This window comes from Tautonia sociabilis, assembly GCF_003977685.1.
Taxonomy (GTDB): Bacteria; Planctomycetota; Planctomycetia; order Isosphaerales; family Isosphaeraceae; genus Tautonia; species Tautonia sociabilis.
Map to the genome: position 1 here is coordinate 1 of NZ_RYZH01000024.1, position 98477 is coordinate 98477.

Genomic DNA, 98477 nt, shown 5'->3' on the forward strand with positions numbered 1-98477 from the left:
CATCGGGGGGGCCCTTCGGGGTGCTGGCGATTGTCGCTGTGACCCAGTCCACCACGAAGGTGCCTCCCCTTCCATCGAAACTGTCAACCGGGCCCACCCCCATTTCGGCTCTCTTTGCGACAGAGCCTTCGCTCCGCGCAGCGGGACGGATCGAGCCGTCGTTCGGGGGACCGAGAGGATGCGGGGCCGGGAGGATCGTCGGGCGTGGCCGGACCGGATTTTGGGAAGACGAAAAATCAGAGTCGAACGGAAAAAAGCAGAGTTGAGACGCAAAAAAACAAAGTGGCGGCGCCAAAAAACAGAGTGCGCAGATCCCGGACAAACGGTTCGATGGCTTTTTGGCTTTCCAAAGAACGGGGCCGGGAGAGGCGGTTGGACCTCTCGATCGGGCAAGAGGGACGAGGGCTCCCTGTGGGGATGATCGCCGAGGGACGGGGGGACGGTGAACGGAATCGAGGGGAGAGGGGGGCGGGGCTGATCGGCCTGGGAGGGCCGGGGCGGGGGGGATCGGAGGATCGGGGGGGAGCAGGGGAGATCGGAGGAGGGGGACCGCCCGATGATTGGAGGAGGGCGATTGCCGATCGCGCCCGGGACCGGGAGCGACGGGGAGGCTCCCCCGCTCGGGTCGGACCGGGCGGATCGGGTCCGATTCCCTCCGAGGCGAGCGGGACTGGCCCGCTCGCCGGATCGAACCAGGTCGATGGGAGGTCCGTCCCGTGTTCCGATCGAGCCTCGCACTCGCCGTCACCGTCACCGTCGCGTCGCTGCTGGCCCTCGGGGAGGCGGCCCGGGCCCAGGTTCCGGCCCCGGCCCCGGCCGCCGTGCAGTGGCGGCCGGATTACCACGCCGCCCTCCAGGAGGCGGCCGAGACGGGGAAGCCGGTCTTCCTCGACCTGGGCTTCGAGGGGTGCGCTCCGTGCCACCGGATGGATGTCGAGACGTTCCGGGACCCGAACGTCGTCGCCACGCTGAACCGGCTGTTCGTCCCCGTCCGGCTCGACGGGACGGCGCCGGCCAACGCCGGACTGGTGCGGTCGCTGCGCGTCTGGGGATACCCGACGCTCGTGATCCTCGACCCGGAGGGGCGAGTGGTGACGAGGACGATGGGATTCCTCGACGCCGGGCAGACGCAGGCGCTGCTGGCCAAGGGGATCAAGGGGATGCGGCGGTAAGTCGGGTCGCGAGTGGTTCCCCGCCGAGGGACGCTGGGCTCCGCCGCCACCGTCGGTTCAGCGGCTCACTCCCCCGCCGGGAGCCCCGGGTTGTCTTCCCCCCGTGCCGGGGCCCCGACCGCTCGGGTTCCGCGGACGGACCCCGAGGCACCCGAACCCCGGGCGCTCGCCGCTTGGAGTGAGACGGCGTCAGCGGGGGGAGGAGGGGGATTCGGAGGGGGGGGCGAAGAGGCGGAGGTCGACGACGAGGGGCATGACAGACCAGTCGGAGCCGGTCCAGGCGTGGTGGAAGACGGAGACGGACTGCTCGGACAGGTCGAGCTCGAGGAAGCCGGGGGGGCGGCGGCCGGTGGGGTCGCGGAGCAGGGGGGCGCCGGCGTTGAGGCAGAGCTGGTTGGGCAGGGAATCGGGCCGGAAGGCCCAGGCGGCGTGGACGTGGCCGCAGCAGTAGAGGTGGGGCCCGAGCTGTCGGAGCCAGTCGGAGACGAGATCGGCGTTGACCAGGCGCTTTCGGTGGAGTTCGCCGCGGTAGGGTTCCGGCGCGGCGACGGGGTAGTGGCAGGCGACGATCAGCCGGGGGGGGCGGCGCTCGGGAGATGCGAGCCACTGCCGGGCCAGGAGGAGCTGGGGCTCGGGGAGGCGCCCGGTGGCGGAGAGGTGGGAGCGGGTGGCATCCAGGCCGAGGATCGCCGTGCGGGAGTCGAGGCGGCGGAGCCAGGGGAAGGAGGTCGCCGGGGCGAAGGGGCCGAAGACGCGCTCGAAGGCCCGGGTGCGCACCGAGTGCGTGGTGTAGCGGTCGTGGTTGCCGGGGAGGATGGAGACGCGGTCGGGGTCGGAGAGCAGGGGGGAGAGGGCAGACCGGGCCTGGTCGAACTCGCGTCGGAGGGCGGTGGTGGTCAGATCTCCGGTGATGAGCAGGTGGTCGGCGTTGAGGGAACGGACGCGGTCGACGACCTCGGCCAGCCGCTCGAGGCGGAACCGGGAGGCGCGGCCGGCGACGAGCTCGGCCATGCCGACGGCGCGCTTGCCCCAGAGCCGGATCGGGTTGAACGAGTAGCGCCAGATGTGGATGTCGGACAGATGGACGATCTTCACGGCGAGGGCCCGGCGAGGCATCACGTCCCGGGATCCGGGGGATCGGACGGGAGAGGGATCAACGGTCGGGCCAGGGGTAGGCCGCGACGAGCAGATCGTATGCGACATGCGTGCCGACGGCGATGCCGAATCCCCGGAGGATGAACACCCAGGCGAAGTAGACCCCGGCCAGCCAGCGGAAGAGGAAGACCGACGGGGCGAAGTCGCCGGGGGGCTCGTGGACGTGGTGCGCCAGCGAGAACGCCAGGGCCGAGCCGCTGGCGGCCATCGCCGTGGCCAGGGCGTTCGGCACGTGCAGGACCCGCAGGGCGGCGTAGAGCAGGCCGAGCAGGCCGAGCCGGAAGGCCGCCTCCTCGAAGATGCCGGCGCCGACGAGGCCGATCGCCCGGGAGGGGTCGATCGGCAGGCCCGAGGGCCAGGAGTCGGCCCGGAGGTAGACCAGGCCGCCGAGCCCGGCCAGCCAGCGGTCGAAGAGGAGATACAGCCCGAGCAGGCCGGCGCCCAGCAGGGTGCTCTCGACGGCCGCCACGGGGAGCCATCGCGGTCGGAACCGGCCCGGCTCCGCGACTCGCCAGCAGACCAGGGCCAGGGCGATCGTCAGCGAAGGGGCCCAGGCGGGGAGCCCCCACTGGGGGGGAATGGCCTGCTGGATCCAGGAGTCGACGCCGGTGCGGAGGGCGGGATCCCCGCCGAGGCTCGCGAGGCCGCCCTCGTAGCCGGCCAGCAGAGGAAGGACGATCAGGAGGGCGGCCGAGGCCCCCCGACTGGCCGACCAGTAGCCGTCCGGGAGGCGGGGGCGGGAGGAGGAGGAGGCCGGGGCCGGCTCGGGCGCGGGACGGCGGTTGGTTCGCGAGGGGGGAGGCATTGGGGATCGGCCGGGGGGAGGATCGAGAGGAGGCCGCATGGGAGAGCAGGGTCCTCGGGGGACTCGTCGGGGATCGGATGCACTCGTCCCAGGAGATGGATCGGCCCTCCCGGGGCCGGGACTGAGCCGGGAAGGGGAGGGAGGGGAGGATCGGGTCGGTGATGCCGAAATGGTTGAACGGATTGAACTGGCCGAAATCCGATCGGGCCTTGAGCCGCCTCCCGGGGGCCGATAGGATGGAACCTCGGGACTCGGGCGGCCCGCCCCGCGATCGGCCTCGCACCCCACGAAGCGACCCACCACCTTCCGCCCGAAGCATCGAATCACCTCCGTTCCATGATCGGCACGGGTCTCCGCGTTGGACGTCGAGCGGCCTCGCCGACGACGACGGGCCCCCGCGAGGAGCTCGTCGCCCGATCCCGGGAGCGGCCCTCGGGGAGGGATCGCGCGTGATGGGCGCCTGGCGGCATCGACGGCAGCATCGACAGCGTTGGCTCGGCCTCCTCACCGTCGGAATCGGGGCGATCGCCCTGGCGGGGTGCTCGGAACCGGAGCCGGTGCTGTTCTCGCACGACGCCCGGCTTTCGGGCGAGGAGTTCGCCGAGAAGCCGAACAGCCGGCGGGCGATCGAGACGATCGTCGACGAGATGTTCGGCCCCTCCCCCGCTCTCCTGAAGGTGCCGGAGGGGACCGGGCTGCCGAGGGGAGGGCGACGGCTGGCCGGCCTGGTGCGGGAACCGGGCTCCGATCAGGTCGTGCCGGTGACCTACCGGCCGCCGGGAGCGGAGCAGCCGGTGCGTCTGGAAGGGGGCCAGGCCCTCTACCACCGCCACTGCCTGCACTGCCACGGCGTGTCCGGCGACGGGCAGGGGCCGACCGCCCCGTTCCTCTACCCCCGCCCCCGAGACTACCGCCGCGGCCTCTACAAGTTCACCTCCACCGACTACGGCAAGAAGCCGACCCGGGACGACCTGCGGCGGACGATCTCCAACGGGATCGACGGCACCTCGATGCCGGCCTTCCGCGCCCAGTTGGAGCCGATCGAGATCGAGCAGCTGATCGACTACGTCATCTTCCTGAGCCTGCGGGGGGAAGTGGAGCGAGCCCTGATCGAGGAGGCCTCGTTCTTCGCCGATGAGGACCTCGCCGGCGAGGAGGGGATGGAGGAGCTCCGGCTGATCGCCGAGGACCTGGCCCAGGGCGTGATCTTCCCCAACTGGCGGGACGCGATGGACCCGGGGGCGGTGGTGCAACCGCTCTCTCCCCGGGTGGCGAGCACTCCGGAGAGCATCGCCCGGGGGAGGGACCTGTTCCTGGGCACCTCGGCCGACGTGAAGCTCGAATGCGTCGGCTGCCACGGCGCCAGCGGCAAGGGAGACGGGAACAGCTGGATCGACCCGGAGACGTTCAATCGGTACGTCTTCCTGGAAAACCACGATCCGACCGACCGCGGCGCGCTGGAGAAACTCCGGGAGATCGCCGAGCAGCGTCAGCGTCGCTGGGGGGACGACTGGGGCGACCCGCTCCGCCCGGCCGACCTGAACCGGGGGGTGTACAAGGGGGGCCGCCGGCCGATCGACCTGTACTGGCGGATCGCCACCGGCATCACCGGCACGCCGATGCCGGCGCACGTGACGACCCTGCGAGACCCGGACGACCTGTGGCACCTGGTGAACTTCGTCCTTGCCCTTCCCCAGCAGCCGGAGCTGTTGCGGCCCGACCGGGCCCGGCGCCCGACCGGGTCGGCGGCGGCGGCGACAGCGGCGGCGGGGCCGGGGTCGGGGGCCACGGCCGGTTCGGCGGCCACGGCGTCCCGATGAGCCGGCCCTCGGGACGAGCCGGGTCGGCCAACCACCGACCTCGAACCGCTGTCCGCACAAGACGAGCCCGGAGGCCGATCCGGACGATGGCCTCTCCCGCCGGGCGCCCGGGCCCGGCCCTCGCCATCCCTGCCTTGCCGGCCGACCGGACCGATCATCCCGGATCGCCCCAGTCCTCGGGAGCACCGTCGTGAAAGCGTGGAGCCTGCTGTTCGGACTGACCGCCGTGATCGCGACCGCGGCGTTCGTCTACGCCCCGTTCGACGAGGACTGGTGGCTGCCCAGCTACCGCGCGACCAACGCCGAGGCGATGGCGACGCTGGAGGAGATCGACGCGAGGTCCGGGGCCCTGGCCGGGGAGGTCGAGGCGATGCGGGACCTCGGGGGCCCGGCCTCGGCCGAGCAGCTCGAGGGACTCGACAGCGGCCGGCGGTGGCTGGCCCGGCAAGCGGTTCGGCTGGGGATGATGGCCGATCAGGGATTCCTGTCGGAACGGTCCCGGGAGCTTCAGAGCCGGGCGGCCCTCGCCTCCGAGGCGGTGGCCTCGGCCCGGGAGGCGCTGGGGATCGGCCCGGCCCCGGCGGCGGTCGAGGAGGCGGTCGGGGCGCTGGAAGGGCTTCGGGAGCGGGCCGAGGCGGCGATCGCCTCGGTGTCGGAACCAGGAGGATCGCTCCGGGCGCCCATCTCGTCGGCCGCGAGGCAGATCGACCACCTGTACGTCCTGATCCTGGTGATCACCGGGCTGACGTTCGTCGGGGTGATGGGGGCGATGGTGGTCGCCCTCTGGCGGTTCGGAGCGAAGCCGGGACGGAAGGCGGTCTACTCGCACGGGAGCCTGAAGGTGGAGATCGCCTGGACGGTGATCCCGGGGGCGATCCTGGTGTTCCTGGCGCTGTATCAGTTGCGGGCGTGGGCGGACATCAAGTTCAAGAGCTCCTACCCCGATGTGGCTCCCCTGGCCGAGGTGACGGCCCGGCAGTTCCAGTGGACCATCCGCTACCCGGGCCCGGACGGCCAGATCGGGACCGGAGACGACCTGCACACGGTCAACGACCTGCACTTCGTCAAGGGCCAGCCGACGATCATCCGGCTGAAGTCGGACGACGTGCTGCACTCATTTTTCCTGCCCCAGTTGCGGATCAAGCAGGACGCGGTGCCGGGCATGGACATCCCCGTGCTGTTCGACGCGGACAAGGCCGGGCGGTTCGAGCTGCTCTGCGCCGAGCTGTGCGGCTGGGGCCATTACAAGATGCGGGCGCAGGTCACCGTGCACGAGACGCAGGACGAGTTCGACGAGTGGCTGGCGCGGTCGCTCGAGGAGCAGGATTACCCGCCGCCCCCGGCCTCGGACCCCGACGGCGTTGCCGCCGCCGCCGTCCCCCCCGGCCCCGGAGTGGAGTGAGAGAGCCGATGAGCAGCGAGCCCCACCACGACGCGCCCGCCCAAGGCCCCGACCTCGCCGGGCCGGACACCGGCATGGCGCCCGGGACCATCCCGACCAGCGGCCACGCCCCCGGGCACGACGAGCACATCCACCCGGCGCCGCGAAACCCGCTGTTCCGCTACATCTTCTCGACCGACCACAAGGTCATCGGCATCCAGTTCCTGTTCTCGGGGCTGATCTTCTTCGTTGTCGGCGGCCTGCTGGCGCTGGCGATCCGGTGGCAGCTGGCCTGGCCCTGGAGCGATCTGCCGCACCTCAGCGCCCTGTGGGACTCCTCGGCCGGGCAGATGCCTCCGGAGTTCTACAACAAGCTGGTGACGATGCACGGGACGATCATGATCTTCTTCGTGATCATCCCGATCCTGCTGGGGGCGTTCGGCAACTTCCTGATCCCGCTGATGATCGGCGCTCGGGACATGGCGTTCCCGACGCTGAACATGCTCTCGTACTGGTTCATGTGGCCGGCGTTCGTGCTGATCGTCTTCTCGTTCTTCGTGCCCGGCGGGGCGTCGGAGGCGGGCTGGACCGGCTACCCGCCGCTGTCAACCGCGGAGTGGTCGACGCCGGGCTCGCTCAACGGGCAGACGATCTGGCTGATGGCGCTGCTGTTCGCGGGCATCTCGTCGATGATGGGGTCGATCAACTACATCACGACGGTGCTGATGCTCCGGGCGCCGGGCATGACGCTCTTCCGGCTGCCGATGACGGTCTGGGGGCTGTTCATCACGGCGCTGTTGCAGGCCTTCGCGCTGCCGGTTCTGACCTCGGCGCTGGTGATGCAACTGCTCGACCGGGTGGCGGGGACGAACTTCTTCTCGCCGACCGGCCTGTCGGTGGCGAACGGACCGGAAGAGGTGGGGGGCGGGCACCCGCTGCTCTGGCAGCACTTGTTCTGGTTCTACAGCCACCCGGCGGTCTACATCATGATTCTGCCGGCGATGGGGATTGTCTCGGACGTGATCTCGACGTTCAGCCGCAAGCCGCTGTTCGGCTACAAGCCGATGGTGTTCGCCATCGGGGCGATCGCGCTGCTGGGGTTCATCGTGTGGGGGCACCACATGTTCCAGTCGGGCATGAACCCGGCCCTGGGGGCGACATTCATGCTCTCGACGATGATGATCGCGCTGCCCTCGGCGATCAAGACGTTCAACTGGCTGGGGACGATGTGGGGCGGAAGCATCCACTTCACGGCGGCGATGCTCAACGCGGTGGCCTTCGTGGCGATGTTCGTCATCGGAGGGCTGTCGGGGATCTTCATGGCGGCGACGCCAACGGATATCCACATTCACGACACGTATTTCATCGTCGCCCACATTCACTACGTGCTCTTCGGCGGCAGCTCGTTCGGGATCTTCGCGGCGCTGTACTACTGGTTCCCGAAAATGTTCGGCCGGATGATGAACGAGACGCTGGGGAAGATTCACTTCGCCCTGTCGTTCGTGTTCTTCAACGGGACGTTCTTCCCGATGCACATCGTCGGGATGCACGCCCAGCCGAGGAGGTATGCCGACTACACGGGGTTCGAGCTGTTCAACAACGAGGCGGTCATCGGCCTGAACCAGCTCATGACGGTGTGCGCCATCGGCCTCGGGTTGTCGCAGCTGATCCTCGTCTCGAATTTTGTCGCGAGCCTCGTCGCCGGGAGGAAGGCGGGCGCCAACCCGTGGCGGGCGAACACGCTGGAGTGGCAGACGGGCTCGCCGCCGCCGCACTACAACTTCGAGCGGATCCCGACGGTCTACCACCCGGCGTACGAGTACAGCCTGCCCGAGGCCGAGTCGGACTACCTGCCGCAGACCGAGCCCCGGCCTCCCCGGGCCGAGCCGCTCGATCACATCATGGCGTGACGTTCCTCCGATTCGACTCGAGCCGAGCCGAGCCGAGCCGATCCGATCCGATCCGATCCGATCCAATCCAACCGTCCGTCGGCCGCCCCGTCGCTCGGGCCCGGCCGACCAACCACCGGCCCATTCGCGATGACCGACACGGACGCTCCCCCTCGCACCGAGGCCTCCCCGGCCGGCTCTCCGAGCCGGTACCGGCCGGGGCCGCACCGGGTGGCCCTGCTGGCCTCGGCCGTGACCTGGCCCCTGCTGTTCGTCGGCGGGCTGGTGACAACCTACCGGGTCGGCATGGCTGTGCCCGACTGGCCGACGACGTTCGGCATCAACATGTTCGTGTACAAGTTCTGGACGGCCCCCTGGGGCGTGTACGTCGAGCACTCGCATCGGCTGCTGGGCACGCTCTCGGGGCTCGGCTGCATCGCGCTGGCGTTCTGGTTCACCGCGACGGCCGGCTGGCGGGCGTGGCGGTCGGCGATCGGGGCGGTGCTGGCGGCGGTCGCCCTCGGGGCGGTGCTGGCGGCGTCGACCGGGCTGGGGCCGTTCCTGTCGGGGATCGTGGCGCTGGGGGTGGTCGGCTCCTTGCTGTCGCTCTGGTTCGCGGTCGGCCAGCGGCAGGGGATGCCGGCGCTCGGCTGGCTGGCGCTGACGGCGGTGATCATCCAGGGGGCCCTGGGGGGGTACCGAGTCCGGCTGAACTCGGTCGACCTGGCGGCGATCCACGGCTGCACGGGGCAGGCGTTCTTCGCCTTGCTCGTGGCCCTGTGCGTGATCACCGGCCGGGGGTGGTCCTCGGCGGTCCCGAGGGTGTCCGACCGGCTCGGCCTGAGGTGGTGGGCGCCGGCCCTGGCGATCCTCGTTTACGGGCAGATTGTCGCGGGAGCGCTGCTGAGGCACCGGAGCCTGGGGCTGGTGATCCATAGCTCGCTGGCGGTCATCGTGCTGGGGGCGGTGGCCGTGGTTTCGGGGCTGGTGCTGGCGGGCCGGAGGGCCTGGCCGGCGCTGGCGCCTTCGGCGAGAGCGATGCTCGCCCTGGTGATCGTGCAGGTCGCGCTGGGGATCGCGTCGTGGTGGGTGCTCCGCCCGTTCGACGGCATCCCCCGAGCCGTGTCGCGGGGCCAGGCCGTGGTGAGGACCGCCCACCAGGCGAACGGAGCCTTGCTGCTGGCGGCGTCGACCGTGCTGGCGTTGCGGGCGGCCCGGCACTTCGGATCGAGCCGGGGAGCCCCGGCCCCCTTCCCGACCCCTTCCCTTCCGACCGGCCCCGCCCCCCTCGATCTGGAGGCCGCGACCCGATGAACACGACGGCCCCCCCCCTGACTGCCGCCGAGGCCCAGGCCCTCTCCGTCCCCGTCGACCGGCTCGAAGGCGCCGGCGGTCGCGCCGGATGGCTCGAGGACTACGTGGCGCTGACCAAACCGAAGATCGTCGCCCTGGTGCTGGTGACGGTGAGCGTCGGCTACTTGCTCGGCGCCCGGGGCTCGGCCAACCCGCTGTACCTGGCGGCGGCCCTGCTGGGCACGGGCCTGGTGGCGGCCAGCGGGAGCGTCTGGAACCAGGTGCTCGAATGCTCCCGGGACGCCCGGATGCGGAGGACGGCCCGACGGCCGCTCCCCAGCGGCCGGGTGGCGGTGTGGAAGGCGGCCATCTACGGCTCGGCGCTGGGGGTGGCCGGGCTGGCTCTGCTGCTGGCGGGACCGCACCCGGTCGCGGCGGCGGTGGCGGCGCTGACGTTCGTGCTCTATGCCTTCGTGTACACCTGGCTCAAGCCGGTGACGACGCTGAACACGGCCGTCGGCGCCGTGCCGGGGGCCCTTCCTCCGGTGATCGGCTGGGCGGCGGCCACGGGGGGGCTCGGGATCGAGGCGTGGGCCCTGTTCCTGATCGTCTTCCTCTGGCAGTTCCCGCACTTCCTGGCGATCGCCTGGATCCACCGGGAGGACTACGCGAGGGGGGGCCACCGGATGCTCCCCTCGGTCGATCCGCTTGGCGTGCTGACGGGCCGGCAAGCGGCCGGTCACGCGCTGGTGCTGGTGCCGGTGGGCCTGCTGCCGGTGGCGATCGGCCTGGCGGGGCCGGTCTACTTCCTGGGGGCACTGGGGCTGGGGCTTTACTACCTGGCCGGGGCCTTGAGGTTCTGGCACGATGTCAGCGACGCGACCGCTCGTCGGCTGCTCGGGGCGTCGTTCCTCTACCTGCCCGCCGTCTTGCTGCTGCTGTTGCTCAACCCGCTGCCGGCCTGACTCGGGCCGGGCCTGACCCGGGCCGGGTCCGACCTCTGGCCTCGGAGCGAACGATCGTCCTGGAGCCGACATGGCCGAGACACCCCCCTTCGGCGAGGAGCCGACCGGCGAGCCGCACGACCACGACCATGCCCCCTCGGGCGCCCCGGGCCGAGACACGCCGCCGGCCACGCCGGGCAAGGTGGCGATGTGGCTGTTTCTGGCCACGGAGGTGATGTTCTTCACCGGCCTGATCGGCTCATATGTCGTCTTGAGGGCCGGCAGCCCGCCGGGGTCGTACAGCAACCTGTTCCCGCCGGGGACCGACCTGGCCAGCCGAGCGGGCGCTGTCGGCCTCGTCCTGCTCGATCCCGGCGAGGACCCGGACAAGGTCGCCGCGCTGGTCGCCGAGGCGGGAGGCCTGCCGGCCGAGGAGGCCGATCGCTTCGTTGAAACGGCCGGGGAGATCGGCGAGGCGGTCGTCCTGGTCGACTCCCCCTACGAGCCGAGCGACGTGGAGGGCTGGCGGCAACGGCTGGCCGAGGCCGGCGCCTCGGTCGAGGTGCGGGGCCTGGAATCGTTCGCCTGGCCGCCGCCGTACAACGGGCTGGTCAACCCGCTAAGCATCGACCTGACGGCGCTGAACACGTTCATCCTCATCTGCTCGTCGGTCACGATGGTCCTCGCCCTGGCCGCGATCCAGCGGGGAGACACGCTCCGGCTGTCGCTCTGGCTGCTGGCGACGATCCTGATTGGCTCGACGTTCCTGGGCATCCAGGTTTACGAGTACATCCAGCTCATCGGGCCGACGATCGAGTGCTCGGTCGCCGTCTCGGGCTGGCACGTCGCCGTGGCGGTGCCGCTGGCGGCCCTGCTCCTCCTCGCCCTCCTGCAAGCGAGGAAGACCGAGGGGCGGACGGCCGCGGTGGTCCTGCTCTCGCTGGTGCTGGTGGCGTGCTACGAGGTCGTGTCGATTCTCGGGCTCACCGCCGATCTCGACGCCGAGTTCCTCGAGGCGATCGGGCCGGTGACGACGGCCCTCCGGCTCGACGAGGCACTTTACCAGGCCGACATCGGGCCGATCGAGCTGGGGCATCGCTACTCGGTCGGCGTCGGGGCCTCGGGGCATTTCCGGCCGTCGTCGTCGCTGTTCGCGTCCAGCTTCTTCACGATGACCGGCTTCCACGGGGCGCACGTGACCGGAGGAGTGCTCGCGCTGACGCTCATCTGGCTGCGGTCGCTGTTCGGGGGCTACTCGAAGGAGAGCCACGCGGTCGTGGAGCTGGCCGGCCTGTACTGGCACTTCGTCGACCTGGTGTGGATCATCCTGTTCACGGTCGTCTACCTGATCTGACCGGGACCCATCGGAGGAGACACGCGCATGGACCCGACCGGGACCCCGACGACCGTGGTCGTCGCCCATCGAGAGCACTCGTCGCACGTGAAGGCGTACCTGCGCGTGTTCCTGGCGCTGCTGGCGCTGACCGTGGCCGAGTACCTGTACGCCCGGCTGCTGACCGACGCCCCAGCCGCGCTGCTGATCGGAGGGCTGCTGGTGCTGGCGGTGATCAAGGCGGGCCTGGTCGGCCTGTTCTTCATGCACCTGCTGTTCGAGGGGAGGTGGAAATACCTGGTGCTGGTGCCCACGACCTTCCTCGCCTCGGTGACGGTCCTCGGCCTGGTCCCCGACCTGGCCTACCGGCAAGACGACCGCGCCGGGGCCCCCCCGGATCACGTTGCCAGTGCCGGGGAAGAACCCTGAGCCTCCCCCCGTTCCCTTTCCCGGGAGTCGATCGTCCCGGGGGAGCGAGCACCCCGCACCCGCCCAACCGCCCTCGTCCCCACCTGGGCTCGCCCGACGGGGCGAGCGTCCCGCCGTGAGTCGCTCCTACCGCATCGGCATCGGCATCGTGGTGGCGGCGGTCGCCGTCGCCTCGATCGTGTGTTTCGCCCTCACCGAACCGAACCCGCCGATCCGAGCCGGCTACGACCTCGGCCCGGCGTCGAGGGCGCTGGGCCCGTTCCGGTTCGTCGAACGCTCCGGCGCCGAGGTGACGGAGGAGGATCTGGCCGATTCGGTCTGGGTGGCCGCCTTCGTCTTCAGCCGATGCCCGTCGAGCTGCCCCCGGATCTCGGCCGAGATGGCAAGGCTCCAGGAGGAGCTGCCCCGGGGCCGTTCCGTGAAGCTCGTGAGCATCACCGTCGACCCCGAGTACGACACCCCCGAGGTCCTTACCGACTTCGCCCGCCGGTACCGGGCCGATCCCAACCGCTGGTGGTTCCTCACCGGAGATCGGGGGGCGACCTACGAGCTGATCCAGCGCGGCTTCATCCAGAGCGTCGCCGAGGCGACCGAGGAGGACCGCTCCTCCGGTTCCGAGGCGATCCTGCACAGTACGAAGCTGGCCCTGGTCGACCGGGGCAACACGGTCGTCGGCCTGTTCGACATCGGCGACGAGCTGGGCATGGCCCGCCTCCGGGAGCGGATCGCCGTGCTCTCCGCCCCGGCCTGGGCCCGGGCGCTGCCGGCCCTGAACGCGACGCTCAACGGCTCCGGCGCCGTGCTGCTGCTGCTCGGCTGGTTCTTCATCCGGGCGAAGCAGGTGAAGGCCCACACGATCGCCCAGGTGACGGCGCTGGCCGTCTCGGCGCTGTTTCTGGCCTGCTACCTCGTCTATCATGCCCAGGTGGGGAGCGTGAAGTTCCCCGGCGTCGGCCTCGCTCGGCCGGTGTACTTCTCGATCCTGCTGTCGCACACCGTGCTGGCGATCGCGATGGTCCCCATGATCCTGGTGACGGTGATCCGAGCCCTCCGCAAGCGGTTCGACCGGCACCGGGTGATCGCCCAGGTCACGTTCCCGATCTGGCTGTACGTCTCGATCACCGGAGTGGTGATCTACCTGATGCTCTATCGGCTCGACTTTTCCTCGGCGGCGATCGCCGCGGCCGGGCCTTGACTTGAGCCGGGGCCTTCCCGATCCCTCGACCCTCTTCCCGGAGCCCGCGATGCGACCCTCGACCTGGCTCCTGACCGCCGTGCTGGCCGGGGCGCTGTGCCTCGGCCTCTCCCCATCCGCTCCGGCCTGCCCCAACTGCAAGGACGCCCTGGCGGCCCAGGACCCCGGCGGCGCCGGGGATGTGTCAGCCGGCTACTCGAGGAGCATCCTGCTGATGATCGCCGTGCCGTTCGTGCTGTTCGGCTCGGGGACGGTGGCGGTGGTCCGGCTGGCGAGGAAGGGCGGCATCCCGCAGTTGTGATCGCCGTCCGAGCCCTCGCCCCCGAGCAGGCATCCTCCCGAGCCGGTCGGTCTGCCGCCCGATTCGACCGGCGGATCTCTCCGATGAGGTCGGCCGGCAGGCACCGAGGCGGTCGGGGACGGCGCGGGAGATTCGGCCCGGGGCGTCGGAGCAGGGGATCCCATCGGCAGGGCCGACGGAGGGAGGCGGGCGATGCCGGACGATCTCGGCGAGCAACCGGAGGAGACGGGGAGCCCGGCGGGGGAGGTGTCGGCCCGAGTCGGCATCAAGGTCGGGGGGGCGGAGGTGGCCTTCACGCTGTCGGTGCCGTCGGGGACGGTCGGGCCCGAGGTGCTGCTGCCGATCGCCCGGGGACTGGAGGAGATTGCCGAGCGGGTCGCCGAGGAGGCGGTCGAGCGCTCCGGCAAGGCGATCTCCTGCGCGAAGGGCTGCGGGGCCTGCTGTCGACAACTCGTGCCGATCTCCCCGCTGGAGGCGCACCAGCTCCGGGAGCTCGTCGCGTCGCTGCCCAAGCCGAGGCGGTCGGAGGTCCGCGATCGGTTTACGGAGGCGATTCGCCGGCTCGGCGAGGCGGGGCTGCTGGAGGCGATGCGCGACCCCGGGGCGGTGCCGGTGGCGGATTGTAAGCGATTCGCATTGGACTATTTTGATTAGGGCATTCCTTGCCCGTTCCTGGAAGACGAGTCCTGCTCGATCCATCCTGATCGGCCGCTCGTCCGCCGGGAGTATCTCGTCACGTCTCCTGCCGAGCACTGCCGGGCTCCCGCCGAGGAGGTCATCGACCGGGTCGCGATTCCCCTCCGGCTCTCCGGGGCCCTCCGGCAGTTGACTGGGGGATCGATGTGGGTCCCCCTGGTGCTCTCCCTGGAGCACGCCGAGCGGTCCCCGAGACCCGATCGGACCCGACCGGGTCCCGAATGGGTGGAGGAGCTGTTCCGGCTCATCGGGAAGGCGTCCGAGGGGGAGGAGCCCCTGGCTTGATCGGTCCGGTGCCGCCGGCCAGCGAGCGCCCCCGGCTTCGCCGAGGAGGAGAGACGCCCGCCCTGGACCCCCTTGCCAAAACTCCCCGGGGGAGAGGCTCTCGGACGAGGGGAGGGGCACGATACAATGAGCGTCCCACTCCCGGCTCCTTCGGATCTCGAGCCGACGACGATCGGGGATTCCCCCGACGGGTCCTTCCCCCGGAGTGATCTTCATGACATCATCCCAAACTGGCGCGGATCGCCGCGTCTCGACCATCGCGATGCTCGGGCTCTGGGCGGCTTCCCTGGCGATCCCGGTCCGGGCCGACGACGCCGGAGCCGACGCCCCCTCCGAGGAGGGCCGAGTTCCCTGGACGAGGTCCCGGGTCGTCGGCTCCCCCGATCCGCCTCCCCCCTTCGAGGTGGTCCGGGCCTTCCCGAACCTGAGGTTCGAGCACCCGCTGCTCATCACCCGGATCCCGGGCGGCAACCGGCTCGTCGTGGGGGAGCAGTCCGGCACGATGTACTCGTTCGTCGACGAACCGGACGCCGTTGCCGAGCTGTTCATCGATCTGGGGAGGGAGGTCCGGACGATCGGCCTGCTCGACGGTGCGGAGGGAGTCGAGGCGGTGTACGGCCTCGCCTTTCACCCCGATTTCGAGCGGAACCGACGGTGCTACATCTGCTACACGCTCCGGGGGTCCGAGCCCGGCCAACTGAACCTGGAGGACGGCAGCCGAGTCTCGATGTTCACCGTCTCGAACACCGACCCGCCCCGGGTCGCCCCCGATTCCGAGGAGATCCTCCTCACGTTTCTCCAGGGGGGGCACAACGGCGGCGATCTTCACTTCGGACCCGATGGATATCTCTACATCTCCACGGGAGACGCCGCCAGCCCCAACCCGCCCGACCCGCTCGACACCGGCCAGGACGTCTCCGACCTGCTCTCGTCGATCCTCCGCATCGACGTCGACCGCAAGGACCCGGGGCGGAACTACGCGATTCCCCCGGACAACCCGTTCGTCGGCCTCGACGGCGCCCGGCCCGAGGTGTGGGCCTATGGCCTGCGGAACCCCTGGCGGATGGGCTTCGACCGAGAGACGGGAGAGCTGTTCGTCGGCGACGTGGGATGGGAGCTCTGGGAGTCGATCCACCGGGTCGAGAAGGGGGGGAATTACGGCTGGTCGGCCATGGAGGGACCCCAGCCGATCAAGTCGGGCCAGGTCGGGCCGACGCCGATTCACCCGCCGCTGATCGAGCTGCCGCACGCGATCGCCTGCAGCGTCACCGGAGGCCTGGTCTACCGGGGCTCGAAGTTCCCGGAGCTGGTCGGCGCCTACCTCTTCGGCGACTGGGAGACCCGACGCCTCTGGGCCGCCCGCATCGAGGGGGACCGCGTGCTGGAGATGCCCGAGCTCTCCCGGCCGTCGATCCGATTCGTCGCCTTCGCCGAGAACGCCGACCGCGAGGTGTACTTCCTCGACCAGGAGGAGGGGACCGTCCACACCCTGGCCCGGCTCGACGGCCCGGGCCGGAACGCCGACTTCCCGACCTCGCTCTCGCAGACCGGGCTGTTCGCCTCGACGGCCGACCACCAGCCGGCTCCCGGGGTCGTCCCCTTCGCCATCAACAGCCCCCAGTGGCTCGACGGCGCGACGGCCGAGCACTGGGTCGCCTTCCCCGGCCGGTCCTCCGCCACGCTCTATGCCAACGGCAAGCCGGTCCCCGGCCTGGTTTCGTGGCACAACTTCCGAGTGCATTTTCCGAAGGACGCGGTCCTGCTGCGGACTCTCTCGCTGAACGGCCGTCGGATGGAGACGCAACTGCTGCACTACGACGGCATCGACTGGCGAGCCTACACGTTCGCCTGGCGAGACGACCAGGCGGACGCCGATCTCGTTCCGGCCGAGGGGGCCGAGGTCGAGATCCCCTGGGCCGGGCCCGCTCGCGTGTGGCAGTACCAGGCTCGGGGCCAGTGCATGTCGTGTCATAGCAACCAGTCGGAATATGCCCTGGCGTTCCTTCCCGAACAGTTGAACCGCCCCGGGCCCGACGGCCGGAACCAGCTCGTGGCGCTGACCGCCTCGGGGATGCTCCGCCGGGCCGACGACGACGACCGCCCCTTGCCCCCGTTCGACGACGCGACCGCCGCGCTCGAGCGCCGCCTGGCCGACCCGTCCGACCCGTCCGAGCCGATCGCCGCTCGGGCCCGATCGTACCTGCACGCCAACTGCGGCCACTGCCACTCCGACCACGGCGGCGGTTCCGTGCCGCTGCGGCTCCAGGCCAACGTGCCGGATGACCAGTTGAACGCCATCGGCGTTTCCCCCACCCGGGGCGACTTCGGCCTGCCCGGCGCCCGGATCATCGCGCCGGGAGACCCGCTGGCCAGCACCCTGTACTTCCGCATGGCCAAGTTCGGCCGAGACCGCATGCCCCACATCGGCTCCGAGCAGCCGGACGAGGCCGGGCTCGAGCTGGTCGCCCGGTGGATCGAGGAGCTGGGCGAAGGGGCCGGGCGGGCCGAGGCCGACCGATCGGGAGGGTCGCCGGGCCCGCTCCTCACCGACTCCCGATCGGCCCTGCATCTGGCCCGGCAGCTTCGCCGGGGGACGCTCGATCCCTCGGTCCGAGACGCCCTGCTCGCCGAGGCCGCCGCGCTCACGGCGGGGCCGATCCGGGAGCTGTTCGAGGGGGACCTCCCCTTCGACGGCCCGAGGAGGAGGACCCTCGGGTCGAGCCCCCGGCCCCGGGCCATCCTGGCCCTCGAAGGGGATGCCAACCGAGGGGAACAGCTCTTCTGGTCCCAGGAGGTCCAGTGCGGCACGTGCCATCGCGTCGGCGACCGGGGCACGGCGATCGGGCCCGAGCTCTCCGCCATCGGCTCGACCCGGTCGCGAGACGAATTGCTCGAGAGCCTGCTGGAGCCCTCGCGGCGGATCGAGCCGACCTTCGCGTCTTATGCCGTCGCCACGGTCGACGGCCGGCTCTTCACCGGCCTGCTCGTCCGAAGGGATGAGGACGCGGTGGTCCTCCGAGACGCTCAGAACGCGGAGATCGTGCTCGATGCCGGCTCGGTCGAGGAGCTCCGCCCGTCGCTAACCTCGCTGATGCCCGATGGCCAACTGGCCGGGCTAACCGCCCAGGAGGCGGCCGACCTGATCGCCTATCTGGAATCGCTCCGGTGATCGCTCTGGGGGCGACCCCCGGGGGTCGCCCCCGAGTCCGATCCCCTGGGAGATTGGCCCGGGGGCCGGGAAGCCCTGATCGGTGCGGGGGCGAGCCGATCGCTGGCCCGAGTGGGCTTCAACCCGAGCCCGGAACTCCCCGGAACCTCGCGGGCTTGCCGTCCTCGAGATCGATCTCCCAGGAGCTGATGCCGCGATGGCGGTCGTAGGCACGCTCCATCGCCTCGATGTCGTCGAACCAGCCGATCAGGTAGGCGGCGCCGAAGGTGTCGCCGGGCCGGGTGGGTCGGCCGCCGATTTCCTGGATCATGCAGACGTAGCCGCGCTGGTGGCACCAGGCCTGGTACACGTCGTCCGGCCGGAGGGTCATTCCGGCCAGCCAGGGCCCCTCGGGGACCTGATAGGATCGGATGAATCGCTCGGGGGGAGGGCCGTCCTGGCGACGGTAGAGGAAGCGGGCGTCGGGGGGAAAGTCGGCGGCGAACTCGGTCGAGGGGATCGTCGGGGGGTCGGCGTAACTGAGGAAGACGTGTTCGAATCCTTCTCCTTGCCGGTGCTTGATGTGGCCCGGCAGGTCGATCCTCAGGAACAGGCAGGGGGACTCGGCGACGGTCGTCACCCGATCGGAGGCGAGGAAGAAGCGCTCCCGATCGGGGAAGATGAGCGTTTGCTCCCAGACCGATCCCGCCCGATCGTGCGGCGGGTAGGAGATCGTCCATTCGTGGCGCAGGGTGATCGCCACGAACCCGTCGCCGAGGAACACGGTCGGCGCCAGGAGCTTCGCCTGAGTGCAAATCTGGGGGCCTTCGACATACCGCTTGGGGAGGTTGCCGTGCACGAGGTTGCCGAAGTCGTATTGCCCCTCGGGGATGGGGGCGTCGGCCGGGGCCGGTTCGAGGAGGAAGTCGACCACGTCGAGCCCGAAGCCGAGGTCTCGGGCGCCGGTTTGCTTGTCCTCGAAGGAGCCGCCCACGATTCCGGAGACGTAGCCCTCGGTGGCGACGCGGGCCCGGTAGCGGTCGGTCTCGACCTCCACCCGGGTCCCCGGCGGGTAGGTCGCGCCGGACTCGATCGGGAGCGTTCGGCCGTTCGGGTCGGCGAGGCGGATCAGGGGAGCGTTCCGACGTCCGGTCATGGAGGACCCTCCTCTGGAACGGCCCCGACCGGGGGCCGGGCGATGGCCCGGACCCCGGGGCGATGGCTCATTCCTTGATCTCGAAGATCGCCTCGACCTCGACCGCCGAGCCGGTCGGAATCTGGGCGAAGCCCAGGGCGCTTCGGGCGTGGTAGCCGTCGCCGTCCTTGCCGAAGATCTCGTGAAGCAGGTCGCTACAGCCGTTGACCACCAGGTGCTGCTGATCGAACTCCAGCGTCGAGTTGACGCATCCCAGCAGTTTCAGCACGCGGAGGCCGTCGAGCGAGCCGTGGAAGTTCCAGACCGAGTTGAGGATCTTGACGGCGCACTCTCGGGCCGCTTCCTTGCCCTGCTCGACCGACAGATCGGCCCCGAGCTTCCCCTTGATGTCGCTGACGTGTCCGGAGGTGATCAGCAGGTTCCCCGTCCGGACGACCATCGCCAGGTATCCGGGCGCTTGCTTCGAGAAGGTGATTCCCAGGGCCTCGGCCTTCGCTTGCGGCGTCATGCGCACATTCCTTGGTTCGGTGTGCAGGTCGAGCTTCGTCGTCGATCGGCCCCGATGGGGCCGGGGTCACTCCCCCTCCTGGCGCCGTTGCCAGGAGAGGCCGGGCGTCTCGACCCGGAAGGAGACCAGTCTGGTGTGCTCCACCTCGGTGACGTAAACCGTCCGGCCGTCGGGGCCGCCGAAGCAGAGGTTGGTGGGGAACTTCCCCAGGACGTCCACCTCGCGCAGGATCTCCCCGTCCGGGGTCATGAGGATGACCGTCCCCTTGCCGTGCCGGGTGATGGCGAGGTTCCCGTCCGAGTCGCAGCGCATGCCGTCGAACCCGTGGTCGGGGAACTGCCGGATCAACCGCTTTTCGCCGAGCGTGCCGTCGTCCTGAATCGGGAATTTCCAGACATTTCGTTGCACGGATTCGTTGACGTAAAGCCACTTGCCGTCGGGGCTGACCTCGATGCCGTTGGTCGTCCCCAGGTCCGAGGCCACGCGGTCGACCTTCCCGGAGGTTGAAATCTTCCAGATCTGTCCCGATCCCGCTGACCAGTTCGGGTCGCTGGCGTAGAGGGTCCCGTCGGGAGCGATCGCCAGGTCGTTCGGCTGGTTCATTGCCGGCTCGTGGGCGAAGACGTCGATTGCTCGGGTCTCGGGGTTGATCCGGAGCACGTTGTGCCCGACGTAGTCGGCCACGAACATGGTACCGCTGGCGTCGAAGACGATGCCGTTGCCGACGCTCTCACCGGGAAGCCGGACGAAGACCTCTCCCCGGCCGTCGGGGGAGACCCGGCCGATGGTGCCCTGCTCGGCGAAGTTCACGGCGAAGATGGTCCCCTGGGCGTCGCAGGCCGGCCCCTCGATTCCCGGGGTGAATGCTCCCGGGCTTGTCAGGGGAGCGGCGAGAAACAGATCCTGCCCGGCGGCCCCGGTCGAGAGCACCGCCACCAGCCCCAGGAACCCGCCGATTCGAGCCGCCATCGTTCGCCCCCCGATCGAGCCGGCCGAGCCCCGCGCCGCGGTTGCGATCGTCATTGCCCCCGCCGGCCGGTCGCGGGGCGACCGCCATTGTTCTGCGTCTCAGGCCCCGTGTAAACCGGGCGGCGAGCCGGTTTCGAGAGACTGCCGACGCCTTTCCCGCCCTTCCGCCGGTCGCTATCGTACGGGTCGGCACCAATGGAGAAGGGGTCCCCCATGCTGATCGCCTCCCGCCGACTCGCCCGATGGCTCGCCTTCGCCGTCCTCCTCGCCTTCGCTCCCGCCCCCTTCCCGGCGATCGCGCAGGGGCCCGAGGGGACCCAGCGGCAGCCGGAGTTCGACGTCGTCGTCGACCGAGACGGAGCGCCCCGAGCGACCTCCGCCCCCCCTGATCGGCCCAACATCCTGCTCATCTACACCGACGACCAGCCGTACAAGACCGTCGGCTGCTATCCCGAGGCGCCGCCCTGGGTCCAGACGCCGAACATTGATCGCCTGGCCTCCCGGGGCGTCCGCTTCCACCGAGCCTACCTCGGCTCCTGGTGCATGCCCTCCCGCGCCTCGATCCTCACCGGCAGGCTTCCCCACGGCATCGAGTCCTTGCGGATGGCCGGCGAATACCCCGGCAGCACCTACGACCCGGAACAGGCCCCCTTCTGGCCTGCCGTCTTCCGCCGGCACGGCTACCACACCGCCCAGATCGGCAAGTGGCACACCGGCACCGACACCGGCTTCGGCCGAGACTGGGACGATCAGATCGTCTGGAACCGGCCCGCCCACCCCGACAACGCCGGGAACTACTTCCACGATCAGATCCTCGCCTTCAACGACGAGGAGCGTCGGGTCGAGGGCTACTCCACCGACAACTACACCGAGTGGGCGCTCGACGTCATCCGGGGAGCCCGCCGCGATCCGGACAAACCCTGGTTCCTCTGGCTCTGTTACGGCGCCGTCCACGGTCCCACCACCCCCGCTGCCCGCCACCAGGGCTCCTACGACGGCCAGACCGCCCCGGTCCCCGACGACATCTTCGGCCCCCGGCCCGACAAGCCCTCCTACCTGGAGCACACCCAGGCCTGGGAGCCCGGCCCCGGCGGCCTCCCCGTCATGAAGACGAGAGCCCCCCGCGAGGGGAATTTCGACACCGACGAGCCCGGCCTCGACTTCCAGGACTGGGTTCAGCAGGTCAACGAGTGCGCCCGGGCCCTCGACGAGGGGGTCGGGCGGCTGCTCGCCGCGCTCGACGAAACGGGTCAACGTGAGAACACGCTCGTCATCTTCACCGCCGATCAGGGCTACGCGCTCGGCGAGCACGGCATGAGCATCAAGCTCGCCCCCTACGACGCCGCGGTGGCCTCTCCCCTCATCGTGTCTCAGCCCGGCACGCTCCCCGAGGGCGAGACGTGCTCCGTCGCGGTGAACGCCCCCGACCTCGTGGCCACGATTGCCGCCCGGGCCGGCATCGCGATTCCTTGGGAGCTTCACGGGAGGGACATCACTCCCCTGCTGGAATCCCCCCGGTCGGCCGATTGGCCCCACCCCATGCTCATGGAACACCTCGGCCGAGCGTACGGCTCCGACACCTCCCCGATCCCCACCGGCTCGAAGCTCACCGAGGTCGGCGGCGTCCCGTGGTGGGTGCTGCTTCGAGACGGCCGCTTCAAGTACATCCGCACGCTCGCCGAAGGCGAGCCCGAGGAACTCTACGACCTCGACGCCGACCCCGAGGAGCTGCACAACCTCGCGGCCGACCCCGAGTACCGAGCCGTCCTGGAGTCGCTCCGAGAGCGCACCGTCGCCGAGCTGCGCCGGACCGGGGCCCCCTTCGCCGACGCCATGCACGCCCCCCGGCTCCTGAGCCGCTGACTGCCCGGCCCGGCGTCCTGAGCCCTGAGCGTGCCGAGGCCTCGCCCTGGCCGTTCCGGTGGCCCCAATCGTCGGCCGGGAGGCGATTCAATCGGAGGAACCTTTATGTTCAGTCGCGATGTCAATCGGGCGGGGATCGTCCCCCTGGCCCTGACCCTGGCGCTGACGCTGCCCCTGGCTTCGGGGGCATGGGCCGGCGACGAGCCGTTCCCCGACTGGCTCGTCCGCTGGGAGCCGATCCCCCAGAACCCCCTCTTCCGGGGAGCCGGCGGCGACTCCTGGGACGCCCGCATCCGAGAGCGAGGCTGGATCCTCCGGGAGGAGGACGGATCGTACAAGCTCTGGTACACGGGTTACAACGTCGAGCGGTCCCCCAGCCGGTTCCTCGGCCTGGCCACCTCCTCCGACGGGAGATCGTGGGTTCGGCACCCCGGCGGGCCGCTGTCCGCGCCGACCTGGGTGGAGGACATGTGCGTGCTCCGCCACGACGGGCGATACCTCATGTTCGCCGAGGGTCGAGACGACGTCGCCCACCTGCTCACGTCCGAGGACGGGCTTCGCTGGCAGGAGCGGGGCCCGCTCGACGTCCGCCTCGCCGACGGCCGCCCGATCCCCCCGGGCCCCTACGGCACTCCCACCGTTCTCCGCAAGGACGGCCTCTGGCACCTGCTCTACGAGCGCGGCGACCGGGGAGTCTGGCTCGCCACCTCTGCCGACCTGAAGGTTTGGACCAACGTGCAGGACGACCCGGTGCTCGCGCTGGGCCCCGAGCCTTACGACAGCACGGCCGTGGCGATGAACCAGGTCATCGAGCGCGACGGCGTCTATTACGGCATCTACCATGCCAACGCCCATCGCCCCTGGCGAGACTGGACGACCTGCGTGGCCCGGTCCACCGACCTTGTGCACTGGGAGAAGTATCCCGGCAACCCGATTGTCCGGAACAACAGCTCCAGCGGCATCTTCGTCGACGAGCCGGGCGGTCCGGTCCTCTACACGATGCACCCCGAGGTGCGCCGGTACCGCCATCCGGGAACGGGGGACGAATCGGATCATCGCTGAGCTTGGCCGGCAGGTTCCTGCCGAGACTCGGCTCGAATTGGGGAGAGCCGGGGCGTCCCTGCCCCGGCCCTCCGGCCTGCTCGGGGGAGGCGATCGCGGTTACCAGCAATGCCGGCCTCGGCCGTGGCCCCCGTGCCTCCCGTGGCCGGGGAAGCCGTAGCCGGGAAAGCCGTAGCCGGTGCGGAATTCGCGGTAATACATGCCGCCGCCGAATCCGAAGCCCGGATACCCGCCGAACCCCGGAGCCGGGCGGTAGGGGAGCCGGCAGGTCGGGGGCGGCACGTGCCGGCAGGGCACCTTGCAGCCATGCCGACAGGCCGGGCCCGGGTTGTACCCCTGGCCGAAGCCCAGGTTCAGGTTGATGCTCCCGAAACTTCCCGTTGGGGTGATCCCCGGCCCGTAGCCGAAGTTCTGGCCGAAGCCGCCGAGTTGCGCCCTCGCCGGTTGCGGGGCCCCCAGGGTGACCATCCCGCCGACGACCAGGGCGCCGAGCAGGCTCGCGACCTTCGTCTTGATGAACATGCGAAGAACCTCTCTCGTCTGGGTCGAAGCACTTGCCAATCCGCGATCGAACGGTCGACCCGGGCGGCGTCCGACTCGTCGATCCGCCGCCTCCTGCGGCCGCTCGCCCCTTCCCTGGGGAGGCGATTGGCCGCCGCCCGGGCCGGTATGGGGGGGATCGCACGGCCCGTGCCGCGGTTTGGAGCGGGTTGGGGCGATTGTTCGCAAGCCCTGGTTGCGCGGGGGTTTGCACCTGGGAGGGCCGCCTTGTCCCCGAACCCTGTCCGCGGATCTCCCCGCCAAGGTCCTGGCGTCTCGCCGGTTTTCTGACGGGAGCATGCCGGTCTCTGGATTGGTGGCTCGCTCGCCGATCCGTCTTCGCCTTCTGAATGGCTCGAATCGCCGATCGGTCGGGGAAGGGGGGGGCGGGGGACTTCCGGGAACGGCGGGATTGCCCTCGAGCCGAATGGTCGCGCCCCCGTTCCCGGCGATCGGCCCAGGCGGTGCCGCATGAGTCGCCAACCGGATGCCCGCTCCGATCCGATGCCGACCGCCGATCGTCGGGAAGGCTCCTCGATGGATCGGCTTCTCCAGCGTTCGCTCGGCCCGATGGAGCCCGGCGCCGTGTTGCTGCACGCGCCGTCGCACGCCTTCCAGGCGCCGGGAGGAGGGGAGGTTCAGCTCGCGAGGACGGCCCGACACCTGGAGGAGCTTGGCCTTTCGGTTCGGCCGTTCAATCCCTGGGCCGACCGCCTGGAGCGAGGGAGGCTGCTGCACCTGTTTGGGATGAGCCGGGAGGGGCTCGAGCTGGCCCGGGTCGCCCGCTCGAGAGGGGTCGCGGTGGCGCTCTCGCCGATTTGCTGGTTCGAGCCGTCGGCGCTGGCCGCCCTGGCGGGGGGCCGGCTCCGGGCGGCTCGAGACCTGGGCGCGTGGGCCCTCCGCCGGGCGATTCCGAGGCTTCCCGGCTGGCGACGGGAGCTGCTGGGCCTCTCGGAAGCGGTTCTGCCCAACTCCCGGGCGGAGGGGGAGCAGCTCTCCCGGCTCTTCGGGCTCGATCGGTCGAAGATCCGGGTGATCCCGAACGGGGTTGAGCCGACCGTCCAGGGGGCCGACCCGGCCCCGTTCCGGGACCGGTTCGGGCCGGGGGAGTTCGTCCTCTTCGCGGGGAGGATCGAGCCGAGGAAGAACGTCCTGAACCTGGTGCGGGGGGCGGCTCGGGAGGGACTGCCGCTGGTGGTCATTGGCGATCCGGTGCCCGGACACGAGCCGTACGCGTCGAGGTGTCGGCAGGAGGGCGGCCCCCTCGTCCGGTGGGTTCCGAGGATGGACGCCGACGACCCGCTCCTCGCGTCGGCCTTCGCGGCGGCCCGGGTCTTCGCCCTGCCGAGCTGGTTCGAGACGCCCGGCCTGGCGGCGCTGGAGGCCGCGCTGGCGGGCTGCTCGGTCGTGATCACCCCGTTCGGCTGCACCCGAGAGTACTTCGGCGACCTGGCGTTTTACGCCCGGCCGGGCAAGCTGGGGGAGATTGCGGGGGCGCTCCGCCGCGCCTGGGAGGCGGGACGGGGGAGAACTGAGCTTGCCGAACGTGTCCGTCGGCGGTACCTCTGGGCGACCGTGGCCCGGAGGACGGCGGAGGTCTATGACGAGATCGCCCCGAGAGGATGATCGGGCGCCGAGGCCCGTGCCGGTCCGCCGCTATCGCTACAGCAAGTGGCGCTGGCGGGTGCTCGTCGCCGCGCTCGACGCCGTTGGCGGGCTGGTGATGCGCGCCTGGCGGTTGGTCCGGCCGCTGGGGCCCTGGCCGGAGCCGAGGCGGATCCTCGTCGTCCAGCTCGACCATCTGGGGGACTCGGTCCTCTCCAGCCCGCTGTTTCCCCGGCTGAAGCGTCGGTTCCCCGGCGCGACGATCGACGTGCTCGCCTCGCCGAGCAACCGGGCGGTCTTCGAGGCCGAGCCGATGGTCGATCGGGTGATCCTCGCCGACCGGAACTGGTTCGAGCGGAGGCCGGGCCGGTGGGCGCTGGGCTCGGCCGTCTGGTCGCTGGGCCTCGCCGTGCGATCGGAGGGGTACGACGTGGGGATCGACGTCCGGGGGGACGTGCTCTCGGTCCTCGTCCTGGCCCTGGCGGGCATCCCGAGACGGGTGGGATGGGCGATGGGAGGGGGAGGGTTCCTGCTGACCGACCTGGCGCGCTGGGAGCCCGGGCGCCACGAGGTGCGCTCTCGCCTCGCCCTGCTCGAGGCGATGGGCCTGCCCGACGAGGGCAGGGGGGAGGCCGCCGCCGACGCCGAGGGACCTCGCGTTTCGGTCCACGTTTCCGACCGCGACCGAGCCCGGGTCGCCCGGCTGCTTCGGGAGGCCTGGCCCGCCCGTCGGCCGTCTCGGCGACCGGTGGCGGTCGCGGCCTCGGGCCCCGGGGGGGGATTCTCTCCCGACGCCGAGGCCGCCGACTCCTCCGCGGAGCCAGTCGAGCCCGACTGGCTGCACGCGGGCCGGTTCGGCTCGCCGGCGCCGCTGCTGGCCGTCCACCTTGGCGCCGGGACGCTCGCCAAGCGCTGGCCGCTCCCCCACTGGGACGACCTGCTCGGCCGATTCCTCCGGGACGGCTGGCGTGTGGTCGTCGTCGGCGGCCCCGACGACGCCCGGCTGGCCTCCTTGCTCTCGCCTCACGAGGCGCTGCGCGACTGGACCGGCCGGCTTGCCGTCTCGGAGACGACCGCCCTGCTGGAGCGCGCCGACCTGTTCCTCGGCGCCGACAGCGGCCCCGCCCACCTGGCCGCCTGCGCCGGAGTCCCCTCGGTGGTCCTCTTCAGCGGGACCAACCGGGTCGCCCAGTGGCGACCCTGGTCGCGCCGGAGCCTGGTCCTGCGGCACGACGTTCCCTGCCGCCCCTGCCACCGCAAGGCCTGCCCCCTGGCCGACCACCCCTGCATGACCGGCCTGACCCCCGACCGGGTCTACCGGGCCTGCCAGCGCTGGTGGGCCCGCCTGCACCGCTCGGAGTCGCCCCATGCTCCGCTCTGAGCCGACGACCGGGAGCCCTCGCCGGGACTGGCGATCGTGGCTCGCTCTGTGCTGGGCGGTCGTCTTCGGCCTGCTCTATGCCCGGATGGTCCTCCAGGAGCGGGCCCCGGGCGTCTGGGAGGCGATCCGGCAGTTCGCCGGGCCTCGCTGAATCGGGGCCTGCTCGGGGCCGCCCTCGATCGCTCGAAGGCCCGAGGAGGCGCCGGAGATCGGGCCGGGCCGATCGGCCGACGATGTTCGGGAGGGCACCGCGCCGGGGTCGGGAGGCCGGCCCGGGGAGGGGGCGGAGCCTCTCCTCAGATTTCCATTCGCTCGAAGGCTCGAATGCCAATCCGCATCGGCACGATCGTGGCGATGGCCCCAAAGGCCAGGCTGATGGCCCCGGCGATCAGGAGCCGGGGATAGAGGAACGACTCGGCCTGGCGGCCGAGCATCCAGGCCATGTCGGCGTCCTGGCCGGCGAAGTACAGGTGGCTGAGGATCGCCGGGGGGGCGATCACCAGCGTGATGAATGCCAGGCTCACCAGCAGGTTCAGCGTCCCGCCGAAGCCGGCGGCGATCTTCGACGGGTCCTCCTCCCTCAAGTTCGGGAGCCGGGCCCCCAGGCCGACGCTGATCGCCGAGAGCCCGAAGCACAGCACCGCCACGATCGCCGCGTGCAGGGCGAGCATCGCGCCGCCAATCTTCAGCATCAGGCCGCTGAGCAGGATCAGGACCTCGGTCGCCACCAGCGAGATCCCCGCCGCGAAGGCGAACTTGCCCCAGATGATCGACCGCCGGCGCACCGGGAAGAGCCCCAGCAGCCAGAGGTTCCTCCCCTCCAGCGAGAGCATCGGGAAGATGAACCGGCTGGTGAAGGTCGAGAGGATCAGCGCCGTCACCGCCAGGTTCAGAAAGCTCAGGAGGTTGCGGAAGTACGCGTTCTGGACGTCGTAGCCCAGCCGGCGGATGTTCACGAAGTAGAACGCCAGCAGGCCGAAGAAGATCAGGAACTGGGACCATTGGGTCGGATCCCTCCGGAAGGTGCGGAGGTCTTTGAGGATCATCAGCCGGATGGGCTCGGGGATGAAGGCGAAGGCGCGGTGGAAGGCCAAGTCGGCCCCGTACCAGCCGAAATGGCGACGGGCCGTCCGTCCCCCCAGCACCCGGCTGTAGCCGGGGCGGTACAGGTCGCGCGCCACGACCGCCGCCGCCAGGTAGGCCAGGGCGGCGTGCGAGAGCATCACCCCGAGATAGAAGAGGCTGTCCCCCCACTCCCCCCTCGCCGAGCTGAGCAGGCCGGCGGCGATCCATCGGCTCGGCAGCAGCCGGTTGGTGCTGAATTCCAGCCGGTCCAGCAGGGCGTTCATCCACTCTCCCGAGAGCTTCGATCCCGGCGTGCTCCAGACCTGCACGCCGGTGTGGATCAGCCCCCCGAGCAACAGCACGGAGACGATCCCCAGCACCGTCTTCCGCTGCCGGGGCATCAGGTTCGCCAGCAGGATCGCGCCGATCGCCCCGATGCCGCCGGGGATCGCCACGAAGCCGACATGATAGGCGAACGCCAGCGCGTAGAACGGCCAGGGGGCCAGCGAGGTGATCCCGTAGGCCACCATCATCGGGCTGCCCAGCAGGAGGAAGCCCCAGGAGGAGAAGGCCATCGCCTCGAGGAACTTGTGCGCGAAGATCCGGTCCTCCGGCGCCGGAGAGGCCATCAGGAAGGCCGCCTCCCGGGCTCGGAACAGCGCCGCGTAGAGGATGATGCCGGTCGAGACGAGCAGCATGATCAGCAGCGAGAGGAAGAAGATGCTGAAAAGGTACTCGACGATTTCGTTGGTCACCTGGACGTAGTCGTCGAGGAACCGGAACCCCTCGAAGAAGAGCACGAAGAGGCCGGCCCAGAAGATCGTCGAGCAGATGAGGACCGTCGCCAGCCGCAGTCGAGACTGCGACAGCAAGGCCCGGCGGTGGTTGGCCACCAGCCGGCGCCGGAGGAAGCCGAACGCCCGGGAGATCCGGCCGTCGGGGGCCATCGGAGGCGGGGAGGGGAGGGCGTCGGGGGGAACGGGGAGGCTCGGGGAGTTCACGGCAGGCGGTCCCCCAGCTCGATCGGCTCCGAGGCCCCCGGCGCGTCCTCGGCCGGCTCGGCCGAGACTCTCGGACGGTCGCCGCCGGTCAGCTTCAGGAACAGGTCCTCCAGCGGGCCGTGCATCTGAGCCCGCTGGCGGATCTCCGCCAGCGAGCCGGTCAAGAGCATCCGGCCGTGGTCGATGATGCCGATCGTGTCGGCCAACTCCTCGGCGATCGCCAGCAGGTGCGTCGACATCAGGACCGCCACGCCCGATCGGGCCTGGGCGAGGAACAGATCCTTGACGATCCGGCCGCTCCTGGGGTCCAACCCCACCAGCGGCTCGTCGACGATCAGGGCCCTCGGCTCGTGCACCAGGGCCGAGGCGAAGACCACCCGCTGCTTCATCCCATGCGAGTAGTTCTCGCACAGCTCATCGATGTAGTCCCGCATCTCGAAGACGTCGATCAGCTCCTCGATCTTCGCCGTCGCCCTCCCCCGGTTTAGGCCGTACATCTCGACGACGAAGCGGAGGAACTCCCGCCCGGTGAGCTTCTCGTACAGGTACGGCTGGTCGGGCACGTAGGCGATCAGTTGCCTCGCCTCCCGGCTCGTGGCGGGGAACCCGCCGACGCGGACCTCCCCGGCCGAGGGGGTGAGCAGGCCGCAGATCATCTTGATCGTCGTGGTCTTGCCGGCGCCGTTGGGCCCGAGGAAGGCGAACAGCTCCCCCGACCGCACGATCAGGTCGAGCCCGTCGACGGCCCGCTTGCGGCCGAAGTTCTTGGTGACGCCGATCAGCTCGATCATCGCCGGCTCCCCGATCGCCTCATCGGTTCTCGACCGCCCCGGGGGGCGGCGGCTGGCGCTCCAGCACCAGGGTGACGATCATCAGCGGCACCTCCTGCCGAAGCACCAGGCCGTCGGACTCCCGCGCCCAGGTCCGGGCTCGGACCACCCGCATCGGCAGGGCCATGCGCGTCTCGATCAGGAACGTCGGCACCAGGCCATCCCCCCAAGGGACCATCACGTTGCGGTCGGTCACCTCGACGTGCACCGTCTCCACCCGGCCGGTCAGGGGGCTCACCACCCGACTCTCCCAACGCTGGCCGACGTGCAGGCCGGGAATCCGCTCCAGAGGAGACAGCGAATTCTGCACCATCCCCCGCGCCCGGTACGGGAAGCGGAAGGTGCGCTCGCCGAACACGAGCATCGGCCCCCGGGCCGTGATCGCGATGGCATCGTCCTCCAGGTGCCCTTCGAGGATCAGCAGCTCGCTCGGATCCCCCTCGATCCGGACCGCGGTGCGGAGCATGTTCAGGTTCCCCGCCTGGTCCACGTCCAGCACGCTCTTGACCACCAGGCGCTGGCCGTCGGTCCCCTCCAGCGGCGTCCGCTGGAGCATCGCCCCGGCGTCGAAGACCACCTCGCTGCCCAGGCGGACGTGCCCGTCCGGCATCCGATCGGTTTCGGTCACCGCCAGGCCGACGGCACGAAGATCGTCCGGATCCTCGGCCGAAGGGTCGTCCACCAGGATCGTCCACCGCGTCGGCCCGGCCGAATCGTCGGCCCGGGCCACGTCGCGCAGATCCGGCGGCGGCCCGACCAGCAGGTCCGGCAGCACGTCGCGCACCAGCAGGCTGGAGGCCGAGACGGCCCAGAGCAACAAGATCCCGAGCGAGACCAGGCGAGGGGGCATCGGCGAAGGGCTCCGGGCCGGGGTGGCTCGCCGCCGGACGGGTCGGATCGATGAACTATACGGCCCCCCTCGCCCCCCGAACAAGGGACCTCAGGACCGCCTCCAGCGCCCTCCCGGCGGGCGGAGCAATACATGCATTGTTGCATGGAGAATCTGTCGGATTCACGCGGTTTTTCCTTGTTGCGCGGTTGCAATGAAGCTAGGTTGGTGGTGCTCCGCGACGTTGCACCCGAGCCTGTTCTCGAGGCCACTTCTCCTCATGCGTCCGCTGGTCGCGATCGCCCTGGCGATGCTGGCGTGGACCTCCGCGGGCCCCCTGTCCTGGGCCGGGTCGTGGCCGAGGTATACGGTGACCGACCTGGGGCCGGTCGACCCGGGGGCGGTCAGCTTCGGCCTGGCGATGAGCGACTCGGGCCAGATTGCCGGCGCCGCCTGGTCCGGTTCGGCGATTCAGGCGTTTCTCTCCTCGGGGTCCGGCCCGGTCGAGGGGCTTGGCTCGCTTGCCGGCGCGAGCGGTTCCAGCCGGGGACAGGGTGTCAACTCCGCCGGCGTGGTGGTCGGCACCAGCGACTACCGCTCCGGCACGACCCGAGCCTTCCGGGCCGAGAACGGGGGAATGGTTGACCTAGGGACCCTGCCGGGGGGCTCCTGGAGCGAGGCCGTCGCCATCAACGAGGCCGGCGCGATCGCCGGCACCGGCAATCGCGGCGACGGCCGGACCGTCGCCTTCCGGATCGCTTCCGACGGCACCTTCGAGGATCTCGGCCTGCTCTTCGGGGGCTCCTTCAGCCAGGCGTTTGACATCAACGACCTCGGCCAGGTCGTTGGCCTGGCCCGGGATCGCTGGGGGATCGCCCGCGCCTTCATCGCCGACGATCAGGGGATCCGCTATGCCGGGACCCTTCCCGGCGGCGGTGCCAGCACCGCCACGGCGATCAACAATGACGGCCTGATCACCGGCTTCTCCGTCGATTCCTCCGGCAGCGAGATGGCCTTCGTCGGCCGTCCGGGCCAGCTCGCCGCCCTGGGAGTCCTGCCCGGCGGCCGCTCCAGTTACGGCCTGGACATCAATCAGCTTGGCCAGGTCGTCGGTCAGGTCGCGTTCACCGGGGGCTCTCGGGCCTTTCTCTGGACCGAGGAGGACGGGATGCTCGACCTGAACGGATTGATCGATCCTGGCAGCGGCTGGCGTCTCCAGGTCGCCTCGGCCATCAACGACAGCGGCTTGATCGTCGGCACCGGCACCTACCACGGGACGACCCGAGCCTTCCTGCTTCGCCCCGTTCCTGCGCCCCCCCCTCCCGGCTCGTCGGGAGGCTCCGACCCGACCGGCTCCGATCCGACCGGCTCCGATCCGACCGGCTCCGATCCGACCGGCTCCGATCCGACCGGCTCCACCGCCGTCCCCGAGCCCGGCTCCCTGCTGCTCGCCCTGCTCGGCGGTTCCGGAACGCTTCTCTGGATGGGGGCGAGACGGCTCAACCAGGCCGGCCGGGGGCGCGCCGCGACCGGCTCCGCCAAGGCGTTCTGATCTCCGGGGCCATCAGATCCTGGTGAACATGTTCCCCGGTCCCCTCCGGATCAGCCGCCTCATCTCCAGCACGGCCAGGGTCGCCATCACCTGAGACGGGGCCAGGCCCGTCCTCACGATCAGCTCGTCGACCCCTCTCGGAAGGTCGTCGAGGTGCCCCAGCAGCGATCGCTCGTGGTCTGAGAGCGACAGCTCGGCCGGGTGGCGGATGGTGGGCGCTTCGGGCTCGACCCGGACGGCCCGGGCCAGCGGCCCGAGTTCTTCGAGGATGTCGTCGACCGTCTCGACCAGCCGGGCGCCGTCCCGGATCAAGGCGTGGCAGCCCCGGCTGGCCAGGCTGTCGATCGGCCCGGGGACGGCGAACACCTCTCGGTTCTGCTCCATCGCATGCTGGGCCGTCGAGAGGGAACCGCTCCGGGGAGCCGCCTCGACGACCACCACCCCGAGGCAGAGCCCGGCGATCAGTCGGTTCCGCTGGGGGAAGAGGCCGGCCAGCGGCTTCTGCTCCATCGGATGCTCGCTGAGCACCGCTCCGGAGGAGGCGACCTGAGCCGCCAGCTCGGCATGCTCCGGCGGGTAGATCGAGCACAGGCCGTTGCCCAGCACGGCGATGGTCCGCCCGCCGGCCCGGATCGCGCCGCGGTGGGCCGCCGCGTCGATCCCCCTGGCCAGGCCCGAGACGACCGTCAGGCCGACCCTCGCCAGCGAGCCGGCCAGGCGCTCAGCGATCCGCATCCCATAGGGGGTTGCCTTCCGGGCGCCGACCAGAGCGATCGCCAGCGCGTCTCCGGGCTCCAGCTCCCCTCGGACGTAGAGCACGGCCGGCGGGTCCGGGATCGTCTTCAGCGGCTCCGGGTACGACGGGTCATCGAACCGGACCAGCCGGACCCCGAGCCGCCGGCAGCGCTCCAGTTCGACGTGAGGGTCCAGCTCCCTCCGGGCGACGGCGATCTTCTCCGCCAGCTTCGGCCCGACACCGGGCACCCGCTTCAGGTCCGACACCGAGGCCGAGAGGACCGCCCCCGCGTCGCCGAAGTGGTCCAGCAGCGCCCGGCTGGTGAGCGGCCCGACGCCGGGGATCATGGCCAGGCAGATCAGGTCCAGCAGCGCGGGATCGTCCGCGTCGTCGGGGTCGGGCACGGTCCGCCTCGGGCAGGGCTCGGCCGGTGAGAGCAGGACGGGGCGTCTTTGGCCGATCGCTCGCTCGCTCGCGCGCTCACTCGTCGCCCGGCCCGGGATTGTAGCGTTGCCCCGCCCTCTCGGGCAATCGTCGAGCCGGAGCGAGCGAGCGGGCCGAGCCCCCGGCCGGCCTTGTTCGCCCCGGCACGGATGCCTATAATCCGTTCAGAAGTTTCTGAAACCGCAGCCCCGGCGAGCACGGGGCCGCCACCGGGACCTGTCGTCCATGAGCCAGGCCGAGGCCGGTCGGAGCCCGCTCCGGGTGGGGGCCGTTCGGTATCTGAACGCGAAGCCGCTGTACTTCGGGCTCGAGGCGATCGCGCCGGGGGTCCTCCTGGAGATGGATCTGCCCAGCCGGCTGGCCGACCGGCTCGCCTCGGGGGGGCTGGACGTGGCGCTGATCCCCTCGGTCGAGTACCTGAGGGGCGCTCACCTGGGCTACCGGATCATCCCGGGGTTGGCCATCGCCTCCGCAGGGCCGGTGCGGAGCGTGAAGCTGTACAGCCGGGTGCCGTTCGGTCGCGTTGGTCGGCTGGCGCTGGACGAGGGCTCCCGCACGAGCCAGGCGCTGGCCCTGGTCTGGCTGCTCGAGGCGCACGGGGTGCGTCCCGAGGTGGTCGAGCCGCTGCCGATGGGGGTGCCCGTGCAGGAGAGCACCGCAGATGCCGTGCTGCTGATCGGGGACCGCGCCATGCGCGATCCGGACGAGCCCTTCCACGCCGTCGTCGATCTGGCGGAGGCCTGGCGGGGCTTGACCGGCCTGCCCTTCGTCTTCGCCCTCTGGGTGGCCCGGGCCGGCGTCGAGCTGGGCGACCTGCCGGAGCGGCTCGTCCGGTGCCGGGCCGAGGGCCTGGCCAATGTGGGCGCGATCGCCGAGCGGGACGGCCCCGGGCTGGGGCTCGATCGCGACGACTGCATCGGTTACCTGACCCGCAATATCTCGTATGATCTGGGCGAGGCGGAGGAGCAGGCCCTCCGACTCTTCGCCCGGAAGGCCGCCGCGCTGGGGCTCGCCCCGGAGGATGTGGACCTTGCCTTCGTCAACGCCCAATCCCGACGTCTCCCGGATCTTGCGTCGCGCCGTTGACGGCCAGCGCCTCTGCTTCGACGAAGGCGTCACGCTGCTCCGGGAGGGGGACCTGCTCTCGCTCGGCCGCGCCGCCGACCTCGTCTGCAAGCGGCTCCACCCCGAGCCGTACCGGACGTACAACATCGACCGCAACATCAATTACTCGAACGTCTGTGCGGCGATCTGCCACTTTTGCGCCTTCTACCGCAAGGTGGGGGACAGCGACGCCTACGTTCTCGACCGCGACGTGCTGCTCGAGAAGATCCGGGAGACCGTGGAGCTGGGCGGCGACCAGATCCTGATGCAGGGGGGCCTCCACCCCGAGTTGCCCTTCGACTGGTACATCGACCTGCTGCGCGACATCAAGGCCGCCTATCCCCAGGTCAATATCCACGGCTTCAGCCCGCCGGAGATCCACTTCCTCTCGAAGAAGTTCAAGATGCCGGTCATCGAGGTCCTCCGCCGCTTCAAGGAGGCGGGCCTGGGCAGCCTGCCCGGCGGCGGCGGCGAGATCCTCGTCGACCGGGTCCGCAAGATCCTCACCAAGGGGAAGGTCCTCACCGACGACTGGCTCGAGGTCCACCGCGCCTGGCATGAACTCGGCGGCATCTCCACCGCCACGATGATGTACGGCCATGTCGAGACGCTGGAGGAACGCATCGAGCACATGGAGCGCTGCCGAGCCCTCCAGGACGACACCGGGGGCCTCACCGCGTTCATCTCCTGGACCTTCCAGCCCGATCACACCGAGATGGACCACATTCCCCCCAAGGGGGCCCACGAATACCTCCGAGTCCAGGCGATCTCCCGGCTCTACCTCGACAACATCCCCAACATCCAGTCCTCCTGGGTGACCCAGGGCCCCGCCATCGGCGGGCTGGCCCTGTACTTCGGCGCCAACGACATGGGGAGCCTGATGATCGAGGAGAACGTGGTGTCGAAGGCGGGGACCGTCTTCCACCTGTCGCTCGACGAGATCAGGAGAGCCATCCGGGAGGCCGGCTACGTCCCCCGGCAGCGCAACGTGTTCTACGAGTACATCGACGCCGATCCGCTGGCCGAGCCGGCCGGCGAGCCGGTCCCGGTCTGATCGCCGTCCGGGGCGGGAGGCGCCGGAGGCCGCCCCGAGACGTTGGAGCGGGAGGGGAGGCCGGTCGGCCGGGGCGCCGAGGCCCGTCCCCTCGGGAGGGCCCCGACTCGGACGACCGCCAGGCCGCCCGTCGGGGGGACGGTCGCCGAGGAGCCAGGCGTGCTCGATTGTGTTCCCGATTCGCGTTTCGGGAATAGAATGGCCTAGGGTTCCCCGTCGGGCGGATCGGAGCCGCCCCCCCCTTGCGACTGATCGAGAGAGGTCGGGCGGCCCCGATGATTCAGGTCGAGCACCTCAGCAAGGCGTTCTTCGACTACCGCCGGGGCTGGGTCCCCGCGGTGGACGACGTGAGCTTTGAATGCCGTCCCGGCGAGATCTTTGGCCTGCTCGGCCCCAACGGCGCGGGCAAGACGACGACCCTGCGCATCCTCTCCACCGTGCTGAAGCCCACCGCCGGCCGGGCGATCGTCGCCGGCCACGACGTGGTGCTCGAGCCGGAGGAGGTCCGCGCCCGGATCGGGTTCATGTCGTCGAACACCGGCGTCTATGATCGCATGACCGCCTGGGAGCTTGTCGAGTACTTCGGGCGTCTCTACGGCATCGAGGGGGACGCCCTGAAGGCCCGCATGGAGGAGATCTTCTCCTGGCTCCAGATGAACGAGTTCCGCGATGTGCTCGGCTCCAAGATGTCGACGGGCATGCGCCAGAAGGTTTCCATCGCCCGGACCATCGTCCACGACCCGCCGGTGCTCATCTTCGACGAGCCGACCTCCGGCCTCGACGTGCTCGTGGCCCGAGCCGTGCTGTTGAAGATCGCCGAGCTGCGCGACCGGGGGAAGACGATCATCTTCTCCACCCACTCGATGCAGGAGGTCACCAAGCTTTGTGATCGTGTCGCCATCATCTACAAGGGCCGATTGCAGGCCGAGGGCCGGCCCGGGGAGCTGCTCGAGCGGTTCGACCAGCCCGACCTCGAGGAGCTGTTCTTCCACCTTGTCGAGCGGGCCGACGCCGACGCCGTGGCCTCCGCCTAACCGGCCGGCCCCCCTCGGCGAGACGACGTCCGTCGCGACGAGGCGGGCCGGACCGCATCGGGGACCGGCGGCCCCGGGGATGGCTGAGGGCTGACGAGGGGAGGAGGCCCCCCTCGGGGGGAGCCGCCTTGGCCCTCGCCGTGATGCTCCCGGCCCCGATCGGCCGACGATGGGGTTCTCGCTCCAGTTGTCCGGCGTCGGGAATTGGTCCTGGTCCCCTCGCATGAGTCAGTAGCCCCCGGCCCCGGCCTCTCGCCGCCGGCCGATCCCCGAGACCCCTTCCGAGCGCGTCGAACCATGCGATGGTCCCGCATTCGCCTGATCTTCGGCCGAGAGCTGCGCGACCAGCTCCGAGACCGCCGGACCATCTTCATGATCTTCGTCCTGCCGGTGCTGCTCTACCCGATCCTCGGCTTCACGGTGAAGACGCTGGCCGAGGCGTTCGACAACACGGTTCGCCGCGTGGTTGTTGTCGGCGCCGAGTATCTGCCGGACGAGCCCCCGCTGCTGACCGAGGGGGAGGGGGGCTTCCTCCGATTCGACCCCGGGCTGTTCGACGGCGGCGGCTCCCCTCCCCTGCTCATCGAGCCCGTTCCCCCCGGGGGCCGCTGGGACGATCCTCAGCAGCAGTTGGCCGCCCTCCGGAACGGCGAGGCCGACGTGATCGTCGACATCCCGGCGGAGGTCCGGGGGCAGATCACTCGGCTGGAGCGTCCCACCTTCAAGATCGCCTACCTGCGCTCCGACGAGCAGAGCCTGGCCACGTACCAGGTTGTCGAGGACGTGATCGCCCGCTGGCAGGACGCCATCGTCGCCCGGCGCCTGGCCGCCGACGAGAAGCCCGCCGAGTATGTCGCCCCGGTCGAGGTCGAGGCGGTCGATCTCGCCCGGCAGGTTCTCGGCTCCTCCGCCTCGGGAGTGAGCGTCTGGGCCCGCCTGTTCCCCTTCCTGCTGGTGATGATGGCCCTGACCGGCGCCTTCTATCCGGCGGTCGACCTGTGCGCCGGCGAGAAGGAGCGGGGAACGATGGAGACGCTGCTCATCAGTCCCGCCTTGCGCTCGGAGATCGTCGTCGGCAAGTTCCTCACCGTGATGGCCGCCAGCGCCGGCACGGCGCTGCTGAACCTGGCGAGCATGGGGCTGACCATGGCCGTCCTCGGGCCGCAGCTCGCCGCCGGAGCCGCCGGGCCCGGCTCCCCCATGGACGAGCTGGCCCCCCCCTCGCCGATCGCGCTGGCCTGGATCGTCGTTCTGCTGATCCCGCTTTCGGGGTTCTTCAGCGCCGTCTGCCTGGCCCTCGCCGTGCTCGCCCGGAGCATGAAGGAGGGGCAGTATTACATGACGCCCCTCTACCTGATCTCCCTGCCGCTGATCTTCCTGACGCTCATGCCCGGGGTGGACCTGAACCCGTTCTATAGCCTGGTGCCGATCACGGGCGTCTCGCTGCTGTTGAAGAAGCTGATCCTGGAGCAGTACGTCGAGGCCCGGCCGTATTTCCTGCCGGTGCTGCTGTCGACGATCGTCTACGGGCTGATTGCCCTCCGCTGGGCGGTCGGCCAGTTCCGCACCGAGCAGGTCCTCTTCCGGGAGGCCGAGCGGTTCGACCTCGGCTCCTGGGTTCGCCACCTCGTCCGGGATCGCGGCCCGGTCCCCTCCGGCGGCCAGGCGGTCGCCTGCTTCGCGATCATCCTGGCGCTGTCCTGGTACACGTCGATCCTGCTGACCAGGACTGATCCCCTGGTGGCCCTGGCCCTCGGCCAGCTCGTCTTCATCCTGGTGCCGCCGACGGCGATGGCGCTGGTCCTGACCTCCAGCCCCCGGCGGACCCTCCGCCTGCGATGGCCCGGCTGGGCGCCGATCCTGCTGGCGACCGGCCTGGCGGCGACGCTCAACCCGCTGACGGCGGAGCTTCGGCCCGTCGTCACGGACCTCTTCCCCATCCCTCCCGCCGTCGAACAGGCCCTGGAGGCCCTCCAGGCCGCCATCCCCAACCTGGCGACCGCCGTGCTGCTGATCGCCGTCATCCCGGCCATCTGCGAGGAGGTCGCCTTCCGCGGCTACATCCTCTCCGGTCTGGAGACGGCGCATTCGAGAGGGGTGGCGATCGTCCTCTCGGCCTTCCTGTTCGCCTTCCTGCACGTGCTCATCAGCCTTTTCCAACAATTTTTCAATGCCGCGCTGCTTGGCCTGGTGCTCGGCTGGATGGCCTTGAAGACGCGCAGCCTCTTCCCCAGCATCGCCTTCCACCTGACGAACAACGCCCTTGCCGTGCTCGGCCCGTCGCTCTCGGTCGGGTGGCTGTACCGCGACCAGACCCTGTTCCTCTATCGATGGCCGATCGTCGCCTTCGGCGCGGTGGCTTCGATCGGCCTGCTCGCGGTGCTGGACCGGATCGGGCAGACTAAGGCGGACGATCCCGTCGCCGCCGATCTTCCGGCCGATCAGCTCGCCGGCGCCTCCGCCGCCGGGCCCGAATGACGCTCCCCCGAGCCCGATCCCCAATGCCCACCGCCGCCGACGACCTCACTCTGGCCTGCCGGTTCGCCTTCCCGGTCGAGGGAGATCCGGTTCCCGATGCCCGGGTGACGATCCGGTCGGGCCGCATCCTCGCCGTCGAGCCGGCCGCCCCCGGCACCCGGGCCGCCGACATCGACCTGGGCAACATCGCCATCCTCCCCGGCTTCGTCAACGCCCACACCCACCTGGAGCTCTCCCCCCTCGGCGGCGAGCCCGACCGGGACGATCCCGAATCGTGGCCCGAGGACGAGATCGACTGGCTCCGTCGCGTGATCGCCCACCGTCGCGACCGCGCTGCCGAGGCCCTCCGGTCGGCCGTCGACCGCAACCTCGACGAGGCCATCCGCGCCGGCACCACCTTGCTGGCCGACACCGCCACCGCCGGCCTGAGCTGGCCGGCCGTCTCCGCCGCCCCGCTCCGAGCCGTTGTGTTCGCCGAGTTGATCGGGCTGAGGCGCATGCGGGGGCTGGAAACCAACCGACACGCCTGGGACTGGATCGGCTCGATCGGCCCGGCCGAGCAGGTTGTCGCCAACGCCCGGCCCGGCCTCAGCCCGCACGCCCCCTACAGCACCGCCGGCTGGCTCTACCACCGCTCCGCCTCGAGCGGGATGCCGCTCTCCACCCACCTGGCCGAGCTCCCCGAGGAGCTGGAGCTGCTCCGCTCCCGATCCGGCCGCCTGCGCCGCTTCCTCGAAGACCTCGGCGCCTGGGACGATGAGTGGGAACCGCTCAGTCCCGAGCCGGCCGATTACGTCCGCCAGGGGGCCCTCCGCCAGGCCGACTGGATCATCGCGCACGGCACCTACCTGGAGCCCGACGACTTCTGGCAGCTCCGCCCCGAAGCCGCCCCGGACGGCCACCGGGTCGCGGTTGCCTACTGCCCGCGCACTCACGCCCGGTTCGGCCACCGGCCGCACCCGTTCCGCCAGATGCTCGAGCACGGGGTTGTCGTCTGCCTCGGGACCGACAGCCGGGCCTCGGCCCCCAGCCTTGCCATCCTCGACGAGATCCGCTTCCTCCGCCGCCGCGATCCCTCGCTCAGCGGCCAGCTTCTGCTGACGATGGGGACCCTCTTCGGCGCCTGGGCGCTCCGGGCCGACACCGTCACCGGCAGCCTCAAGCCCGGCAAGTCGGCCGACCTGGCCCTCGTCCCGCTCCCGGACCGAGACGACGCCGATCCCTATTCCCTGCTGCTCGACTCCGACCTGCCGGTCGCCGCCTCCTGCTTCGAGGGCCATTTCCGCCCCAACCCGGACTGGCCCCCGGGCGCGGACCTTCCCTCCTCTCCATTCTGAGAGGCCAAGATTCGCGCCGGGCTTCGACGGGCGGTCGGACGGAGAAGCGATCCGGGGCGGCCCTGACCGCCCGAGCACGGCACGCCATGGTGCCTGGGCGGGGGGGAGCCGGCCCTCACCGCGGTCGGGAACACCCGAGGCCGCCCGGCCTGAGCGATTGGCTCAGCCCTCGGTCGGGGGGGGTGCGGCGGCCTTGGCCTTGTCTTGCCGGATCTTGCGCGGTTTCGGTCGGCTCTTGCCGTAGGAGTGCCGGAACAGCTTGCCGCGCTTGGTCCGCTTATCACCCTTGCCCATCGGCGGGTCGTCCTTCGCTGAGTGGATCGGATGGGGGCGATCCGGCCGCCCGGCTCGGGCACACCCTCCCCCCCGTGGAGACATCGGAAGCTGTCATCTTACCAGCCGGCCGGGGGGGATTCCAGGCCGAGCGGGGGCGGTTTCCCGCCTTCCTGGTTTCCAGGCGACGACGGATCGCCCCGATCGTCCGGGTCGGGCCCAGGGACCGGGCCGGGAGCGAAGGGCCTGGCGTCCTCTTCGGGGAGGCCGAGGTCGGCCCAGGGGGTGCCGTCGACCTCCTGCCGCAGCAGCACGTAGATCCGGGCCGCCGCCGACCAGGCATAGGTGAAGATCCAGGCCGACAGCAGCCCGCCGACGACGGCCGACCAGGGCCCGATCGCCGGAGGCCCGGCCGTCCCCGGCCCGGATCCGAGCCAAAACGCCGGTCCGATGCGGTCCTCCGGCCCTCCGATCGCCAGCGACCAGGCGGTCAGGTGGACCACCAGCCGGGCGAACGCCGAGGCGATCAGGATTCCCGCCGCCCCTCCCGCCCAGGCCGCCAGCACCGCCAGGGCGAAGGAGCCCGGCCGCCAAGCCAGGTAGCCGAAGCTCCGGCCGATCGCCTCGAACGCGTCTTCCCCCTCCACGACGACGGTCAGCACCATCAGCGGCCAGCCGATCACCACTCCGATCAGCAGGATCGCCATCGGAACCGAGAGCACCAGGGGAAGCCCCAGCAGCACCTCCGCCACCGCGTCGGCCTCCGGGGCACCCGGCTGGTCGAGCCGCCCGAGAACCGCTCCCGGGGCCGCCAGCGGTCCCAGCAGCAGCAGCGGGACGACGGGGGCCGCCACCAGCGCCCCCGTTCGACGGAGCACGAACCGAAGCGAGGTCCGCAGCCTGGGCCGCTCGATCGATCCCCCCGCCCGGAGTGCCGCCATCCGGCCGATCGTCCCTCCGGCCACCCCCCAGACGAGCAGCACCCAGAGGGTCGCCAGCGCCGACCGGCAGAACGAGCCGTTCCCCTGGCCGATCGCGAAGACGCCGGCGATCGGCCCGAGGAGCACCCGGATCGGCCGAGCCGCCGCCATCGCTCCCGTGGTCATCGCCCCGACCAGCCCGGGCCCGCCGGCGGCCGAGTCCCAGCCCGGCACTCCTCCCGGGCCGACCGCCTCCCGGAGGGTTTCCCCCGGCTCCCGGCCGAAGGCGACATCCAGCGCCGCCCAGCCCCCTTGCATCAGCAGCAGGCCGAGCCCCGCCAGCACCAGCGCCCGGGCGTCTCCCGACGTGCTCAGGGCGCCCAGGATCCGGGCGTATCTCGGCCAGGCTGCTTCGCGATCCAGTGCCGGGGGGAGCGACGATCGGGCGGGTTCGGCCACGACAAGGCTCCGGGAACAGGCCCCGAGGCGGGCGGCGCGCCGGCCCGACTCAGGGCACCGAGCAGGTGAGGATCATCGCCGCTCCCCCCTCGGGAGAGATCGGGCAGGCCCCGATCGAGGCCGGCAGGAGCAGCGTCTGGCCGAAGCCGACCCGGTAGGATTCGCCCCCCGACCGCACCGTTGCCGCTCCCCCCAGACCGATCAGCGCCGTGAACCGGGCCCCGTCGGGGTCTCCCACCGTCGCCTGGCCGGAGAGCCGGAGCCGGGAGAGCCAGAAATACGGGCAGCGCACCAGGTGTTCGAGCACCCCTCCCTCGACCGGCTCCGGCTGCGTCCGTACCGGGCCGACGGGCCCCTGGGAGAAGTCCGTGACCTCCAACGCCTCGGCGATGTGCAGCGGCCTTGGCTTCCCGTCTGGGCCGACGCGCCCCCAGTCGAAGACCCGGAACGTGGCGTCGGACATCTGCTGGACCTCGGCCAGCATCACCCCCGCGCCGATGGCGTGCACCGTGCCGGCGGGGATGTGGATGCAGTCGCCGGGCTTTGGCTCGAAGGCGTGCAACAGCTCCTCGACCCGGCCGTGTTCCAGCGCCTCGGCGAACCGCGGCCGAGTGACGCCGTCCTTCAGGCCCGCGAAGATCGTGCTGCCCGGCTCGGCGGCGATGACCACCCAGGATTCGTTCTTGCCGTTGTCGTCGGCCAGCCGACGGCCCTGCTCGTCGTCGGGGTGGACCTGGACCGAGAGGACCTGATGGGCGTCGATGAACTTCACCAGCAGGGGGAACTGGGAGCGAGGGGCCGTCGCCGGGCCGAGCAACTCGGCCCCCCGCGAGCGGACCAGCTCGTGCAGCGAGGTCCCGGCCAGCGGCCCGTCGGCGACGAGGCTCTGACCGTGGCGGTGGTCGGCGATCTCCCAGGACTCGGCGTAGTCCGATTCCGGGCCGATCGGCTTGCCCAGCACGCTCCCCAGGCGGCGGCCCCCCCAGATCAGGCGCTTCAGGATCGGCTCGAACCGCAGCGGGCCCAGGGGAGGCGAGGTGGTCATGACTCGTCCCTTCGCGTCGGTCGATCGTCGAGGATGCTCGGCGGCCCCCTCCTCGGGGCGGGGCAGCACGACTTGTACGGGAAAACGCCCCGCGCTGTCCAGCCGGGCGAGCCCGGCCGATCGGGGAGACCGGCCCATCCGTCCCCTCGACCGGGCCGGGGCCCTCGGCGACGCCGCCGATGGCTCGCTCCCGGGTTCGGCCCGGGGAGGCCGGCGTCGGAGCCGGTCGGTTCTCCCGCGGGGGGGCCGGCCTCCCAAGTGCCGGAGGCCGCCGGTGACACCGGAGATCGAGGACCGATCGCCTCGTGATCGGCCGCCGGCCCCGCTCGATCCCCCGGCCCGCCGGTCGTAAGATGGGAGCGTCGTCCGAGTCCCGACGAAGCCGATCCGTCCCCCCCTCGCCCCGAGGTCCGTCCGTGCCCACCGTTCCCGTGCCCTCCCGGGCCGATCGGGAGGCGAGCCCGAGGCCCGCCGACCCCGCCCGCCTCCGGCTGGCCGACGCGGCGATCCTGGTGGCTTTCGCCGCCCTCGCCTTCCTGCTCGGGGTCTTCCCCAACAAGGACGTCGACTTCTGGTGGCACCTGAGGACCGGCGACCTCATCCGGGAGACCGGCGAGATCCCCCGCACCGACCTCTACACCTACACCGTCCCCGATCGCCCCTGGGTCGATTTGCACTGGGGCTTCCAGGTCTTGCTGAGCCTTGGCTTCCAGGCCGGCGGCGGGCTCGACGGCGCCGGCGTCGCCTTCCTGAACGTGGCGAAGTGCGTCGTGACGACGCTCGCCGTCCTGCTGCTCGTCACCTCCCGGCGCCGGGACTGGCCCCTCTGGGCGATGGTCCCCGCCTGGCTGCCCGCCCTGGTCCTGCTCGGCGGCCGCATGTACATCCGGCCCGAGACGATGACGCTGCTCTACATCGCCATCGTCCTCGCGGTCCTGTTCCGGTGGGAACAACGTCCCTGGCTGGGGTTCATCCTGCCCATTACCCAGGCCCTCTGGGTGAACACGCAAGGGCTGTTCGTGTTCGGGCCGATCCTGCTCGGGTTCGCTCTCATCGACGCCGCGCTCCGCCCCGGCGCCTTCGCCAGGGCCCGGCTCGGCTGGTGGCGGATCGCGCTGGCCGTCTCGGTCCTGGTCGGCGGGGCCTGCCTGCTCAACCCGTATGGCCTCCGGGGGGCCGCCTTCCCGCTTACCGACCTGCTCTTCGGCACGCTTCGCGACCCGATCTTCAAGGAGACGATCGCCGAGCTGAGCTCCATCCCCAAGCTCATCGCCGACTCCGCCGGCTATCCTCACTTCATGCTGCTTGTCCACCTGACGGTGGTCACGCTCGGCGGGCTGAGCTTCATCCTGCCGCTGCTCTGGCAGGGGGCCGTCCGCGTCGCCGACCTGAGACGGGGCAAGGCCGAGGCGGTTGCTGCCGATCCCCCGAAGAAAACCCGGGGGAAGAAGGGGAAGGCCGCGGCCGGCTCCGGCTCCCGCAAGGGATCGAAGGCCGATCCTCCCGAGGCAGGGGGATCGCTTCGGCCGTTCCGCCTGCTGTTGTTCCTCGCCTTCACGGCGCTGAGCTGGCAGGCGACTCGGAACAGCCACCAGTTCGCCGCGGTCGTCGGCACCGTGACCGCCTGGAATCTCGGCGAGTGGGCCGCCGCCGTCCGACGCCGTCGGGAGGCGCTCGGCCGGGAGGCCTCCCCTCTGCTCTGGCCCCGGTTGACCGCCCTGGGAGCGACGGTGCTCCTGTTCGCCTTCGTGGCCAGCGGCGGCCTCTACGCCTCGGCCGAGGAGGGGAGGACGATCGGTCTGGGAGAGGAGCCCGCCTGGTTCCCGCACGACGCGGTGCGCTTCGCCGGCTCGGAGGGGCTTCCTCCCCGGTTCCTCGGCTTCCACATCGGCCATGATGCCCTGTTCATCTACCACCACGGACCCGGCAGGAAAGTGTTCGTCGACCCCCGGCTCGAGGTCATGGGGGCCGACCAGTACCGTCTTTATACCGCCCTCAACGAGCAGATCGCCGACGACGCTCCCCGATCGCGCTGGCGGGCGCTCCTGGCGGAGAAGGCGGGCAACCCGGTGATCCTCGCCGACAACGACCTCGCCACCCGGGTCGGGGTCACCCTGCTGCTCGACCCGGCCTGGCGGCTCTGCTGGTTCGACGAGGTTGCCTCGGTCTTCGTCCACGAGTCCGACGCCCGGGAGGCCGGGACGCCGGCCGTCGACTTCCTCGCCCGGCACTTCGGCACCCAGGCCGACCCCTCCCCGCCGGTGCTCCCGGCCGAGTGGCGGGCGGCGACCAAGGGGCTGAGCAAGTTCGTCCTCGTGCTGATGGAGCAGCGCAACCGGCCCGATCAGGCCCAGCGGATGATCCCGCTGGGCCTGGACCGCTCCCGGGAGGCCCGCCGCCTCGACCCCGACGCCGCCGAGCCCTGGGCCTACGCCGCCGCCCTGGAGCTGGGCCGAGCGGTCGTCCCCGGCGTGTCGGCCCCCGACCGCCGCTACCTGAAGCCCTTCGACCCCGTCCGGGATCTCCACGCCGCCCGGGTCGCCGCCTTCGCCCGCCAGGCCCTCCGCCGAGACCCCGACCAGCAGATCGCCCTCTCGGCGCTGCTCGGCCTGGCGATCCAGTCCGGCATGGACGAGGTGGCCGTGCCGCTGCTGGAGCGGGCCGTCGCGCAGCCCCCTCGCTCCCGGACCCAGGCGACCGCCCGGGACGCCTACCGGGACCAGCTCGCCCTGCTCCGGGACCGCCTCGGCCGCGCTCCTCGCGTGGACGTCTCCAACGGCGACCGCATCCGTCGCAGTGTCGCGGCCCTGCTCGAGTCCGGCCGAGTCGAGTCGGCCGCCGCGCTGCTGGAGGAGCAATACCCCCCCGCCGAGCGCGACTGGTCGACCGCCGACCGCATCGCCTCCCTCTGGATGCTCCTCGGCTTCCCCGAGCGCGCCCGGGACTCCTGGCGATCGGTCGGCTCTCCGCCCGACCCCGCCCTCCGCCAGGCCCGGATCGCCGCCACCTACTACGCCGAGGACGCCCTCGACGCCGCCCGAGACGCCTACCGGCTTGCCCTCGACGGGGATGCCGACGGCTTCGAGGCGCACTACGGCCTCGCCCTGCTCGAGCATGACGCCGGCCGGGCCCCGGCCGCGCTTGCCGCCGCCCGGCTCGCGGCCGCCTCCGCGCCGGACGCCCCCTCCCGATCCGCCGCCGAGGCCCTGGCCCGACGGGTCGAGCCGTATGCCGCCGTCTCCTCTCGGCCCGACAGCTCGGGAGCCGAGTCGGGACGGCCGGCGCCCCCGTCGGGATGACGGTCGGGTCGGCCGACCCAGTCCGCCGGGAAGGCGTCGCGATCCCTTGGTGGAGGTTCCCCCGCCCTCGCCCCCGCCCTCACCGATTGGGGTCGAGCACGCCGGCCGGGCCGATGGGCCCGGCCGGCGGCCCGATCGGTCATCGGCTGAAGAAGGTCAGCAGCGTGTCCTGGATGAGCACGAAGGCCATCAGGGCCAGCAGGAAGAACAGGCCGAGGTAGGTGGGCAGCGCCTGCCACGATTCGGGCAGGGGACGGCCCCGGGCGGCCTCTCCGATGAGGAAGACCATCCTCCCGCCGTCGAGCGGGGGGATGGGTAGGAAGTTGACGACGGCCAGGTTGATGCTGATGAACCCGATGAAGTAGAGGAACTCGACGAAGTTCACCCCGGCGAAGTCGTACATCGCCTTGGCGATCCGGATGGGCCCGGAGAGCCCCCGGGTGCCGACCTGCCCCTCGAAGAGGCGCTGGAGCAGGGTGTAGAACGAGGTGATCACCTGCAACGTCTCGGTGCCCGCCCGGCGGAGGGAGTCGGCCAGGGGCATGGGCGGGATCGGGACGGCGTCGACCTGAAGGTTCAGGCCGCGGGAGGGGTAGTACCAGCCGTCGACCGGCTCGGGAAGGATCGGCACGGGTTCATCCCGGCCGTCGATGGTCATGGCGATCGCCTGGGCCTGGAATCTCTGGGAGAAGTCGAAGGCGTAGACCCAGGAGTAGCGTTCGCCGAAGGACAGCTCCTCCACCCTGGGCTCCTCCTCTCCCTCCTCCAGCGGCCAGGTGAAGCGGAGCCCGGTGATCGCGTCTCCCGGCTTCAGGCCGGCCCGATCGGCCGGGGATCCTGGAATGACGCCGGCCACCTTCGGCTCGACGGCCATCGCCATGCCGATCGTGTCCACGGCCAGCGGAGCGTCGGGAGAGATGGCCGTGGACCACGACTCCCCCTCGACCGGCTCGACCACCAGGTCCTGCTCCTGGCCGTCGCGCAGGACGGTCAGCGTGATCGAGGCGCCCACGCGATCGGCGGCCAGCGAGGGGAGCCGGATCGGGTCGTAGTCGACGTCTCCGTCGACGGCGACGATCACGTCCCCCTCCTCCAGTCCGGCCCGATCGGCCGGAGAATCGTTCCGCAGCGCGACGACGCGCCCGGGGGAGAGCCGCAGGCCGAAGTCGACGAAGCGATTGGGCGGGAGTGTCACCGAGCGGTTTCCCGCGTTCGGATCGCCGTCGTTGTCGGTTCGGGAGGAGCCGTTGGGATCCGAGGGGGCCGTCCGGAAGGTCAGCGGCACGGCTCGGTAGCGGTCGAGCAGGAGGTCGAGCTGGTAGGGGGTCTTCAGCTCGATCGGGTCGCCGTCCGGCGGCTCGACGGCGACGAGTCGGGCGCCGGGCTCGAACTGGCCCTCGGGCTCGCCGTCCAGGCCGGGAGGAGCGAGGAAGGGCTCGAACTCGGAGAGTCGCAGCGACCGAGGCAGGGCGACCCGGATCGTGGGCATGTGCTCCAGCGGATCGCGCTCAGGCCGCACCGGGACGTCGAACGTCTGGCCGTCCCGGTTCACGGTGAAGGAGAGCACCTGACCCGGGCCGCTGTGGACGACGATGCGCTTCAATTCCTCAAAGGTGATGTTCCGCTGGCCGTCGATGGCCTCGATGACGTCCCCGGTTCGCAACCCGGCGCGGTAGGCCGGGCCGCCAGCGCCGACGCCGCCGACGATCGCCGGGGCCTCCAGGCGGCCTCCCACGGTGTAGACCACGGTGAAGCAGATCACCCCGAGGATCACGTTCATGACCACGCCGGCCGAGATGATCGCCATCCGAGCCCAGACCGACTTGTTGAAGAACGCTCCCGGGTGGTTGGCGAGCGACGGCTCCCGGTCGGCCCGGGGCGGCCCCTCGGCGTCGGTCGCGCCGGGGGAGCCGGGGGCGGGCTCGGTCTGCCCCTCGTCCTCGCCCAGCATATGCACATAGCCGCCCAGCGGGACGGCGCCGAGGACGTAGTCGGTTTCCTTGTAGCGGAAGAGGCGGACGAGCCGGGGAGGGAAGCCGATCGAGAAGGTCTTGACGTAGACCCCGTTCCACTTGGCCAGCAGGAAGTGGCCCAGCTCGTGCCAGAAAATCACGAACGAGATGCCCAGGACCGCCTTGATGATGGTCCAGATGGTGATCAGGGTGCCCAACGCGCGACCTCCTGCCGGGCCCTTCGGTCGACCGCGTCGAGCGTCGCCAGCGAGGGCCTCGGATCGAACTCGTGGTGGTCCAGCGCCGCCCGGCAGGCGCGGGGGATATCGAGGAAGGCGATCTGGCCGTCGAGGAACCGCTGCACCGCCGCCTCGTTGGCCGCGTTCAGCGCCGCGCCGGCGGTACCGCCCCGCCTCATGACCTCGAAGCCGAGGTCGAGGCAGGGGAACGTCTCGCGGTCGGGGGGGTGAAAGTGCAGGGCGAGCGACCGGGTCAGGTCGAACCGGGGGCTTGGGCAGTCGAGCCGATCCGGGTAGGTCAGGGCGTACTGGATGGGCAGCCTCATGTCCGGCGGCGAGAGCTGCGCGACGACGCTGCCGTCGACGAACTCGACCATCGAATGCACGATGCTCTCGGGATGGACGACCACCTCGATCTGCTCCGGCCTCAGGTCGAACAGCCAGCGGGCCTCGATCACCTCCAGCGCCTTGTTCATCAGGGTCGCCGAGTCGATCGTGATCTTCGGCCCCATCCGCCAGGTCGGGTGCCGGAGGGCCTGCTCGGGGGTCACCCCCTCCAGCTCCCGCCGCGACTTGCCCCGGAACGGGCCGCCGGAGGAGGTGAGGATGACCCGCCGGACCTCCCGGGGCTGACCCGATTGAAGGCACTGGAAGATCGCTGAGTGTTCGCTGTCGACCGGCAGCAGGGGGGCGTTCCGCTCCCGGGCCAGCTCGGTGATCAACGGGCCGCCGACCACCAGGGTTTCCTTGTTCGCCAGGGCGACCGCCTTGCCCGCCTCCAGCGCCGCCCAGGTGCTCTCCAGGCCGGCGGCGCCGACGATGGCGGAGACGACCTTGTCGACCGCTGGCTCCTGGACCATCCGCACCAGGCCGTCCCGGCCGGCGAGGAGCTCAACCGAGGTTCCCCGGAGCTGGCCGTCGACCCGGGCCGCGGCCTCCGGGTCGGTCAGGGCGACCCATCGCGGTTGGTGGCGCCGGGCCTGCTCGATCAGTTCCTCCCAGCTCGACCGGGCGGCCAGACCGAGGGCGCGGAGCCGACGGCGGTTGTCGTGCTCCAGCACACTGAGCGCGCTGCGGCCGATCGAGCCGGTCGAGCCGAGGATGACGACGTTCTGCGGATCGGCCATCGACGCCGCCCTGATTCCCCGATCGATCGGCCGGCGACCGGGGCGGCCGGCCTCCCGTCGCGTCGATCCCCAACGCCTTGCCGCGACGCGATCAACGCCTCGGCTCCGTCCCGAGGGATTGTAGGGGATCCGCCCCCGGGCCGACAAGCCGGGCTCCTCGGCCGGGCTCCGCTCACGATCCCCCGGCGGCCAGGGCCGGTTCGACCTCGGCCATCGGGGCCGTCGAGCCGGCCAGGGCGACGATCTCCCGGTGCGAGAGCGGCCGGATCCCCAGCCCGAACTGGACGAAGGCCGACCGGACGAACCGCTGGGCGATCAGGCCCTGGCCGACGGTGCCCACGTGCCGGCCGTCGGCCAGGAACAGGTGGCCGGGCCCGTTGCCGGGCTCCTGGCGGTCGATCCAACGGCCCCCGACCCGCACGAAGCGGGGAAGCACCGCCTCCGCCACTCGGGCCTCCAACTCCAGGTCGGCCAGGCCCACACGGGCCGACCGTCGGACCAGCCCCCGAAGGCCGGCGTTGAACCGGCGGAGGGCCTGGCTCGCGGCGTCCAGCCGCCCCCGGTCGATCAGCCCCAGCGCCAGCCGATCCCGGATCTCCGGCAGCCCGCGCAGGCCCGGCACGGTGGCCACGATCACCCGAGCCGAGGGGGAGGCGTCAAGCAGCGTCCCCACGATCCGCTCGAGGTTCTCCCCCGCCCGGGAGGCGATCCCGGCCATCGTCGCTGGCGACCACGACCGATCCGGGTCCAGCGCCTCGATGAAGTCGTTGCCGCCGAGAAAGACGTAGGCCAGGTCGACCTCTCCCGAGGCGATCTGGGAGGCGAGCCCGGTGTGCTGCCCCTCGGCGATGCCGTCGTCGCTGGTCGCCCCGCTGCGGGCCCAGTTGAAGGCGAACCCCCGATGCCGGGGGGGGCCGAGGTCTTCCATCGAGAACGGACCGAAGTTCAGCCCCCGGGCCAGGGAGAGCAGCTCGACCCAGCTCAGGGCCGTCGCGCGGTCGGGCTCGTAGAAGCGGTACTCATCAGTGTAGCTGTCTCCGATCGCCCCCACCCCCCTCGGCACCGGCAAGCCGGGCCGGACCAGGGCCGGGACGGCCGAAGCGGCGATGCTGAGCGACAGTGAGCGGACCACAGCCCACATGGGGAGAAACTCCGGAGGTGCGATCGCAATGCGCGTCGTTCCGGCCCTCCGTGTGCCATCGTCGTCCTGCTCCGTCCGGGGAACTCGGGGCAGGGGGCGTTGCACCCCTCGTGCCGGCCGATCACGATTCGACTCGATCCACCTCGCCCTCGGGCGGGGGCATCGGGGTCGGTCCACCAAGTCTATCATAAGCCGCGTTCGCCCGAGGGGAGGGCCGATCCTCCGTCGGGCGTCCTCCCGGCCGATCCTCCCCCGGCTCGGCCCTTGAGGCCGGCCGCCCCCCGGTATCCAAGGGGGCCGGCTCGGCCCCCCGTCGGAGCGGCGTCGCCCCCCGGGACGGCCCGGCCGCACCTCGATTTCGAGGGAGGTCCGCGGGACCAGGACACGCGATCGAGGCCTGGCCTTCCTCCTGTCCTGCGCCCTCCTCGCCCCGGGCTCGCTCCGGGCCGACGACGCTCCCCACCTCGCCTGACCAGGCGAACGTGCCCAAGGGCTCTGGTGCTCCCAGCAGCAGTAGGCCGTCAACGGGGAGGACCAGCCCGACCCGACCCATTCAGCCCGCTTCGGGGTCATGCGTGAGGAGCGGCTCGACCCGATCGGCGTTGAGCTGATCCTGACCTCCCCGGCGGAGCCCTCGGGGCCTTAGCGCAGCCCGACCGATTCCTTCCTCGACCGCCTCGACCCGTCGAAGCCCGCCGGCTGAGGACCGGGCCGGCCGGGCCGCTTGTCGCCGAGAGGGGGGAGCCGTAAAGTCGACGATGGCATCGGCCGCCCGGAGTGGATTCCGGGCCCGGCCGTCGAGGACGCCTGCCCACGAGCGAGAAGGACCGCGAGACGATGGATCACCTGTCGAGCCGGGGAGCGGTCGGGTTCTACCTGGCCCTGTCGAGTCTGGCCCTGTCGAGCCCGGCCGGGGGAGCTGCCCCAACGCTCCAGGAGCCGCCCCCCGAGGTGAGATTGGCCGAGTACTACGGCTTCCTCCCCCTGGAGATCTACAAGCTCGACGACCGGATCAGCGGCCTCCTGATCGCCGACCTCGACGGCGACGGCCAGGGGGACATCGCCGTGGCCGACAACGCCCGGAGCCGGATCGACCTGCTGCTGACCACCGAGGGGCCCTCCGACGAGGACGGCACCTTCGGGTTCGGCCCCAATCGCCTGCCCAGCTCCCGTCGGATGCGAATCGTCACCATCCCGGTGAACAAGGAGATCGTCAGCCTCCAGGCGGGCGACCTGGACAGTGACGGCAAGATCGACCTGGCCTTCTACGGCAAGCCCCCGGAGCTGACCATCCTCTATAACGAGGGGGAGGGCCGCTTCGGCAGGCCCCGGCGGATCGCCACCGGACCGGCCTCCGAGACCGGCTCGGCGCTGGCGGTCGGCGACCTGGACCGCGACGGCCGCTCGGACCTGGCGCTGATCACCTCGCAGGAGGTGATCACCGTGCTCCAGCAGGAGGATGGCTCGCTTGGCCGCCCCGAGCGCCTGCCGCACACCGCCCCCCGGCCGGGCGTGCTGAAGCTGGTGGACATCGACGGCGACGGCGGCGACGACCTCTCGATTCTCTCCGGCGGCGACGACTACCCGATCCGGATCCGTTTCTCCCGCCCGGGAGGCCGGCTCGGCCCTGAGGAGCGGTTCGAGATCGCCAGCGCCCGGGCGGTGGCCTACGGCGAGCTCGACGGCGAGCCCGGTCAGGAGGTGCTCACCATCGAGAGCCAGACCGGCCGAGCGGTCGTCCACGCCCTCCGCCGCGGCCCCGCCCCCGGCGAGGAGCGCAAGGGCCGGCTGATCGTCTACCCGCTGCCCCCGGGCTCCACCCGAAACCGAGCCTTGGCCGTCGGCGACCTCAACGGCGACGGCCGGCCCGATGTCGTTACCACCGACCCGAGCAACGCCCAGGTCTTCGTCACCCTCCAGGACGACCCCAAGTCCGGCCTCGGCGCCGTGACCACCTACCCCGGCCTCGTCGGCGGCTCGGCCCTCCGGCTGTCGGACCTCGACGGCGACGGCCGGGACGAGCTGATCGTCCTCTCCCAGCAGGAGAAGCAGATCGGCCTCAGCCGCCTGGAGGACGGCCGCCTCAGCTTCCCGACCGCCCTGCCGATCTCCGGCGGCGATCCGATCGGCCTGGCCGCCGCCGACCTCGACGGCGACGCCCGGCCCGAGGTGCTCTACCTCGCCCGGGAGAAGGTCGAGGGGAAGGACTCCTACAGCCTCCGGGGCCTGAAGCGCGCCGATTCCGGCGAGTTCGCCCCGCTCCGCTGGGGACAGGTCGACGCCGTGCCGATCGACGGCCTGACTGGACCCCCCAAAGACGTCAAGGTGCTCGACGTCAACCGCGACGGCCTGCTCGACATCCTCGTCTTCGACCCGTATGCCCCCCCTGTGCTGCTGCTCGGCCGGGGAGGCGGCGAGCCCCCCGCCCGCAGCGCCAGCCGTCCCGGCCCGCTCGCCGGCCTGGATCCGAGCGGCCTGACCGTCTCCGAGCTGGACGACGGCGGGCCGGCGATCCTCGTCGCCCAGGGGACCTTCGCCCGCAGCATCGCGCTGGACGAGTCGGGCCAGTGGGCGGTGCGCGACCAGTTCAACTCCGGCCGAACCACGGCGCAGCTCCAGGCCGCCGCCGCGATCGACCTGGACGGCGACGGCTCCCGGGAGGTTGCCCTGCTCGACCGCACGTCCCGGTCCCTGCTGATCCTGGAGAAGCCCGAGGGGGGCGGCTCCTATCGCTCCGTCGGCGCGCTGCCGATCGGCCCCATCGACTTCCTCGGCCTGCACACCGGGGACTTCGACGGCGATGGCACCGAGGACCTGCTGATCGCAGGCACCGACACCTTCGGCGTCGTGCTCACCGGCGGTGACGGCTTCCGCCTGGAACGCCTGGCCAGCTTCGCCACCGACCGCCAGGACGGCCGCCTCGCCGACCTGATCGTCGGCGACCTGAACGCCGACGGGGTCCCCGACGTGGTCCTGACCGACCGGGTCGAGCACTTTATCGACATCCTCGCCTTTGCCAACGGCGAGTTGCACCGTGGCCTCTCGTTCCAGGTCTTCGAGCAAAAGTCGTTCAACGGCATCGACGTTCTGATCGAACCCCGCGAGATCGCCCTCGGCGACGTCGACGGCGACGGCCGCACCGACCTCGCCCTGATCGTTCACGACCGCGTGCTCGTCTACCGCCAGGATCCCGGCGAGTCGACCTCCCCCGCCGCCGACGTGGCCGGCGACGGCGAGGGGACGAGCGAGCCCGAGGCCCCCGCGGTCGCCGGCCCCGAGGAGGGGGATCGCTGAGTCCGGGGGCCTGCGCTGGCCGACCGCTGGGCGGTCCCGGGCCCGGAGGATCGGCGGTCGGGCGGCCCGAAGGGAGCTCGGGAGCGGCCGATCCGGGCCGACAGGGCCAAGTGCCGCTCCCCCGGCTTCCAAACCTCTCCTACAATGGGAGAGGAGTGAGCCCGGCCAGGCCGATCCCATCCGATCCCGGGCGACGGCGTACCGATCGCCCGAGCCGGCCGGCACCTCCCGGGGGAAGGCGACCATGAACACGCGCATTCGAGTGATGATGGCCCCGGTGATCGCGATGGCGGCGGCGGCCGCGGCCCTCTCGGCCGACGCTCCCGAGGCGAGGGCCCAGTACGGCCCCCGGGCCGACCCGATCACCGGCGCCCGAACGGGAGGCCGGTTCATGCCCGCCCTGCCTTCGCCGTTCGACGGGGGAGCGGCCGCGGCCCGGGGGGTCGGCGACGGCGGTGTCTCCCGGTTCGGCGGCTACTACGGCTCCGGGTACGGCTATCCGGGAGTCGGCTACGGAGCGTTCGGGGTCCCCGGACTCTCGTCGTATTCGGTGAGCACCCGGATCGGCGGTCTCGGTTTCTCGGCAACCGGTTACGGTGTTTCGAGCTACGGGATCGGAGGCTTCGGCGTCCCTGCCTCCGGCTACTGGGTCGGCTACGGCGTGCCGTCACTCTACGGCCGGTATCCCTACGGCTCGGTCGGCTTCTCGACGTTCTCCTACGGCGTCCCCTATCCTTACGTTTGGTATGGTTATGGGGGCTTCCCCTACGGCTATGGATACGGCTCTGGTGGCGGTTTCTTCGGCTTCTAGCCGATGACCGTCTCCGGGAACGGCGAGGGCGACCGGGATGGCCGTCCGAGAGATCCGCATCGGGATCGTCGGCGCCGGGCAGATCACCCGGTCGCGACACCTGCCGAACTTCCAGGCGATGCCCGGCGTCTCGGTTGTCGGCGTCTGCAACCGCCGTCGGGAGTCGTCCGCCCGGGTCGCCCGGGAGTGGGGCATCCCCCGCATCTTCGAGTCCTGGGAGAGCCTCGTCGAGGACGACGGCATCGACGCCGTCGTCGTTGGCACCTGGCCCTACCTGCACTGCCCGATCACCCTGGCGGCCCTTGATGCCGGCAAGCACGTCTTGACGCAGGCCCGCATGGCCATGAACGCCCGGGAGGCCCAGCGCATGCTGGACCGCTCCCGGGAGTGCCGCCACCTGACGACCATGGTCGTCCCCAGTCCGCTCGGCCTGGCCGGCGACCGCTTCGTCCGCCGCCTGATCGACGACGGCTTCCTCGGCGACCTCCGGGAGGTCCACGTTCACAGCCTCTCCGACCAGTGGGCCAGCCGCCGCTCGCCGCTCCACTGGCGGCAGATCACCCGATACTCGGGGTTCAACATGCTGAACCTCGGCATCCTGCACGAGACGGCCCTCCGCTGGACCCCTCCCCCGATCCGGGTCTTCGCTCGGGCCACCATCACGATTCCCTCCCGCCGCGACCCCGAAACCGGCGAGAAGGCCCGAGTCGGCTCTCCCGACTCCGTCCAGGTGCTCACCGACCACGAGGACGGCTCGATCGGCCTCTACCGCCTCAGCGGCGTCGTGCGACATAACACCGGTACGTCCATCGAGCTCTACGGCGCCAGGGGGACGATCCTCTACGACCTTCAGACCGACACCATCCGCCTCGGCCGCACCGGCCAGGAACTACGGCCGATGCCCATTCCTGAATCCGACCTCGGCCGATGGCAGGTGGAGGAGGACTTCATCGCCGCCATCCGAGGAGAGCGGCCCGTCACCCGCACCGACTTCCTCACCGGTGCCCGCTACATGCAGTTCACCGAGGCCGTCGCCCGCAGCTCGCGCACCCAGGCGCCGATCTCCTTGCCGCTGAAGGACTTCTCCAGTCCTGACGAATGAGCGTCGGGAGAGCCCGCTCAGCCTTCCCCCCCGATCGTCGCCGGCGGCTCCCCCTCGGCCCTCCTCCAGGGCGCTCCCGGCTCTGGCCGCCACGCGAACCAGCCGGGGGGCAGGTCCGCCAGCTCGAGCAGGCTCGGATCGACCTGCACCACCTCCCCGAGCAGGACGACCGCCGCGTCCTCCTCGAAGACCTGCTCGCCGTCAAGGAACTGCCAGGCGCCGTCCTCCTGGTCGTGCGTCACCAGCCGAGCGGGGGAATCTCCGGAGAGGATCCGATCGAGGACGATCACCTCCGTCTCCGGAGGGTCGGCGAAGGGCCAGGGGGGGGCGGGGGGCATGGTCGGCGATCCGAGAGGAGTCGGGGAGGCTCAGGGGAGGTCGCGCACGGTATCCGATCGGCGGCCGTCGGGGAATCGGCCGGTTCGCTTCCCGGGATCGCGGACGGCCCCCGGGGCGAGCATGCCCCAGAGGCCGTCTCGATCACGGATCCCGGGAGTCGGGGCTCAGGGGGTCGGGTTCGATCAAGGGGGGGCCGGCACCTGTCCTGGGGCCTCCTGGCCGGACCGCTCGGAGCGGCTCTCGAGCCCGATCCGATCGGCCTGATCGCCGAGCGAGATCGAGAGGATCCGCCCTCGGGCGGTCCACTGACCCTGCGGCTCTCCGGCCTGGTCGAGTTGCCCCTGCTGGGTCGTCATCCGTCGTCTCCTGAACCAACGGGGTCGATTCGAGGCATCGACTCTCCCCCTCGGGGGGAGGGACGGTGCGGGCCTTCGGCTCGCACACCGCCGAGGAGATGCAACGGCGGTGCCGCGATCGAGGAACTAGCATGTGAATTTTTCTTGAACAGACGGGGTGGCCCGGCTGGCAGCCCGAGGGTTGGTCTCGGGAAAAATCGTCAGGAAGGCATCGCTCCGGGAGGAACGAGCTGTTAAGCTCCAAAATGTGAGACTCCCGCTCGGGTCGTGCCGGGAGCCTCGTCGAGCGGGCGGCCGGCATGCAAGGTGCCGGCCGCCCCTCGACTGATGAGCCGCGACGAGAGGCGGGAGGATGGCTGCCATGCTCGACCTCGGGGAGACGCCGGGCCGGACCTGCCGTGGGGAATCGCGGCGGGCGTTTCTGAGGCTCGGTACCCTCGGGGCGGTGGGGTTGACCCTCGGTGATCTGCTCGCCATCCGGGCGGTCGCCCGGCCCCCGGCGCCGATCGAGCCGAAAGCGAAGGCCGTGATCGTCCTCTGGCTCTGGGGAGGGCCGAGCCACCTCGACACCTTCGACCCCAAGCCCGACGCCCCGCTCGAATACCGGGGGCCGTTCGACTCGATCGCCACCGCCGCTCCCGGCGTCCGCGTCTGCGAGCTGCTGCCGGGCCTGGCCCGCCGGGCTGACACGTACGCGATCATCCGCTCGATGCACCACGAGTCGAACGACCACGGCGTTGCCGGCACGATCGCGCTGACCGGCAGCATCGCCGGTGCCGTTGACCTCGGCGGCGGAGTCGCCGGCGGGGCGTTGAAGCCGAGCACCGGGGCGATCGTCTCCCGCCTTTCTCCCCGACGGCCGGGAGGCCTGCCGCCTTACGTCATTCTGGGTAACCAGTTGCATCAGGGGCACAAGCGGGTGGTCGGCGAGGGGGGCGGGGTGCTTGGCGCCTCGTATGACCCGTTCCGCATCGACTACGAGCCCGGTGTCGGCCCCGTCCTGCCCGACGTCCGCCTCCCTGACGGCGTGGCCGCCGAGCGCATGGCCGCTCGGTGGGACCTCTTCGAGCGCATCGCCCCCTCCGGCACCGGCTCGAGGCCGGCCGAGGCGTTGGCTGAGCACTACGCCCTGGCCCGGCAACTGATCGGATCGAAGGAGAGCCTGGCGGCGCTGGAGATCGACCGAGAGCCCGAGGCGATCCGGGATGCCTACGGGCCCCACCGCTTCGGCCGCTGCTGCCTGATCGCCCGCCGCCTGATCGAGGCCGGTCTTCCCTTCGTCCAGGTCAACTGGAGCACCCACGTCGAGGGTCCCGAAGACGCCGGAGACGGCGGCTGGGACATGCACGACCGCTACTTCGCCGTGATGCAGGACCGCCACGGCTGGATGCTTGACCGCGCCCTCTCCGCCCTGCTGGACGACCTGCAATCCCGGGGGCTGCTCGACTCCACCCTCGTCGTGGCCGTCGGCGAGTTCGGCCGCACGCCGAAGATCAACCCGAAAGCCGGCCGAGATCACTGGAACCCCTGCTATTCCGCGCTCCTGGCCGGAGCCGGCATCCCAGGGGGAGCGGTGATTGGCGCCTCCGACGCCCGGGCCGAGTACCCCGCCGAGCGCCCCGTCCACCCCGCCGACCTCTCCGCCACCATCCTCCGCCTGCTCGGCATCGGCAGCGAGGCGCTCACCGGCATCGGCCTGACGCCGATGGGCACGGCGATCGAGGGGATCGCCTGATCGCGAAGGCCGGGAAGCCTGGGCCGTCGTCCGGGTTCCTCGTCATCGAGGCCGGTCCGGCTCCCCTGGCCTGGTTCCTGGGCGGACCTCCCCCCTGGGGAGGCCTCTGGCGTCCCGGGCCGGTCGTTCCGCTCCTTTGGGTCTGGTTCGTCTCCTGGAATTCCTGACGGCACGCCGTCGAGCCCGCCATGTCCATCGGCCTTTCCGCACTGATCGCCCTGCTGATCGCCCCCCCGGGGGGGCTGTCCGACGACCTCGTCCGCCTGACGGACGACGGCCGCGATGTGATCCGTCCCTCGTGGTCGCCCGACGGCACCCGGGTCGCCTTCGCCCGGGTCGAGGAGGGGGGCTCGACGATCTGGCAGTACATCATGGACGTCGACCCGCCCGGCCCCCCGACCCGGCTCACCGACCGGACCGACCCCGAGTACCAGGCGGTCTTCTCCCCCGACGGGGGCCGGCTGCTGCTGACGCTCGTGCCCCGATCGGGCACGCAGGGGAATTGCGACCTGGCGATCGTCGACGCCGACGGCTCCGGGCTCGCCGTCCTGGTCGACGACCGGGGCGGCCCGCTGTCGCACCAGGAATGGCCGAGCTGGGCTCCCGACGGCGATCGGTTCGTGTTCAGCTCCACCCACGAGGGGAACCAGGAGATCTACGCCGCGAACGCCGACGGCTCGGACCTCGTCCGCCTGACCCAGAGCCCCGGCATCGACGCCCACCCGAGCTGGTCTGCCCGGGGAGATCGGATCGTCTTCGCCACCGACCGCTGGGGGGGCCTGGAACTGGCCTCGATCTCTCCCGACGGCACCGGACTGGCCCGGCTGACCGAGTCCCCCGGCCTGGACGACTACCCCGCCATCTCTCCCGACGGCCGCCGTGTCGCCTTCGTCTCGAACCGGGACGGCCAGTTCGAGATCTATTCACTGGAGCTCGATGAGCCCGGGCCTCCCGTCAACCGCTCCCGACACCCCGCTCGAGACACGATGCCGGCCTGGACCCCCGACGGTCGAGGGATCACCTTCGTCTCCGACCGAGACGGGCAGGGGGATCTCTACACGATCCGGGTCGGCGGTGAGCGTGAGGCCGCCGACGGGGACGGCGGCTGATCGGGGGATCACTCCGAGACTCGGACGTGCTGGACCTGATTGCGGTGCAGCCAATCGAGCAGCGCCTCCTGCTCCTCGCTCAGCTCGACCTCGGTCTGATGCTCCGAATCCAGCGGCGAGACGAGCAGGATCACGCCCTCGTTCAGCGCCCGCTCCACCTCCTCCCGGGCGATCCAGTATTCGTTCGGGCCGAGCGGGGGGATGCCCGGCGTGTCGGCGGCGCTCCTGAAGTAGACGAGCTGGGAGCGGAGCCGGGAGGTGATCGGCAGCGGAGCGACGTCGGGCCGATCGATCGGGACCAGTCGGGGTTGGGCCATCTCAGGGGGCGACCTCGGGGGAAGCGTCCGGGCGGGCAGCGGCGACCGACCCGCCGCTGCCCGGCCCGTTCCATCGTAATCGACCGTCCCGCTCCGGTCATCGCCGCCGAGGGATGCGGTCAGGACCCGGTGGTGAGCCCGCAGGCAAGGCGGAGGCGTCGTGCGGGATCTTGCCGGTTTCGAGGAACACGTTCGTCCGCCGCAAGAACTGCCGGAGCTGATGCCTCGGGTCGTAGCCGACGAGCCAGGCCGCCGCCTGCCTGGACACGCCCCCCGGCGGGATCGACGCGAGGGAGCGGTGCACGATCGTCGGGTCGTTGGGCCGATCGACGTACCGGGCGGCTGCGGCGTCGTTCCGCTTCGAGCCAGCGACGCCGTGCCAGGCCACCGAGCGGCCGGGCTCGAAGGGCGTCACCTCGGCTTCCACCTCCAGCGTCACGCCCCCTGGTCCGACCGGCGACCACCGCCAGGGCCCGGCTCCCAGCCGGCGGACGCCTCGGACGTTGGGCAGGATCTGCGGAGAGTTCTCATCGTTGGTCTTGCCTGGCCGCCGCCGGCACCGATTCGAGCCCGGGAGGAGGCGTTGGTCAGCGACCTTCCCAGCAGGCCCGCCCCCAGCGCTCCGGCGGCCAGGCCGGTGATCCCCCCCCGGAACAGCCCCGCCAGCAGCAGCGCGCCTCCGGTCGAGCCGGCGAGCAGGCGGATGCCGGGGGGCCAGTCCCGCTGCCAGGGATCGAGGCTCGGGCCCACGCGACGGCGCACCTTGCCCCCCTGGAGGGCCGGGTGTCGGGTCGTGATCGGGTGCGGGTCGAGGCGGTCGACCACGGAACGCACGCCCCGGGTCATCGCCGTGGCGGCCAGCAGCGGCCCCAGCTCATCGGCGAAGACCGGGCCGGAGAGCGTCGCCCGGCCGTCGCTGACCGAAACCTCGATCGCCCTTGGGTGCGAGACCACCCGACCCAGGGCTGCCCGGATTCGCTCGGCCACGACCGAGTCCGGAGCCCCGTCGGGCGTGATCATCGCCCAGGACTCCGAGGCCAGCCCCTGGACCCGGTTGCTCAGGTCGCGCGCCGCCTTGTGCGAGAACGTGTCGATCTCGTGCCTGCGATGCTCGATCTGGTCCCTCACCCGAGCCCGACGCCGTCGCCCGCAGTCGGGGTCCAGGTAATACATCAGCCCGGCGCCGAGGCCCAGCAGTGTGAGTCCCCTCATCATCGTCTGTCCCGGCCTCGCCCCGATCGGGAGCCTGCCGGCCCCCTCGGGTGGTCTGGCCGTCCTCCTCCGGTTCCGTGTGGTTGGTCCGCTTCAGCCGATCCGAGGAGGGAGCTATGCAGGGTGTGTGCCGAAACGGCCGGGGGCGGGCGGGCCCGAGGGGGAGCCGGGCCGCCCTCTCGCCTGCCGTCCCCCGCCTTCGGGATCAGAGATCCGGCATCAAGAGCCGGATCAGCAGGATGACCGCGATCGTGATGATCCCCCACACCGCCATCGAGATCATCGCCATCCGCACCGGGGTCGACAGCCTCGGCGCCGATTTCCGCCGGACCTGGGACGGCTCCGAGAGGCCGGAGGAACCCCCCGGCGGGGACGGAGGAGCGGGAGCGGGGGAGGCCCTGCCGGGCTGAGGTGCCGAGTCGCCGGCTGGGGGCTCGGCCTCCGCCGGGGGGGCGTCGCCCGATTCGAGCCACCTCGAGAGGGCGGAGGCGAAGTCTCCGATGGTCGAGTAGCGGTCTTCCGGCCGTCGCGACAGGGCTCGCAGGCAGATCGTCTCCAGCGCCGGGGAGAGGTCGGGCCGGAAGTGCCGGGGGGAGGGCGGGTCGCTCTCGATCTTCCGGTAGATGACCACGTGAGACGGCCCCTGGAACGGCCGATGCCCGCAGAGCAGCTCGAAGAGGACCACCCCCAGGCTGTACTGGTCGCAGGCCGGCGGCACGTCTCCCTGGATGCCGGCGGCGACCTCCGGCGCCATGTAGCCGGGGGTGCCCATGATCGTCCCCACCTCGGTGATCGTCGTGCTGCTGGGCCCTCGGTGTTGGGCCAGGCCGAAGTCGGCAAGCAGGACCTCGCCGGCGGCGTCGATGAGCACGTTCGAGGGTTTCACGTCTCGGTGGACGATCCCCAGCTCATGCGCGTGATCCAGGGCCTCGGCCAGGTCTCGGGCGATCTCGGCGGCCCTTCGAGCGGGCAGGGGCCCTTCGGCCAGCAGGTCGGCCAGCGTGGAGCCGGGCACGTAGGCCGAGGCGATGTAGTACCTCCCCTCGTCGTCCTTGCCGGCGTCGAAGACCGGCACGATGTGGCCGTGCCGCAGCTTGCCGGCGGCCCGGGCTTCTCGGAGGAAGCGCTCGATCGCCGAGGGGGCCTCCAGCACTCCGGCGTGGGGGACCTTCAGGGCGACGTCCCGGTCGAGTTGCGGGTCGTACGCGCGATAGACCGCGCCGAACGCCCCTCGGCCGATCTCTCGCTTGATCCGGTAGCGGCCGACCCCCAGCGGCAGGCTCTCCTCGGGGCGGGAGCGGGCCTCGGCCCCCTCGGCCAGGGTGGTCAGCTCCAGGGTCTCCGACGACCCGCTCCGGCCCGAGCCGGGGCGCACTTCGCGGTCGGCCGCCGAGGCGAGCTCGGTTTCGGCGGCGATCGTGTTCCGCTCACCGCAGACCGGGCAGCGGACGGCCTGGCCCGCCAGCGTGTCGTCGAAGCGGTGGATTCGCCCGCACGACGGGTTCGGGCAGCGGACGGTCACGGGCATCGGGGGGGTTCCGTCGGCTCGGGCCGGAAGCCGGGGCGCGTCGAGCAGGCCCCTCCGCCCGCCGACCCGCGCCGTCGGCGGCGGACCATCATCGGTTATCGTATCGTTCTCCCTCGGCTCGTGACCACCGCCGGATGCCCGGCCCTCCCGGTCGGTCGGGCCGCCCCGGATGAGGAGCGAAGGGGGATCCCCCCCGGGCTCACGGGCCCCGGAACATGTTCCAGAGCAGCCACGCTCCGAGGATGACGGCGATTGAGTACCCCGCCAGCCCCAGCGCCAGCCAGCCGACGTCGGCGGCGATGATCAGCGACGAGCCGACGATCAGGCCCGCGATCACGATTCCCGCCGCCAGCGAGTTCCCCGTCCTCGTCAGCTCCCGGACGAGCTGCTCGAACCGGTTCAGGTCGAACGTCACCCGAAGCTCGCCGCGCTTGATCGACTCCAGCGACTGCCCCAGCACCTCCGGCAGCAGCGTGGCCACCTTCTGCACGTCCTCGGCTGTCCGGCCTGCCGAGCTGAGCAGCCGCCAGGGGCTGTACCGCTTCCTCGTCAGCTCGGCGACGTAGGGCCGAGCGTGCGAGGCGATGTCGAAGTGCGGGTCCAGGTGGCGGCCGACGCTCTCGATCGTGATCAGGGACCGGATCAGCAGCATCAGGTCGGGAGGCAGCCTCAGGTGGTGCGACCGGATCAGCGCCACCAGCTCGCCGAGCAGCCGGGTCAGGTCGATCGAGTCGAGCGTCAGCTCCGAATACGTGAGCACCATCTCGCCGACGTCGCGCCGCAGGCCGCGGTAGTCGACCCCCTCGCCGCTGATCTCCAGCTCGTTGAGGGCCCGCATGACGCGGTCGGTGTCCTGGGCCATCAGGCCGAGCAGCAGGTCGGCGATCCGCTCCCGGGTCGGCAGGTCGAGCTGCCCGAACAGGCCGTAGTCGAGCTGGGCGATCACGCCTCCGGCCATCACCCGGATGTTCCCCGGGTGCGGGTCGGCGTGGAAGAGCCCGTGGGTGAAGATCTGCCTGGCCAGGAGGTTCCCGCCTCGGGAGGCGATGTCCCTGGGATCCAGGCCCATCTGGCGGATGCCGTCCAGGTCATCGACCCGAACGCCGTCGATCCGCTCCATGGTCAGGACCCGGCCGGTCGACAGGGCGTCGATCGCCTCGGGCACCCGGACGAACGGCATCCCCGCCTGCTGGAGCCGGCAGCGTTCCATGGTGCGGCGCTCGGCGTTGAGGTCCAGCTCCCGCTTCAGGCTCCGCTCGAACTCCTTGGCCAGCGCCACCGGCCGGGCGGCCGCCAGCCAGGGGATTCGGCGCTCGGCCAGGTGGGCCAGGTTGCGGAGGATGTCCAGGTCGGCCTGCACGACCTTCTCGATGCCTGGTCGTCGGATCTTCAGCACCACCGGCCGGCCGTCGGGCAGGGTCGCGGCGTGCACCTGGGAGATCGAGGCCGAGGCCAGCGGCCTGGGGTCGATCCAGGAGAAGAGCCGCTCCGGGTCCCCCAGGTCGGCCCGGAGGATCGCCTCGGCCTCCTCGAAGGGGAAGGGGCGGACCTCGTCCCGCAGCAGGCTCAGCTCTCGGATGTAGGGGTCGGGCAGCACGTCGGGCCGCCCGCTGAGGAGCTGGCCGAGCTTCACGAACGTCGGCCCCAGGTCCTCGCAGACCATCCTCAGCCGCTGGGGACGGTCGGCCGGAGGGATGTTGTCCTCCCCCAGCGCGAGGTTCTCCAGCGGCCGGACGATCCCCTCCAGGTGGATCGCCGAGACGATGTCCTGGTAGCCGTATCGGATCAGGGTGGCCAGGATCTGGCGGTAGCGCGGCAGGTCGCGCAGGTGGCCGACGGTTTCTCGGAGCAACGGGCGGCGTCCTCTTCGGGAATCGACTCGTCCGATCCGGGCCCCGGCCCGTCCGCCTCGCCAGCCTACCCGACCGCCGATCTCCCGCTCAAGCCAGGCGCGCTCCCCCCGCCCTGGAGGCCGGGGTTGTGGGTCGGAGCCCCCTCGGATTAAGATGGGATCCGCCTGATGTCCCCTCGGCAGACTGCCGTCGGGACGAACTGGCCCGAAACCCTGGGATGACCTAATGCCCGTCGATCAATCCGTCGAATCGCCCGTCCGGGTCATCAGCGACGCTGACGACTTGGCCGAGGCTCGGCTGGGAGCCGTCGGCTTCATCTTCCACGGTACGGTCCCCGAACCCGACGGCCCCCGCAAGGCCGTCCGAGCGACCACCAACCTGCTCCACTTCGCCCGCTGCCCCAAGCTCGACCGGGGCCAGAACGACCCCGACCAGATCTGGTTCCGCACCATCCGGGTGGCCAAGCGGCACCTCGATGAGGTCGTCGGCGCCGGCCGCTGGAAATGGTGCAAGCACTGCCAGCAGGAAGTGACCCAGCGCCTCCTCAACGAGTGACCGCCCGGCCCGCCCCCGGCCTCCTCGTCCCGATCGTCTCGGTCGACGGCGGAGCCGGGGTCGGCGATTGGCGATCGGCTCGCTCCTCCCGGAGCACCCCGGCGCCTCAGCCCCCGACCGCCGTCGGGGACGACCCCCGCCCGGCCGGCTCGGCGAGGGTCCGGAGCTTCGGGACGGATCGTGGCCGGATGCGTACCGATGCCGATCGGGCTCGGAGCGCCGCCGCCCGATCCTCCATCGCCCGACGCTGGGCGAGCTGACGCTGCCGCTGCGCCTCCCGGATCGTCGCCAACCGATCCTGCCAGGACACCCTCGCCGATCGTCCCGCCGCCGCGGCGGTCGCTCGCGAGCCCCGGGGAGAGTCAGTCGACGGCCCCGCTCCCGGATGCTCAACCGAGGTCGCCTGGTCCCCGGAGGACGAGGCGGGCGAGAGGGCCGCGATCGGCGCCTGAGAGGCCGTCGCCCGCTTCGGGTCGACCGGCCCGCCGTCGATCGTGACGCCGACGGTCGTGCCATCGTCGAAGAACAGGCGGACGAAGTACGACCGCCCCGACTCGAGCTGATACGGCTGGATGTAGAACTCCGCCCGATCCGACCCCGGCGCCCGCACCATCGCGGCCTTCCAGTACGGGCCGCCGGCCACGTTGTACTGCCAGATGCCGCTCCCCCACCCTCGGATCTCGGCCGAGGTGATCGCCCGGTCGGTCGGTAGGCCGGTGATGGCGATCGCCACATCCTGGATGCCGTCGCTTCCCGTCCGGTCGGTCCAGGGGCCGACCAGATCCACCCCCGTCCGCTGCCCCAGCCACGAGCCGACCGGAGCCGGCATCGCGGCCACGATCACCGCCTCGGCTCCGATGTTTCCCGCCGCGTCGATCGCCCTCACCGACACCGGCGTCGGGGCGAACGGCAGCCCTCGGGCCCGGAACGAGGTCGCTCCGACCAGCGGGATGGTCGGGCCCGACCCGACCCGGTAGGTGTACTCCACCGCGCCGTCCGTCCGATCGAACCGGAACCGCCCGGGGGCTTCCTGGAGCAGCCCCGACACCGCTCCCGGAGCGGTGGCGTCGATCGTCACCGTCGACGGCGGCCCGGTCGTCTCGTTGCCGGCCGAGTCGATCCGCTTCAGGGAGAAGGTGTATGAGCCGTCGGCCAGCGGGCCTCCGGATCGCAAGGTGCCCGACCCGACGATGCGATCGACCTCGACGCCGTCCCGCAGCAGCGCGAGCACGTCCGCGTTGTCGATAACCGCCTGGAACGTCGGCGAGGTCCACCGGGTCAGCCCGTCGACGCTCGAGACTCCCGAGTCCTGCCCCGGCCCGAGGCGGGCGACGACCGCCGCCGGCGGCGTCGTGTCGATCGTCACGGCGATCGTCGCGCCGATCGTCGCGTTGCCGGCCAGGTCGGTTCGGCGGACGGCGATCGCATAGCTCCCGTCGGCCAGTGGGGACGTCGGCCGGAGCGTCCCCGGCCCGGTTCGACGGGCCAGCACCCGCCCTTCGGGCAGCAGGATGAGCTCCATCGTCTCGGTCGGATCGCCGTCGACCTCGAAGCTCGGCGCCGCGATCCGGGTCAGGCCGTCCGAGGAGGACCTCCCGGTGTCCTGCCCCGGTCCGAGCCTCGGCGAGAGGGGAGTCGGGGCCGTCGAGTCGATCGTGATGGTCGTCTCGGGGCCGATCGTCGCGTTCCCCGCGCGGTCGACCCGCCGGATCGCGAGGGAATGCGTCCCATCCGGCAGCGGCGAGGTCGGTTGGATCGCCCCCGGGCCGACCCGTCGGCCCAGCTCCTTGCCGTCGGGCAGGAGCACCAGGATCAGCGTGTCGGTCGGATCGCCGTCGGCCAGCAGCACCGGCGAGGAGAGCGACGTCACCCGGTCGGCCGACGACGCCCCGGTGTCTTGCCCTGGCCCCAGTCGGGGAGACACCGCCGCCGGCGCCGTCGAGTCCAGCCGGAACGAGAACGACGCCTCCGGTCCCGGTCGGCCGAAGTCGTCGATTCCCCGGACGAACACGGTGACCGGCCCGTCGGACAGCCCTTCCGGCAAGAACCCGCTCGCGGAGGACACCCGGCGGTACGACGCCTGCCCGTCCAGCCGATACTCCAGCCCGACGGCCCAGCCCGGCTGGTCGAGCGCGATCCGGGGATCCGCCGTCTCGCCGTCCGAGGCGCTCGCCCCGGTGTCCGCCAGCAGCCGGAGCCCTGTCGGGGAGGGAAGCGGCTGGGCCGGCAGGGCGAAAGATGCCGATGTGGCGATCTGGTTATTGTAAACCAGTTTGGTCCCGACGACTCCCGGCCCGGCCCCGTACCCCGGCGGCAGCTTCACCACGTTTCCGGTCGCGGTGATCCTCGTCTCGGTCGGGTCGAGCGTCCGGGAATCTCCCAGCGTCATCGCCGCCGGGGCCGAGGAGACGCCCCATCGCTCGAAGTAGCTCGGCGACCAGGAGAACAGGGTGTCGACGATGGTGATGTCGACATACGTCCGGCCCCGGGTGCTCTTCGAGTTCGGATACCGCACCGGGCCGGCGTCCAGGCCTCCCTGGCTATCCTGGATCGTGTTGCCCTGGAAGGTCACGCCGAAGACCGGCGTCGGGGTCCATCCCCAGTGAACCGTCCGTTCCGAGGAGGCCGCGTCGATCCTCACGTCCGTCCCGCCGAGGAAGCGGTTGCCGACGACATCGATGCCGAACTGGGCCCCCGCCAGCACCAGGGGAGAGGCGATCGTGCTCCCCCTGAGGTCCACCTCGTTGTCCCGGAAGGTGGAGTTGAGGAAGGCGCCGGATACCGAGACGGCATCGATCGGTACGTCGGTCGGCAGCGGGCGGTCGAGCAGCAAGGTCTTCTGGTCGATCACCTGCGCCACCCGCCGCCACTCTCCCGCCAACGGGCCGGAGAGGACGGCGACCACGTCGCCAGACCGGATCGCCTCCCCCTGCGGGGTGGGGATCTGGAGGATCGTCCCGCCGGCCGAGAGGGCCAGCGGCTTCCCCTCGAAGTTCACCCGGTACGCCTCGGTCAGGATCACCTCGGGCGCGTTCGGGTGCGGCCGCGGGTCGTCCTCTCGGGCGCCGATCCCGGAGATCCGGTTCCCCTCGACCAGGATGTCGGACCCGTTTTGCGTCAGGACCAGGAAGCGGTACGTTTTGCCCGAGCCGGGCAGAGGGGAGGCCACGTTGTCTCGCACGATCACGTCGTGCGCGTAGCTCATCGCGAACACGTCATAGACGAAGGTTCCGGGCATCGCCCCGAGGTACGTGTTCCCCGAGAATTCCCAGGGGCCGCCAAAGGCTCGGATCGAACCCCCGCGCAACCGGCAGCCGACCACCCTGCCGTCCTCGGCCGAGACGAGGTTGGCCAGCATCACCGACTGCTCCGGGGTCGCCCCCGTCGCCGAGGCCGGCGGCCCTTCCAGGTCGAGGTTCGAGAGGGTCAGGTTCACCTTGGTCGAGCCGACGCTCTGGGTCCGGATGTCGGTCGAGGCGATCACCGCGGGCTCGAACGGGAAGGACGAATCCCAGCGCACCGGGCCGTCGAAGCGGACGGCGAAGCCGTCGAGCGTGGTATTGCCGGAATGGATGAGGATCGCCGAGGCCCAGGGAGCCGCCTCCGACGGCTGAGAGAAGCGGAGCGTCGCTCCCGGCTCGCCGGTGATCGTCACCGGATGGTTCAGCACCAGGGGCTTCGACAGCCGGTAGTCCCCCGGCGAGAGCACCACGGTCCCGTTCGCGTCGACCAGGGCCTGCAGGTCGTCCCCGGGGCGGGCGACGGTCGTCGAGGCCGATGGCCTCGGGGCCCGGAGGCTCGAGTCGGCCGGACCGCCCTCGAAGCGGACGATCGAGAAGGTGCCGTCGTCGAAGGCCAGACGCAGGGTCATCGTCGTCCCCTGCTCGTCCCCTTGCGGCGCGAAGGCGGCCGAGGCCCGGGTCGGGTCGTTCGAGTCCCGGCGGACGGCCAGCGGCAAGGAGGAGGGCTCGACCTCGATCGGGGAGCTCGCCGAGGCCTTGTACGCCCAGGTGACCGCCCGATCCGAGCCGGAAAGCGCCGCCCCCACGATCGTCCGGCCCGGCGGCAGGCCCTCCAGCGACAGGCCGACCGCCCCCAGCCCGGCCACCGGGTCATCGGTCTGTCCGAGCCACCGGGCGGCGATCGCGTCGGTCCGGATCGGGACCGCCGGCGCCGGCGCCACGGGACGGCTCGGATCGGTCGGGCCAGCGACGACATCGACGATGTCCAGCGTCCCGTTGGCGTAGGTGATCGTCAGCGTCAGCGGCATCCCGGCCAGGTCGCGATCGGGCTGGACATAGAGCCGGCCGACCTTCGGGTCCGTCGCGTCCCGGATCAGCTCCGCGTTGTCATATCCCCGGGGGTTGGCCCCCGACTGCCAGGCCACGCCGTCCACTCCCCTGACGTCGATCGAGGTGATCTCCAGGCCCGCGGTCAGGTTCGCCAGCGCGATCACCGCGTCCTGCAACCCGTCCGGCCCGACCGAGGGGCCTCTCCCCACCCGGTCCGAACCGTCCAGCCCAATCCAGGACGGCTTCGCCGACGCCTCGGGCATCCGCAACGTGGGATCGGCCACGCCGCCGGGAAAGGAGACGAGCACCGTCGACCCATCGTCGAACCACAGCCGCACCGAGAACGACCGGCCCACCTCCACCCGGTTCGGGTCGATGAACAGGTCCGCCCGCGACGACCCCGCCTCCCTCCGGAAGGCCGCCGCCCAGTAGGTGCCGTTGTACGACCAGATGTCTCCCCCGTAGCCCCTCACCTCGGCCGCGATCACGGTCCGGTCGGCCGGCAGGCCGTCCAGCGCGATGTGGACGTCCTGGATCCCGTTCGGTCCCGGGGTGATCGACCGGCCGACGAAGTCGTGGCGATCCTGGCCGATCCAGGAGGCGGTCGGTTGCCCGGCGCTCAGCAGGTTCCGGGTTTCCAGTGCCTCGCAAGACGGACGGGCGGGTCGCTTCCGTTGCCTGTTCATGTCGGAGATTGCCGGCTCTCAAGAGTTTCGTCGCCCGATCTCCGTCCGTGGTCGCGACCTGGTGTTTCCGATCCCTCCCTGTGCTCCTCTCGACCAACCGACCTCACGCGAGACCCGGGCCGGGTCGGATCAGATCAGATCGCCATCCGAATCCGAAGCCCAGGATCGGCGCGCAGGACGAACGCGAGACCGACTCGCTCCTCTGCGAGCCGGCGGACGTTTTCCTCCCGAGATCCAACCGAACCGCCCCCGCCGGGTTTTGGACCGGGGGGCCCGGGGCGGCCCTTGCACGCAATTGGGCCCCGCTCCTCATCGGGGAGCTTACCACGCGGCGCCGGATCCGGTCGGGAATTCCTGCCACGCGTTTCGGATCCGAGCCGGACGCCAAGGACGCCCGAATCCGTCGTTCGTTGGGTGGGATCAGGGGAGAAGACGGACGCATGACGGGCCGATCGCAACGGGCGGATCCGGGGGACGATGCCGCTCCAGGATGACCCGGAAGCCGGGCAGCGCGAGGCTTCCCGACAGCTCCCGGAGACGAGGCTCGGAGCGAGGGCCCCGGCACCTCGGGCGCCGAGTGCGCCGCCGGGAGGGCGCGGCCTGATCAGAAGCGCCGAGGTCGTCGGGAGGACCGAGACGCCGCCGGCTCAGCTGAGTTCGATGTCTTGCGCTTCTGGTTTTATCTCGTTTTGTCAACGTGTTCTGGGCCGCGGTCGCTGCGGCAAAGCGCGGTGGGGCCGCCCCTCGATCCCGATCGGAGGCTGGGCGAGCCGGCTCCCGACCGGGCTCGGGGGATGGTAGGATGGGCCTCCGACCGTTCCCAGCGCCCCCGATCCCGATTGCCGGAGCCGAGCCCCCATGAGCGCCCTGTCCTCCCTCCCCGAGCCGCGCTGGGGTTTCATCGGCGCGGGCAAGATGGCCTCGGCGCTGATTCGGGGGATGATCCGGGCCGGCTCGGTCTCGCCGTCGGCGATCCTGGCCAGCGACCCGAGCCCCGAGGCCAGGAACGCCCTGGCCGCCGACGGCGTGACCACCTCGCCCTCCAATGCCGAGGTCGCCCTGGGCAGCGACGTCCTGGTCCTGGCGGTCAAGCCGCAAGCGATGACCGAGGCGCTGGCGGGGCTGGACGGCGGCGGGGCCGGCAAGCTGGTGATCTCGGTCGCCGCCGGGGTGCCGCTGGCGAGGCTCGGGGCCGGGATCGGCACGGGTGCCCGGCTGGTCCGGGTGATGCCGAACACGCCGGCCCTGGTTGGCGAGGGGGCCTCGGCCTACTGTCTCGGCCCCGGCGTCACCGAGGCCGACGAGGCCCTGGTGCTCCGCCTGCTTCGCTCGGTCGGCATCGCCCGTCGGGTTCCCGAGTCGCTCATGGATGCCGCCACCGGCCTCTGCGGCAGCGGCCCGGCGTTCGTCTACGCCGCGATCGAGGCCCTTTCCGACGGCGGAGTGCTCGTCGGCCTTCCCCGGGAGCTGGCGACTCAGCTTGCCGCTCAGACGGTACTCGGCGCCGCCCGGATGGTCCTGGCGACTGGAGAGCACCCCGGCGCGCTCAAGGACCAGGTCGCCAGCCCCGGCGGCACGACCATCGCCGGCCTGCACGCCCTGGAGCGCGGCGCGTTCCGCGCCGCGCTGATCGGTGCCGTGCAGGCCGCCGCGCTCCGATCGGCCGAACTGGGCCAGGAGGCCCCCGGTCACGGCCCGTCCCGGGCTTGAACCTGGAGGCCCCCCGGCCCGGCCGGCTCAGGACGAGAGCTGGGCGACCTCGGCGTCGGTCAGCGCCCGGCCGACCGCGAAGAGGTCGTAGATCCGGCCGCCGAGCGGTACGAAACCGGCCGACTCAACCGGTCCTCCCACCCGAGCCGTCGCTCCGGCCAGGCTCGTGCCGGCTCCGATCGTCGCCGCCGGCCCGGAGGGGAGGCCATTGACGAACACCTGAAGGGCCGTCCCGTCTCGACGGACGGCGACGACGGCGTCGACGCCGGTCGCCAGGCTGGCGGCCGAGGAGGCCGAGACGAGGGGCTCCCCCGAGGCCCGATACGACGCCACGACGTTTCCCGACGGGGAGACCGCCAGCCGGTTGACGACACCTCCTGAAGCGTCGGCCTCGGTGTAGATCACCGCCGGGCTGCCCGACGGCAGAGCGTCGAGCCGGACCTTCGCCACGATCGTGAAGGCCGGGCGGTTCCCGACGACCGGCCCCGGGGAAAGCGAGAGGCGGTCGTTGGCCCCGTCGAGGTTGAGGAAGCTGGCCGATCGATAGATCGGACGGGAGGCGACCGCGTTCTCCGAGAAGATCCGTCCGGCGACCCGGTCGGTCCAAGCCCGAACCGGGTCGGCCTCGTTCGCCGGACTGCCCACGATGCCATCGACCCCCGGCGTCGAGGCGGTATCGACCAGCGTCGTCGACCCGATGCTGTCTCTCCGGTTGCCCGAGGGCTCGTCGAGCGTCCAGCCCGCGACCATTCCCCAGGCCGCCCGCTGCGCCGCCGAGATCCCCGAGTAGGGGAGGCCGGCACCACCGTTGTACAGAGCGTCCCGGATCGTCGCGGCGGCCGAGCCGATTCCCCCGGTCGGCGCCTTTCCCAGACAGACCTGATCCAGCTGGCCATCCAATCGGCCGGCTCCTGATCCAAACGCACCGAGCGTCAGCGGCGCCGCCCCGATCCAGATGCCACCGGAGAACGCGGTCGTGTCGAAGGCGCCCCCGTTGACCGAGATGCCGATGCGGTCGGCGGTCGCGTCGTGGTAGGCCATCAGGAACATCCAAACCCCCGTCGGGGGCGATCCGAAGGCGTCGGCCCTGACCTCGACCGCCGAGGAGACGCCATCGGACGTGACCGCGAGTCGGAGTCGATCCGCGATGGGATTGTAGGCGATTTGGTATTCGCGATTCGGGGCGCCGCTCCACTTGGTGAGCAGGGCCCGCTCCACGGACTTGGCGTCGAGCCGGACCCAGAGGGCCCACCAGCAATCGACGTCGCCGATTTGCACGGCCGCGTTGGAAGGGGCCGACAGCTGTTGCGTGGCGCCGTCGAAATCGGCCGCCCCCCGGGCGGTCACTCCCGTCTTCCCATCCAGCCAGAGCAGCCGATCGGGGGCGGTTTCTCGGGTGAGCGGGGGGACAGAGGAGGTCGCCCGGGGGCGAATCGGCCGGTAGTAATACGGGAGGCGTCGATTGGTCACGGGAGTCGATCCGGATGGCCGCCGAGTCGCTCGGGGCAGGGGAGGTCGACGAGGTCGACCAGGGATAAAGACGCGCATCGTGCCCCAGGCCCGCCCCGCTTCCGGCCCCAGCGATGTCGCCCGGCCCGCGAGGACGCCGGTCGCTCCCGATCCCGGCGCGGACCTCTGCTCAACCGAACTATCGGGCCGATCCCGAGTCACGGTCATAAAAACCTGAGTGGATCATCTCGCCCGACTCCTGTTGCCGGGGACGGCCGTGCTCCCTGGTCGACGCCAAGACGGTGCCGAGGCCGAGATCGAAGCGGGACGGCCGGGGAGCCGAGTCGGAGATCGTCGTCCCGGATTCGTCGCCGGTCTCGTCGGCCCCGGCCCCGGCCTCGGCCTCGGTGGCGGACGGAGTTCTCCTCCCGAGAACAACGCGATCGGCGCGCAACAACGGCCAGCGACCGCGATCGAGAGGGTGAGCGGCGGGCATGACGGCCGGGCCGCGAGGGATGAGAAGACTTCAGGGATTCTGGCGCAGAGGATTGTTATGTCCACTCGTGTGTTCAATATGCTGAACCGGACCCGCCGACAGTTCTCCGCCCGACGGGCCCCGGCCCGCCGCATCGTCCCGGGCGTCGATCCTCTGGAAGGCGCCGGGTCTCCTCCTCCAACGTTCCTGGCATGGGCGCGATAATGATGACCGGCGCCCCGGTGATGGATGCCTTCCCCGCGACCCAGGGCGCCTCGAGTGTCCCGGCTGTCGACTACTCCGTCGGGGCGACGGCGTCCCCGACGGCCGCCGGCCCGACGGTCCAGGCGGAGGGGATCGGGACGGGCGTCAACACGACGACCAACCAGGAGGCCGGCCGCTTCGGCGGAGCGAAGGCGATCGGCTCTGTGCCGATCAACCTCGGGGATCAGGTTGCCTTCTGAGCGGGTGGGGCCGGCGCGGGGGGGAGCTGCGAGGGGAGTCTCGCTCGGGAGAACCTGGCCACTCCCCTTGGTCGTTTCCGGCCCTTGAAGGCCGGGACGGCCCTCCGGGGAGGGAGGGCCGAGGGAGTCGAGAGGGATCGGCAGTCAGTCGTCAAGCCGGGATCGGGCGTCGAGAACGCGAGATCGGGAGTCGACGGCGTAATGGAGGGCGTTGCGAGCGGCGCGATCGGCCAAGCCAGAAAACAAAAAAGGCCACGCCGGACGGCGTGGCCTTCAACTCCTCAGAGCACCCCCACGGGGATTCGAACCCCGGTCCCATGGCTGAGAACCATGTATCCTAGGCCTCTAGACGATGGGGGCATTTTGAGTTGTGTCGTCGACGCTTTCGTCGCTCGAACGACATAAGAGATTCTAGCGTCGCGAAGCACGCTCGGCAAGACGGAGGTGGGACGAAAATGGGAGGGAATGGCAGGCAGGGGGGAAGCCCTCGCCGAATGATGCGGCGATTCGGTAAAATCGAACAGATGACGCCCGAGTGATCAGGGGGACGTCGCCGCGTCGAGGCGGATCGGGCCAGCCATGCCGCATGTCTCCAGCAACGGCCAGACCCTGTACTTCGAGGACCAGGGGCCCCGGGATGGGCCTCCCTTGGTCTTCCTCCCGGGACTGGGAGGCGACCATCGCGCCTTCGCGGTGGCGATGCGCCACTTCTCCCGGCGATACCGGGTGCTGGGGCTCGATCACCGGGACGTGGGCCGCAGCTCCCGGGCCGAGGGGGACTATACCATCGCCGACCTGGCCGAGGACGCCGCCGGCTGGATCGAGGCGATCGGCCTGCCTCCGGCGGTGGTCGTCGGGCAGTCGATGGGGGGGCTTGTCGCCCAGGAGCTGGCGATGCGCCGGCCGGGGGCGGTTCGGGGGTTGGTGCTCGCCTCCTCTCACGCCGGGGCCGACACCTGGCGGAAGGTCCTGCTGCAATCCTGGATCGACCTGAGGGCGAAGTGCGAGCCGGCCGAGTTCACCCGGCTGGTCCTCCCCTGGCTGGTGGCCCCGGCCTTCTTCGACCACCCGGCGCAGGTCGAGGGCCTGATCCGGTTCGCCGAGCGCAACGAATACCCCCAGGACGCCGACTCCTACGCCCGACAGGCCCGAGCCGCCCGCTCGCACGAGGCCCGAGGACGGCTCGGCCACATCTCCTGCCCGACCCTGGTTCTGGTCGGGTCTCGGGACCTGGTGAATCCGCCGGAGAAGTCGGCCGAGCTGGCCGAGCTGATCCCCGGCGCCCGGCTGGTGCAACTGCCGGAGGTCGGCCACCTGCCGCACATCGAGGCCGGTGCGGCCTTCCGGTCGGCCATCGACGCCTTCCTCGACACCCTCTGACCGGCTGATCGGCCCCGCTCCGGCCTCCTCTCCCTTCCGCGAGCGCTTCCGACTCGATCCCTCGTCCCTCCCCAGACGAACTGTGAAGATTCGATGAGCAAGACCGTGAACCTGTCCAAGAAATCGGCCCGGAGGGCCGGGCCCTCGGCCCGGGTGCCGGTCCTCTTGGCGTTGAAGGCGGCCCTGGCGGACGATGTGCTGCGGATGCTCGATCACGAGCCGGGAGCTCGCCGCTTCCTGCCGGAGGACGTGCACCAGATGCGCACCTCGGTGCGCCGGATGCGCTCGGACTTGCGCTTCTTCGGGCCGGCGATGGAACGGGACCGCTCCCAGACGCTCCAGGAGGAGCTGCGATGGCTGGCCGGCGTGCTTGGCGCGGTCCGGGACCTCGACGTCCTGGCGGATCGCCTCCGCTCGGCGGCCGTCGAGGTCGGGGCGGTTCCCCGGAGCGACCCGTTGTTCGAGGAGATCGCCCGGCGGCAGGACTCGAGCCGAGCGGCGCTGGCCGAGGCGATCGACGGCCGACGCTACCTGGCGCTGCGGGAGGCGGTCATCGCCGAGGCGAGGGCTCCCTCACCCGGCCCCTCGGCGGGGAGGGAGGCGGCCTCGGTGCTGGTCGACCGGCTGGTGAGGGACCGGAAGCGGTTGCTCGACCGCCTGAAGGACTCGCCGGCGGACTCGCCGATCGAGACGTTGCACGAGCTTCGGAAGCGGGCGAAGCGGACGCGATACGCCGCCCACTCGGCCGCCGACTGGCTCGGCCGCCGCGAGGCCGCCGGCCGGGCCTGTCTGGCGATCGCCAGGCAGGCGAAGGCGATCCAGGAGGTGCTTGGTTGCGTGCAAGACGCGAGCGTCGCCGACGCCTTCATCCGGGAGGTCGCCGACGCGCTTCCCGCCGACGACCCGTTCCGGTCGGCGGCCGGGGCGCTGCTCGATCACCAGCGCCGGGAGGCCGAGGAGGCCCTCGCCTGCTACTCGGCACTCCGGGAGGAAATCCTGGGCGGCTAGGTCCGGCTCGGTCGGGCAGGGCATCCGGCGGTTCCGGCTCGGTCTCCGGAACGCCCCGGATCGGAAGGAGCGGAGGCGTCCGGTCGTGTCGGGAACGATGACGGCAGGGGGACAGGGCGAGGGCGAGGGCGAGGGGAAGGGAGAGCCCCCGACCTTCCGGGAGGCGGCCTTCCGGGTGGCGCTGGGGGGGGCGACCCTGGCGATGCTCGGGCTGTCCTGGCCGCTCTGGGTCGGACGGGGGGGGGAGTTCCCGAGGGTGCCGTTCGTGCCGGGGCTGCCGGAGCCGGGCTGGCTCCGCGTCGTGCTGGGGGCGGTGCTGGTCGGGTCGATCGTGGCGGGGATGGCGGGTCGGCGCTGGTTGCTGGCCGGACCGCTGGCCTTGGCGTACCTGGTGGCCGGGGACCAGCATCGGTTTCAGCCCTGGGTGTATCAGTATGCACTGATGGCGATGGCGCTCGGGGCGCTGCGCCGGGCCCGGGCCCTGGGGCTCTGCCGGGTCTTGCTGGTGGCGTTGTACGTCCATTCGGGGCTGTCGAAGCTGGATGCGACGTTCGCCAGGGAGGTCGGCCCGGCGTTCCTGACGCAGCTTGCCGGTCCCCTGGGGCTCGACCCGATGTCCTGGCCGGGACCGCTCCGCTCGGCGGCGAGCCTGGCGATGCCGGCTTGGGAGCTGCTCGTCGGTGTCGGGCTGGCGATTCGGGCCACCCGGCCGTTCGCGCTGGTCGGCGCGGTGCTGATGCACGCGACGCTCATCATGATTCTCGGCCCCTGGGGGCTGGACCACAGCACGATCGTGGTTGTCTGGAACGCCTCCTTGATCGTCGAGGGCGTGATTCTCTTCGGCCGGACCGGGCTGGGCCGGGAGGTCTCGGCGATGGAGCCGATGCCGCGATGGGGGTGGGCGATCTCGGGCGTCTTCGGGCTGGCGGTCGTCCTGCCGCTGGCGGAGCGGTGGGGGAGATGGGATTCCTGGCCGTCGTTCGCCCTGTACGCGAGCCACGCGGAACGGGTTTATGTGTCGGTGCGATCGGACGCCCTGGGGGACCTGCCCGCATCCATCCGGAGGCACCTCCGCCCCTCCCGGCTGGGGGACCCCTGGCGACAGCTCGACCTGACCTCGTGGAGCCGGGCCGAGCGCGGCACCCCGCCGTATCCGCAGGCCCGGGCGGCGGTCGGCGTGGCCGAGGCGCTGGCCTCTCGGCCCGGGATGGCCGGCTCGGTGCGGGCGATCGCCTGGGGGAGGGCCTCCCGGTTCTCCGGCCGCCGGACGCGATCCGAGGCGATCGGCCTTGAGGCCATCCGGCGGCTGGCCGATGGATTCACCCTCAACGCCCACCCGTCCTCGACTCGGGGATCGGGCTGAGGTCGAGGAGCACGTCGTCCGGCAGATCGATCGAAGGGGCGCCGGCCTCGAACACCGCCGGCCTGGCGCCGGCTCCGCCAGGGATCTGCCCCGACGCCGGTTGCCGAGGCACCTTCCTCGTGATGATGGGGCGGTGATCGGCGGTCAGGAGGCGACCTTCGGCCTCGATGCGCCGTAGGAACGGGGGACGATGACCGAGGAGGCCCGGGGGAGGACCCGGACGGTCCAGGGATCGGGGGCGTCGGGGTCGATGACACCGCCGGGGTCGCCGTCGAGCTGGACGGGGACCGGGACCTCGGCCGACACCGAGATGCGCCGGATGCGACGGTGCCAGACGTCGGGCCGGCCGAGGTGGCGTCCCCGGAAGACGAGCCAGAGGTAATGGAGTGCGGCCATCGGGCCGGGATCCCGGAAGACGACGAGGTCGAGCAGGCCGTCGTCCTCCCGGGCCTCGGGGGCGATGGGCAGGCCGAGGGCGTAGCGGGGGAGGTTGAAGACGATCGCGATCGAGCCGGAGAGCAGTTCGGGGGGCCCGGGGTCCTCGACCCGGATCGACAGGGGAGGGAACCCGTAGCCGAAGCTCGCGCGCAGCACGGGCTCGACATACGCGACCCGGCTGGTGGGACGGACTCGTCTCGCCCGGCCGAGCCGGGCCAGGTGGTGCCGTGTGACGACCTCGGCGTCGAAGCCGACGCCAGCCATCAGGGCGAACCGCCTCCCCCTGGCCTCGCCCAGGTCGAGCGGCAGGGCGCGGCCCTCGGCGATCAGCTCGGCGACCCGCTCGGGGTCGCCGGGAATTCCAAAGTGCCGGGCGAAGAGGTTCTCGGTGCCGGCCGGAAGGACGGTGATGGGCACTGCTGGGCGATCGTTCAGCAGCGCCCCCACGGTGCCGTCGCCGCCGACCGCCACGAGGGACCGACAGCCCGAGCCCGGCCCGGCCTGACGGACCAGCGCCTCCCGATCGTCCGGGGTCCAGCCGACGACTGACGCGATTCCCCGGCGTTCCAGGGCCCGAACGAGGCGATTGACCCTGCGGACGCCCGCGCCGATGCCGGAATTCGCATTGGCGATCACCCCCACCCAGGGGATTCCCGGGGGGGGGCGGTCGGCCTCCGACAGCAACCGACCTTCGGGGACGATCGACCCGGGGTCAGGGTGTCTCGGGGGTGGTCCATCCTCGACCATCGATCGGGCCGATCCTATCGCTTCGGGAGGGGGGCTCAAGGGGAGGCCGGAGGCGCCCAGACCGGACGGTCGACGGGGGCGATTGGCCAGGATCTCGGAACGGAGAGAACAAGGCTCAGAGAGCAGGAAGGCTCAGAGAGCACAACGGGGCGACGACGTCGCCAGCAGGATCGGGAAGCGGGGAGGACAGGGCTCCGGGATCAGGGACGAGAACGCAACGGGGAAGCGGCGTCGCCAGCAGGATCGGGGAGTCGAGGGGCCGGGCTCGATCTCGACGAATCTCGAAGGAGCGCCGAGCAGGTCTTGCCCGGCGCTCCGGCTTGATTCGACCGAGGTGGCACGTTCCCCGATCGGCCTGGGGATCACTCGGTGTTCTCGGCAGGGGAGTCGTCGGAGGAGGCACCTCGGGAGACGCGGCGGAGAAGCTGGTCGTTCTCGGCGAGCAGTTCCGTGAGCCGGGAGCGGAGCGATTGCAGACGGTCGAGCTTCGCCGCGTTCTCGGCGGCCAGGCGGTCGCGGAGCTCGTTCGCCTCGGCCAGCCGGGCGGAGAGGTCGGCCTGGACCTGCTCACGATCGGCGATGGTCTCCCGCATCTCGGCGGCGAGAGCCTGGTTGTCCTGGAGACTGAGCTGGAAGCGGAGCTGCGTCTCCTTCAGGGCGCTGAGGCGGTTGTCGCGGTCCTCGATGGTCGTGCGCAGCGACCGGGCTCGAGCGGCGGTGGCGAGGCGCTCGGCGAGGACCTGCTGTTCGGTCGCGAATGCCTCGGCTTCGGTCTGGCGGATTTGCTCGGCGGCCTGCTCGTTCTGCTGGGCGACCGTCTCGATGCGGCTCCCCCAACTCCGGTTGAGCTGGGAAACCATCGACAGCAGGTAGATCGAGACCAGCACCATCAGGGCGACCAGGACCGAGAGGACTTTCCCGGCGGTGGACATCGGACCTCTCCGTGTGGGTCGATGGGCGACCGACGCGCTCTAGGGCGAGACGTGAAGGCTCGTCGCCGAGGGCCAGGCCGCGAGGGCCCCGGGTTCCCGATCGTCCCGTCGACGCGAGATAACGAGCGATTATACCCCCGCTTCCGAGGGTGTGCCAAGGCGCCGGAAATGCACGCGCGCACGCTCCGCTCGGAGTGATCGGTACGATCGTCGCGGCTCATCCCCCGAGTGAAGGGGCACAGCTCACCCTCCCGGGCCGGGATCGGCGTCCCCGTTGCCGTCGGCGTCGGCGTTGGTGGCGGCGTCGGCGTCGGCGTCGGCGTCGGCGTCGGCGTCGGCGGAGATCCCCAGCTCGTTGAGGAGCTGGGAGAGGAGGATCCGGGCGTCGAGGTCGGTCGGGGCCAGGCGGAGGGCTTCCCGGCAGGCGTCGGCGGCTTCGGCGAACCGGCCGAGGCCGGCGAGAAGCTGGGCGTGTTGGAAGTGATAATCCGACCGGGTCGGGTTCAGGTCGAGGACCTGGTCGAGCAGCGCCGAGGCCTGGTCGAACCGGCCGAGGCGGGCATTGAGCAGGCAGGCGGCGTCGAGGGCCGTCTCGGAGGGGTGCCGGGCGATCCCTCGTTCGAGTGCCCGGAGCGCCTCGACCGGGCGGTCGAGGACCTGGTAGGCCAGTGCCAGGGCTTCCCAGGCGTCGGGGTCGTCTGGCCGGGAGGTCAGCGCCGTCCCGAGCACCGCGACCGCCTCCCGGGCCAGGGCGGGGGCCTCGGCCGGGGCCGCCTTCTCCCGGGCGAACCGGGCTAGGGCGATGCCTCGATCTCGGGGGGTGGGGGCGTGCTCCCCCCCCGAGTGGAAGGCGACGAGCCGGGTCCGGTCGGACCTCCTGGGAGCGGGAGCGGGGGGGGGCGGGGAGGGGGCGACCTGTCGGGGGATCGTGTGCAGCGTTTGCGCCGTGTGGGCGATGTCGCCCAGAGAGGCGGGAGGCATGTGGCAGGAGGTGCAGTCGTCCTCGGGGCTTCGAGCCAGGCGGTCGGCCTCGTCGAGGGAGCAGGAGGAGGGGTCGCCGTGGCAGTCGAGGCAGCGTGATCGGTAGAAGGCGACGCGGTCGGCCGGATCGGGCCGGCGGTGCGGGTCGTGACAGGAGGTGCAGCCGAGCTGCCCTCCGCTGCCGAGGTAACAGCGGGAGCGAACCATCTGCTCGGTGTGGCCGACGGCCTCGTGGGCCGGGCCGGAATCGGCCTGCGAGGAGTCTCGCACGAAGGCGGCCAGGAACGCCTCCAGCGGCAGCCCGGGGCGGTAGTCGATTGGCGACCGGCCGAGGCGGGCGACCCGGACCTCGCCGCCAAGATGGCACTGCTGGCAGACGGCCTCTCGCAGCGGGGGCTCCAGGTCCGAGGGGTTGACGATCGTGGGATGGCCGTCGTCGTCCTCCAGGCCGAGGGAGTCGACGTGCAACCTCCCCGGACCGTGGCAACGCTCGCAGCTGATCGCCAGGTCGAGGAAGGCCGGAGGACCGTAACGGTTGACCGGGCCGTCGACCGGCTGCACCCTCCCGGCGTGGCAGAAGAGGCAGTCGGCCGGGATGGGGCGCTCGAAGTGCGCGTTGCTCCGGCGGTAGCCGGGGGCCAGGTCGTATCGGCCCTCCTGCGCGTACCAGGAGATGGGAGACTGGTACAGGAAGCCGTCCCCCCGCTCGATCAGGAAGGAGACGCCCCGAGTGCCCGAGCCCAGCGCGTAGGAAACCTCGACCTCGGCCCGGGCCAGGGAGACGCCGGAGGGATCCCGGACCGTCTCGGAGTGGACGAGGGCGCCGTCTCGGAGGGAGACGGCATAGTGCAGCCCGGCGGCCTCGAAGGCGGCCTCGGTGGGCCAGCCGGAGCCGTCTCCGGGCGGCGAGCCGATGGGAGCGAGCGAGCGGCCCATCGGGTGCTCGGCATAGGAGCGCCCGATCTCGTCATGGCAACCGACGCAGGCCGAGTCGCCGACGAAGGAGACACCCGGAGCGGTGTTCGGGAATCGCTCCGCCCCGGCGATCGGCGCCGGAGCCTCCCCGTCGACTGCCGGGGCGCCCGAGGTCGGGGCGAGGGATGACGCTCGTTCCCCGGGGCCCCGGTCCGGGCCGGCCGGCCGAGGGGAGGGCCGGGCGATCAGCCAGACGGAGAGGAGCATCATCAGCCCGAGGGCGGTGGTCAAGGCCCGGTAAAGCCATCGGGCGGCGCCGGGCTGCTGGCGATCCGGTCGGTCCATCCGGGGCCTCGATCCTCCTCGGGCCAATGTGCGTCGACACCCTCGCGCCCACTCCTCCGTTTTACAACGATCCCCGGCCCGGGGTCGAGCCGATGGGAGGCCCGATTGAGGGAGAATGGGGAGCTGGCAGCGGTTTGACGCCGCGCCGGGCGGTTCCCTACAATCCGGGGAGAGTCGTCGCGCGGTGTCGCGGCCCGGGGGCGTCCGCCCGGCGCGGCGGGCCGGGCCGGGCGGGGATCCGTCGATCGATGCGACCGTCGTACAAGGTCACCGAGCTGTTGGGGGACGGCATCGGCGCCGAGCTCTCGGAGGCCGTCCACGCCCTGAGCGAGGCCCTGCCAATCGACCTGCGCTTCGAGCCGGTCGACCTGTCGCTGGAGAACCGCCGGGCGCGCAAGGGGGCGATCTATGACGAGGCCGTCGCCTCGATCGAGGCCAACAAGGTCGCCCTGAAGCACCCGACGATCACCGCCGAGGAGAGCCCCAATCAGGTCCTCCGCAGAAGGCTGAACCTGTCGGTCATCCACCGGCCGGTGTACACGATCCCCGGCGTGCCGACGAACTTCCGCCCCGAGCTGGACGTGGACATCATCCGGATCGCCACCGGCGGCACCTACGACGACCCCGGCCGGATGATCGGCGACAGCGGCGCCGTCAGCCTCCGGATCGTCGAGCGGCAGCCGGTCCTGGAGGCGGCGCGATACGCCTTCAACCTGGCGAGGAAAACCGGCAAGAACGTCACCAGCGCGTCGAAGTACACCATCCAGAAGGCGACCGACGGGCTGTTCCAGTCGGTCGCCGACTCGGTGGCGGCCGAGTACCCGGAGGTGCCGCACCACGCCGAGCTGTTCGACGCCCTGCTGGCGAAGATCATCATGAAGCCGGAATTGTTCCAGGTGATCCTGGTGCTCAACGAGTACGGCGACTTCCTCTCGGACATGGCCTGCGGGCTGGCCGGGTCGCTGGGCATCGGCGCCAGCGCGAACCTGGCGTTCGACGCCTCGGCCGTGGTCCGCGTGGCGCTGTTCGACGCGGCGCACGGCACGGCGCCGGACATCGCGGGCAAGGGGCTGGCGAACCCAACCGCGATCTTCCTGGCCCTGTCGATGCTGCTCTACCAGCTCGGCGAGATCCGGGTGGGCAAGGCCGTCAAGGACGGCACGCTCGACCTGCTCCGCCGGGGGGTGCGGACGAAGGACCTCGGCGGCTCGGAGTCGACGAAGACGTTCACCGCGGCGGTCGCGGCCGAGGTGGCGGCCCGGCTCGGCTAGCGGGATCGGGACGTGAGCCCCGCCTCTCCCGGTTCGACCGGCCCTCCGCCCCCCCCCGGATCGGGGGGGCCGACCTTCCCCCCTCCCCCTCCCTCTCCCGGCCCCCGCCGGAGGACCCGAGACCGTGAGCCCCGTCAGACGGCGGCGTATCTACAAGTGGGAGCTCGATTCCGCCGCGCGCACGAGGAAAGCGTCGGTGCGGGACGCCTGGGAGCAGATCACTCCCGAGTGGCTGTTTCTGGGCAGCTTCGCCGCGCTGATCCTCATCGGCGCACTCGGCCTGCGGTTCGTCCCCTTCTTCTACGCCGGGGAGAACCGGCCGCTGGGGATCGTCGACGCGCTGTTCACGGCCACCAGCGCCGTGTGCGTCACCGGCCTGATCGTCGTCGATACGGCGACCTACTTCTCGATCTGGGGAAAGCTCTGGCTGCTGCTGCTGATCCAGGTCGGGGGGCTGGGAATCATCACCTTCACCACGGTGCTGATCGCGGCGATGGGCGGCCGGCCGTCGCTGAGGCAGGAAGCGATCACCTCGGGGACGCGAGAGGCGGTGCCGACGATCGACTACCGGGGCCTGACGCGGCACGTGATCCTCTTCACGCTCGGGTTCGAGCTCATCGGCTTCCTGGTCCTGGCGGCGCTCTGGGTGCCCCGGTTCGGGCCGATCCGAGGGGTCGGCCACGCGGCGTTCCACTCGGTCAGCGCCTTCTGCAACGCGGGATTCTCGACGTTCAGCGACTCGATGGTCCGCTTCCAGACCTGGCCCCTGACCCTGGTGACGATTATGGGGCTGATCGTCGTCGGCGGGCTCGGGTTCCTAACGCTGGAAGAGATGTATACGTTCGTCAAGGCCCGGCGCGCCCGGAGGGGATTCCGGATGTCGCTGCACTCGAAGATCGTGCTGGTGATGACGGCCCTGCTGGTGCTCTCCGGCTGGCTGTTCTTCGCCCTGCTGGAGTGGGGCAACACGCTCTCCGGCATGTCGACCGGGGCGAAGCTGATCAACGCGCTGTTCATGAGCGTCACGCCCAGGACGGCCGGCTTCAACAACATCAACTACGTGCAGGCGACCGTCGGCGCCAATTTCCTGACCATCCTGCTGATGTTCATCGGCGGCGCCCCCGGCTCGACGGCCGGCGGGCTGAAGGTCACCACGGTGGCCCTCCCCGGACTGCTGGCCTGGTCCCGGATTCGAGGTCAGGGCGTCACCAGCTTCCTCAAGCGGACGGTCCCCGAGGAGACAATCCAGCGCGCCGTCGGGCTGATCGTGCTGGGCTTCGCGCTGGTCACCGGGTGCATCCTGCTCGTCGTGATCAGCGAGGGCAGCTCGCCGGACCGCTTCCTCGACTACATGTTCGAATCCGTCAGCGCGTTCGACACCGTCGGGCTGAGCCGGGACACGACGCCGGGGCTGGGCGCCTTCGGCAAGCTGGTAATGGTGGTCCTGATGTTCCTGGGGCGCGTCGGGCTGCCGACCGTCGCCTCGGCGCTCACCGTGGCGGCGTACCGGCCGCTGGGAGAGTTCCGGTACGCCCAGGAAGATGTGGTTATCGGATAATGGGAGTCGGGTCGCCTCCGAGGACGCCCCCGATCACCCCCGAGGAGCCCTCCCGATGGAGAAGAAGCGGTTCGTGGTTGTCGGCCTGGGCAACTTCGGGCACACGCTGGCCGCGAAGCTGCACGAGCAGGGGCACGAGGTGGTGGCCGTCGACACCGACGAGGCGGCCGTTGACCGGATCGCGCCCTACGTGAACACGGCCGCCGTCGGCGACGGCCGGCAGATCGAGACGCTCAAGCGCCTGGGGGCCGAGAAGGCCGACGTGGGCGTCGTCTCCACCGGCGACGACATCACGGCGAGCATCCTGGCGACGATGTCGCTGAAGGACCTGAAGGTCGAGGAGATCTTCGTCAAGGTGATCTCCATCAACCACGCCCGGGTCATGGACAAGATCGGCGTGACCGAGTCGATCTTCCCCGAACGCGAGAGCGCCCTGAGGCTGGCGGCCCGGATCGCGAGCAAGGGAATTCTCAATTATATCCGCATGGGAACTTCGCTGAGCATCCAGGAGCTGGCCGTGCCGACGCGCTGGATCGGCCGGTCGCTCCGAGAGCTGGAGCTGCCGAGGCGCTACCGGATCTCGGTCATCGCGGTGCACGACATGCTTCGGGACGAGATGATTCCCATCCCCGACCCGGACGCGCCGCTGAAGGACTCGGACACGATCCTCATCGCCGGCAAGGACGAGGACCTGGCTCGGGTTGAGCAGGAGAACGAGGATGACAGCACTCCCCCGTCTCGGGGGAGACGCTGAGCGGCCCGGTTCGTCAGAGGCCGAGCCGGCCCCGGATTTCCCCGGCGATCTTCTCCGGAGTGCCGCCGATGTCGACCCGGATCGCGTCCTCCGGCGGCTCGAGCAACTCGAGCTGGCTCTCGAGCAGGCCCGGGTCCATGAAGTGCCCCTCTCGGGCGGCCAGCCGCTTGGCGATCAGCGCATCGGGGCCGCAGAGGCAGACGTAGCGGACGTCGTTGAGGTCGTGCTTGAGGTAATCCTGATACGAGTGCTTGAGCGCGGAGCAGGCGAGCACGATCTTCTCGCCCGAGTCGTGCGCCCGGTCGATCACCCGGGCGAGGGCGTCGAGCCAGGGGCGGCGGTCGTCGTCGGTGAGGGGGGCGCCCCGGCGCATCTTCTCGATGTTGGCGAGGGGGTGGTAGGCGTCGGCGTCGAGGAAGGTCCAGCCGAGGAGGTCGGCGAGGACCCGACCGACGGTCGTCTTGCCCGAGCCGGTCACTCCCATCAGCACGACGATCATGATGCGGCTCCTCCGCGGCCCGGTTCCCTCCCGGGAGGCGCTCCGTCGTCGGGCATCGGGGCCTCCCCCGTTTCCGACTCCCCCGCCAGCCTCCGGAGCATCCTCCCCCGCTTTCGGGGAAGCCGGGCTCGGCCGAACTCCGGGAGCCTCGGCTCGAAGAGGGGCCAGGTGAGGACGGTCAGGCAGGAGGCGTCCTGGAGGATCGCCACCAGCATCTTTCCCCGGTGCAGGCCGAGGACCGCCACGGCGCCATTCTCCCGGTTGCGTCCGAGCCTCCGGGTGCGAGACAGACTCTCCCGAAGGGCGGGCTCGGCGTCGGGAACCGGGACGTGGAACCGCTCGACGAACCGCTCGATCGCATGCCGGGTCAGGCGGACGCCGCTGTAGTCGCGCTGGCCCTTCGGCGGCGGGGGAGATGGGGCTTCACTCATGCGACGGATCCTGGCGGGTCGGCGGCCGGCCCCGGGGGAGGGGCCGGCGCCTGGATCGGGGCCGTCGGGGCAGGGGAGTGATCGCAGCCGGCAGGCGGCACAGGCCAGGAGGTCAGGGCGGGGAGCCCTCCGGCGCGCGGCTGGTCGCGCCCTGCCGGCCGCCTACTTCCCGCCCGAGGCGGCCACCTCGCCGGTGGCGGCCCATTCGACTCCTCGACGCATCCATTCCTGGAACAGGGGGTCGGAAATGGCGGTGGCGTCGTGGCCGAGGGCATTGTTGTAGACGCGGCCAGAGCCGTAGGAGTTCACCCAGATGACGGGCTCGTCCTTGCCGGTGCCTCGGGGGAGGTTCGGGTCGGAGTAGGCGGTGGCGAGGACGACGTTGCCCTCGACCATCTTGGAATTCTGGTACAGCTCGTCGACCTCGTGCGCGAACTGCTCGGGGAGCCCGGCGGAGATCGGGTGCTCGACGAGGGCCTTCTTGACGGTGAAGTTGTGCTTCGGCCCGTGGAAGCCCTGGGTGCGCCAGCCTCCTCCGATCATGCGCTCATATTCTTCCCAGTTCGGATCGGCGAAGGCGCTGGAAGCGAAGTGGTAGACGACCAGGCCGGTGCCGCCCTCGACGGCGTCGAGCAGCGCCCGCTTGTTCTCCTCGGTCCAGACCGTCCCCGACGGCGGCTCGTTCCCCTGTCGGTAATTGAGCAGCAGGACGTCGTACCTGGCCAGGTTTTCCGGGTTGAGGTCCTTGGCGGGGGTGGCGGTCACGTCCACGACGATGCGGCCCCCTTCCTCGAGGAACGCTTCGAGGATGCGGGTGGTTTCCTTCCAGTCGTGGCCGCGGTGGTCGCCGGTGATGATGAGGCACCGGATCGGGTCCTCCTGCGCCGCCGAGCCGGCGGGAGGGGCGGCGAGGGAGAGGCCGAGGCCGAGCAGGCCGAGGCAGGCGAGGGTGAGGCGTCGGGTCATGGGCGTCGACTCCCGGTTTCGATCGAGCGATCGGGCCGTCGGCCGTCGGACGCCCCCGGCCGACCCCCGGCCGACGGCGGGCCCGGCCCGATCGTCTCGCCCTAAACTAACGACCGGCCTCGTCCGCCGCGAGGGGAGGGCGGCGGCGTCATCGGGGAACCGGCCGGTGGTCGTAGTAGCGGCCGAGCGACCAGAGCCGGCGGACCTGGTGGGAGACGATCGCCGCGACGACGAACAGCGAGGCGATGACAATGTTCAGGTAATAATTGCGCTCGAATCCGACTGTCAAGACGTGCTCGGCCCAGAGCGCGGCATAGCCGAGCGACGCCAGCCCGGCGGCGACCCAGACGAGCCACTCTCGGGACCAGAGCCCGGCGGCGACGACGATCACCGGGTACCCGACGACCAGGACGCTGGCCTCTCCCCCCAGCAGCCGGACCACGAAGGTCAGGGTGGCCACGTCGAGGGCGACCCACCCGGGCCAGAGCCGCTCCGGGCGGCCCGATCGCCGGGCCAGCCTTTGGAGCACGACGGCCGCGATCAGCCAGAGCACCTCGGCGATCGTGACCTGGACGTGGAGATCTCCCCGGCGGATTGTCGGGGAATTGGCGAGGTAGTTGGCCTGGGTCAAGGCCGTCGCGGCCCCGATGGCGATCAGCCGGAAGGCGAGCTGGGGCTCCCGGCGCCCCCAGCGCCGCAGTCGGCCGACGAGGCCGAGCCGCCGAGCCAGGACCGGCTCGTCCCGGAGGAAGCGGTCGAGGTCCTCGGCCATCGCCTCGGCCGACGGGTAGCGGCGGTCGGGGTCCTTCTCCAGGCATCGGAGGCAGACCCGCTCCAGGTCGCGGGGGACCCGGGGGTTGAGCCGCCGGGGAGGCTCGGGCTCTCGCTCGTTGACCAGCACGAGCGTCTCCATCGGGGAGTCGGCCCGGAAGGGAGGGCGGCCGGTGAGCAGGGCGTAGAGTACGGCCCCGAGGCCGTAGACGTCGGTTCGGGCGTCGATCGGCCCGCCTCGGGCCTGCTCGGGGGCCATGTATTCGAGCGTGCCGACGATCCCCTCGGGCCGGGTCGGGCCGTCCTCCGAGCCAGGGCCGACGCGCTTGACCAGCCCGAAGTCGGTGACGAAGGGCTCCCGGCGCCCGGGAGGGTCGCCAATGCCGCCGTCGAGCAGGATGTTCGACGGCTTCAGGTCCCGGTGAACGAACCCGGCGCGGTGGGCGTGGTCGACCGCTCGGGCGACCTTCACCAGCAGGACGGCCGCCGTCTCGGGCTCGTCCCGCAACCGGGGGGCAAGCCGGGAGAGGCTGCCGCCCTCGATCAGCTCCATGCTGAAGTAGTGCAGGCCTCGCCAGCAGCCGACCTCGAAGATGCGGACGATGTTCGGGTGCTTCAGGCCGGCCGCCGCCTCGGCCTCGATGCGGAACCGACGCGATTCGGCCTCCGACGCCAGCCGCCCGGCCCGCATCACCTTCAACGCCACGAGGCGATTGAGGCTCCCCTGCCGGGCCCGGTAGACGACCCCCATCCCTCCCCGGCCGAGCTCCCCCAGCAGCTCGTAGCCGGCGATCGATTCCGGCTCGATGCTTCGGAAGACGCTGTCGATCACCTCGGGGTCGCGGGGGAAGCGGCGGAGGTACTCGGCCTCGTCGAGCCGATCGCCCTGCCCCCGGCGCAGCTCCAGCTCCAGGGCGATCAGCTCCCGGAGCAAGATCCGGCGCTCGGGGCCGGTCGCCCCGGCCCCGGCCAGGACGTCCTCGATCCGGGGGCGGGGCTCGGCGTCCCAGGCGAGCTCGAACCGCTCGCAGACGTCGTTGACCAGCCGGGCCCGGTCGAGCGACAGGGTCTCGTCCATCGGCTCCGTGGTCCCGGGCTCGGACATCGCTCCCCCTCCGTCGTCCAGGGACTGGGCGGGCCTTGGCCACGGTCATCTTCGGGATCGGATCGAGGGTTTGCAACCGATCGCCCGCGAGGGGTCACGGGCCGGCCTCGCGTTCGCCGTCGTCCTCGTTCGACCAGATTTTCCGGATCAGGTCGAGCCGGCGGGCGACGGTGCGGCGGGCGCAGCCGAGGCGGTCGGCGATCTCGTCGTTGGTCAGCCCTTCGAGCCGCCAGACGGCGACGCGGCGGAGGTCGTCGTCGCCGAGGCAGTCCAGCAGGAGCTGGTACTGCTCGGCGACCATGGCGGCGAACTCGGGGGTGGGCTCGGGGCCGGCCAGTTCCTCAAGGATCAGGCCTTCGGGGTCGTCGCCGATGCCGGCGGTGTCGAGGCGGCGGAGGTCGCCGCCTCGCTTCTGAGCACGCCGGCGCTGCGCCTGGGCGCCGGCCTTGCGGGCGGTGATGACGACGAGCAGTCGCCAGAGGTCCTCGCGATCGCCGAGCAGGGGGAATCGGCCTCGGGAGGCACCGGCGCAGAAGCTCTCGAAGGCGGAGAGGGCGGCGTCCTCCTCGTCCTCGTCCCCGCCGAGGCGTCGGCCGGCGGCGAGCTTCTGACGGGCGAGGCGGACCAGGCGGTCGAAGTACCGCTCCCAGAGCGGCTGGGCCGCCTCGGCGTCGCCGGCCTTCAGCTGGCTGATCCAGCGCGTGACCGAGCCCCCATCGTCTTCAGGATCGCCCGATGCCATGCCGAGGCCCCTCGTCCCGGTCCCGGGCGCTTTTGGCTTCGAGGGCGGATCGAGCCGGCCCGGCCCGGGTCGATCCGATCGGGGACCGCTCGCGTCCCGAGCCGCATTCTAGCCGGCCGGCCGGGGCCGTCCCAGGCGCAATTCGGTCCGGGTCCGGGGTGGCACTGCCGAGCGGAGCCCTCGCAGGGTAAGGTAGCGAGTTGATGATCCAAAACGCGAGCGAATCCCCGGCCGTCGCCGGGAATGGGAGTCGATCGCCGATGAGTGCCGCCGCCCCCGAGACGCCGAGGTCCCACGTCTCCCGATGGCTGATCTGGGCCGTCTGGCCGATCCACTGGGTCCTGGTGCGGACCTACTTCCGGGTCCGAGTGCTCCACCCCGAGCGCCTGCCCTCCGAGGGACCGGTGATCCTCGCTCCAACGCACCGGACGCGGTGGGACACGATCATGCTCTACGAGGCCCTGTGCCGGGCGCCGAAGTTCCGGATCCTCCGCTTCCTGACCTCGCACGACGAGGTCGCCCGGGGCGTCCAGGGGTGGTTCATCCGCCGGCTCGGCGCCTTCCCGATCAACACCGCCCGGCCCACCCCCGGCGCCCTGAAGCACTGCCGGGAGATCCTGCAATCGGGCCAGGCGCTGGTCATCTTCCCCGAGGGGAACATCTTCCGACTGGCGCCGGGGGAGGTCCACCCGCTGAAGCCGGGCACCGCCTGGCTGTCGTTGCTGGTGCAAAACGACCTGGGGGAGGAGCCGCTGACGATCGTGCCGATCCGCCTGACGTATTCCGACCGCTTTCTCCGTTATCGATCCCGGGCGGAGGTCGAGATCCTGCCGCCGATCCGGGTGGCCGACTACGCCGAGTTGCCCCGCAAGGAGGCCATCGCCGCGCTGACGGCCGATCTTCAGCGCGCCCTCGGCGATCGGGTCAACGACGCCCCTCGCCCCGTCATCGACGCGATCGCCCGGGGAGAGGCCCCCCCGGCGATGGCCGCCGCCCCCGCCGCCGACGGCCGCAACGACGCCGCCTGAGGCCGGAGCCAGGACGCCGTCCCCCGGCGGTGGTCGGGAGGGAGCCGGGCGCCTCGCGACGGACCGACCGACCGGGTCGATGCGCCTCGGCGACGTCTTGGCCGGGGCATCTCGCCTGACCCGGTGGGCGAGCCGTCCCACCTCCCGATCGTTCCCCCCGGCGGCTCCCCTTCATCCCGAGCGGGAGGGGTCGCTACAATCGGGGGCATGAATGTCATCGTCATCGCCTGCAACGGGCTGCATCTCGGGTTCCTGGGGCCGTATGGGAACGCCTGGATCGAGACGCCCAACCTCGACCGCCTGGCGAGCGAGGGGGTCGTCTTCGACCACCACTACCCCGAGAACCTGACCACCCTGCCCACTCGACGGAGCTGGTGGACCGGCCGCTACGGCTTCCCCGACCCCGACCAGGGCTGGACCCCCCTTCGGCCCGACGAGCCGATCCTGCCGGATCTGCTCTATGACCGGGGCGTGCGGTCGGCCCTCATCTCCGACGTGCCGATGCTCCGGCAGGCCGGGCACGGCTTCGGCCGGGGGTTCGATGAGGTCGTCTGGATCCGGGGACAGGGATACGACCCCTACATCCGGGCCGACGACCCAAGGGCCTCGGGGGTGTCGATCGAGGATGAGCCGGGGCTCCGGCTCCCTCCCGAGGACGACCCGGATCGCGAGCTCTGGAGGCTCCGGTGGGAGCAATATCTCCGCAACCGAGCCGTGCTGAGGTTGAACTCGGAAGAGAACGCCGGGTCGGGAAGAGCGGTGCGGGCGGCGATCGACTGGCTGGAGCGGTCGCCTCGGGATGCGTCGCCGTTCGTGCTCTGGCTCGACCTGTTCAGCCCCCACGGACCCTGGGATCCTCCCCCGGCCGACCGGGACCGCTACGTCAGCGTCGAGCCCGACGACTTCGAGGCCGGCGAGGAGGGGGACCTCGTCGAGGAGGACGGCGAGGAGCAGGCCGACGACCTGTTCGTCGAGGACGTCCCGGTGCTGATCGACGTCCCCCCCGGGCCGGTGGGAGACGAACTCTCGGAGGAGGAGCTGTTCCGGCTCCGGCGCACCTATGCCGGGGCCGTGACGGCGCTGGACCGGCAGATCGGCCTTTTGCTGGACGCCCTCGGCCGCCTGGGCAGGCTGGACGACACGCTCGTCGTGTTCACCTCCGACCAGGGGGAGCCTCTCGGCGAGCACGGCTTCGTCCGCCGCTATCGCCCCTGGCTGTACGAGGAGCTAGTGCACTCCCCGCTGATCGTCCGACTGCCGGGAGGGGAACTCGGCGGCCGACGGCATCAGGCGATCGTGCAGACGGTCGACCTGCTGCCGACGATCCTCTCGGCCCTGGGGGCCGGCGAATCTCCCGCCGACCTGGACCGCCCTCCGATGCACGGCCGGGACCTGCTGGAGCTGATCCGAGGCCGAGCGACCAAATTCCGGGACTTCGCCTGCATGGGCATGGACGTCGAGGAGTTCGCGCTGCGAACCCACTACTGGCACCTGATCGTCCCCATCGAGGCCGACCCCGACGACCCTCCCCGACGGGTCGAGCTGTATCGCAAGCCCGAGGACCGCTGGGAGCAGAACGACGTGGCGGAGCGGCACCCGGACCTCATCGAGCACCTGGAGCTGGTGCTCCGGCGCTTCGTGGCCGCCGTCGAGCGGGACGACTTCTCGATCACCCTGCCGCTGAGAGAGCTTGCGCTCTTCCCTCCTCAGGCCTAATCCCCGACCGGACGACGAAGACCCCCGCGCCCCGGGAGCGGGGAGCGGGGGCCGGGGATCGGTCTCGAGCATCCCGGGATCAGGAGCACTCGGCCCCGATCGACTCGGAGGCCGGAATCCCGGGAAGGAGGATCGCCGACTGGTCTTCCCGACCGGCCGCCGGCTCCTCGACGGCCGGCGGCATCCCGCCATCCGCCGGGGCCCCGGCGTCGGCCAGGGCGGCCGGGAGGGCGGCCGGATTCGGCACGGTCACGCGGCGCTCAGGGCGTCGGATCTCGAAGTTCCGGGCCGAGTCGTCGAAGGCGAGGTTCGCCCGGCTCGGCGAACCGGGGGAGGACTGGATGTCGTAGACCCGCAGGCGGATCACATCGCCGGAGCGGTGGATGATTTCGACCCACTGACCTTCTTTGCGCTTCAGGACAAGCATCGTCGTTTCCTTCTGTTGATTCGTTCGGGACCAGTTCGTGATGACCAGGTGCGTTGAGGTTCGACAGAGCGTTTCGGATGCGGACGATTCGACGATCGGCCAACCGGCCGGCCGTCAGGCAGGCACGGCGCCGCGGGAGCGGGCCCGGCGGCGGTGGATGGGCTTGAAGCCGGGACAGACGGCGTCCCCGAGCATCGCCAGCGACTCGAGGTGGAGGTAGGTGATCCGAGAGGGGGAATAGCCGAGGATCTCGGCCGCTTCGGCGTGAGTCTTGTCCTCAAGGTAGATCAGGCGGCACGCCTTGGCGTGCTGGCGGGGAAGCTTGCGGAGCCAGGACTCCACGGCCTCGACCGCCTCCAGGTCGGCGCCGACCGGGCGGTCGTCGCGGGCGATCTCCTCCATCGGGGCCGAGGTCCCGTCGGAGCCCGCGAAGGCCCGGCACTCATTCCGGGTCCGGACAAGCCGCTCCCGGCGAACGTCGCACAGCCCTCCCCAGATCCGCTGCCGGGCGAAGGTCGAGAACTTCACGGCCCGGGCCGGCTCGAACGATCGAGCCGCCTCCACCAGCGCCATGCAGGCGGCCGACTCGAACTCCTCCCAGATGTCGGGAAACTGCTCCTTGAACGGTCGGGCCAGCGACCTGGCCATGGGAAGGTATTGCACCGCCAACCGCTGCTGCGCTTCCGTCAGCGGCGTCCGCTCCTTGCGAGGATTCTCCGATCGCACGGTCGTTCTCCGAAAGGTGTTTGTCCCAAGGTGTGGTCCAGTTCCGGCGGATTTCTCGGTTCAATTCAGTTCGACCCGCTCGTCGGCCGTCGGCCTGCCGCCGAGCAACTCCCTCGCCTCGATGCGGTTGGCCCTCAGATGGGCCAGCAGCGCCGACCTCCTCAGACGCAGCCGGTCCAGCTGCGCCATCGCCAGGGCGGCGTTGCACCCCGGCTCCGACAGGTAGGCCCAGGCCCGATTCGTCCGGACCCGAACCGCCTCCAGCTCCGCGTGGAGCCGTTCGTTCTCCCGGACCAGGCGGACCAGCCTCCCGAACTCGTCTCCGGGCATCCGATCCGTCCGGGCCTCAACTCCGAAGCCCTGGGAGTAACCGACACTCGCCTCGCCGACCGGCGAAAGGCCAGCGATGCATTCGCTGCTGTAATCGACCATGATTGGGTAGTTCCGGGGAGCTTGGTTGCCAGCGTCGGCAATTTCCGCGGGTCGCGTCGGCCGCCCGTGCGCTCTTCATCGAGCCGCTCTGGCCGCACGCCCGCACGCTCACCTCCCTGCACAACCAATATGAACCGCGAAGCTGGGACGTCAAGCGAAATTTTGCGGGTTGTCGGTTTTTTTTGTCCGGTTCAGGCGATTGATTCCAACTGACGCTCGCTGCTCGTGGTCCTCGGCATCCGGTTCCGATTCTCCCCGTCAGGAGGACTCTACGACTAGGAAGGCGGCGTGTCGTTCGATCCCCGGGGAATTGCGGGGAATTGCGGGTCGAGTCGGCCGGGGATTCGGCTGTTCCCCTGCTATGCTGGAGGCCGGATCCGGGGGATTGGCGGGGGAGAGGGAGGAGAAGGACGATGGGACGAGCCAGAAGAACCGGGGCCCTTCCGGAATCGAAGAGGCCCGATTCGGACCCGTCCTGGGTCTCCCGGGTGCGCGAGGCGATGCTCTCGTGGTTCGACCGGGACGGCCGGGCCGCCCTGCCCTGGAGGGCCGACCGGGATCCGTACAAGGTGCTCGTCGCCGAGGTGATGCTCGTGCAGACGACGGTGGCGGCGGCCGGGCCCTACTTCTCCCGGTTCATCCGGCGGTTCCCGACTCCCGAGGCGCTGGCCTTGGCCGACGAGGAGGAGGTGCTCAAGGCCTGGGAGGGGCTGGGATACTATCGCCGGGCCCGGCAACTCCAGGCGGCCGCCCGAGCCATCGTCAATGAGCACGGCGGCCGGGTGCCGGAGGACCCAGCGGCGCTGCGAACGCTGCCGGGGGTCGGACGGTACATCGCCGGGGCGGTCGGATCGATCGCCTTCGACCGCCCGGAGCCGATCCTGGAGGCGAACACCCAGCGCGTTCTCGCTCGGTGGCTCTGCTGGGAGCAGGACGTCCGCTCCGCTCCGTCGCAGGCCCGGCTCTGGGAGGCCGCGGCCCGGCTGGTCCCCCCGGAGGGGGCCGGGCGGTTCAACCAGGCGATGATGGACCTGGGGGCGACGATCTGCACCGTCCGAGCGCCGATGTGCCTGACCTGCCCGGTTGCCTCCGATTGCCTCGCCCGCCTCGAGGGGAGGCAGGACGAATTGCCGAGGCGAGCGGCCCCGACGCCGCCCCTGGAGGTCTCGGAGGTCTGCGTGGTTTCGGTTGACGTCCGGGGCCGCGTCCTGGTGGTCCAACGGGGGCCCGGCCGGCTCTGGGAGCACTTCTTCGAGTTCCCAACGGTCCACCTCTCCGGGGCCGACCCCGCTGGTCGGGGGCCTGGCGCCGGCGTCGGAGACGACCTGGCCCCTCGGTTCAAGGAACTGACGGGCGTTGGCCTGCGGGTCGGCCCGGAGGTCCATTCGATCCGGTACGGAGTGACCAGGCACCGCGTTTCGCTGTCGGCCCGCGTCGCGACGCCGATCGAGGGGGAGCCTCGGCCGGGCCCGGGGATCTCGGACGTCTCCTGGAAGTCGATCGAGGAACTCGACGCGCTCCCCCGAACCGGGGCGGCCCGACGGCTGTCGGCCTGGCTCTCGGCGCATCCGGAGGCCTGGAGGTCAGGGGATCGCTGAGCGGAGGGGCCGGCGTCCGGCGGGGGCCGCCGGACGCCGGGATCGGGGAGGGGAGTGGTCCGGCCTCGGGCTCACTCGAAGATGGGGACGCAGTCGACCATCTTGGCCTCCTTGCCGTCGTGCACAGCCATGCGGGCGCCGCCGACCATGTTGGCGCCGGCGTACTGCCCGTCCTTCGAGACGGCGTAGAAGGTGACGCCGTAGTTCGGCTTCCCGTCCTCCCCTCGGTAGCGGGGGTTGCGGCTGGTGACCTCGGCGATGTGCTTCAGGGAGGCGACCAGCGCGTCCTTGACGTGCTTGCCGCGGCGCATCTCGTCGATGATCAGGTAGCAGGAGCAGTTGAGCAGGTTGATCTCGCCCAGGCCGGTCGAGCCGCAGGAGCCGACGGCGTTGTCGAGATACAGCCCGGCGCCGAGGATCGGCGAGTCTCCCACGCGGCCGGGGATCTTCATCCCCCAGCCGGAGGTGGTGGTCACGCAGCCGAGGTCGCCGTGGGTGTCCAGGGCGGAGCAGTGGATGGTGCCGGTGGTGAGGTTGTCCGCCTCTTGCTTGATGTGGGCGGCGACCTTGTCGTCGGGGGCGGGGACCCAGTAGGTGCCCTGCCGCTCCTTGTTGCGGAGCCAGACCTCCCGGGCTTCGTCGGTGAGCAGGTTCTCCTCCTTGAAGCCGTGGGCCAGGGCGAACCGCTTGGCCCCCTCGCCGACGAGCAGGACGTGCTTGGTGCGCTGCATGACCAGCCGGGCGACGGCGGCCGGGTGCATGATGTCCCGGATCGAGGCGACGGCGCCGGCGCCGTGGGTCGGGCCGTGCATGACGGCCGAGTCCAGCTCGACGACGCCATCCTCGTTCGGGATGCCGCCGTAGCCGACGGAGCGGTCGTTGGGGTCGGCCTCGACGTGAGCGACCAGCTCGATGGCGGCGTCGAGCGGGTCGGTCCCCTGCCGGAGCTTCTCCATCGCCTCGTCGAGGTAGCGGAAGCCGTTGCCGCTGGCGACGATCACGGGGCTGCCGGCGCCGGCCGGCTTCCTCGGCATGGCGCCAATGGCCAGGGGGGAGAGCCCCGCGGCGGCCGAGGCGGTGAGGAACGATCGGCGGTTCAGTCCATCAGTCATGGGAAGGACTCCTCGGTAACGATCGGTCCCCGTGGCCGACCAGGCTCCGGGGGGCGGAGCCGGTCGGCGGGAGTGGGGGCCGGGCGATGAGGCAGGGGAGCGGGCTCGGGCGTGGGCAAGATGCCGGCTCCGGATCCCGGTCGCCGGAGCCGCGATCGGGTCAGTACTGGTCGGCGGAGATCACCTCGCCGCCCTTGCGGGTGGAAAGGGCCTGGTAGACACCGAAGCCAGGGGGGCCGACCGTGAAGACGCCGTTACTCGCGGTCACCGCTGTCGGTGAGCCGTTGGAGTTGTGCGGCCAGGTGTTGACGGTGTCCTTGATGAAGCGAACCGAGCCGTCGGCCATGCAGAAGTTGGCTCCGCCAGGGTGGAGGCTTGACGCGGTGACGACGAAGACGCTGGTGTTGACGCCCACCGAGGTGCCGTTGGCGAGCTTTCGGTGCGGATTGAGCGGGTAATACGTGGTGAACATCGTGTCACCGTAGTTCCCCGAGGTCCACCAGTGCCACTCGACCTTCGATCCCTCGTCGAGCAGGCCGTAGGCGGTCTCGCCGAACATCAGGGTGTTGCTCGTGCCGTCCCGGATGTCAGACAGCTTGGTGCTGCTGTAATAGTAAAACAGGCCGAGCGCATTACTCTTCTGGGCCCCAAAGATCGCGTCGGCGGGGTCGGTGCTGCGGGCTGGCGTGGGCCAGGGCCCGGCGTTCCCCTTGTAGCTCGTGTATCGCATGGGGAAGCCGCCCTGGGAGCCAAGCCAGTAGGTCAACCGGCGCATCTCCTGGACATCCGGGTCGCTGGGGCACCAGATGGTGCTCACCCCGATGTTGGTCATGGTCCAGTTGATATCCGCCCCGCCGGTGGTGTCGGGCCCCGTGTAATGGACGTTGACGTTGAAGGCGTTGTAGACGTTCGCCTGCTCGTAATAGGGCGCCAGGGCGAGAAGAATGCTGTGCTCATGGGCACCGGTGATCCTTAGCCTGAGGGATTCTCTGGACACTTTCATGGGCCATAATGGTCCCGGAAGGAGTACCAAAGATGACCAAGAAGAGCACGACGACCGACTCCCAGGATCGAGGCCGCTTCTCGGCCAGGCGGA

79 protein-coding genes and 1 tRNA gene are annotated in these 98477 nt (G+C 71.1%); 41 read left to right on the forward strand and 39 right to left on the reverse strand.

What is annotated here, in order from left to right; translation table 11 throughout:
* The first annotated feature begins 716 nt into the window (after positions 1-716).
* A complete protein-coding gene (locus tag TsocGM_RS13220; RefSeq protein ID WP_158633535.1) occupies positions 717-1172 on the forward strand; it encodes a thioredoxin family protein in 456 nt (151 codons plus the stop codon).
* 189 nt (positions 1173-1361) lie between these two features.
* Here TsocGM_RS13220 and TsocGM_RS13225 read toward each other — a convergent pair whose 3' ends face one another.
* Positions 1362-2288: a metallophosphoesterase family protein gene (locus TsocGM_RS13225; protein WP_233578830.1), complete on the reverse strand. Its 927-nt coding sequence runs from the start codon at positions 2286-2288 to the stop codon at positions 1362-1364.
* 37 nt (positions 2289-2325) lie between these two features.
* Positions 2326-3132: a CPBP family glutamic-type intramembrane protease gene (locus TsocGM_RS13230; RefSeq protein ID WP_158633536.1), complete on the reverse strand. Its 807-nt coding sequence runs from the start codon at positions 3130-3132 to the stop codon at positions 2326-2328.
* A 452-nt stretch (positions 3133-3584) separates the two neighbouring features.
* On the opposite strand from TsocGM_RS13230, the gene TsocGM_RS13235 reads away from it, so the two are divergent.
* The 11 genes from TsocGM_RS13235 to TsocGM_RS13285 all read left to right on the forward strand — a co-directional run bounded on the left by TsocGM_RS13235 (position 3585) and on the right by TsocGM_RS13285 (position 17867).
* The gene (locus tag TsocGM_RS13235) at positions 3585-4952 is read left to right on the forward strand and encodes a c-type cytochrome (RefSeq protein WP_233578856.1); all 1368 of its coding nucleotides are present in this window, start codon (positions 3585-3587) and stop codon (positions 4950-4952) included.
* 190 nt (positions 4953-5142) lie between these two features.
* Positions 5143-6354 carry a cytochrome c oxidase subunit II gene (locus TsocGM_RS13240; RefSeq protein WP_233578835.1) on the forward strand — a complete coding sequence of 404 codons (1212 nt, stop codon included), beginning with the start codon at positions 5143-5145 and terminating at the stop codon, positions 6352-6354.
* 74 nt (positions 6355-6428) lie between these two features.
* Positions 6429-8243, forward strand: a complete 1815-nt coding sequence (locus tag TsocGM_RS13245) for a cytochrome c oxidase subunit I (RefSeq protein ID WP_126726006.1) — start codon at positions 6429-6431, stop codon at positions 8241-8243.
* A 129-nt stretch (positions 8244-8372) separates the two neighbouring features.
* Complete coding sequence (locus TsocGM_RS27055) at positions 8373-9536, forward strand: COX15/CtaA family protein (protein WP_233578839.1); 1164 nt, start codon at positions 8373-8375, stop codon at positions 9534-9536.
* Positions 9533-10480 (forward strand): heme o synthase, encoded by a 948-nt coding sequence (gene cyoE, locus TsocGM_RS13255; RefSeq protein ID WP_126725885.1) that lies wholly within the window; start codon positions 9533-9535, stop codon positions 10478-10480. The genes TsocGM_RS27055 and cyoE overlap by 4 nt, the downstream gene beginning before the upstream one ends.
* A gap of 70 nt (positions 10481-10550) precedes the next feature.
* Entirely contained in the window at positions 10551-11813 is a 1263-nt protein-coding gene (locus tag TsocGM_RS13260) for a cytochrome c oxidase subunit 3 (protein ID WP_126725887.1), read from the forward strand.
* A 27-nt stretch (positions 11814-11840) separates the two neighbouring features.
* Positions 11841-12221: a cytochrome C oxidase subunit IV family protein gene (locus TsocGM_RS13265; protein WP_126725888.1), complete on the forward strand. Its 381-nt coding sequence runs from the start codon at positions 11841-11843 to the stop codon at positions 12219-12221.
* Between the two features lie 115 nt (positions 12222-12336).
* Positions 12337-13416: a DUF420 domain-containing protein gene (locus TsocGM_RS13270; protein WP_126725890.1), complete on the forward strand. Its 1080-nt coding sequence runs from the start codon at positions 12337-12339 to the stop codon at positions 13414-13416.
* A gap of 49 nt (positions 13417-13465) precedes the next feature.
* Positions 13466-13717, forward strand: a complete 252-nt coding sequence (locus tag TsocGM_RS13275; RefSeq protein WP_126725892.1) for a hypothetical protein — start codon at positions 13466-13468, stop codon at positions 13715-13717.
* Between the two features lie 192 nt (positions 13718-13909).
* Positions 13910-14371, forward strand: coding sequence for a hypothetical protein (locus TsocGM_RS13280; RefSeq protein ID WP_126725893.1), 462 nt, complete (start codon positions 13910-13912; stop codon positions 14369-14371).
* A 541-nt stretch (positions 14372-14912) separates the two neighbouring features.
* The gene (locus TsocGM_RS13285) at positions 14913-17867 is read left to right on the forward strand and encodes a PQQ-dependent sugar dehydrogenase (RefSeq protein WP_126725895.1); all 2955 of its coding nucleotides are present in this window, start codon (positions 14913-14915) and stop codon (positions 17865-17867) included.
* Between the two features lie 118 nt (positions 17868-17985).
* Here TsocGM_RS13285 and TsocGM_RS13290 read toward each other — a convergent pair whose 3' ends face one another.
* From TsocGM_RS13290 to TsocGM_RS13300, 3 genes are all read right to left on the reverse strand, one after another.
* The gene (locus TsocGM_RS13290; protein ID WP_126725897.1) at positions 17986-19002 is read right to left on the reverse strand and encodes a hypothetical protein; all 1017 of its coding nucleotides are present in this window, start codon (positions 19000-19002) and stop codon (positions 17986-17988) included.
* 67 nt (positions 19003-19069) lie between these two features.
* Positions 19070-19510, reverse strand: coding sequence for a RidA family protein (locus tag TsocGM_RS13295; RefSeq protein WP_126725899.1), 441 nt, complete (start codon positions 19508-19510; stop codon positions 19070-19072).
* A 66-nt stretch (positions 19511-19576) separates the two neighbouring features.
* On the reverse strand, positions 19577-20479 hold the full coding sequence (locus TsocGM_RS13300) for an SMP-30/gluconolactonase/LRE family protein (protein ID WP_126725901.1): 903 nt from the start codon (positions 20477-20479) through the stop codon (positions 19577-19579).
* Between the two features lie 213 nt (positions 20480-20692).
* Here TsocGM_RS13300 and TsocGM_RS13305 point away from each other — a divergent pair, with 213 nt between their 5' ends.
* Positions 20693-22342, forward strand: coding sequence for a sulfatase-like hydrolase/transferase (locus TsocGM_RS13305; RefSeq protein ID WP_126725902.1), 1650 nt, complete (start codon positions 20693-20695; stop codon positions 22340-22342).
* A gap of 105 nt (positions 22343-22447) precedes the next feature.
* Positions 22448-23404 (forward strand): glycoside hydrolase family protein, encoded by a 957-nt coding sequence (locus TsocGM_RS13310; protein ID WP_126725904.1) that lies wholly within the window; start codon positions 22448-22450, stop codon positions 23402-23404.
* Positions 23405-23503: 99 nt separating this feature from the next.
* Here the strand turns inward: TsocGM_RS13310 and TsocGM_RS26505 are convergent, their stop codons facing one another.
* Positions 23504-23926 (reverse strand): hypothetical protein, encoded by a 423-nt coding sequence (locus TsocGM_RS26505; protein WP_199756779.1) that lies wholly within the window; start codon positions 23924-23926, stop codon positions 23504-23506.
* 555 nt (positions 23927-24481) lie between these two features.
* Between TsocGM_RS26505 and TsocGM_RS13320 the strand changes: the two genes are divergently transcribed.
* From TsocGM_RS13320 to TsocGM_RS26510, 3 genes are read left to right on the forward strand one after another with little or no spacing between them, the layout of a single operon-like run.
* Positions 24482-25570, forward strand: coding sequence for a glycosyltransferase (locus tag TsocGM_RS13320; protein ID WP_126725906.1), 1089 nt, complete (start codon positions 24482-24484; stop codon positions 25568-25570).
* A complete protein-coding gene (locus tag TsocGM_RS13325; RefSeq protein WP_126725908.1) occupies positions 25545-26930 on the forward strand; it encodes a glycosyltransferase family 9 protein in 1386 nt (461 codons plus the stop codon). The genes TsocGM_RS13320 and TsocGM_RS13325 overlap by 26 nt, the downstream gene beginning before the upstream one ends.
* Positions 26917-27081, forward strand: coding sequence for a hypothetical protein (locus TsocGM_RS26510; RefSeq protein WP_199756780.1), 165 nt, complete (start codon positions 26917-26919; stop codon positions 27079-27081). Before TsocGM_RS13325 ends, TsocGM_RS26510 begins: the two co-directional genes overlap by 14 nt.
* A 145-nt stretch (positions 27082-27226) precedes the next feature.
* Here the strand turns inward: TsocGM_RS26510 and TsocGM_RS13330 are convergent, their stop codons facing one another.
* The 3 genes from TsocGM_RS13330 to TsocGM_RS13340 are packed head-to-tail and all read right to left on the reverse strand — an operon-like array spanning position 27227 to position 30676.
* The gene (locus TsocGM_RS13330) at positions 27227-28996 is read right to left on the reverse strand and encodes a putative ABC transporter permease subunit (protein ID WP_233578841.1); all 1770 of its coding nucleotides are present in this window, start codon (positions 28994-28996) and stop codon (positions 27227-27229) included.
* On the reverse strand, positions 28993-29787 hold the full coding sequence (locus TsocGM_RS13335; RefSeq protein ID WP_126725910.1) for an ABC transporter ATP-binding protein: 795 nt from the start codon (positions 29785-29787) through the stop codon (positions 28993-28995). Before TsocGM_RS13335 ends, TsocGM_RS13330 begins: the two co-directional genes overlap by 4 nt.
* A 19-nt stretch (positions 29788-29806) precedes the next feature.
* Positions 29807-30676, reverse strand: a complete 870-nt coding sequence (locus TsocGM_RS13340) for a hypothetical protein (RefSeq protein ID WP_126725911.1) — start codon at positions 30674-30676, stop codon at positions 29807-29809.
* Between the two features lie 259 nt (positions 30677-30935).
* On the opposite strand from TsocGM_RS13340, the gene TsocGM_RS13345 reads away from it, so the two are divergent.
* The gene (locus tag TsocGM_RS13345; protein ID WP_126725913.1) at positions 30936-32207 is read left to right on the forward strand and encodes a hypothetical protein; all 1272 of its coding nucleotides are present in this window, start codon (positions 30936-30938) and stop codon (positions 32205-32207) included.
* A gap of 12 nt (positions 32208-32219) precedes the next feature.
* On the opposite strand, the gene dprA is transcribed toward TsocGM_RS13345, so the two are convergent.
* Positions 32220-33347, reverse strand: coding sequence for a DNA-processing protein DprA (dprA, locus tag TsocGM_RS13350; protein ID WP_233578848.1), 1128 nt, complete (start codon positions 33345-33347; stop codon positions 32220-32222).
* A gap of 265 nt (positions 33348-33612) precedes the next feature.
* Here dprA and TsocGM_RS13355 point away from each other — a divergent pair, with 265 nt between their 5' ends.
* From TsocGM_RS13355 to TsocGM_RS13375, 5 genes are all read left to right on the forward strand, one after another.
* On the forward strand, positions 33613-34473 hold the full coding sequence (locus TsocGM_RS13355) for a menaquinone biosynthetic enzyme MqnA/MqnD family protein (RefSeq protein WP_126725915.1): 861 nt from the start codon (positions 33613-33615) through the stop codon (positions 34471-34473).
* Positions 34418-35545 carry a cyclic dehypoxanthinyl futalosine synthase gene (gene mqnC, locus TsocGM_RS13360; protein WP_233578851.1) on the forward strand — a complete coding sequence of 376 codons (1128 nt, stop codon included), beginning with the start codon at positions 34418-34420 and terminating at the stop codon, positions 35543-35545. Before TsocGM_RS13355 ends, mqnC begins: the two co-directional genes overlap by 56 nt.
* A gap of 275 nt (positions 35546-35820) precedes the next feature.
* Positions 35821-36579 carry an ATP-binding cassette domain-containing protein gene (locus TsocGM_RS13365; protein WP_126725919.1) on the forward strand — a complete coding sequence of 253 codons (759 nt, stop codon included), beginning with the start codon at positions 35821-35823 and terminating at the stop codon, positions 36577-36579.
* 297 nt (positions 36580-36876) lie between these two features.
* Positions 36877-39057, forward strand: a complete 2181-nt coding sequence (locus TsocGM_RS13370; protein ID WP_126725921.1) for an ABC transporter permease subunit/CPBP intramembrane protease — start codon at positions 36877-36879, stop codon at positions 39055-39057.
* A 23-nt stretch (positions 39058-39080) separates the two neighbouring features.
* On the forward strand, positions 39081-40394 hold the full coding sequence (locus TsocGM_RS13375; RefSeq protein ID WP_126725923.1) for an amidohydrolase family protein: 1314 nt from the start codon (positions 39081-39083) through the stop codon (positions 40392-40394).
* A 162-nt stretch (positions 40395-40556) separates the two neighbouring features.
* Here the strand turns inward: TsocGM_RS13375 and TsocGM_RS13380 are convergent, their stop codons facing one another.
* The 3 genes from TsocGM_RS13380 to TsocGM_RS13390 all read right to left on the reverse strand — a co-directional run bounded on the left by TsocGM_RS13380 (position 40557) and on the right by TsocGM_RS13390 (position 43091).
* A complete protein-coding gene (locus tag TsocGM_RS13380) occupies positions 40557-40688 on the reverse strand; it encodes a 30S ribosomal protein THX (RefSeq protein WP_126725925.1) in 132 nt (43 codons plus the stop codon).
* Between the two features lie 98 nt (positions 40689-40786).
* Entirely contained in the window at positions 40787-42046 is a 1260-nt protein-coding gene (locus TsocGM_RS13385) for a hypothetical protein (RefSeq protein WP_126725927.1), read from the reverse strand.
* A gap of 49 nt (positions 42047-42095) precedes the next feature.
* A complete protein-coding gene (locus tag TsocGM_RS13390) occupies positions 42096-43091 on the reverse strand; it encodes a type I phosphomannose isomerase catalytic subunit (RefSeq protein WP_126725929.1) in 996 nt (331 codons plus the stop codon).
* Between the two features lie 416 nt (positions 43092-43507).
* Here TsocGM_RS13390 and TsocGM_RS13395 point away from each other — a divergent pair, with 416 nt between their 5' ends.
* A complete protein-coding gene (locus TsocGM_RS13395; protein ID WP_126725931.1) occupies positions 43508-46390 on the forward strand; it encodes a hypothetical protein in 2883 nt (960 codons plus the stop codon).
* A gap of 139 nt (positions 46391-46529) precedes the next feature.
* Here the strand turns inward: TsocGM_RS13395 and TsocGM_RS13400 are convergent, their stop codons facing one another.
* From TsocGM_RS13400 to TsocGM_RS13410, 3 genes are all read right to left on the reverse strand, one after another.
* The gene (locus tag TsocGM_RS13400; protein ID WP_126725932.1) at positions 46530-48560 is read right to left on the reverse strand and encodes a site-2 protease family protein; all 2031 of its coding nucleotides are present in this window, start codon (positions 48558-48560) and stop codon (positions 46530-46532) included.
* Positions 48548-49708, reverse strand: coding sequence for a 1-deoxy-D-xylulose-5-phosphate reductoisomerase (locus TsocGM_RS13405; RefSeq protein WP_126725934.1), 1161 nt, complete (start codon positions 49706-49708; stop codon positions 48548-48550). Before TsocGM_RS13405 ends, TsocGM_RS13400 begins: the two co-directional genes overlap by 13 nt.
* Before the next feature lie 172 nt (positions 49709-49880).
* Positions 49881-50849: an SGNH/GDSL hydrolase family protein gene (locus TsocGM_RS13410; RefSeq protein WP_158633539.1), complete on the reverse strand. Its 969-nt coding sequence runs from the start codon at positions 50847-50849 to the stop codon at positions 49881-49883.
* Between the two features lie 837 nt (positions 50850-51686).
* On the opposite strand from TsocGM_RS13410, the gene TsocGM_RS13415 reads away from it, so the two are divergent.
* From TsocGM_RS13415 to TsocGM_RS13425, 3 genes are all read left to right on the forward strand, one after another.
* Positions 51687-54143 carry an FG-GAP repeat domain-containing protein gene (locus TsocGM_RS13415; protein ID WP_126725937.1) on the forward strand — a complete coding sequence of 819 codons (2457 nt, stop codon included), beginning with the start codon at positions 51687-51689 and terminating at the stop codon, positions 54141-54143.
* A 244-nt stretch (positions 54144-54387) separates the two neighbouring features.
* A complete protein-coding gene (locus tag TsocGM_RS13420) occupies positions 54388-54954 on the forward strand; it encodes a hypothetical protein (RefSeq protein WP_126725939.1) in 567 nt (188 codons plus the stop codon).
* Between the two features lie 37 nt (positions 54955-54991).
* Positions 54992-56056: a Gfo/Idh/MocA family protein gene (locus TsocGM_RS13425; protein WP_126725940.1), complete on the forward strand. Its 1065-nt coding sequence runs from the start codon at positions 54992-54994 to the stop codon at positions 56054-56056.
* Positions 56057-56073: 17 nt separating this feature from the next.
* Here the strand turns inward: TsocGM_RS13425 and TsocGM_RS13430 are convergent, their stop codons facing one another.
* Positions 56074-56394 (reverse strand): hypothetical protein, encoded by a 321-nt coding sequence (locus TsocGM_RS13430; RefSeq protein ID WP_126725942.1) that lies wholly within the window; start codon positions 56392-56394, stop codon positions 56074-56076.
* A gap of 183 nt (positions 56395-56577) precedes the next feature.
* Positions 56578-56751, reverse strand: coding sequence for a hypothetical protein (locus TsocGM_RS26025; RefSeq protein ID WP_158633540.1), 174 nt, complete (start codon positions 56749-56751; stop codon positions 56578-56580).
* Between the two features lie 352 nt (positions 56752-57103).
* On the opposite strand from TsocGM_RS26025, the gene TsocGM_RS13435 reads away from it, so the two are divergent.
* Both TsocGM_RS13435 and TsocGM_RS13440 read left to right on the forward strand, forming a co-directional pair.
* Complete coding sequence (locus TsocGM_RS13435; RefSeq protein ID WP_233578854.1) at positions 57104-58486, forward strand: DUF1501 domain-containing protein; 1383 nt, start codon at positions 57104-57106, stop codon at positions 58484-58486.
* Between the two features lie 188 nt (positions 58487-58674).
* Positions 58675-59595, forward strand: a complete 921-nt coding sequence (locus TsocGM_RS13440) for a TolB family protein (RefSeq protein ID WP_126725945.1) — start codon at positions 58675-58677, stop codon at positions 59593-59595.
* Positions 59596-59603: 8 nt separating this feature from the next.
* On the opposite strand, the gene TsocGM_RS13445 is transcribed toward TsocGM_RS13440, so the two are convergent.
* The 5 genes from TsocGM_RS13445 to TsocGM_RS13465 form a co-directional block, all read right to left on the reverse strand.
* Positions 59604-59912, reverse strand: coding sequence for a hypothetical protein (locus TsocGM_RS13445; RefSeq protein ID WP_126725947.1), 309 nt, complete (start codon positions 59910-59912; stop codon positions 59604-59606).
* Positions 59913-60009: 97 nt separating this feature from the next.
* Positions 60010-60351, reverse strand: a complete 342-nt coding sequence (locus tag TsocGM_RS13450) for an SRPBCC family protein (protein WP_126725949.1) — start codon at positions 60349-60351, stop codon at positions 60010-60012.
* Entirely contained in the window at positions 60348-61124 is a 777-nt protein-coding gene (locus TsocGM_RS13455; RefSeq protein ID WP_158633541.1) for a BON domain-containing protein, read from the reverse strand. The genes TsocGM_RS13450 and TsocGM_RS13455 overlap by 4 nt, the downstream gene beginning before the upstream one ends.
* A gap of 205 nt (positions 61125-61329) precedes the next feature.
* Complete coding sequence (locus tag TsocGM_RS13460; protein WP_126725953.1) at positions 61330-62652, reverse strand: serine/threonine-protein kinase; 1323 nt, start codon at positions 62650-62652, stop codon at positions 61330-61332.
* 199 nt (positions 62653-62851) lie between these two features.
* Positions 62852-64504, reverse strand: coding sequence for an ABC1 kinase family protein (locus TsocGM_RS13465; protein ID WP_126725955.1), 1653 nt, complete (start codon positions 64502-64504; stop codon positions 62852-62854).
* A gap of 226 nt (positions 64505-64730) precedes the next feature.
* Here TsocGM_RS13465 and TsocGM_RS13470 point away from each other — a divergent pair, with 226 nt between their 5' ends.
* Positions 64731-65060 (forward strand): hypothetical protein, encoded by a 330-nt coding sequence (locus TsocGM_RS13470; protein WP_126725957.1) that lies wholly within the window; start codon positions 64731-64733, stop codon positions 65058-65060.
* Positions 65061-65166: 106 nt separating this feature from the next.
* On the opposite strand, the gene TsocGM_RS13475 is transcribed toward TsocGM_RS13470, so the two are convergent.
* On the reverse strand, positions 65167-70038 hold the full coding sequence (locus TsocGM_RS13475; RefSeq protein ID WP_126725959.1) for an Ig-like domain-containing protein: 4872 nt from the start codon (positions 70036-70038) through the stop codon (positions 65167-65169).
* Between the two features lie 858 nt (positions 70039-70896).
* Here TsocGM_RS13475 and proC point away from each other — a divergent pair.
* Positions 70897-71748, forward strand: coding sequence for a pyrroline-5-carboxylate reductase (gene proC / locus TsocGM_RS13480; RefSeq protein WP_126725961.1), 852 nt, complete (start codon positions 70897-70899; stop codon positions 71746-71748).
* Positions 71749-71775: 27 nt separating this feature from the next.
* On the opposite strand, the gene TsocGM_RS13485 is transcribed toward proC, so the two are convergent.
* Positions 71776-73218, reverse strand: a complete 1443-nt coding sequence (locus TsocGM_RS13485) for a LamG-like jellyroll fold domain-containing protein (RefSeq protein ID WP_158633542.1) — start codon at positions 73216-73218, stop codon at positions 71776-71778.
* 666 nt (positions 73219-73884) lie between these two features.
* Between TsocGM_RS13485 and TsocGM_RS13490 the strand changes: the two genes are divergently transcribed.
* On the forward strand, positions 73885-74136 hold the full coding sequence (locus tag TsocGM_RS13490) for a hypothetical protein (protein ID WP_126725965.1): 252 nt from the start codon (positions 73885-73887) through the stop codon (positions 74134-74136).
* A gap of 287 nt (positions 74137-74423) precedes the next feature.
* Here the strand turns inward: TsocGM_RS13490 and TsocGM_RS13495 are convergent.
* A tRNA-Glu gene (locus TsocGM_RS13495) sits at positions 74424-74496 on the reverse strand.
* Positions 74497-74715: 219 nt separating this feature from the next.
* On the opposite strand from TsocGM_RS13495, the gene TsocGM_RS13500 reads away from it, so the two are divergent.
* From TsocGM_RS13500 to TsocGM_RS13510, 3 genes are all read left to right on the forward strand, one after another.
* Positions 74716-75516 carry an alpha/beta fold hydrolase gene (locus TsocGM_RS13500; protein ID WP_126725967.1) on the forward strand — a complete coding sequence of 267 codons (801 nt, stop codon included), beginning with the start codon at positions 74716-74718 and terminating at the stop codon, positions 75514-75516.
* A 93-nt stretch (positions 75517-75609) separates the two neighbouring features.
* Positions 75610-76524 (forward strand): CHAD domain-containing protein, encoded by a 915-nt coding sequence (locus TsocGM_RS13505; protein WP_126725969.1) that lies wholly within the window; start codon positions 75610-75612, stop codon positions 76522-76524.
* A gap of 85 nt (positions 76525-76609) precedes the next feature.
* Positions 76610-77887 carry a hypothetical protein gene (locus TsocGM_RS13510; RefSeq protein WP_126725971.1) on the forward strand — a complete coding sequence of 426 codons (1278 nt, stop codon included), beginning with the start codon at positions 76610-76612 and terminating at the stop codon, positions 77885-77887.
* 144 nt (positions 77888-78031) lie between these two features.
* On the opposite strand, the gene TsocGM_RS13515 is transcribed toward TsocGM_RS13510, so the two are convergent.
* The 3 genes from TsocGM_RS13515 to TsocGM_RS13525 all read right to left on the reverse strand — a co-directional run bounded on the left by TsocGM_RS13515 (position 78032) and on the right by TsocGM_RS13525 (position 82245).
* A complete protein-coding gene (locus tag TsocGM_RS13515) occupies positions 78032-78967 on the reverse strand; it encodes a diacylglycerol/lipid kinase family protein (RefSeq protein ID WP_233578855.1) in 936 nt (311 codons plus the stop codon).
* A 467-nt stretch (positions 78968-79434) separates the two neighbouring features.
* Positions 79435-80004 (reverse strand): hypothetical protein, encoded by a 570-nt coding sequence (locus tag TsocGM_RS13520; RefSeq protein ID WP_126725974.1) that lies wholly within the window; start codon positions 80002-80004, stop codon positions 79435-79437.
* A gap of 243 nt (positions 80005-80247) precedes the next feature.
* Entirely contained in the window at positions 80248-82245 is a 1998-nt protein-coding gene (locus TsocGM_RS13525) for a tetratricopeptide repeat protein (protein WP_126725975.1), read from the reverse strand.
* Between the two features lie 248 nt (positions 82246-82493).
* Between TsocGM_RS13525 and TsocGM_RS13530 the strand changes: the two genes are divergently transcribed.
* The 3 genes from TsocGM_RS13530 to TsocGM_RS13540 all read left to right on the forward strand — a co-directional run bounded on the left by TsocGM_RS13530 (position 82494) and on the right by TsocGM_RS13540 (position 85828).
* The gene (locus tag TsocGM_RS13530; protein ID WP_126725977.1) at positions 82494-83516 is read left to right on the forward strand and encodes an isocitrate/isopropylmalate family dehydrogenase; all 1023 of its coding nucleotides are present in this window, start codon (positions 82494-82496) and stop codon (positions 83514-83516) included.
* Positions 83517-83640: 124 nt separating this feature from the next.
* Complete coding sequence (locus tag TsocGM_RS13535; RefSeq protein ID WP_199756781.1) at positions 83641-85074, forward strand: TrkH family potassium uptake protein; 1434 nt, start codon at positions 83641-83643, stop codon at positions 85072-85074.
* A 55-nt stretch (positions 85075-85129) separates the two neighbouring features.
* Complete coding sequence (locus TsocGM_RS13540; RefSeq protein ID WP_126725979.1) at positions 85130-85828, forward strand: potassium channel family protein; 699 nt, start codon at positions 85130-85132, stop codon at positions 85826-85828.
* Positions 85829-85841: 13 nt separating this feature from the next.
* Here the strand turns inward: TsocGM_RS13540 and TsocGM_RS13545 are convergent, their stop codons facing one another.
* The 5 genes from TsocGM_RS13545 to TsocGM_RS13565 all read right to left on the reverse strand — a co-directional run bounded on the left by TsocGM_RS13545 (position 85842) and on the right by TsocGM_RS13565 (position 90342).
* Entirely contained in the window at positions 85842-86327 is a 486-nt protein-coding gene (locus TsocGM_RS13545; protein ID WP_126725981.1) for a gluconokinase, read from the reverse strand.
* Complete coding sequence (locus TsocGM_RS13550) at positions 86324-86758, reverse strand: hypothetical protein (RefSeq protein WP_199756782.1); 435 nt, start codon at positions 86756-86758, stop codon at positions 86324-86326. Before TsocGM_RS13550 ends, TsocGM_RS13545 begins: the two co-directional genes overlap by 4 nt.
* 162 nt (positions 86759-86920) lie before the next feature.
* On the reverse strand, positions 86921-87724 hold the full coding sequence (locus tag TsocGM_RS13555; protein ID WP_126725983.1) for a ThuA domain-containing protein: 804 nt from the start codon (positions 87722-87724) through the stop codon (positions 86921-86923).
* Between the two features lie 148 nt (positions 87725-87872).
* Entirely contained in the window at positions 87873-89600 is a 1728-nt protein-coding gene (locus TsocGM_RS13560; RefSeq protein WP_126725985.1) for a serine/threonine-protein kinase, read from the reverse strand.
* A gap of 94 nt (positions 89601-89694) precedes the next feature.
* Positions 89695-90342 (reverse strand): ECF-type sigma factor, encoded by a 648-nt coding sequence (locus TsocGM_RS13565; RefSeq protein ID WP_126725987.1) that lies wholly within the window; start codon positions 90340-90342, stop codon positions 89695-89697.
* A 260-nt stretch (positions 90343-90602) separates the two neighbouring features.
* Here TsocGM_RS13565 and TsocGM_RS13570 point away from each other — a divergent pair, with 260 nt between their 5' ends.
* Positions 90603-91370, forward strand: a complete 768-nt coding sequence (locus TsocGM_RS13570; RefSeq protein ID WP_158633544.1) for a lysophospholipid acyltransferase family protein — start codon at positions 90603-90605, stop codon at positions 91368-91370.
* Between the two features lie 207 nt (positions 91371-91577).
* On the forward strand, positions 91578-93086 hold the full coding sequence (locus TsocGM_RS13575; protein WP_126725990.1) for a sulfatase family protein: 1509 nt from the start codon (positions 91578-91580) through the stop codon (positions 93084-93086).
* A 79-nt stretch (positions 93087-93165) separates the two neighbouring features.
* Here the strand turns inward: TsocGM_RS13575 and TsocGM_RS13580 are convergent, their stop codons facing one another.
* From TsocGM_RS13580 to TsocGM_RS13590, 3 genes are all read right to left on the reverse strand, one after another.
* Complete coding sequence (locus TsocGM_RS13580; RefSeq protein WP_126725992.1) at positions 93166-93513, reverse strand: hypothetical protein; 348 nt, start codon at positions 93511-93513, stop codon at positions 93166-93168.
* A gap of 114 nt (positions 93514-93627) precedes the next feature.
* The gene (locus tag TsocGM_RS13585) at positions 93628-94239 is read right to left on the reverse strand and encodes a sigma-70 family RNA polymerase sigma factor (RefSeq protein ID WP_126725994.1); all 612 of its coding nucleotides are present in this window, start codon (positions 94237-94239) and stop codon (positions 93628-93630) included.
* A 60-nt stretch (positions 94240-94299) separates the two neighbouring features.
* Positions 94300-94671, reverse strand: coding sequence for a hypothetical protein (locus TsocGM_RS13590; RefSeq protein WP_126725996.1), 372 nt, complete (start codon positions 94669-94671; stop codon positions 94300-94302).
* Between the two features lie 413 nt (positions 94672-95084).
* Between TsocGM_RS13590 and mutY the strand changes: the two genes are divergently transcribed.
* A complete protein-coding gene (gene mutY / locus TsocGM_RS13595; protein WP_126725998.1) occupies positions 95085-96269 on the forward strand; it encodes an A/G-specific adenine glycosylase in 1185 nt (394 codons plus the stop codon).
* Positions 96270-96340: 71 nt separating this feature from the next.
* Here the strand turns inward: mutY and TsocGM_RS13600 are convergent, their stop codons facing one another.
* Together TsocGM_RS13600 and TsocGM_RS13605 are read right to left on the reverse strand one after the other, a co-directional pair.
* Positions 96341-97381, reverse strand: coding sequence for a N(4)-(beta-N-acetylglucosaminyl)-L-asparaginase (locus tag TsocGM_RS13600; RefSeq protein ID WP_126726000.1), 1041 nt, complete (start codon positions 97379-97381; stop codon positions 96341-96343).
* A 160-nt stretch (positions 97382-97541) separates the two neighbouring features.
* A complete protein-coding gene (locus TsocGM_RS13605) occupies positions 97542-98384 on the reverse strand; it encodes a DUF1559 family PulG-like putative transporter (RefSeq protein ID WP_126726002.1) in 843 nt (280 codons plus the stop codon).
* Between the last annotated feature and the right edge of the window lie 93 nt (positions 98385-98477).

Coding starts and splice junctions, on each gene's coding strand:
- TsocGM_RS13225 (WP_233578830.1), bottom strand. CDS start 2,288: ATGCCTCGCCGGGCCCTCGCCGTGAAGATCGTCCATCTGTCCGACATC.
- TsocGM_RS13230 (WP_158633536.1), bottom strand. CDS start 3,132: ATGCCTCCCCCCTCGCGAACCAACCGCCGTCCCGCGCCCGAGCCGGCC.
- TsocGM_RS13235 (WP_233578856.1), top strand. CDS start 3,585: ATGGGCGCCTGGCGGCATCGACGGCAGCATCGACAGCGTTGGCTCGGC.
- TsocGM_RS13245 (WP_126726006.1), top strand. CDS start 6,429: ATGGCGCCCGGGACCATCCCGACCAGCGGCCACGCCCCCGGGCACGAC.
- TsocGM_RS27055 (WP_233578839.1), top strand. CDS start 8,373: ATGACCGACACGGACGCTCCCCCTCGCACCGAGGCCTCCCCGGCCGGC.
- cyoE (WP_126725885.1), top strand. CDS start 9,533: ATGAACACGACGGCCCCCCCCCTGACTGCCGCCGAGGCCCAGGCCCTC.
- TsocGM_RS13260 (WP_126725887.1), top strand. CDS start 10,551: ATGGCCGAGACACCCCCCTTCGGCGAGGAGCCGACCGGCGAGCCGCAC.
- TsocGM_RS13265 (WP_126725888.1), top strand. CDS start 11,841: ATGGACCCGACCGGGACCCCGACGACCGTGGTCGTCGCCCATCGAGAG.
- TsocGM_RS13275 (WP_126725892.1), top strand. CDS start 13,466: ATGCGACCCTCGACCTGGCTCCTGACCGCCGTGCTGGCCGGGGCGCTG.
- TsocGM_RS13280 (WP_126725893.1), top strand. CDS start 13,910: ATGCCGGACGATCTCGGCGAGCAACCGGAGGAGACGGGGAGCCCGGCG.
- TsocGM_RS13285 (WP_126725895.1), top strand. CDS start 14,913: ATGACATCATCCCAAACTGGCGCGGATCGCCGCGTCTCGACCATCGCG.
- TsocGM_RS13290 (WP_126725897.1), bottom strand. CDS start 19,002: ATGACCGGACGTCGGAACGCTCCCCTGATCCGCCTCGCCGACCCGAAC.
- TsocGM_RS13295 (WP_126725899.1), bottom strand. CDS start 19,510: ATGACGCCGCAAGCGAAGGCCGAGGCCCTGGGAATCACCTTCTCGAAG.
- TsocGM_RS13300 (WP_126725901.1), bottom strand. CDS start 20,479: ATGGCGGCTCGAATCGGCGGGTTCCTGGGGCTGGTGGCGGTGCTCTCG.
- TsocGM_RS13305 (WP_126725902.1), top strand. CDS start 20,693: ATGCTGATCGCCTCCCGCCGACTCGCCCGATGGCTCGCCTTCGCCGTC.
- TsocGM_RS13310 (WP_126725904.1), top strand. CDS start 22,448: ATGTTCAGTCGCGATGTCAATCGGGCGGGGATCGTCCCCCTGGCCCTG.
- TsocGM_RS26505 (WP_199756779.1), bottom strand. CDS start 23,926: ATGTTCATCAAGACGAAGGTCGCGAGCCTGCTCGGCGCCCTGGTCGTC.
- TsocGM_RS13320 (WP_126725906.1), top strand. CDS start 24,482: ATGGATCGGCTTCTCCAGCGTTCGCTCGGCCCGATGGAGCCCGGCGCC.
- TsocGM_RS13325 (WP_126725908.1), top strand. CDS start 25,545: ATGACGAGATCGCCCCGAGAGGATGATCGGGCGCCGAGGCCCGTGCCG.
- TsocGM_RS26510 (WP_199756780.1), top strand. CDS start 26,917: ATGCTCCGCTCTGAGCCGACGACCGGGAGCCCTCGCCGGGACTGGCGA.
- TsocGM_RS13335 (WP_126725910.1), bottom strand. CDS start 29,787: ATGATCGAGCTGATCGGCGTCACCAAGAACTTCGGCCGCAAGCGGGCC.
- TsocGM_RS13340 (WP_126725911.1), bottom strand. CDS start 30,676: ATGCCCCCTCGCCTGGTCTCGCTCGGGATCTTGTTGCTCTGGGCCGTC.
- TsocGM_RS13345 (WP_126725913.1), top strand. CDS start 30,936: ATGCGTCCGCTGGTCGCGATCGCCCTGGCGATGCTGGCGTGGACCTCC.
- TsocGM_RS13355 (WP_126725915.1), top strand. CDS start 33,613: ATGAGCCAGGCCGAGGCCGGTCGGAGCCCGCTCCGGGTGGGGGCCGTT.
- TsocGM_RS13365 (WP_126725919.1), top strand. CDS start 35,821: ATGATTCAGGTCGAGCACCTCAGCAAGGCGTTCTTCGACTACCGCCGG.
- TsocGM_RS13370 (WP_126725921.1), top strand. CDS start 36,877: ATGCGATGGTCCCGCATTCGCCTGATCTTCGGCCGAGAGCTGCGCGAC.
- TsocGM_RS13375 (WP_126725923.1), top strand. CDS start 39,081: ATGCCCACCGCCGCCGACGACCTCACTCTGGCCTGCCGGTTCGCCTTC.
- TsocGM_RS13380 (WP_126725925.1), bottom strand. CDS start 40,688: ATGGGCAAGGGTGATAAGCGGACCAAGCGCGGCAAGCTGTTCCGGCAC.
- TsocGM_RS13390 (WP_126725929.1), bottom strand. CDS start 43,091: ATGACCACCTCGCCTCCCCTGGGCCCGCTGCGGTTCGAGCCGATCCTG.
- TsocGM_RS13405 (WP_126725934.1), bottom strand. CDS start 49,708: ATGGCCGATCCGCAGAACGTCGTCATCCTCGGCTCGACCGGCTCGATC.
- TsocGM_RS13410 (WP_158633539.1), bottom strand. CDS start 50,849: ATGTGGGCTGTGGTCCGCTCACTGTCGCTCAGCATCGCCGCTTCGGCC.
- TsocGM_RS13415 (WP_126725937.1), top strand. CDS start 51,687: ATGGATCACCTGTCGAGCCGGGGAGCGGTCGGGTTCTACCTGGCCCTG.
- TsocGM_RS13420 (WP_126725939.1), top strand. CDS start 54,388: ATGAACACGCGCATTCGAGTGATGATGGCCCCGGTGATCGCGATGGCG.
- TsocGM_RS13425 (WP_126725940.1), top strand. CDS start 54,992: ATGGCCGTCCGAGAGATCCGCATCGGGATCGTCGGCGCCGGGCAGATC.
- TsocGM_RS13430 (WP_126725942.1), bottom strand. CDS start 56,394: ATGCCCCCCGCCCCCCCCTGGCCCTTCGCCGACCCTCCGGAGACGGAG.
- TsocGM_RS26025 (WP_158633540.1), bottom strand. CDS start 56,751: ATGACGACCCAGCAGGGGCAACTCGACCAGGCCGGAGAGCCGCAGGGT.
- TsocGM_RS13435 (WP_233578854.1), top strand. CDS start 57,104: ATGGCTGCCATGCTCGACCTCGGGGAGACGCCGGGCCGGACCTGCCGT.
- TsocGM_RS13440 (WP_126725945.1), top strand. CDS start 58,675: ATGTCCATCGGCCTTTCCGCACTGATCGCCCTGCTGATCGCCCCCCCG.
- TsocGM_RS13445 (WP_126725947.1), bottom strand. CDS start 59,912: ATGGCCCAACCCCGACTGGTCCCGATCGATCGGCCCGACGTCGCTCCG.
- TsocGM_RS13455 (WP_158633541.1), bottom strand. CDS start 61,124: ATGAGGGGACTCACACTGCTGGGCCTCGGCGCCGGGCTGATGTATTAC.
- TsocGM_RS13460 (WP_126725953.1), bottom strand. CDS start 62,652: ATGCCCGTGACCGTCCGCTGCCCGAACCCGTCGTGCGGGCGAATCCAC.
- TsocGM_RS13470 (WP_126725957.1), top strand. CDS start 64,731: ATGCCCGTCGATCAATCCGTCGAATCGCCCGTCCGGGTCATCAGCGAC.
- TsocGM_RS13475 (WP_126725959.1), bottom strand. CDS start 70,038: ATGAACAGGCAACGGAAGCGACCCGCCCGTCCGTCTTGCGAGGCACTG.
- proC (WP_126725961.1), top strand. CDS start 70,897: ATGAGCGCCCTGTCCTCCCTCCCCGAGCCGCGCTGGGGTTTCATCGGC.
- TsocGM_RS13490 (WP_126725965.1), top strand. CDS start 73,885: ATGGGCGCGATAATGATGACCGGCGCCCCGGTGATGGATGCCTTCCCC.
- TsocGM_RS13500 (WP_126725967.1), top strand. CDS start 74,716: ATGCCGCATGTCTCCAGCAACGGCCAGACCCTGTACTTCGAGGACCAG.
- TsocGM_RS13505 (WP_126725969.1), top strand. CDS start 75,610: ATGAGCAAGACCGTGAACCTGTCCAAGAAATCGGCCCGGAGGGCCGGG.
- TsocGM_RS13520 (WP_126725974.1), bottom strand. CDS start 80,004: ATGTCCACCGCCGGGAAAGTCCTCTCGGTCCTGGTCGCCCTGATGGTG.
- TsocGM_RS13525 (WP_126725975.1), bottom strand. CDS start 82,245: ATGGACCGACCGGATCGCCAGCAGCCCGGCGCCGCCCGATGGCTTTAC.
- TsocGM_RS13530 (WP_126725977.1), top strand. CDS start 82,494: ATGCGACCGTCGTACAAGGTCACCGAGCTGTTGGGGGACGGCATCGGC.
- TsocGM_RS13540 (WP_126725979.1), top strand. CDS start 85,130: ATGGAGAAGAAGCGGTTCGTGGTTGTCGGCCTGGGCAACTTCGGGCAC.
- TsocGM_RS13545 (WP_126725981.1), bottom strand. CDS start 86,327: ATGATCGTCGTGCTGATGGGAGTGACCGGCTCGGGCAAGACGACCGTC.
- TsocGM_RS13550 (WP_199756782.1), bottom strand. CDS start 86,758: ATGAGTGAAGCCCCATCTCCCCCGCCGCCGAAGGGCCAGCGCGACTAC.
- TsocGM_RS13555 (WP_126725983.1), bottom strand. CDS start 87,724: ATGACCCGACGCCTCACCCTCGCCTGCCTCGGCCTGCTCGGCCTCGGC.
- TsocGM_RS13560 (WP_126725985.1), bottom strand. CDS start 89,600: ATGTCCGAGCCCGGGACCACGGAGCCGATGGACGAGACCCTGTCGCTC.
- TsocGM_RS13565 (WP_126725987.1), bottom strand. CDS start 90,342: ATGGCATCGGGCGATCCTGAAGACGATGGGGGCTCGGTCACGCGCTGG.
- TsocGM_RS13570 (WP_158633544.1), top strand. CDS start 90,603: ATGAGTGCCGCCGCCCCCGAGACGCCGAGGTCCCACGTCTCCCGATGG.
- TsocGM_RS13575 (WP_126725990.1), top strand. CDS start 91,578: ATGAATGTCATCGTCATCGCCTGCAACGGGCTGCATCTCGGGTTCCTG.
- TsocGM_RS13580 (WP_126725992.1), bottom strand. CDS start 93,513: ATGCTTGTCCTGAAGCGCAAAGAAGGTCAGTGGGTCGAAATCATCCAC.
- TsocGM_RS13590 (WP_126725996.1), bottom strand. CDS start 94,671: ATGGTCGATTACAGCAGCGAATGCATCGCTGGCCTTTCGCCGGTCGGC.
- mutY (WP_126725998.1), top strand. CDS start 95,085: ATGGGACGAGCCAGAAGAACCGGGGCCCTTCCGGAATCGAAGAGGCCC.
- TsocGM_RS13600 (WP_126726000.1), bottom strand. CDS start 97,381: ATGACTGATGGACTGAACCGCCGATCGTTCCTCACCGCCTCGGCCGCC.
- TsocGM_RS13605 (WP_126726002.1), bottom strand. CDS start 98,384: ATGAAAGTGTCCAGAGAATCCCTCAGGCTAAGGATCACCGGTGCCCAT.